Consider the following 115,343-nt stretch of genomic DNA (forward strand, 5'->3'; position numbering starts at 1 on the left):
ACGCTGCGCTGGAAGTAACCCGTTACTTTATATCGCCCGTCAGGATTTTCAACTCTGACTGCGCCAGCCGGTAATTCAACTGGGCAGACAGCAAATCAGCCTGCGCTTTGGCCAGTTGCGATTGCGTGACCAGAATGTCGGACGGAAGATTAAGCCCGGCGGCCTTGCGGTCGTTCTGCACGTTCAGTTCTTCGGTTCGATACTGCACCGCGCGTTGCGCCACGTTGATCAAAGCCGTTGCCTGATTGATCTTGCGATACGCTTTTTCGATGCTGTTGTTCACCTGCTCCTGCGTGTTGGCGATATTTTCCTGGGCCTGCTGCCGCAAAAAATGGCGCTGGTTCAACACTTGCTTGTTGGCAAACAAATCCTGAATATTCCACTTAAGGTTGATGCCCGCAAACGGGTTATGTGTCGGATAAAGCAAATTACCAACCTGATAGGAGTAACCCGCCACCAGCCCGACATCGGGGCGGTAACTTTGCTGCGCGGCTTTGATGGCCAGTTCGGATTTGGCGCGGCCTAACGAGGCCAGTTTCAAATCGACGTTGTTTTTGCTGGCAATAGCCTTGGTTTCTTCCAGATTGGCGGTTGGCGTTGCCGACAGATCGACGCCTTCCAGCGTAACCTGATCCGCCGTTAACCCCGTCAGGTGCTTCAAATCCGCCAGGTAATCGTCCATTTGAATGGTCAGTTTCAGCAGGTTTTGTTCTTCGTCGGCGATGCTGGCCTGCAATCCCGCCTTGCTGGCGTCGATGGTTTTCCCGGACTGTAAGGCGCTTTCTACATCGTAGAGCTTGAGTTTAGCTAGTTCCAATTTAGCGGTGGCTTCTTCTTGCTGCTTTTGGGTAATCAGCATGCCGTAATACAACCGTTCGACCCCCTGCCGGATTTGCAGCGCGACCTTGGCCTGTTCCTGCTCCGAAATCTGCACGTCCGTCTGGTCGATGGCAATACCGGTTTTTATTTTTCCCAATTGGGTGATCGGTTGATAGGCCGTCGCGCCCGCGTTGAACGTATGGTGCTCGCCCAGATTAAACGTTTTTGCCTCGTTTGGTAGCGGCACCATTGTGGTCTGGTTTACCGGCAGCGCGCCAAAAGACCCTTCTGGAATGACCAGCCGACCCAGATTGGCGTTATACTGATAGGTTGAATTGACCGTCACGGACGGGTATTTTCTCGTTTCATCTTCCCGAACTTTCGCCCGTTTTTCCTCTACCTGCAATTTTTTGATGTGCAGAGATCGGTTGTTTTCCAAAGCCATATCAACGGCTTTCTGCAAGCTCAGCGGTTCGGGTTGCTGCGCCTGAGCCAGCGTCGCCACCATCACCAGCAGGGCGGTGGCAGTATGTTTGATTACTCGATTAGTCGATTTCATGGTGTGCAGCTTGACGCTCAACAATTGGACTTTCTTGTTTATCACGGGGCTTGATCCAGGCGATGTATAAAACCGGCACGGTCAGGAGCGCCATGATCATGGACCAAACCACCCCGACGGCAATCACACTGGCCAGCGGACTCCACATCGGCGAACCGGACAAAATCATGGGTAGAACGCCAATCGCGGCAGCCATCGCCGTCAGGAAAATGGGCCGCAAGCGTCGCTTACCCGATTCAATAGCCGCCGTCCGAATGTCCATTCCGTGCCGCAGCAACTCATTGGTATGATCGACCAGGATGATGGCATTGCGGACCACAATGCCCGACAAACTGATCAGGCCGACGAAAGCCGTGAACCCGAAATTGTTGCCGGTAATGAACAGCCCAAACAGGGCGCCGAATAGACTCAGCGGGATGGTGAGCATCACAATGGCGGCTTCTTTCAGGTTGCGGAACTGGAACAGAAGGATGAAAAAGATGAGTACCAGACTGATGACCAGGACTGTAATCATCTGGCTGAAGGTTTCCTGCTTGTTGGCAAACTCCCCGCCGTATTCGATGCGGTAACCCGCCGGGAGTTGGATTTTGGCAACGTCGGGTTGAATCTGTTTCAATAGTTCGGCGGCCAGGACTCCGTGGCGGGTTTCGCTCTGGACGGTCAGCGTCCGAACACCGTTGCGGTGCATGATTTTGCCCGTCTGCCATTCCGGTTGAATATTGGCAATCTGACGAAGCGGTACGCGGGCCTGCGTTACCGGCGATTCGAGATAGGTGTTCTGTAAATCGTTGGTGGTCTGCCGGTTCTGCTCGTTCAGGCGCAATACGATGTCCACGCCGTTAGTGCCTTCGTAAAGCGTTGAAACGGGTGCTCCGCTAAAGCCGGTGTATACCATTTGCGCAATGCTGGACGTGGTGAATCCCAGGCGGTTGGCCTCGTCTTTCAGTTGGATGCTGATGCCGTAGTAATCCTCCCGGAAGTCATTCCGAACCAGGGCGCTGCCGTGCGCTTTTGCTACGATCTCCTGTACCTGCTGCCCAATCTGTTTCAGGCGGTTAATGTCTTCGCCCACAATCCGCACCTCGACCGGCGCTTTCAGGGGTTGGCCCTGTTGCATCAGTTTTACCTGCGGCATTCCTTCGGGAATCAACTGACCAACTTTCTGCGCCAGTTCATCCGACAAGGCTTCGGTGGTCTGCTCCGAAGTCGTATTGATCAGAATCTGGGCGTAATTACTGACGGGCACTTCCGGCGAAAAGTTGTAGTAAAAACGCGGTGCGCTGGTGCCGACAAACGTGGCAAACGACGTAACCCGCTGATCCTTTCTGACTAGATTTTCCACTTTCTGGATGGCTTTTTCGGTTTTCTCCAGTTTCGTGCCCGTTGGCATCCAGAGTTCCACCACAAACTGATTACGCTCGGCAGCCGGGAAGAATTTCTGACGCACCCCACCGAAGTAAAGCAACCCTGCCAAAACAATGGTAATCAGGCTAACGCTCACCACCGGGACCGGGTGTTTGACCGACCATTCCAGCGCGGCATTGTAGCCGTTCTGCATTCGGTCGAGCAGCGAAAATTTCTTCTCGCGGTTGGTTTCGGCGCTCGGATCATGTAGCCCTTTTTTGATGAAGGTGTAACACAGCAACGGGGTCAGCACCATCGCCACGATGAACGAGGAAGCCAGCGCAATCGCTACCGTCCACGGCAGGGCGTTGATAAACTCCCCAACGGCTCCCGTCAGAAGCACCATCGGCATGAAGGAAGCAATGATCGTCACCGTAGCGGCCAGCACCGGAATGACCAGATCGCTCGCGCTGCGCCAGGCGGCAGTCCAGCGATCCAGCCCTTCGTCCAGCAGTTCGACGTAGTTGTCGGCAATCACAATGGCATCGTCCACCACCATGCCCAGCACCACGATCAGGGCGGCCAGCGAAACCTGGTGCAACTCAATGCCAAACGCGTGCATCAGCGCAAACGTCACGGCCACCGTCATCGGAATCGCCATCGCAGCCACGGCGGCAATGCGGAATGGCAGCAGCAAAATGACCACTACCACAACCGAGAAAATAGCCAGGAAAAACTCCCCGATAAAGTGCGACACATTGGCATCAACCATTTGCGGCTGGTTCACAATGGTGGTCAGTTTCACGTTGGCTGGTAACCGCTTCGATACTTCCGCGATCTTCCGGTTTACTTCCTGACCAAACTGAACAATGTTGTTGCCCTCGTGCATTTGCACCGTCAGGATCATGGCTTTGTGTCCGTTGACGCTGATTTTGCTCGTTGGCTCGGCATATTCCCGGCGAACGGTAGCCACATCGCCCAGTCGCACAATTGCCCCGGACCGGGAAGCGCCGACGATCTGGTTGACAATTTCTTTTTCGGTATTGTAGTAGCCGCTGGTGTAAAGCGGAGTCCGGCTGTTTTCCGTTTTCAGGTCGCCCGTCGCACCGATGGTGTTCTGCGATTGCAGCAATCTCACCACCTGTTGCAGGTTGACACCGTACTGCGATAATTTCTCCGAATTGGACGAAACGGTGATCTGCTCTTTCTGCTCACCAATGCGTTTAATTTTCGATACTGCCCTGATCGTCCGCAGGTTATCTTCCAGTTTTTGGGTGTAATCTCTTAGTTGGGAATAACTGGCCTGATCGCTTTCGATCCCGATGACCAGCGCTTCGGTATCGCCAAAGTCGGAATTGACAATCGGTCCGCGCACGCCCTGCGGCAAATCCAGCGTTTTGACCACCAGCAACTGGTGGCGCAGTTTGCTCCAGAACACGTCGGGATTTTTGACGTTTTCGCCCAGTTCGACGTTCACGACAACCATCCCGTCCTGCGTGGTCGAATAAGTTTTGTCTTTACGAACTTCCTCAAACTGAAACAGGTATTGCTCCAGCTTTTTGGTTACCTGATCTTCAACCTGGGCCGAGTTGGCGCCGGGGTAAAAGGCCAGCACCAGCCCCTGACGAACCGTGATTTTCGGGTCTTCCCGGCGTGGCATGGTCAGTAACGAGTTGATGCCCACCGCGAAGAGCAACAGCAACACCGACAGGGTGACCTGTTTGTATTTTAAAGATGCCTGAACAAAATTCATCGCTGTGGTTATTTAGAGAGTGAAATCAAAGTGCCGTCGCTGAGCTTTTGCTGGCCACCGGTGACGACCAGTTCCTTGTCGTTTAATCCCGACGTAATTTCAATCTGATTGTTAATGAGTTGGCCAACGCTGACTTTGCGTTTGAACGCTTTTTGCTGAGCTGAATCGACCACGAAAACGTAGCTTTGGTTATCCAGATCGTGCAACACCGCTTCGGCGGGAAGGGCCAGCAGGTCGGCTTTCAGGTTGGAAGCCAGCTTCACCTCGGCAATCATGCCGGGGCGGATCAGTTGTTTGGGATTTTTCAACTGGATTTTGACCGTAAAGGCCCGCGAACTGGCGTCAGCCGCCGAACCCACTTCGGTCACTTTGCCGATAAACGTCTCATTCAAAGACGACACCAGCACCGAAGCCGATTGCCCGAGTTTAATGTTATGCAGTTCGTTTTCGGGAATAAAAGCGTTGACACTCACCGTATTGATGTCTGAAACGACAAAGAGCGGTGTGCCGACGCCCGTAATCTCGCCGACTTCGGCCATCTTTTTCAGCAGAACTCCACTGATCGGCGCGTATAATTTTGTGTCGGACAGATATTTGCCCTGTAGTTTCTGCTGCGCTTTCGCCTGCTGCAAGCCAAAGTTGACCTTGGCAAAATCGCTTTCGCTGAGGCTGTTCCGGTCGCGCAGGAGCTTCAACCGGTTGAACTCGTCGGTAACTTGGTTGACCTGCACGTCGGCGATTTCTTTGGCGATGCCGTAGTTGGTTGGGTCGAGGCTCGACAGCAGTTGGCCTTTGCGAACAAACTGGCCTTCGTCGGCAGCAATGAAATTGATCTTGCCCCCAACCATGAATCCCAGCCGAACCGTTTTACTGCCTTCAATATTTCCGCTGATCGAAATGTCGCGGTTGGTAGCCAACCTATGGACGGGTTCTGTAACGACGGGTAAAGCCGTCTCTACCGCTTCGGTTTCTGTATTTTTCGGCTGGCAACCGACTAACAATAGGCCTAGTGCCAGTATGGAATATAAATTTCTCCGTATCATTGCTGTTGCTGTTTAGTAGAATGACGATGCAAAATTGGCCGGTTAGTACGGCCTTTCTTTTCATCTATCTTAAAAAATGCGGGTGAATGGCGTCTTTTTCGACACCCAGAAAATGCAGTTGTTTCTGAAACGAAAGCACGAACTCGTCGCTTCCATCCAGGGAGATGTAGGGTTGGTCGCGGGTGTTTTTGTTCAGAATGGCAGCGGAAAGACCTCACCGCTGCCCGCTTCATCGGCGCTGAAAATGAAAGGGGAAGTTGGGATTAGATGATTGTTCTGCATGGCCGCTAAAATCTACCATGCAAACGACCGGAAGCCGGAAAGGCTTTCTTTTCGTCTATCGTAAAAAGTGCAGAGGCTGTTACTAAATTTCAGGAATAATAATCTGATACGCAGTCGGTTGGTGCTTTACTCTTTGAGAACGTATTAGGATTGAACTTGCACGGAATCATCCTCGAGCATATCCTGCACATAAATCATTTTGACCAGCACCATCAGCATCGCCATGATTGGCGTAGCCAGCGTCAAACCCAGCAACCCACCAAAAGCGCCAATGACTAACTGTGAACCAAAAACCAGCGCGGGCGGCATGTTGATCATCCTTTTCTGCACAATTGGGGTAGCGACACTGCTCTCGATGGTCTGTACGGCCAGATATAGAATTAGCACGTAAAGTACCTGGTCGAAGCCGTCGAGTGAGGCAAACAGCAGGGCGGGAACCAGCGCGATGATCGGTCCGAGGTTGGGAATAAACGAAATCAAGCCCGCAAACAGTGCCAGAACACCCGCCAGTTGAACGCCCAGTATCCAAAGACCGATAAACGTCAGAACGCCCACTACGAACATAGAGAACAACTGGCCCAGCAACCAACTAACCAGAATTTGATTTAGATTATCCAGTATTTCTCCGGTGCGCTTCCGTCCCGGCTTCGGTACGAGCGTGATGATTCCCGAGCGGTACATGGTTGGATTGACCACAATAAAAGCCGCCATGAACAAGACGACGTACAGATTACTCAGTGTCCCAAAGGTGCCGGATACAAGCCCGGAAGCGTGCGATAATAGTTTTGAGCTATTCTGCCGGATTTCCTCCGTCGATGGAATGCTATTCAGCAGTTGTCTTCCAAAACTGGAGTGAGTCAGTTGCCGCCGGGCGCTTTCGATGGCATCCGGCGTCTGCTCCTGAAATTGAACAATTTGCGTACTGATTCGGTCTGCCAGTAGCCAGACCATGCCCGTGAGCACGGCCAATACCCCCAAAATCACCAGGACTAAACTGATGCTTTCTTTCATGCCGAATTTGTCATGCAGTTTTTTCGCACCAGCCCGTAACGGCAAGGCAATCAATAAAGCCGCAATGATCAAGAGAATGATTTCAAAGCTGACAATGAATATGGCAACAAGAGCTAAAAATAAGATTGTAATTCCGACAAAAATGGAAATGCGCTCTGCAAAACTCTCGTTGTTTATGGGGGTAGATTGGTCTTTCATAAAATCTGCAAAAAGCGAACCGCTCGATCATCGAACCGATCCTCTTTAAGAGTAACGGCATTGCCTCTAGATTGTTAACGGACCGTGGTTAACTCCATTTGTGTCTGAAACTAGGCTTGCCCAGAGGGTGGGGAAGACTTTTCAAAAGCCGTTGTCGTGGGGCTCGCAGACCCTGTATCCGGGCTGGGAGCAGACTCTGTTAAAATCACCGCTGCGCCCGAATTACGCTGAGTGTCTGCTGCGTGATGCCCAGGTAGGAGGCAATGTGACCAAGGGGGGCGCGCATCAGGATATCAGGGTAGGTTTCCAGCATGATCCGGTAACGTTCCTGGGCGGTTTGAAACTGCAACGCGTAAAACCGGTCGGAAAAAGCTTTTAACACGTCGATCAGCAGCAGGCGCATGAGCTTTTCCAGCGCGTCCGACTGTTCAATGTATTTTTCCAGATCGGCGTAGGCAATGGATCGTATGACGCTGTGTTCCAGCAGTTCGAAGCCGTACGGCGAGCTGTTGTTGTAGAAGATGCTCTCAATGGGCATCGCAAAGGCGTTTTCCGCGAAAAAGAAGTGGGTCACGTCTTTGCCCTCATCTTTCAGGTAATACGTACGGGCCAGCCCTTTTTCGATGAAAAACACCTTCTGAGAACGGTTATTTGGGTGCAGCAGTTTGTGGTGCTTGGGGTATTGTTCCCGTTTGAAAGCCTGATCCAGCACGGTCTCCATGTCCGGCGAAAGTGAAACCCGCTGCTTTAAAAATGTGTTGAGCTCCATCAGAAGTTAATGGGAAAGTAACCCACGGGAACCGGGTCTCGGCTAGTGCAAAACGTACCAGTATGCAAATAAAGGAAAAACCGTCAGGCAGCCAACGCGAGCGGGTGGCCAGGCACGTGAAGTAACCTAATTTTTCAGCTTGGATCGGCTAGCGGAGGATTGCAAATATGTTCGGTATTTCGTATCTTTATAATCCTTTTCGGGGCTTTAACTCCCTGATGTTCACGAATCCCGGCGGATAGCACGCCAGAGGAACAAAACGCTATGAGACGCACAAAATTTAACCCGAATCAATTTCAGATCGACTTTCTGGCTGCGTTTCGGCGTATGCTCGTTAGTTTGGGGGATTCTCAGAATACACTCGTCCACGAGACGATTTTTGTCAAGCTAAGCGATCAGTGGGAAAACAACCGGCAGTTACCGGCCGACCTGCTTTTTCAGAAAAGCCCGGTTGAAGCCGTGGTGTACCGGTTGTCCAAAACCGACGACCGCTTGCAGTTTCCGGAAGAGATCATTGCGGGTGATTTGCGGGGTATTCCGGGCTTGTCGGGCTTTGCCGCGAAATTCCGGGAGCAGGGCTGGATTATTTTGCCCCACGAGCTGTCGGGTGCTTACAAACAGCTTTATCTGCACATTCTGACAGCTTCCATCGGGCTGGATCACCTGTACAACAACCGTACGGAATTGCTGGCCGAAGCCGAGAAGGTAGCTTTGGCGGCCTTGCTTCCCGAAACTGAAATCCGCAGTTTCTTCGGGGTTCGGTTGTCGCGCTTTCCAGAAAGTTTCCGGATGGATGTATCCAATTACTTCAATTTGCCTTTCGAATCGGTGTTGAAGCGCGCTCACCAGCTGGAAATCATTTCCGACTCGGTACTGGAAGACGCCAAAAATGATTCCATTCGCACCAACCGACGGACGCAAATCAAAAAAGTAGCTTAAACCCTGCGTTGATAGTTGGATTAAGGTTGAACGTGAATTGGATTTTTTGAAGAATATACAGCTCCCCTAAAAAGTTTTCGTGCCATTTGTTGCAAATCGCAGAATGGCACTCTTTTTTTGCATTTTAAACTACTAAGTCAATAGATTTTAAGTACTATTATTCCTGATAGTCTATCTAGAGAAGGAGTTAATAGGAGTTTGTGACGAAAAAGCCAATGAACAAATTAACACGGCGTCCTACTTGTACCATTTTTACACTTCTGCCTGGGCCGTGCGTGGCCGGTGTCCATTCCGCTATAATACCCGGGACAATGGCCTGTTGACTCCTCTGACGCTTCAATTTGCCTTTGCCAACCTCATCGAATCAACCGCCGGAGTGTCCCTGGATTTCCGGTTAGCCCCATCTACCCAACACAGGATCAATACCAAACACAATCCATAATGAAGCAAATTTTCAAGATAACTTTTTGGATAGGAGCGGTTCTTATGCCCGCAATCCTATTTGCTCAAAATCCACCCGTCATTAATTCAACCGTTTCCGGGAGAGTCGTTGACGCTCGTACGAGTGAAAACCTGATCGGCGCAACCGTTACCATCAAAGGCACTACCAACGGCGCGGCTACCGATGCGAATGGACAATTTAACCTGCTCACCGGGCAAAGGCTTCCTTTTACGGTCGTGGTATCCTTTATTGGGTATAAAACCCAGGAGCTTGTTCTGAACGATAATGACATTGAAATCAAACTCGAAGAAGGGGCTAATCAGCTGGAAGATGTTGTGATCTCTTCCCGTCGTCGGCAGGAAGCCGCCCAGGAGGTACCGATTCCCATTTCGGTGGTCGGTGGGCAGCGGGCCGAAGACGCCGGGGCTTTCAACGTAAACCGTCTCAAAGAGCTGGTGCCCACGGTTCAGTTGTACGCTTCCAATGCCCGCAACACAACGTTGAACATTCGGGGCCTGGGGTCAACCTACGGCTTAACCAACGATGGCGTAGATCCGGGAGTGGGTTTTTATGTCGACGGCGTTTATTATGCGCGTCCGGCGGCCACCGCCCTTGATTTTATTGACATCGAGCGCGTCGAGGTCCTGCGGGGACCTCAGGGAACCCTTTTCGGGAAGAACACCACGGCCGGAGCTTTCAACATTACGACGCGGGCGGCCAGCTTCACAACCGGGGCCAACATGGAATTAAGTTACGGCAACTACGGCTTTATTCAGGCGAAGGGATCGCTGACGGGACCGCTGAGTAAAAAACTGGCCGCCCGTGTTTCCTTTACGGGTACCCAGCGTAATGGCTTGTTCTACAACGCACATACCCAGTTGCCTATCAACGACGTTAACAACATCGGCATCAGAGGTCAATTGTTATACACCCCCAGCGATAACGTCCAGATCACGGTCATCGGAGATGTCTCTGACCAGAAGCCCACGGGGTACGGCTGGCCGGTAGCGGGCGTGGTTCCGACAAAGCGAGCCGCTTACCGCCAGTTCAATGCCATCATCGCCGATTTAAATTACAAACTTCCCTACACCAGTGCATTCGAGCGAATCGTCGACCTGGATACGCCATCGAAGGCAGATAACCAGCTGGGGGGCGTTTCGGTCAACGCCGACATCAAAATCGGAAATGGAACCTTGACGGCTACTTCGGCCTGGCGTTACTGGATCTGGACTCCCTTGAACGACCGCGATTACATCGGTTTGCCCGTCTTTACCATCTCATCCGGTAATTCCGTGCACGATCAGTGGTCGCAGGAAATCCGCTACTCCGGCAAGGTTTCCTCGAAGCTGAGTGGAGTGGTTGGGGTGTTCGGTCTCTGGCAAGATCTGAAATCCGATCCGGTGCAGACGGAAGAAGCCGGTTCTGCACAATGGCGGTTTGCCCAGAGCTCGACCAGCGCGCTCTGGAAAACACCCGGGTTGTTTGACAATTTCGGTATCCGGACCACCAACGAAATCAAGAGCACCAGTCTGGCCGTGTTTGCCCAGGCGGACTGGGAGGTGACCGACCGGATTCACATCCTGCCCGGTGTGCGCTACAACTACGACAAAAAGGTGGTGGATTACAGCCGCGTAACGTATGGCGGTTTGCAAACGACGGATCCGGCCCTGATCGCCCTGAAAAACGGCGTCTATACCAACCAGGCTTTCAACACGGATTATGCGCAGGGAAATTTCTCAGGACAGCTTTCTGTGCAGTACAAACACAGCACTAACTTCAACGCCTATGCAACGTATTCCGTTGGTTACAAACCCATTGGTGTAAACGTGGGTGGCTTGCCAACGGCCAACGGACGGGTTCTGATTGACCTGGCCAACGTGAAACCTGAATACGTCGACCACAAAGAGTTCGGGATAAAAACCAGACCGTCGGGCAACTCGGTGTTGAACCTCACCCTCTATCGCTCGGATATCAGAGATTACCAGACCCAGGTACAAACGCCGGAGCCGGGGGTAAACCGGGGGTATTTGGCCAATGCCGAAAAGGTGCGGGTGCAGGGGTTAGAAGTAGACGGTAATGTCCGTCTGAATAACCTGACCCTGAATGCTGCTGTAGCCTATACCGATGGTAAATATGTGCGGTTTACCAACGCACCTGTGCCCCTGGAAGAAGTAGGAGGGGAGCAGGCTTTCAAGGATGTTTCGGGGGGACGGCTGCCCGGTATCTCCAAATGGTCGGGTTCCGTAGGTAGTGAAGTAACCACCCGGGGCACCTTCATGGGCCTGAAAGGAAATTATTTCCTGGGTGTTGATGAATTTTTCCGGTCGGAGTTCTCGTCAAGCCCGTCGCCTTCGCAGTACCTGAACATCAATGGCTATGCGCTGACCAACGCCCGGCTGGGTTTCCGGGCTTCCAACGGCCTGACTTTCTTTCTGTGGGGAAGAAATGTCTTCAACAAAGATTACTATGAGCAACTACTGGCTGCTCCCGGCAGTTACGGCCAGTACGCCGGTATCGTGGGCGACCCACGCACCTACGGCGTAACCATACGGTACACGTATTAAGGAAAATTAAGAGGGAAGAGTTATGAGTGAAGAGTTAAATGCGTCCGCTAACTCTTCACTCATAACTCTTCATTTTTAACTCCCTACTGGCTCCACTCGGTTGGCGTGCGATCCCAGCGGTGGCCTTCCAATTGTTGAAGTAATTCGGGCGACAACCCTTTGGCATCGCTGGCGGCCATGTTGGCTTCTACGTTCCGGATTTTACGCATACCAGGAATCGTTGTGGCAACATCCGGGTTGCTCAGGATGAAGCGCAGGGCCATTTCCGGCATCGTCATGTCCGACGGAATCAGCGGTTTCAGCGCTTCGGCGTGATCAACGCTGGCGTTGAGGTTTTCCGGTACGAAGTACGTTGAGCGCCAGTCGTCGGCCGGGAAAGTGGTTTCTTTGGTCAGGGTCCCGGTCAGCGTGCCTTCGTCGAACGGAACGCGGGCAATGACGCCGATGTTCAGTTCGCGGCAAAGCGGAAACAGGTTGTCTTCCGGAGCCTGATCAAAAATGTTGTAGATTACCTGCACCCCATCGATCAGATTCGTCCGCAGGGTGTTCAGGCAATTGTCGGGTTCCCAACGGTTTACCGACAGTCCCCAGGCCTGTACTTTTCCCTCTTTGGTCAGCTTCGTAATGGCTTCCTTCCACTCGTCGCGGTCGGCCCAGCCATCTTCCCAGACGTGAAACTGCTGAAGGTCAATCGTCTCCACCCCCAGGTTTTTCAGGCTTTTTTCGGTGTATTCAACAATGTAATCGGCCGGAAAGACATCATCCAGGGAAAATTCCGGTCTGGAGGGCCATTTCCGGTTTTTGGGCGGAATTTTGGTGGCGACGTAAAGCCGTTTGTCGCTGTAGCGTTTCAGCAAATCGCCCAGGATTCGCTCGCTCAGCCCTTCGCCGTAGCCCCAGGCCGTATCAAAAAAATTGCAGCCCAGTTCCACGGAGCGGTTCAGGGCCTGATCGACCTCTTCCCGCTCGGAACCCGTCCAACCAGCTAGGCCCCACATGCCGTAACCTATGTCACTTACCTGCCAGCCAGTTCGGCCAAACGTACGGTATTGCATTGTTAGTGAAGAATTAAGAGTGATGAGTTAAGAATTTAAAACGCCTTTCGCTAAAATAGCGGACGGCTTTTACGAGTGGTTATGTTTGTCGCGCAAGATTTAACGCTTAATTCTTAACTCCTAACTCTTCACTAAAATAATGTTGGTACGTATTGTTCGGATGGCTTTTCAGGAAGGAAAAACAAGTGAGTTTCTGGCCCTGTTTGATGCGTCGAAGCAGCGCATTCGGGCGTTCCCCGGTTGTCGGCACCTCGAACTGCTCCGGGATCTCGACCAGCCGACTGTTTATGTCACCTACAGCCATTGGGAGTCGCCGGAAGCGCTGGAGCAATACCGTCGTTCGGACCTTTTCATAACGACCTGGGCGGCCACCAAGGCGCTGTTTGCCGACCGGCCCGCGGCCTTTTCATTGGAAACCGTAGAAACGGTTAGCCTGTGATGTAAAGCGAAATAGGCACTTTTAGGTTTTTAGTGGTATTTTGTAGGGAAAATCTTATTTTTAAGAACTTCTATTCCTAAGCCCTATGAACGCCCTTGTTGCCAGCAGTATGCTCCGACTGACGGCTGTCTGGTTGTTGGCCGGTCTTTTGTTGACGAGGGGATGGGCACAGGGGCCTACGGCAACCCTGACTGGCCGGGTCATTGACGGGCAAACCAAACAACCGCTCCCGTTTGCCAGCGTCTACCTCAACAATTCCACCCGGGGAACCACAACGGATGAAAAAGGGAATTACCGGCTTACCAACGTTCCGCTCGGCACCGTTGAGTTGGTTGCTTCGTTTCTGGGCTACCAACCCGTTCAGCAGTCCATCCGGTTGGAAAACAGCCGGGAGCGTGTGGTTAATCTAACGCTGAAAAGTGCGGGGGTGACCCTCACCGATGTCACGGTCAAAGCCCGGCGGGACAAGACCTGGGAGCGGAATTTCCGGACCTTTGAACGGGAGTTGCTTGGCCGGACCCCTTTCCGAAGCCAATGCGAAATCCTGAATCCGAACGCCCTGCGATTTACGGACGAACGCCATCGGCTGCGGGCCACGGCGACCGAGCCGGTGCTCATCGAAAACCGGGCGCTGGGCTACCGCATTCAATACGACATGCAGTATTTTGAGGTGATGGACAATGGAGCGATGTATTTCGCCGGTGCTACCCGTTTCGAAGAACTGAGGCCCACGGACAACCGACAGGCCGAACGTTGGCGGAGTAATCGCCAGCGGGCTTATAGCGGTTCAACCCGCCACCTCATTGCCAGCCTGGTTGCCGGAACTTACGAGAAAGAAGGTTTTATGGTGTACCGGGTCAATCCCGAATACCCAAAAGATCCCGGCAATACGAGTCTGTTCCAGGACCTCAACCGCCATTTGCTGCCCGTTCAGATCGATTCCCTGATTCGGCCGGGACGCTTGGCGTTTGAACGGAAACTCGTGACGGCAACTCCTCTGAAGGTTTTGTACAGTCGGACTTTCTCGGTGGAATCGCCCTACCGCGATGCGCCGTATGCCTTTACCGAATTCCGGTTTCCGCAGGGCATGAGCGAAGTGACCGTCGATGGCCGGGTGACGCTGCCGCTTGGTATGCTGGCGATGGGCTATCTGGGCAATGACCGGTTTTCGGTTCTGTTACCCGCCGACTGGCAACCCAGCGCTGGTAACGTCAAAACAGATTCCGTGGAAATACCCCCCACCGAGGGCCACATTTTGGCTACGGATTACCGGCTTGACTCCCTGGTGCGGCACTGGAAGCAGGCGCATCCTTACCAGGCTCCCACGGTATTTGCCCACATCGACAAACCGTTCTACCTGACCGGCGACCGGCTCTGGCTGAGCGCGTATGTACTGGAAGCCAGCACGTACCAAACGCTGTTTGGCGAAGGCGCTTTGCACGTCGATCTGCTGACACCAGGCGGCAAGGTGGTGCAACACCAGTGGCTGCGCATCCGTGAAGGTCGGGCGGTGGGCGATTTTCGGCTTTCGGATACATTGAAAACCGGTATGTATCAGCTCCGCGCTTACACCGACGAAGATTACGCATCAATCCGCCCGGCTTTTGAACGCTCTGTTGCCGTGTATAACCTCCTGACCAGCGCGACTACCCGCCAACAGCCGGAGGCAACCGCCCAACTGGACGTTCAGTTTTTACCAGAAGGAGGGCGCTGGGTGGCCGAATTACCAAACCGATTGGCTTTTAAAGCCGCTGGTCCGGACGGGCGCGGACAAACCGTGTCGGGTCGAATTGTGGACGGGCAGGGGCAGCCGGTGGCTACCCTGACGAGTAATCCGTTGGGAATGGGCAGCGTGCTGATCAGGCCAAAAGCCGGGCAGACGTATCAGGCCGAAATTCAGTACAACGGATTAACCCAACGAGTTGCGCTACCCGCCGTGGAGCCGGAGGGCTTCGTGCTGACGGCGGATGCGGTGAGCGATACAACCGGATTGATGATCCGGATTCTGGCCAACCTGCCCCAGTCCGATCCGGTTGTGTATCTGACATTCCAGAGTCAGGGGCAATTGGTGCAACGAGCCAAAATGAAGTTACAGGATGGCAAAGCCTGGCTAAACTTACCGCTCTCGGTGCTGCCCGCCGGTCTTTGCCAGGTCACTTTGTACGATGCTTACGGTAAGCCCCGGGCGGAGCGACTGGTTTTTGTGCGGGAACAAACCGCGCCCATCCGGGTCAACGTAACTGCCGACAAATCGATTTATACGCCCCGTGAACGGGTTGTGTTGAACCTGAAGCTGGCCGATCAGCCGGAAACTCCGGTGGTAGCCCTGCTTTCAGCTGCCGTAACCGATGCCGACCAGGTTCCGGATGACTCCAGTACTGCGGATTTTCGGACTCATCTGTTGCTGACGGGCGATCTGCGCGGACGCGTCGAACGGCCCGGTTTTTTCTTCAAAGACACCACGCTGGCAACCCGTCGGGCACTTGATGATCTGCTTTTGACCCAGGGCTGGCGCCGGATCGGGCTGCGGCAACCGGAAACGCCGGCGGATACACTAGGGGGCGTGGTGTTCAGCGGGCGCGTGGTGGACGAGAAAGGCAAGCCCATTCCGTATGCCGAGCTTCTGGTAGCCGCTCCGTCGTCCAGACAGGCCATTCCATCTTCCGTCGGAACCAACCGTTACGGACGGTTTCGGATGGCGGGTTTGGGTGTGACCGATACTCTGCAACTGCTGGTTCAGGTGATGAACAACCAGTTCAAAGCCATCAAAGGAACCGTTGAAACCGATACAGCAGGCAGCGTTTGGTCGGCAGTGAAGCCGGTTTTTGAGCAGGATTCACCGGATTGGCGGCAGTTTCAGCAACAACTCGAAACGGCCCGGCTGCGGCAGGAGTCTGATCAAAAGCTCTATCGCGACCGGCAAACCAGGCAACTCAAAGAAGTCACCATCAGGGCGCAGCGGCCGCGTCCTGAACACATTGAGCGCATGAGTTTGCACGGTACGCCCGACGCCCTGATTCTGTTTGACGAACGGTCGCAGTCTTACGCCAATGTGTACGAAATGATTCGGGGCCGGGTGCCGGGCGTTCAGGTGACGCAAAACTCCCAGGGCAACTACAGCGTAAACATCCGGAATGCCGTATCGTTTGGTGCGGGTAATTCGGCGCAGAGCCAGCCTCCGCTGTATATTCTGGACGGGTCGTATCTGACCGAAAGTCAGGACGGGAATGTCCTGCTGGGTTTGAGCCCCAACGATGTGGAACGAATTGAACTATTAAAAAGCGCTTCCACGACGGCCATATACGGTGCTCGCGGAGGAAACGGCGTTATTGCGTTCTATACCAAACGCGGGTTTACCCAGAAAAAGACCGCACCCGGCATTGGGCTTAATCAACTACCGCTCATTGGTCTTGCGCCCCAGCGGGAATTTTACGTTCCGCGCTACGAGGACTCGTCGGGCACGGCTCTGGCCGAACCGACTGCGCCGATCGACCGCCGGGATGTTCTGTACTGGAAACCGTTGATGCAAACCGATTCGAAGGGGAATACCAATCTGGCGTTCCCGCTTTCGGACGTAGTCCGGACGCTTCGGGTCGTTGTGCAGGGCATTACAACCGAAGGCCGGCCGGTGGTGGGCGTAACGAAGTTGAGGGTGCAATGATCGGGTGTTACGGAGTTTGGTCGCCGACTCCAAACAGAGCGCGCAGTTCCGTTGCATCCTGCGGTTTCATTCGCCCGGCCAGGACCAGACGCAGCTGCCGACGCCGGAGCGCACTCTTGAACAGTTCGTGCTCTTCCTCGGTTTCGGGCGTTACCGGCGGCACCTCAATGGGTCGTCCGTTCTGGTCGACGGCAACAAAGGTGTAAAAGGCCCGATTGGTGCTGACGCGCGTTCCCGCCGGAATATCTTCGGCCCATACTTCGATATTCACCTCCATCGATGAATTAAAACCGCGTGTGACCTTGGCCTGCATTGTTACAATATTGCCAAGCTTTATAGGCTCCGAAAAGGAAACATTGTCTACGGAAGCCGTTACTACGATGCGGTTCGAATGCTTTTGGGCGGCAATGGCGGCACAAATATCCATCCAGTGCAGGAGCCGGCCGCCCATCAGATTGTTCAACGTATTGGTATCGTTTGGCAAGACCATCTCGGTCATGGTGGTCAGCGACTCGCGGGCGAATTTAGGTTGAAGCATGGTTTAAATGATCGGAACAACAGAAACTACGTCGTGCAGTTGCGAAGCTACGGGTTTTCCGGCTTTCTCAACGGTCTTTCTCTTTTTTCCGGGCTTCTTTCCGTTCCTCGCGCTTCTGCTGGCGCTCCTGTTTGCGCTCTTCCCGTCGTTCTTTGCGCTCGGCTTTCTTTTGCGCGCGCTTTTCCTTGAAATCCTGTTTTAAATTTTCAACAGCATCTTTGAACGTGACGGTATTGTCGAATTCGGCGGTGAATGCCTTCACGTAGGCGTTACGCAGCACCCCGATGATGATGGTCCAAACTTCCGTTTCGGTATTGTCGACGGTTCCCCGGATGGGTATGCGGGTGGCAACCTGGTCACGTTTCTGATTTTTGAGAATAGCCTTACCGCCTTCGGCCAGCAATTCCGTAAAAAATCGGCCAACCGTACGTTTATCACCCGGTTCCTTTAACTTGAAAATCTTCATGTCCTTGGTCAGCGGTTTGAAATAGCCGACAAATTTACCGTCGTACATGGCCATCTCGCTGATCACACTCACCGTTCCCCTTTCAAAGTCAACATTGCCGTATTCCCGCGCCAGATCGTTGAGTTTTACCAACTGAAGGTTGTTAAGGCTCAGGTTATAATTGAAATCCGGAAAGGCCTTCAGCAAATTCATCCCTGCCCCCAGTTTCATCGTTCCGCCCCAGCCCGGTACATCGCCCGAAGCCGTAACGGGGGAGGGCAGACGGCTTTGTTTGTCTTCCACGTTACGGATATTCCGAATTTCTACGGCAACTTTCTCCAGCGAAAGATTGGTTTTTGTGGCTTCAAAAAGATTGAGCAAATCGACTTTACCGCCGTAAACCGCAAAGCGGTTGATTTGAATCGGCAATAAATCTTTCACCAACTTCGTCCAGTCCAATTCTTCACCGGTTTGGCTGACTTCTTCGTTATCGCTGAACGAAAAGTTAAGCTCAGGCTGGTAACATTCCACTTCACCCACCAGGGCTCCCTTGAACAAAGATTCCCACTCAACCGAAAGGTCTATTTTAGGCACAAAAAGAAAGGGCTCCTTGATCTTTCCGTTGATTTTGCGGATGCGCAGGTCCTCAATCTGGTACGCACCCCGGATCAGGGCAATGTTTACATCTTCAACATGGCCCGTGTAGGAGCCCATGTCGGCCATCATTTTATTGAGATAGCGTAAAACAAAATACGGCAGCAGCAATCTGGCGACGATCAGCAAGACGATCAGCGCCAGAACAATTTTCGTGGATCGTTTCAAAGCAACAAAGGTTAATGCTGCTTATAAAACCCAAAAGTGGCGGAAGGGTTATACGCAGCCCCAGCCTTCAGTCCGTATTTTTGGCAAATAAAGGCCACGGTTACGGGCTACCGGAGGGCTGGCGAAAATTTTCGACCGTTGAGCGTTGCGTATTTGAAGTCGGCCGGACCGTCGAAAACCGTGTCTTCGAAGCTGGAATTGCGCGGTAGACGGGTATATTTGAAATCCGCCATGCCGTTGAAGCGTGCGTTTTGGAAAGTAGCCCCCTCGTCGAATTTTGTGTATTTGAAATCGGCGTATTCCTCAAACCGCGCTTTACGGAAGGCAATATCTTCCTTAAAGGCCGTGTATTTAAAGTTAGCCAATGCTCCAAAACGAACGTCTGCGAAGTCTGCGGCTGCCCGGAATCTGGCATACTTAAAATTGGCTTCTTTCCGGAAGCTGGAGCCGGTGTACAGTGCCCGTTGTTTAAAATCAGAGTATTTGAACTCCGATTCCTGCTCGAACTTACAGTTTTCAAACGTTACGGCTTCGTTAAAGTGGGTTGCATAAAGGATACCATTGCCTTTTAGCCGTACGGGTTCAAGATTTTTATAAGCCAGAAAGGCCCCCCTGAAGGTGCAGTTCCGAAACGTGATGGGGGTTTCAACGACGCTTTCATAGGCTTCGTTGGTGGCCCAGCGGTTGTCGCTCACCCGTCTTTTGTTGTCCAGTTCGGTTAGGTCAAGGTCGCCGGTGATGGTTGCGTTTTCATACGAAACCGTTTCACGGCGGTTGATTTTGTCCAGAATCTCTTTGGCGGTAACGGTGCGTTGCGCCCAGGAGGGCAGAAGAGCAGTCGCAGCCAGCATCAGGGCAGTCAGTAGAGTTTTCATCGAGGAGTTGATCTGTTTATTTCAAGGATGAAAATCAACCCGAAAAGGTTGCATGACCTACTGCGAACTAATTTTCGGTCAAAAAAAACGCCCTGACGTAGATCAGGGCGTTTACATAATTGAATAAGAAGACTTACGGAATCCAGATTGCTTTTTCGTAAGCGGTGGTGTAATCCAGTTCTTCCAGGGGTACAAACTCGGCAAATTTTCCGGCTTCATCCAGCCGGATGGCGTACCATAAGCCCGTGGCATCGCGGAGCAAAAGGCGGTAGCCGTAGAGCGGGTGGTACGTATGACCGTCGGTGCGGTGATCCCAGCCCGTTTGTAGTTCAATGGCGAAGGCGATTTGTGCCAACGCTTCGTCGATGTATGCCATTAAGCTGCCAAAACCGTCCAGTTCTTCGATCCAGATCACCAATCCGTCGGTTCCCCAATCGAATAACGGATGGGAAGCAGACTGTTCGGCAGGAATGGTTATAACTGTCTTGTCTGTCATGATTGTATATAGCTAAAACGTTGGTTATAAAACCGTTGTTCCTCTGGAAGCGGTTTTTTGCCAACTATTTTAAGATGCCTGCCGTAGCCAGGGCGTGGCATTTACCTGCTGTTGTTCGTTCCATTTGCGCAGCCAGAAACGGTATTTTTTTCGGCCGTACTCCACAAAGTCTGGAATCGACGTTGCGTCGATGGCGAAAAGCCGGTGCGGTTTCTGTTTCTGAACGCCGATGAGAATAAACCGAATCTGCCGGGTTTGATCCCACTCCCGGCTATCGGCGTGGCGCAGGCCATCGATGTAGAAAGCCGCCTGTCGGTCGTAATCGTAATCGTAACAACTCTGCAAAAACTGGCTTTGCGTCCGGGCCGACGTGGTTTTAAAATCCAGAATCAGCGCATGACGGCTTTTCGGGCTGGTATATACCATATCCAGCCGCGCTTTGCAGGCCAGTTCCGTCAGCGGATCGGTAAACAGAACCACTCGTTCCCGCTCCGATTTCCGGAGGTAGCGACGACAGAACGAATCCCGCCGGACCTGCTCCGTCAGGTGCTCCAGCCGCCCTGATTCAACCGGTTTGAGATCGGGCAGAAGCTGCTCGATAATTCCGCCCACGCTTTCGGGTTCCAGCAGATGCGAATGAAAGGCTCGCCCAAACTGCAGAGCCCGTTGCCCAATGAACCGGTTGGTTCCCAGAAACTCTTCTTTCAGGCGGGTTAAATCAGAATTTGAAACGCGCGGAATGGAACGATAGTCAATGAGTTCGGTAATCATAACGGAATTGGATTTCATGAAATGAAACAGGTAATCAGCCCGCGTTTAGGGAGGTGCGTTGCCGCTTCTGCCAAACATCGGGCTGGCGACGGCTTAATAATTCAACAGGTGAATTCCGTTGCTTGTCAACAGATCTTCACTGGGGTTGTTGAATGGGTTGTAGTAATTGAAAGCCGTTTTAATCGTGGCAATATCCGTCAGGGTTTCCTGGCGGAAGATTTTTGCTGACTGACCAAAAGCCTTCATTTTTTTCGTCTGCTCCGGGTCCGCCAGCCGGTAGCTGAAATTGGCGACGTAGTAAACACCTTTCGGCTGAATTTTGGTATTCTCTTTCCGCTCGGCGGTGGCAGTTACTACCACATCGGCCAGTGTCAGGTCGTCGTAAAACAGGGGTTCGATCAGCCGAAAGATGTTGTCGACCGAGTATCCATGGAACAGAATTGCCGAAACGCAACTTTTTTCGTCGACGAAAAATAGTTCGGCCCAATTTTTGGTGCCCATGTTCAAAATATTATCGGTAAAGATACGCCAGGCAATTGGCTGAAAAGTCAGGGTCCGGCCATCGGCGGAACCACCTAGTTTTTCGGTTCCATTGATGTTAAAAATGCCTTCTTTAGCGTCAAAACGGTATTGACGGGGGTGTCCTTCCAGGTATTTAAACTGACCAACGGTCGAATTACTAACGACTTCATCCGTCACCTTGCTAACATTCTGATAAAGTTTCACTTCCAAACCATTTTGATTTGTTGCGCCGGTGTTGTTTTTTTGTGTGTTCATTAGTATTTGTTGTTTACTGTTCGGACAGGGGGACCGCTATGCGATCCCTTTTGCCTTTTTACGGGGTCTATATTTAAGTTTAAATATACATACTTTTGTGTATAATACAAAATCGTATACAAAAAGGTTGCTGAAAACTTATTCTGGTTGATACCGGCTTACAGGAGCTACTTTATTTCTCCTCGTTTTCTATTATATGCTATCGCTGACGAATAGGTTTTGAGTTCATTTTCACGCTCTAAAGAGACGCTGTAGAATTAGTGGAATGAAATATTACATAGTTTTGTGTAAGTTCTTGCTTGTCGTATGCCTATTGGTGACCGCTTACAACAGTTGATTGATGCGCTAAATATCAGTGCACTGGAGTTTGCCCGGCAGCTAGGCGAAAAACGGGGTGAGAAAATATACCATATTCTGCATGGACGTCTGAAGCCGCGTTACGAGACCTTAGAGAAAATACTGCAAACGTACCCCGACCTGAATGCCGACTGGTTGCTGCGGGGAGAAGGACTCATGTTTCGCACGTTGCCGCAAACGCCCCTGTCAGCTCTTACGTTGGACGACCGGCTTCGAAATATGGAGTTTCTTTTGTTTCAGTTAAACGAACGTGTAGCTTTGTTACAGCAAACCAACGACTTACTTCAGCAGGAGCTCGAGCAGGTCGTTAGTCAACATAAAGTCATCAATCTTTCATACGTTAATCACCGGTCGGATTTGCCCACAGAAGGCTGATGAAGACAGATGGCTTCCTTTGAATCTATGTTCTCATTTTTTAAGCGTCGGCCGGAAAAGGCCACAGTTTCGGATTTCGGATTTCTGGGGGTTGATATTCACTCGCATCTCATTCCCGGGATTGATGACGGCGTTCCCGACCTCGAAACTGCTCTGACCTGTTTACGGTCTTTTGAAAGCCTGGGATATAAAAAGGTGATTACGACACCGCACATTATCCGTGATTACTATCCCAACAATAGCGATATCATCCGGCGTGGTTTGGACGAACTCCGTCATGCCATGGCCGAAACCGATCTGACCATTCAGGTTGAAGCGGCTGCCGAGTACCTAATTGACGATTATTTTGTAACGCAGCTTCAGGCTAACAACCTAATGACGTTTGGCCCAAATTATGTGCTGGTCGAATTATCGTTTGCCATTGCGCCAATGAACTTAGACGATATCATCTTTCAGATTCAGACAAGAGGTTACCAGCCCATTCTGGCGCATCCCGAACGATACTCATACTTCAAAGACCAGCCTGAGCGTTTCCATAAGCTGAAGGAACAGGGTTGCATGTTGCAGCTAAACCTTTTGTCACTGGTTGGCCAATATGGAGGCCGGGCGCAGCAGCAGGCTAAGCAGTTGCTGGACGAATCGCTGATCGATTTTGTTGGTTCGGATTTGCACCGAATTCGGGATGGAGAGAAGTTAGGGCAACTGCTGCAATCCAAAGAACTAGCTTTGATACAATCGCATACCTTTATGAATTCCTCGTTGCTTTAACTTCTAGTTACTTTCAATGCGGATTTGAATGACTCCATTATTACTCTTAGGTAATGTTTTTATATTTATTTAAGACACTTCACGATACGGCATAGTTTTTGTTTTATTGTCTGGTAAATAAATAAAAGTCAGTAAGACAAATTTTCCACTCCAATCATTTTTCAAACTGTAATATCATACAATAAAATAGATTTGTTGTATTATACAAATTTTTCCTCTCTGTCCAAGCCGAAATTGTTGCAATTTATTAAGTTAGTGTCTTTTTGGATATTTAACTTTGAAGGGCAGTAATGAAACGGCATCTCTGAACGGTTGTCTGATTTTAGCGCTTTATTTGCACATTAAACAGGCCAGCCATCTATTATCGTACGGACATAAATTGATAGAATTTTTCCGTTCGCTTATAATTGAGTACCTATTCTATTATCTTATATTTATTCAATGTTATGAAAATTGCAGTTGTAGGAACTGGTTACGTGGGACTCGTGACCGGCACCTGCTTTGCCGAAACCGGCAACCAGGTTACCTGTATTGACATCGACCAACGCAAGGTCGAAAAACTCAACAATGGCATCATCCCCATCTACGAACCCGGTCTGGATGTCCTCTTCAACCGCAACACCGCCGAAGGACGCCTGAAGTTTACGACCAACCTGGCCGAAGGCATCGAAGGCGCCGAGGTCATCTTCCTGGCCCTGCCCACTCCGCCGGGTGAAGACGGATCGGCCGACCTGAAATACATCCTCAAAGTGGCCGGCGATCTGGGCCAGATCATGAAAGAATACGCCGTCATCGTCGACAAGAGCACCGTGCCGGTGGGCACCGCCGAGAAAGTCCACGAGTACATCTCGCTGGCGGCTCAGGTGGAGTTTGATGTGGTGTCCAACCCCGAGTTTCTGCGCGAAGGCGTGGCCATCGAAGACTTCATGAAACCCGACCGCGTGGTGATCGGCACGCAGTCGGAGCGGGCCAAGGCCATCATGACCAAGCTCTACGCTCCGCTGGTGCGCCAGGGCAACCCCGTTATCTTCATGGACGAGCGCTCGGCGGAGATGACCAAGTACGCGGCCAACTCGTTTCTGGCCGTCAAGATCAGCTTCATGAACGAGATTGCCAACCTGTGCGAGAAGGTAGGAGCCAACGTCGATGATATCCGCCGGGGCATCGGCACCGACAGCCGGATCGGCAAGCGGTTTTTGTTTGCCGGCATTGGCTACGGGGGCAGCTGCTTTCCCAAGGACGTGCAGGCGCTGGCCAAGACCTCTGAGGAGTACGCCTACGACTTCAAGATCCTCAAGTCGGTCATGGAGGTCAACGCTCAGCAGAAGACCAAGCTGTTGCCGGTGATCAACCAGCACTTCAACGGGGATCTGCAGGGCAAGACGATTGCGGTGTGGGGGCTGGCCTTCAAGCCCTACACGGATGACATCCGGGAGGCCCCGGCCCTGGAGAACATCCAGGCGCTGCTGGCGGCCGGAGCCAAGGTGACGGCCTATGATCCGGAAGCCATGGAGAACGTCAAGCAGGTGCTGGGCAACCAGATCACCTATGCCCACACCTCGTATGCGGCCCTGGACGATGCCGATGCGCTGGTGATCATGACCGAGTGGCCGATGTTCCGCACGCCGGAGTTTGGCAAGATGGCTTTGCTGTTGAAGAACAAGGTGATCTTCGATGGTCGCAACCTCTACGAGCTGGATCAGATGAAGGAGTTGGGTTACACCTACTACAGCATCGGACGGGAAGCCATCGGTACGGATGTGAAGCAACCCGCCTAAGTAAAACAGATTCGAAACCGCATTTCATAAACCTCAATCAGGAGTGAATCAAGACGCAAAAATCTACGTAGCGGGTCACCGGGGCATGGTGGGCTCCGCGCTGGTGCGCAACTTGCAACGCCGAGGCTACCAGAACCTGGTCACCCGCACCTCGGCCGAGCTGGACCTGCGCAACCAGGCAGCCGTCGCCGACTTCTTTGCCGACCAACGGCCCGACTACGTGCTGCTGGCAGCGGCCAAAGTGGGCGGCATCTGGGCCAACAACCGCTACCGGGCCGACTTTTTGTATGACAACCTGCTGATTGAGGCTAACATCATCCACAGCGCCTACCAGTTTGGGGTCCAGAAACTGCTGTTTCTGGGCTCCTCCTGCATCTACCCCAAGCTGGCCCCCCAGCCCCTGAAGGAAGACTACCTGCTGAGCGGCTACCTGGAAGCCACCAACGAGCCCTACGCCATCGCCAAGATTGCCGGCATCAAGCTCTGTGAAGCCTACCGCAGCCAGTACGGCTGCAACTTCATCTCGGCCATGCCCACCAACCTCTACGGCCCCAACGACAACTACGATCTGAACGGTTCGCACGTCTTGCCGGCGCTGATCCGCAAGTTTCACGAGGCTAAACTCCACGGCGAGCCGGTGGTGGAAGTGTGGGGCACGGGCTCCCCGCGCCGGGAGTTTCTGCACGCCGATGACCTGGCCGACGCCTGCGTGTTCCTGATGGAAGGCTACAACGAGGAGCTGTTTGTCAACATCGGCACCGGCCAGGATGTGACGATCCGGGAGCTGGCCGAACTGGTCAAACAGACCGTGGGCTTCGAAGGAGAACTGCGCTGGAATCCGGACAAACCCGATGGCACGCCCCGCAAGTTGATGGATGTGTCGCGGCTGCACCACCTGGGCTGGCAGCACCGCATCGACCTGTCAGCAGGCATTGCCGCTACCTACCAGGATTTCCTGGCTAACCAGGAGGTATACGTTTAGGATCTATACAACATGAATTACGATTATCTATGAAAAAAGCATTAATTACGGGCATTACGGGCCAGGATGGCACCTACCTGGCCGAACTCTTACTGGAGAAGGGCTACGAAGTGCACGGCATCAAACGCCGGAGCTCGCTGTTCAACACCCAGCGCATCGACCATCTCTACGAGGATCCCCACGAGCAAAACGTGCGCTTCAAGCTGCACTTCGGCGATTTGTCGGACTCGACTAACATCATCCGCATCATCCAGGAGGTGCAGCCCGATGAGATCTACAACCTGGGGGCCATGTCGCACGTGCGGGTGAGCTTCGACGAGCCCGAATACACGGCCCAGGTCGACGGGATCGGCACGCTGCGCATCCTGGAAGCGGTGCGGCTGCTGGGGCTGAGCCAGAAGACGCGCATCTACCAGGCCTCCACCTCGGAGCTCTACGGTGGGGTGCAGGGCCACGCCCAGTCGGAGCTGACGCCGTTCTACCCGCGTTCGCCTTATGCGGTGGCCAAGCTCTACGGCTACTGGATCACGGTCAACTACCGGGAGGCATACGGCATGTATGCCTGCAACGGGATTCTGTTCAACCACGAGTCGCCCTTGCGGGGGGAGACGTTTGTGACCCGCAAGATCACCCGGGCGGTGGCTCGGATTGGCTTGGGTCTGCAGGAGAAGGTGTTTCTGGGCAACATCGATTCGCTGCGGGACTGGGGCCATGCCAAGGACTATGTGGAAGCGATGTGGCTGATCTTGCAGCAGGAGCGGGCCGAGGACTTTGTGATTGCCACGGGGGTGACGACCACCATCCGGGACTTTGTCAAGATGGCTTTTGCCGAAATTGGCGTGGAGCTGGCCTTCCAGGGGGAGGGTGTCCACGAGAAGGCGTACGTGGTCAGTGCCCGTGATCCGGACTTTCCGGTGGCGGTGGGTCAGGAAGTGCTCAGCATCGACGAGCGGTATTTCCGTCCGACGGAGGTGGACTTGTTGTTGGGGGACCCGACCAAGGCTATGACGCAGTTGCAGTGGCAGCCCAAGTATGATCTGGCGGGTCTGGTCAAGGACATGATGCAGTCGGATGTGGCCTTGTTCCGGCGGGATCAGCTGCTGGCTGAGCAAGGTCACCTGGTGCCCAATTACTTTGAATAACCAACTTAGCTAGGGATTGAACCCAAAAATTTGCTTAAGTTATGTCACTAACCTCGAAAAAAAGGGCGACAGTTATAAGCCTGAATCTTTCTCTAGGTAACTATCAGCAATTTCAGGAAGAAATTATCACAGCGGCAAAGGCAAGACAGGCGGGTTCCGTCTGTTTTGCCAATGTGCATATGACCATCGAGGCAAAGTTCAATTCGGGCATTGCAGAAGCTGTGAATGGAGCCGACTGGGTTCTATGTGATGGAGTACCTCTTCTATGGAGTTTACAATGGCTTTATGGTGTAAAACAGAACCGGGCCACAGGATTGGATATGTTGCCGGATTTGTTGCAAACTGCCGAAAAGACAGGGGTATCTGTTTTCTTTTATGGGTCAACCCCTGAAATTCTGCAGCAAACAACTGACGTATGCCGTGTGAAACATCCAAAGTTAAGCATTGCTGGAACCTTGTCTCCTCCTTTCAGACCGCTTACTCCGGAAGAAGATGAGCAGGTGATTAAACAAATCACCAAATCGGGAGCTGGATTGGTATTTGTATCACTTGGATGCCCCAAGCAAGAAATGTGGATGGCAAAAATGCGGGGTCGGATTCCTGCGGTATTGTTAGGGATTGGCGGAGCTTTACCGGTACTGGCTGGTGATGTAAAACGATCTCCGGAATGGATGCAACGTGCGGGTTTGGAATGGCTGTTTCGGTTCGTCATGGAACCCCGGCGTCTATTCAAACGGTATGCAGTTACCAATAGTTTGTACACGTGGTATCTTGTAAGACAGTTGGTAAGAAGTAATCAAGATCAGAAATATGGTGTCCCTATACAGTTTTAGCTGAAATTGCAGAGGTGACTATGCGGATTTGCTTGTTTGCTTTTTGTGCTGTACTGCTTATTCAGCGCAACCTGTATGCTCAACAGAAGTGGGCACACAAGGCCCGTTTTACCACTGAATTTGGTGCTATAGCCACTTCGACCCAACGAATGCCTTTCTGGTTTAGGGTTAATCAATTTGGAGTCGTACCTTTCAATGCACCAGTTGGAATTATTAGATTGGCAAGTGCAGGGACCATTCATAAGGATACTGTGTGCGAAAGTTGGCTCATTAAATACGGTATCGAATTAGCCGGTAATGTGGGAGCAGTAAACAGAGCTATATTTCCAGAAGCTTTTATAAAAGTTGATAAAGCACATTGGGAATTAGTTGTTGGTCGTAGAAGAAGGATATTTGGTCTGGCTGATAGTACACTTTCAAGTGGATCTTACTCATGGTCGAGTAATGCCTTGCCCATTTCTAAAATCGAATTTGGTACACAAGATTTCGTTCCCATACACTTTACGAAAGGTCTAATTGCCATCAATGCATTCTTTGCACATGGTTGGTTTACCAATACTGATTCAATAAAAAGATCTTTCTTACATCAGAAAGCTTTATACGGGCGAATAGGAAAGCCAAATTGGAAAGTTAAATTTTATGGAGGTATTTTGCACAATGTACAATGGGGAGGAAGGTCTCGATATTTGGGTGCAGGAAGTTCCGTTAATGGCCAGTTGCCATCGTCATTCAGAGACTTCCTTCATGTAATTATATCCAAGCAGCCTAGCCAGACCAGCCAAGTATCCTTCCATGATAGAGTTAATCAGTTCGGGAACCATGTTGGCTCTTTGGATATAGGAGCTGAAATAAAGAGTAAGCCATTGACTGTTTTACTTTATCATCAACATCCTTTTGAAGATAAGTCAGGGATTGCTTTGATGAATTTACCGGATGGTTTATATGGCATCCAGTTTAAACGTAGATCCATTACTTCTAAATATGCCTTCAAAATAAATAAGTTATTAATTGAATATTTGACCACTATGAATCAAAGCGGTCATACAATGGAGACAAAGTATGCACAATACCAGGGTATAGATGATTATTTTAATAATTTTCAATACAAAGATGGATGGACACACTCAGGATCTATCTTAGGGACTCCATTCATTAGCCGCCAGCAGGAAGTGGAATCTATTTGGCAAAATAGGCCAGGTAAGTACAGATTAACTGTTGTTAACAATCGAGTAAAAGTTTTTTACTTAGGTATGGAAGGGGAGTTAGGATCAAATTTAAGCTTCCAAACTCGTTTGTCATTGAGTCAAAATTATGGGACTTACCGAAACCCATTTGGCAGGTCTGTCAATCAGTTTTCAGGGGTAGCTTCATTATTGTGGAATACAAATTGGCTAAGAGGAACAGAGCTAATAAGCTCCGTCTCACTTGATAACGGGAATTTGTATAAAAATTCTTTAGGAGTGTGGATAAGTTTTAAAAAGCACTTGGACCTTTAACAATTTCCATTGTAGCCCCGAAGAGGTTTTATTAGCTTTCGAATATTCAAACTCAACAATTTATGAAACGTTTTATTGTTACAGGTGGAGCTGGGTTTATTGGCTCTCATCTTTGTGAAGCTTTGCTTGCCGAGGCTGGTAATGAAGTAATATGTATCGATAACTTTGATCCATACTATGATAGGAGAATTAAGGAAGGAAATTTGTCGGTTGTCAGAAAAAAAACAAATTTTTCTTTGATAGAGGGTAATATAAATGACCAAGACTTTTTAGATGACCTTTTTAAAAATAATAGGATAGATGTCGTATTTCATCTAGCAGCTAAAGCTGGAGTGAGACCATCAATACAGTGCCCTAATGAATACTATGAAGCAAACATCAATGGCACTCAAAATGTTATCAATGCAATGGTGAAGCATAATGTTAATCGGCTAATATTTGCATCTTCTTCATCAGTATATGGAAGCAATAGTAAAGTTCCTTTTAGCGAATCTGATCCGGTGGAATTGCCTATTTCTCCTTACGCAGCAAGTAAAAGAGCTGGTGAATTAGTATGCTATGTCGCTCACCACCTCTATAACTTAAATGTAGCTTGTATTAGATTCTTCACTGTTTATGGTCCTAGACAACGTCCAGAAATGGCTATTCATAAATTTACGAATATGATAGATAACGGATTGCCAATTCCAGCCTTCGGTGATGGAAGCACAGAACGAGATTATACATATATAGATGATATAATACAGGGGTTGGTTAATGTTTCAAAGAAAGAATTTAAGTACGAGATTTTAAATTTAGGTGAGTCTGAAACTACTAAGCTTAAAGATTTGATTTATTATATTGAAAAGAGCCTTAGAAAAGAGGCTAAAATAAATTGGATGCCTTCTCAGATGGGTGATGTAGACAAAACCTATGCAGATATCTCTAGAGCGGCTGAGTTGTTCGACTATCGTCCTAATACAAAGGTCAAGGATGGGATTAGCAAATTTGTTGAGTGGTATTTAGAGAATAAGAAGAAAAATGTTGCGGAGGCTGTTTTCTAAAATATATACGTAGGTGTAAGGCTTGATGTAAGTATCAAGCCTTACACCTACGTATATATTTTAGAAATTTGAGTAAAGTATGGATGGGTTTCGGACTATAATTTACATGAGACTTTGATGATATAATAGTCGGATAAGAAGTGCAAAATTTTTATGGTAAAATTTTTCGAATTTTTGTTGTTTGTATTAACCATTTTGTTTGATAACTATGATGAAGTAAAGACATTTTACGTCTCAACTAATGGATTAGATTCAAATTCGGGTACTAAAAATAGTCCATTCGCAACTATCAGAAGAGCTCAGAGTGCAGTCAAAAGTTTGAATGGATTTCACAATGTAAAAGTGTATCTGTTAGAAGGTCATTATTTTATTGATTCTACTATAGTTTTTAGACATGATGATGGCGGTAAGGAAGGTAAGATAATAGAGTACATCGCGTTTAATGGCGGAAAAGTTGTAGTCAGTGGAGGCAAACTATTGCCGAAGATTTGGAATAAGCCATTTCCAACTTCTAATCTATGGAAGCTTGATTTATCATATATGGGGCAAACTACTGAATCTATTCGTCAGCTGTTTGCTAACAACAAAAGGTTAAAAAGGGCGGCATCCAAGGATTTATATACGAAGGGCCCTTTAACAAAATTTACTAAGCGTTTTTCACGGTTTGATTTTTCTTCTATTGATAGTATGAGACGTACTGACATAGAAGCATTCTGTGGGTTTGCCTATAAAGGTTCAGATTTAGATAGCTTTTATTTTGATGATGATACTGAAATAATAGTTTACCACAGTTGGGAATGCTCTTGGCATAAAGTCTTGAGATTAGATAACATTAATAAATGTATCTATTTTACATCTCCTTCTAGATATCCAGTAGGCTTTTTTAGTGACAACAACAGATACCGTATTGAGAATAATAGTAAAGTGTTTGATGAGCCAGGTGAATGGTATTACAATAGTAAGAAGAAAGAACTGTGGTATCTTGCTCATGAAGGTGAAAATCCAAATGAGGAAGACTTTTATGTCCCTATATTAAATCAAATAATTAGTATTGCTGGAAATTCGTATAGTAAAAAGTATGTTGAAAACTTAACTTTCAAAGGGATAGAGTTTAAACATTCAAGTTATTCGCTAGGTATAAATGATTTAAATGAGAAAGTAAAGTATAAGTTAGTAAAAGAGAATCCTTGGTTGAAATTTAGTGATGGATATGCTTCTGCACAAACAGCACCTGACTGTGGTCAAGCCATTTCCATATCGTATGCTGAAAATTGTAAATTTGAGGACTGTAAGTTTTCGAATTTAGGTTCTTACGCTGTAAATATTGGTAAAGGTTCTAATGATATTATACTGAGTAAATGTGTAATTCAGGATGTTGGCGGAGGCGGAGTATTAATAGGCTTTAATGAAAAGGATCCTGTTATGAAAAATGTACCTTGGTCTAATTCCCCTTATAAAAATATTATTAAAAATTGTAAAATTTACAATGGTGGTAAAGTACATCCTTCAAGCGTGGCGATCGCTATCATGCAAGCTAATTCAAATTTAGTCACGCACAATACGATATATAATTTTCCATACTCTGGTATTAGTATTGGCTGGACTTGGACTAAATCTGCTAATTTTACAAAAGATAACAAAGTGACCTATAATCAGATTTATAATGTAATGGAAGATTTAGCAGATGGAGGAGGTATATATACGCTAGGTAAACAACCGGGTTGTATAATAAAGGGGAATCATATTCATAATATAGTACGATCCGAGAGTGCCATAGGCGCACTCAATTGTGGAATTTTTTTTGATCAATCATCTTCGATGATGACGGTTGATGATAACAAAATAGATTTGATCAATGGACCGAAGTATCGTTTTAATAAAACAGATAGTTTGAAAATTAATTGGAAGGCAAAGGAATAAGATACTAAAAATTGAGTAGGATGTATTACAACAAGTGTGTCAAGTGCCTTATAAACTCAGTTTCAATCGGTCTCCAAATATAATTGAGAGTTGAGCAAGTGTTTGACGTCCTGACGTCCCCCCGGAAAAGCGTTCCAATATAAAGTAGAGAATCTGGCGATTTTGATAACTTAAACAATCGGAAATCGCTATGAAAAAGACGGCTGGTACTGTCGTCAAAAGCAAGTTTTGAAGTAGGATTTTTCATATCTTTGGTCTACAAGTAGGACAACTCGGCTTGCGTCAGTTGATCCTGTGTAGTCCCGCTGGTCGGGACTATTTTTTTGTCTCCGCCAGCTCGGTTCAATAAATATAAAGGGTCGTAATCGCCCCCGTGACGCCACAAGGCATAGGCCATCAGCAGCAAGCGCTTCTGAACAGCCACGTAAGCTTTCATCTTGATGCCTGTTCGCTCATAAACGCATTCGTAGAGAGCTTTGCAGGTCGGTTCGTTGAAGCGAACCGCATTGAAAGCAGGCAGATGCAGGATGCGACGAAGTCGACTGTTACCTTTCTTGGAAATGCGTGTTTTACCCGAATGGTTGCCCGATTGGTTCTCTCCTACATCGTAACCCGCATAACTGACCAAGTGCCGCTGGTTGGTGAAACCTTCGAAGCCGTTGGTTTCAGCCACTAGCACGGACACCGATAACAGGGCAAGGCCTTTGATCCGAACAAGCTGCTCAATGCGGGGCTTGAGCACCGAATCTTCAGCAATAAGTTGAGCAATAGCGGCTTCCAGGGCAGTTAACTGCTGGTCATAGACCTTGACCAGGTTGATAAGCTGCTTGGCGATAAAGCCATTATCGAAGGCGCTATATTCCAGGGAATGCTGCTGATTAGTGGACTGAGTCCGCAGTTCCTGTAAGCGCTGGTGTTGGCGAGTCAGTAAGCGAAGGGCATAAAGGTTTTTGGAGAGGGGTTTCCAGATAGGAAGCTGCTGCTCCAGGCCCATCCGAGAAAGCCCTTGAGCGTCGATTTTGTCATTCTTCGACTTATAGCCCAGGCTCTTAAGATAGTATTTAGCCTTATTGGGCAGTAAAATACTTACTGATTGATCATGCTGGTGGAGATACCAGGCGACGGCTTCGTGGTAAACGCCGGTCGATTCCATCAGGTAGGTCAAGGGCAAGTTGAACTTGCAATGGCGACTCACCCAAGTTAATAGGCTAGCAAAGCCGATGGGCTTGTTGGCCACTTTGGTGGTAGCCTTGACGCTTACACGTCCGGTCTGATCAATAATCGACAAGCAGACTTGGAGCTTATCTTTGCTGATGTCCAAACCTACACAATAGCGCAGAAAAGAACTCATAAACAAAGGGGATAAAAAGTGAATAATGATCAACTGACGACTTTCCTGGCTCTGGCACATCGATGGCAGATAACGGTTTGTAACCGCGTCTATGGGTACTGTCGGAGCTTTTGGAAAGTGCCCAGGGAGCCAGCGCAAGCAGCCTGTTCAAGATCACTCAAGGGTGTCTCAGCGGCCGACGCGAGATACTAGCAACCCGAGTCAGTTCTTATTCGAAAATTGCACTTTTTCGAACACAATCAACCTAAGATAAAGATATGAGCGGCCGACTGTCCAAGTTCACCGAAGCCCAAATTGTCTTTGCGCTTCGCCAAGCTGAGACTGGCACAGCCGTCGCCGAAGTGTGCCGTAAGATGGGCATCAGTGAAGCCACTTTTTATACTGGAAGAAAAAAATATGGTGGTTTAGAAGTGCCTGAACTGCGCCGACTTCGTCAGCTTGAAGAGGAGAATCAGCAGCTAAAGCAGTTGGTTGCAGACCTGAGCCTAGACAAGCAAATGCTTCAGGATGTGCTCAAAAAAAAGCTCCAAGGCCACGGGGCCGCCCGGCGGTCCAGCAAAGAAAACTGGCCACAAGTTTAATAGAGAACTATCGGGTCTCGGTTCGTCGTGCATGCTCTGTTATTCAGTTCCGTCGATCCTCTTTACACTATAAGTCTCGTCGTCGAGATGACTCCGTGATTCGAAAACGAATCAAAGAAATTGCCCAGGTACAAGTTCGGTACGGTTATCAGCGGATTTATGTGCTGCTGCGCCGAGAAGGTTGGCGGGATAACCACAAAAGGGTATATAGAGTATACTGTGAGGAAGGATTGCATCTCAGAAGCAAGCGTCCTCGTCGTAACCGAGCGGCTGCACACCGTTTGGAACGCCCTCAACTCTCCAGTATCCATCAATGCTGGAGCATGAATTTCGTCGCCGATCAGCTCTTTGACGGCCGCAAAATTCGGTCTTTAACTGTAGTGGATAACTATAGTCGTCAGTGCTTGGCGATTCATGTTGGTCAGTCTTTAAGATCCGAGGATGTGGTAGCTGTGATGAGTCAGTTGCAATCGTTATATTTAACTGTTCCTGAACGCATTCAACGGGGCCGCCCGGCGGTCGACAATGGCAGCGAATTTATTTTCAAAGCCTTAGACAAATGGGCGTATGACAACAAAGTGACGTTAGACTTTTCGCGTCCTGGCAAACCGACTGACAACCCCTTTATTAAATCTTTCAATGGTAGTTTCAGGGATGAATGTTTGAACGCGCACTGGTTCTTATCATTGGAAGATGCCCGCCAAAAAATTGAATACTGGCGGCAAGAATATAATAGTTTTCGACCTCACAGCTCGCTCGGTGGATTAACCCCGGATGAGGTTGGAAAGGAGAAGGAAAACAAACAAATGAACGTCCGATCCTCAATCTTTGAGCGGTACGCTTTTCGGGAGGACCTCAGAGTGGTACGCTTTAGGGGAGAACCCCAAAGTGGATCTTTACGAAACTAATTAAGGATGTGTACTAGGTTGGAACTACGAAGTTCGAAACTCTACCGAGGAACAAATGCAGAAATAACTATATTTTCAATATAACCTTTAGTTGCATTTTCATTGCTAATAATATTGCCTGGATTTCCTATAACAATACTATTGGAGGGAACATCAAAATTTACATAAGAATTTCCTGCAATTAGTACGTTATCACCTATTGTAATATTACCAATAATAAGTGCGTTTGGGCCTATGTATACACAATTGCCGATTGTTGGAGCACCTTTTAACTTTCCTCTTTTTGCATTACCAATGGTGACTCCTTGTAGTATATTACAGTTATTACCAATTTTTGCTTTTGAATTTACTACAATGCCACCGAAATGTGGTAACATCAAACCCCCTCCTACTTTTACCGAGAGAGGAAGCTGAATTCCATATCTAAAAAAATATCTTCTATAAAAAATTTTTAATATTATCCTATATATAGACCTCTTTGTGGTCAATTGGCTTAATCGGAAGAAAAATGTAAATCTAAAGCCCGGTGATTTCCAAAAAGTAGAAATTAAAGTTTTTAGATCTTCCTTACCAGTATACCGATATAAATCATTCCTAATACTTTTATGCATAACTTGTATTATTACTATTTTAACGAATTGAAAAAGGCTAAAAAGTTATTGTCAAATTGTTCTATCGTGTATTTAGCTTGGTATTCGGCCCTAGCATTACTTGACATACTTTCATACAAATTGAAATCTGAAGAAATCTGAAGTAAAGATTTAACCATCCCATCTATGTCATGAATATCATGTAGAAATCCAGTATGACCGTTAATAACTTGATCTTTTACCCCCCTCCAGTTCGTTGAGATGACTGGAAGACCATAAGAAAATGCCTCAATGATAACAGTCGGAAAATTTTCCGATTCATAAAATGTCGGAAATAAAAGTAAATCTGAATCTTTAAATGCGGATACTTTTTCAGGACCCGACTTCACTCCCTCATAATTAATTATTCCTGCCTCAACCGCTGAGTTAATATAGCTTCTTTCTTTTTCAGAGTGGATATCACCAATTACAGTTCCAATAATATTTGAGTTTACTTCACGCGATCTCCTTAGTACATTAATATAAGTAATTATCCCCTTACTCTCTTTGCATAAGCCAACAAACAAAACATTGAATTTTTCCTTCTTCTTTTTTGATTGAAAGACACCACCTTTTACTCCATTAGGTATGATTATGATATTTTCAGATTTCAAGAAGGTGGGATCTTTCGTTCCTTCTAAACTCATACATAAAGAGTAATTAGCATTAAAATAAGTGAATCTATAAATCCTCTTATTAAGAGAACTTAGATCAGGATATAGATCACTTAAACCACCTGCATGAAATCTAAAAATTATTTTTTTGTTCAATAAACGAATTGGAAACAATAAAATAAAGTCCCTATACATGGGAACTTTGAAAGGACCTGCAGGAGGGTAATATATATAATCTGGCCTATAAATTATAAGACACTTCAAGATCTTGAACAAGATTTTGAGTAAACGAAAAACTTTCTTTAAAGAAAATTTACTATAGTCGCTAGACTTTTCTGTGAAGTCTAGACGTATGAATTCATGATCAAGGTTGTTCTTGGAGAGTACATTTAGTATTTTTTTGATTTGTAAGTTCTGTCCAGTAATTGGGGGAGGGTATTGTCCGATAATTAAAAGTCTCATATAGCGTTAATTGTATTCTCAAGATTTAAAGTGTTCCCTGGCTGAATTTTATAAATTTGATTATTATAGTTCATCAACCAGCATAAAATGAGCAAGTTTATTGAATTATGTTGGAGCAAGCTTATTTCTGTCAAGCATAGTATAAATGTAGATATAAAAGTTAGTATACCAAAAGCTCTTATATTCTTGTCATCAGTTTTTAATATATTCATAAATATATATATCAATAACACTAAACTTAAAACCAATAGGGTCAAGCCACCTGAAAGTAATATATCTAAAAAAGCATTGTGAGCTTTGCCTGTTACCCAATCCATATCAGAAAAGACGTTCATCTTTGCAGAGCTCTTCCAAAATCCCCAATATCCCCAGCCAAAAAAAGGTTTCTGGTAAATGGCGTCAGATAGATTCTCCCAAAGCTTTACTCGGCCAGTTAAATCTTCTGATTTACCAAGCATTTTGAAGAAAATATCATAGTAATTATTGTATAGCAATATGGAAAAAGTAAAAAGCATAATAAGAAGTATTGTCAATTTCTTAGTACCTATCTTTTTTATGAATAAACTGAGCGAAAATATAACTGTACTCGTTATTAATGATGCAGAAGAGCCAGATAAATAAATTAGAGAAAGTGTTATCACAACAAAGATACAATTTTTTACGCTTTTTAAATTACATAAAAAGACAGGAAGTATAGTCGTCAGGATGGTTCCTAAGACATTTTTATGTAAAAACACTCCTCTAGCCAACCCATGATGGAAGCCTGTCATTCTGCCTAGACTAGGTACAAAAAAATAGAATAAGTATGAAGCTAATAGTACGAATATTACATAATACTTTAATATTTTTATTAAATCTACATTCTTATTTTTAGAAATATTGTAACAAAAATATACAAAAAAGACAAATTGTATTGCACTAGTAAGCGTTTCAAGCTTTGCTTCTGACCAAATAAATGAGAAGCAGTAAAATATAGAGATTAAGAAGAAAAGCCTATTGCCTAGTGAAAGATTACTAATCGATAATGAGGGTTTTTTATTTATTGTGATGAATATTAGTAAAATTATGTACTTTAATATTTTAAAGAAGAAGGAGTTTTCTACTTCATCTTGTTCGTAATTGAATAAAACTGGGGCAAAGAAGGCATTGGTTATCAGCAGCAGATAGCTAATAATAAGAATATCATTTAGTATTGTCCGAAACGGATTAGGTCCTCTATATTGCAAGACTTCTGTATAAGGTGTATATTTCATCTCTGGTTATTTTTAAAGGCTTCCGATCTTTCGATATATAGATCTGATTATCTAAATAAGATTCAATTATTTTAATAATTGAAGTAGTATCAATGGGATCTACATAGTGAACGTTATTACTGTCTTTCAATATTAATTCTGAAAAACCAGAATTGATGTCGCTCAATATCATCGGAATACCAGAATTATAAACTTCTAATACACTGTTTCCTAAACCCTCCCAGAATGGAATGTGTATGAATAAATTCATATATTTGATGTATGAATAGTAGGATAAGACGAAGCCATGCAATACTATTTTACTTTTTGCGTCATACTTTTCAATCAGTTTTTCCAAGTCAGATGTATCGCCTTCTCCGAAAAAGTGAAAGGTGATATTTCTTTTTTTCTTTAAATACACTTCGACAATGTTACAGATCGTTTTTATATTCTTTTGGTAAGTTAACCTTGATACAAATCCAATATGGAAAGATGTAGAATCTAGTTTGTACTCTGAATTTAAAATATCCTTAATGATGATTGGATTGTATATTACATGGACTTTCGTTTCGTCGCAATTGGTATGCTTAACAAGATCTAGTTTTACTGATTTTGAAATTGCAATGCATTTGTAACACCAATTGTACAAGTATCTAGATAAAGAGTTAGCTATTTTTATGAAAAATCTTTTTTCTTTTCGCTTTTGTTCGTTTATAGTGTTCGCTTCTCTAATTATGATTTTTGTGCCGGTTATTTTTCCTACTATTAAAGATAAAACATTTATATTAACAAGAGTGGTATATAAGTAGTCAATATCATTTAATATTAACTGTCTAGCTAATGAAAAACCAGAGTATAGCGTTTTGCTTTTATCTAAGTATATAACTTTGACATTCTTGTCAATTAAAGCTTGGTATGGGCCTACGCGTCTTACAAGTATCAAGAATACATTGTCAGTTGTATGTCTAGCTAAGTAGTTTGCGTATTCAACCATTATTTTTTCTGCACCTCCACTTTTTAAGTCCTGCAAGAATATGCCAATATTCATTTTTTAGTAATTAATATTAAGACGATAAGAGTAAAAATATATAACAGTAAGCTGTTGCCAAAATATAACATATTGGTGATAATACATAGGCATAGTAAAAAATATTTATAATTTAAAAGCCATCTATTGTATTTAATTTTAAAAAGAATAAAAGCTGATAAGAAGTAAATCGTGTTACTTAATATAAAGGAATATGTTGCTCCATAAATTTTATATTTATCAATTAGTATAGGTAAGGTAAAATATGAGATCAATAGATATAAAGTGGTTGCAATAACATTTATGGATTTATTTGTAAATATTAGTAAGTATTGATCGATGTAATAATACTTTAATCCTTTCATAAAAGAACCTGCCAAGATTAATAGGAACAAATTATTTATATACGTAAGATAGCTGTTATAAAATATTTTTCCTCCAATAAAAGGCATCAATGTGTTGTACACTATTAGAATTGTCAAAATAATTACTAATTGAAAACTTAAATTTAATTTGCTTTGCTTTTCAAATTGCTCATCATTCTTTTCTTCGTAATGTTTTATCAATCTGGGATAACCGCTCAAGTTGATTGCCATCATGGCAGCTAGAACTGTATTTTCACATATATCACTTACATAAGCGAATCCGCCTAGATTCTCTGCTCCTAATTTTATGTTTATTAAATTTCTATAATAGTTGTAGAGTAAAGCGTTAGAGACTGGTGTAAAAACGAACACATAACCGTAAAGGTAAATTCTCTTTATTTTTTCAAAATCAAATTTTATGTTGAAAGAGAACTTATTAAAATTTATAGTATACAAAGCAAGCAAAGGTGTGATATATGTAAAAACTAGCTGAAAGTTACCAGCGATATTCAAAGATCTTATAGCCCAAATTAATAAAATATATAAAGTTGACTTAGATATATTAAGTATTAGATACTTCAAAGCCTTAAATTCGGCTCTTTGTTTTTCTTGGTACAGTTCAAATTTTATCTGAAGGATGGCTAAAATGGCGCTTATAATATAACTTATATCTATTTTTATAAAGATGAGGCTTATTGATAGTAAAATTATTGATATAAGATTTACTAGTGAGTCAATTTCTTTAAATTGAATATGGAATATTTTATTTTTGTTAAACCTTACGTAGTAAAGTTTAATACAATAAAAGAATGTAATTGTTAATATGTTAGCATTAGCAACGATTAGAGAGAATGAGCCGTATTCAACATCTGAGTAATAATAACTTATTAATGATAAAGCCAGTAAGCTAAGTATTCCTGAAAATACTTTTGATAATAAATATATTATGTTCTCTTTAAGAACATATTTTGTACTTTCATTTTTAAAGGTTGCTGTAACCATTTGCATCTGTCAATCTGAAGTTATTGTTTATGGATTGTATCAAACACAAGTCCAATGTATTCACCAGATAGGTAAATCCGTTCAGAATGACCTATTACGATATCTAATCCTTTTAAAGCGTATATATTTTCCACAAATAGCCTTTGACAGAACATGTTAGCTCACTTATATTTATTATCACCAGGCGTTCTTATTACCCTTAACCATTTTCTCAATAGTCCACCAACATATTTTGATATCTAGAGAAAGAGAGGCATATTTCGTATACCAGACATCATAGCGGACTCGGTGACGCATCTGGTTCAGTTCTGCAGTTTCACCGCGAAATCCTTTTGATTGAGCTAATCCAGTGATGCCTGGTTTTACCGCAAACCGATGTTTGTATTCAGGTATTAACGGTAGGTATTGTACGTCGAGCGGGATTGGGTGAGGACGTGGGCCTACTATACTCATATGGCCCGCTAGTACATTCAGTACCTGAGGAAGTTCGTCCATATTAGTTTTACGGAGTATCCGGCCAATTTTGGTTACCCGGATATCGTTTTGTGTGGCTTGTTTAAAGGAAGCATTTTTCTGATGCCTCATTGTCCGAAACTTCAAGCAGGGGAAAGGCCGCCCATTAATTCCTGATCGTAGCTGAACAAACAATACAGGACCTTTTGACTCTAATCTTATCAAAATCCCAATTAAAGGTAAAAGCCACGAAAGAATAAATATTGCAACTAGAAGAGATACGATGATATCGAAGCATCGTTTTACCGCTGGTTGAGATTTCTTCGCAGTAGTCTCACTGACTACATAGTACGAAGAATTTGGTTGTAATAAGTTAATCATAACGCTTCCAGGTTGAGTGATTGGGGCGGTTTGGCAAAGTTCTTACTGACCGGTTTTTATATCGGTCAGTAAGCTGCCTTAACGTTCGTTGAGTAAATGGCTAAGTAACTTAGCTTCCTGGTAACAGACGTTTCAAAAAGGATTTCTTTTTAACGGTATCTTGTTCATAATACCCACCGGCTCCATAACCATAGCCGTATCCATAGCCATACCCATAACCGTAGCCGTAAGCACCACTCTCCTGGATGGAGTTTAAAACAAGACTTAGCTTTCGGAACCGTTGCTCTTTGTACATAACATCTACCATCTTCAGGTGCTGTTTCGGTGTCACCTCGTGTCGGACGACGTACATCGTTGCATCTGTTTTGTCGGCCAGGATCTGTGCATCTGTAACCAGACCAATCGGAGGAGAGTCCACAATAATGTACTGGAACCGTTCGCGTAACTGTTGGAATAGCTCTTCCACTTTATCGCTAACTAATAGCTCTGCCGGGTTTGGCGGAATGGGACCACTGGTTAAGATGAAATAGTTGTCCATACCCGGAACTGGCTGAATAATCTCATCCAAAGATACCTGACCAACAAGGAAGTTGCTAAGCCCAACCGTGTTTGGCATGTTGAGCATGGAATGCAATTTCGGACGACGCAAATCCATCTCCAGAATTACCGTTGGACGATCAATTAAGGCTAAGCTGGCACCAAGGTTCAGTGAGATGAACGACTTACCTTCACCACTCATACTGGACGTGAACAGAATCGCCAAACTCTCATTGTTGGAACGAAGGAATTGCAAGTTGGTACGCAGGGCACGTACTTGTTCCGCAACAATTGATCGGCTATTGGACGTAACAACCATCGGGAATTTATGCTTTGCATAAGCGATTTCGCCAATAATAGGTGTTTTGGTCAGTTCCTCAATATCTGTGCGTTTGCTAATCCGGTTGTTCAGCATATCACGGCCGGCGAGTACACCAACCGGAATCATAAGACCAAAAACTCCGAATAGTAAAAAGACCAGTGCTTTTTTAGGCTTGATGGGCTTACTAGTGCTTCTTGCTCGGTCAATAGTCCGGCTGTCTGCTATCGTTGATGCGTAGGAGAGCGCTGTCTCTTCCCGTTTTGCAAGCAAGTAAGTATACAGATTGTTTTTGATAGCTTGCTGACGGGTAATATCTAATAAAGCTCGTTCCTTGCGGGGAACTGACCGAATCATTGTTTCAAACTTCTGGTTGTGAGCCAACAATCTCTGCCGGGTTCCCATCAGAATATTTTTCATTGTCTGGATATTTCCATCAATATTGGCCTTAGTAGAACGAATCTGATCATCCAAAGAACGCAGAAGGGGGTTGTTCTCGGAAGTTGTTTTAGCCATATGTTCACGCTGGAGCTCCAATTCCGACACTTTTGTAATCAGCCCCAATAAAGTAGGATCACTTAAGCCCAAGGTAGAGGGGGCCGAACCACTTTCTCCATTTTTCCGATGAATATAGCGTTCTACATCTTCCAGTGCACCCAATTGAATGTTAACCTGACTCAGCTGAGCATCGTTCTGTTGAACACTTTGCAGGAAAATCTGCGACTCGGTACTGATATCCGTAATACCCTGAGCGGATTTGTAAACTTCCACATCTTTTTCCACGGTTGCCAATTCACCAGAGATCAGTTGAAGACGTTCTTCAATAAAGTCAAGCGTATTGGAAGCTACCAGGTTTTTATCTTTCAATGCAGCGTCGTTGTATTCTTCAATAATCTTATCAAGAATGTTACGTCCTTTTTCCGGAACGGCCGTTTCGAGGCTGAGTATCAAAACCGTTGATTGCTTACTGGTAGCTTCTACTTTCAGATCTTCGACGTAGCTCTGAATAACTTCCTGTTTCGGAGCTACGTGTACGATAACCGGTATCGTATCAAGTCCCGCCGTTGCTTTTGGGAAAATCCGGATCCGGCCATAATCCGTGTTTAGACTCTGGTTAACGGGATAGATTTTATCGCCAATCTTAACGGTATTCGGAGTAACAAACGTAATCGTCAGTGGTTCTTCATACAACAACGAGTTCGATTGCTCAATCACCAGACGGAAAGGAGAATCTTTGTAGATCTCACGTTCGCCCAGGGGCGTATCATGAAAGTAGGTAACATCAAGCGCCAGGGCATCGTTTACCTTCTCCATAATGGTATAGGATTTCAGAATCTCGATCTCATTTTCGACAACTTTCGAGTCCGTAAAGAGATCCATCTCTTTCATGATGTTGTCTGCCGAGATTCCTTTCTTCTCATCCTTAATCAAAATACTGCTCTGTACTTTGAAGATAGGTACCTGATAAAGAATGTAAGCGTACCCAAGTGCAAGCGCAACAACAAGCGAGAGGAGAAACCACTTCCAGTTCTTTAAATACCGGAAGAGGATTAGCTGCAGGTCAGGTTCTTTTTCTTCCTGCTGATAAACGTAGGGAGTCGTAATCATAACGTTTTGAGTAATTGGAAGCTTGTTAAATAGCAGTTGATCCGAATTGGATTTAGCTGCTTAATGGCAACTTGGTTAATAACGACGAAGAATAACTGCTATAAAAGACAGTGCACCAATAATCGACGGTAGAATTGTGTAAAAGCGGTCTGCATACGCCAGACGGGCTTTTCCCGGTTCTATATAGATTACATCGTTGGGATGTAGGTAGTAGTAAGGTGATTTAAACAAATCGCGCTGGTTCATATTAACACGGCCAAATTCCCGTTTCCCATTCGTTTCCCGGATGATTAACACATTGTCGCGTCGACCGTAAATGGTAATGTCGCCAGCCAAACTAAGAGCTTCTGTGAGCGTCATTTGTTCGTTTGGAACGCTGAACATCGACGGCCGGGATACCTCACCCAGTACCGATACTTTGAAGTTCAAAAATCGGACCGCTACGGTCGGTTCCTTCAAATAATTTTTAAGTTTTTGCTGAATTACATCCCGTGCCCCAGCCGATGTCAGACCCACTATCTTTATTTTACCAACTAAGGGTAACTGAACATTGCCTTCTGCATCCACCAGGTAACCCACAGCGGTTGTTACGGGTACCTGCCCTTGGAAAGAGTTTAAGTTTGTACGCTGTTCGATACCGGCGTAGGGATTGAAGAAGCTACTGGCCTCCGGGTTTAGACTATTAACGTTTATACCCAATAAGTCATTAACTTGAATAATTGGTACATAGCGGTTTGTAATCTCCTGAACGATTGCCGTGCTGTCAGAGGAGGGACCTTGAAAATAAGTGATCTGTTTTTGGGAGATGCAGGACGAGAAGCCGATAACCATTAAGCCGAATACGAGCCTATTCCAATTCTTCATGTGTTTATGTTAAATAACCTTTATAGATACTGATTTATCCGACAGAAAGACGTGTCCCAGGAGCCTACTGCCCCATCAGAAGCCCTTTCTAGCCTGTTTATTTAAAGTAAGAATGAAAAACGCAAAAAAAATTTCTTAGGTGTTTCATTTTCATAGTAACAAAATACGTACCGTATCCTAAATTTATGGCTGTCGATTTTAGGAATTGCAAAAATATTTTCTCATTTTTCGGTGTCGATTGAGTTATCAGACTTTTCACCGGTTGATTTTGTCCGGCAGATGGCATGACTTCACGATCGGCAGTGTACGAACTAGGAATTTATTTTTGCAATTACTTAGTCCGATATTCTGGTATTAATCTTTATCTCTTGTCTCTTTTGCCATGCGAAAGTATGAATTGACCGACTCCCAGTGGGAAAAATTAAAGGATATGATGCCCTCTAACAATCGCCCGGGTCGTCCGTGGCGTTCCCACCGTCAATCCATTAATGGTATTCTCTGGATCTTAAATTCCGGGGCGCCCTGGCGTGACCTGCCTGAACGTTACGGTTCCTGGAAAACCATTTATGATCGTTTCCGTCGCTGGCAGCGCGATGGCACCTTGGCAAAAATTCTGACCCTTTTACAATTAAATTTCCCTGCCGTAACCGCGACGGACAATTTCGCACCGGTTACATCGGAGCAAACCTTTCATCAATCAATTAGCTAGCATAAAATGCTGTCTAATACCTCAAGAAACGGTTCTCGTTCGTCTCCATTGACGACCATTCATTAGGCTTTTGATAATTTCAACATCTGTTGAAATGAAATATGTAGCAGACAGAGATAGAGAGCTTTACAGCTAAAGTAAGTAACTATTTGGAAATACTGCTGATCTAATTATAACGTATCAAACCACCATATTTCTAGTCATCCAGCTTAAGAGAATTATCAGTCATTCAGATATAATAATCTCAAAACTGCTTGTTCGTAATTATTAATTCAAATTTAGTAAAAATTGTTATTAAGCAAGAGGTCCGTCCGTAAAATAAACGTTAAATAGGATTTTTGTTATTTAACTTCTATAGAGTTGGAATTCGTCAAGTTGCCTTTTTTTGAATTGCCGGACACTCATTGATACATTTCCACTTGAATGGTTACAAAATTTATGCCAGTCAAGTTAGTAATGAGAAGTATTGTTGAGATAGTACAAAAGAAAAGTCGGATTTGAACAGATGTTCTCAATCCGACTTAAAGGGTAACATTAAGTAACTTTGGTAGAGGCAGCAGAACTAAGAAATAATCTGCTTGGATAGGAGGTCGAGGTATAAATCAGTACCCAGTGCTTCTTCAGGAGTTTCGATTGTTCCTATCTGTAGCAAAAAATCACGCAGATCGGAAGAAATTTCATAGGTGAGGTACAGCCGACGGTCAAAGAGAATAGGAGCTTCCTCTAAATCACAAATCGAATAACGCTCGTGATTAAAAGCTACCCTTTTAGTGAGCCGATGACGCTGCAACTTGTGAGAATCAGCGTGTTGTTCTAGTTCGTGTTGGTCAAGGAATTTGTGAATGTAATTCCATCCTTCCCACTGTTCGGGGTACTTGGTTAAGTAATGCCAAAACAGATCATAAATCTGTTGAAGGCTGCGCCGACAATACGATTCGCGGTCGCAACCAGCCTCGGGGATAATGGGATCTAGGAAGGATAACACATTGTTCATGTTTTTTTCCCGATAACCAATCACCGGAATAATGGGCGTTTGAGTCAAATGAGAAAGAAAACCAACTCCTTTACGAGCCCAGACATTCTGGGCTCCAAACCGTACCTGGACTTCTTTATCTTCCTGGCGGTTTACTCCAGTAGTACTGGTAACACCGTCGATAAAGATAACCAGTGACGTTCCGGCTTGCAATGCACGGATAACCTGAAGAGTCGATGAAGGCTGCTCAGCATCCAGCATTTGAAAGGAGTTGGTTAGCTTATGCTTTTTCTGAAGCCCTTTAATGGTTGTCCAGATGTCCTTTCCCTGTTGTTGATAGGTACCACTACTGACCATCAGCGTAACGTCAAGGCCATTTCGGTATAGATACGTAGCCATTAGCCGGTAAGAGCCTAAGTGAAAAGTGCAATAAATATTTGGCCGTGGGCTAGTAATCAGTTCCTGAACTGGTCCTTTCGTTTGAATCAGATCGTTAGCGGTCAGAAATTGCTGATCAAAGGTGGTATAGACCTGTTGAAGCAGCAATTTCTGAAAAAGTTCCTCGTGCTTCTCAATCGGAATCTCTGGCAAGATATTCTGAACACTTGCTGAGAACGTAGTGAATTTAAAGAGATAACCTTTCTGCTTCCGAAGGTCCAAGGATTCGAATTGTTGTCGGCAACGATCCAATTCTCTTTGATATTGATGCACGAAGTTGCTCATAAACAGTATAGATTAAGAAAGTGCCAATTGGTCAGCATTCGGCTGTAGGCCGAGGAATGTGGGAATCCATTCGCAGCAAACCTGTTCTTTTGAGCCTTTTGCGGCTACCCAGGCACTGTCATTGGTTTCATTTTTGGCTATTACATTCAAGTTCGTAGTAGCCGCGTTCAACATTTGTTTAGCTGATTTGATAACAAAGTTCTTTTTCATGACGATAGATGATATTGAGTGATTTAATGAAACAATTCATCAATCGACCATTTTTACCCGGGATTATTCTGCCGATTGATTAAGACAAAATTACCGGGTTAAGGGAGGCTAGAGAATAGCAGGTTTTGGCTAAAAATTTATGCGGCTCTAGTAACTAATTACTATTATTTGTTAGTAACTTAGCAGAGTTCAATTAGAAAGAACAAGATTTAGAGTAAATATGACCGAAGTACCGCTAAATCTGACGTATGTAAGAAGGCCTTTTAAGAGTCTGAGTATTCTGCTACTGGCAGTACTGACTTTTGAGGCATTCAACTGGCTGTTCGCTTTTGAAAAGAAGTTGGACATAGTCCAGAAGTTTGGCGGCTTTTTGGGTTATGTATGGATTATATTTCGGGGTATGCTCTTGCCGGAAGTATCTACCCTCATCATTCTGTTGATGCTACTGAATACTTTTCATGAAGCCTGCCGGATTAAAAATCTTGAGCTGACTCCCAAAAATATTCTGAATTATGAGGTGAAAATTTTACCCGTCATGTTGCTTGCGTTCTTTCTGTTTAATCCGATAACGCAAACCATCCGGTATCTGCTGGTAGAATTTCCGAATTATAGCTTTTCTTTTTACTTAGAAAATTACCTTCAAGGCACATACAACATCAAGGTTTATTTTATGTATCTGATACCGGTTCTGATCATGGGATACGGAGCCGTGAACGGATCTTTGCTGGTTGATCTACTCGAAAAACGCCGGCAACGTAAACGGAGTAGTGAATCCGTTAATCCTTTTCAGTCCTTGATTCCGCAAGCTGGCTCCCATCTGACACACTTGAAGGTGAAAAGCACTCATGGTGAAACCATCATTGCTGTTCAGGATTGTTATTGGTTTGAAACCGAAGATCGCTATTACTACGCTGTTCATCCGTCGGGCCGGTTTGCCATAACTAAAACGATGAACGAACTGGAAGCGGAATTGAACCCGGAAATGTTCTTCCGAACCAAACGTAATTGCATCATCAATCTAAGTTTCGTTACGAGTTACGCTCACTGGGAGAATGGTAAATACATTATCCGAATGCGGACTCCCAACAATGACGAAACCGATATGCCCCGTGCCCGACTTCAGGATTTCAAAAACCGACTTGTTCGGTTCTCTGTCCAAGAGGTTGAGTATCTTCCCCCTAAAAGTGAAATTCTGTAAAAGTGCGCTATAGCCTGAGTTTGTTCTTACAGGTAATCTTTTACAGAAATTCCAAACCGCGCCAAATTACGGCAACTTCCCAAGTTTAGCTTCTGGGCCATATTAGTCTTATGATTCGCCAGGGTCCGATAGCTGATGTATAGCCGGTCCGCAATTTCATGCCCAGGTGTGCCCTCCGCTATCAGGCGAAGTATTTCAATCTCCCGCTCCGTCAACCGATTCAATTGTTGCTTTACTTCATCGGTCATCACATTCATTCCATAATTCTTCAGTAGCAGCAAAAAGCCCGGACTATAGTAGTAACCACCGCTGCTAATGGTTTGAAAGCATTTATAAAGCTCGTCCAAACCATCATTTGCGTACAAAAATCCGTAAAAGCCTTGTTGCATAGCATTAGCTACCAACTTCAAATCAGGTTTGCTCGTGTATAATATAAATTTTGTCCGTTGATTATCCGAGCGAGCCTGCTGAACAATATCAACACTCCGTCGGCCGGAGATTTCAGACTCCAGTATCACACACTGCGGTTGCTTTACCCTGATCTGCTGAAGCGTATCTTCCATTTCTATTGCCTTCCCAACTACGTTATACCCTTGTTCTTTTAGTAATTGACACAATACCTCACAAGTGAACAATTCCGCTTGGGCTACTAAGATGGAAAAGTCTTTTCGTTTAAGAGAAAACGAAGGTGAAGACGACTCCAGTTTTGAATTTGTATTGTTCATGATAAAGATAGCAGCCTTTCTTTTGAAGCCACAAATTAACAGTCCTTAGATATTCATCGAGCAAATTGAAATCATTACTTTTCTGTGTGAAATCAACAAAATACTGCTTTGGTTCTTTTGGGTCTTCTTACTTACGAATGACATAAGATTTGTGGAGGGGGCCGACAGAAAAATTGGGTGCTATATACGGCAATTTTGTTTATTTCACGCGGAAAAGTGGTTATTCTGTACGAAATGACTTTTTATATAGTAATTGACGACGTAGTTTTCACTTGTAATTCACCAGCGAGACTCAAGAGAACTCAACTACTAAATCAATAACAATGCGGAACGTTAAAAATTTAACTGGACAACAAATTGAGCAACTCCGTCAGACGATTCGTGAGAGCCAGAGCAATGTATTGAAAAAACGTTGCCAGTGTGTACTCTATAGCTACTACGGATTAACGGTTACCGAACTAATGGAGATGTTCGCCGTAGATCGTCGCAGTATCTATAACTGGATGAATCGCTGGCAGCAAGATGGTGTTCAGGGGTTGCAGGACAAACCAGGTCGTGGTTTGAAGCCGAAACTGAACCCAGACGATCAGCAGCACGTTGAAAAAGTGATGAAAGCGATGAAGTCGTTTCCAAAAGAACCACGTCAGGCGCTGCAGCAGATCAACCACCAGCTTCCTAAGCCTATCAGCCAGGATACTTTACGTCGTTTTGTAAAGAAAATATCGAGATTAGACAGCATGGCTGCCTGATTATCAACCAGTACTGATGAATACCTAATCGTAAGTCACCTCCATGGCTTTCCGGGTTAGTTATTCATCAGTATTATGAAATAACGGTTCCCAGCAACCGGCCGATTTCAATATCTACTTTTTTGTAGTGCATATACTCCAGCATAAGCCGATCGCTTTCTGCAGGATCGTTCGTTTGGCTGATTGATTGCTTTATTTCTCTCATCCGCTGTTCGGCAACCATTTTCTTCAAGCGCAGGATATTACCAAAGGCGGCATCCGCTAATTTATCAACTTCTGTTGGCACATAGATTTCGTGCTTCTGCCAGTTTTCGCTGAGCTGATGTCGAACCGTAACCAGGCTGATCGCTTGATGCTGGTACTCTTGGTTGCTGTGACGCAGGAAATAATCGGCCGTTCGAATCTCACTGGCTAAAAAACCTTCCCGAATCTCATTCAGCATTTTATTAAACACTGGCGTTACGAATTCCATCGTACCTAGTTCACTCAGGATGTAATGGCAGACCGAAATGTCCGGCTCCAGTTCATGAGCACCATAATTAACCAGAAGCCGAATGCATTCTTCTTCCTGGTAGGAAAGGGAAGAGCGGTTTTTAGAATTTAAGGGGTCTGCATTCTTAGGAGCTACCGGGGCCGACTCGACCGGAAACTCGTTCAATAAATCGGTCAAATCGGGCGGAGGGGAAGCGGAAGGTTGCTGATTGGCCCGGTTTGAAGATCCCGTTTTTTCTTGTTGCTTAATCTGCTGCTTTTGCTGATTGAGCAACATCCGGTTACTTTCCGAAATCAGCGTTTGCTCATCAACCTGGAGCTGGCGCGCGGTTTTTTGAAAAAACACCTGCCGCTTGATCGGATCAGGTATTTTTGAAATACTTTGAATGATCTCTGAAATAATCTCCGCTCGTTTGAACGGATTGTCGCCCGCTTCTCTCAGCAGGATATCGGTTTTAAACGTGATAAAATCGTTGGAGTGCTGGCTGAGGTATTTCCGAAACTCTTCAGCGCCTACCTTTCGCACGTAACTATCTGGATCATCCCCATCAGGGAACGTTGCCACGCTTACATTTAGCCCTTCTTCCAAGACCATGTCTAAACCCCGTAGAGCCGCTTTGATACCCGCAGCGTCACCGTCGTATAGAATGGTTACGTTTTGAGTAAAGCGACTAATCAGGCGTATCTGCTCTATCGTTAGAGATGTTCCCGAAGAAGCAACCACATTTTTGATCCCTGCCTGGTGCAGAGAGATCACGTCCGTATAGCCCTCCGTTAGGTAACAAATATCTTCCTGACGGATGGTGTTTTTCGCCTGAAAAATACCATACAGAACCTGGCTCTTGTGATAGACTTCGGTTTCGGGAGAATTGAGGTATTTAGGCTGATTTTTATCGGCTTTAAGAATACGCGCACCAAAGGCAATAACCCGGCCGGAGATGTTGTGGATGGGGAAGATAACCCGGCCCCGAAACCGGTCGTATACTTTTCCACCTTCTCTCGATACGACCAAGCCGGCTTTTTCAAGCAGCTCCTGGCGATAACCCCGGCGACTGGCTTCCTGAAGCAAAGCATCCCATTGGTCTGAACTATACCCCAACTCAAAAGCTTGGACGGTATTATCCAAAAAGCCGCGTTCCCGGAAATAACTCAATCCGATACTCTGCCCTTCTTCGGAGGTTAACAGATGAGACTGGTAATAATCTTTCGCGAAGTTCAGGACAATAAACAAGCTCTCCCGCTCATTCTGTTTGATGAGCTCATCCGGCGTAAGCTGCTCTTCAGCTACTTCAATGCCGTATTTCTTCGCTAAATGGCGCAGCGCTTCCGGATAGCCGATGTTTTCGATGTCCATCACAAACCGTACAGGATCGCCCGCTTTACCACAGCCGAAGCATTTGTAAATTTGCCGGCTGGGAGATACATTGAACGACGGTGTCTTTTCGTTGTGAAAAGGGCAGCAGGCAATCCAGTTTTGCCCCCGCTTTTTAAGCGAGACATAATCACTGATAACGTCGATAATATCCGCAGAATGACGGATGCGGTCGATGGTTTCTTCCGGAATACGCATAACTCAAAGGTACGCAACTCCGGTCGGTTTTGGCAATGTTTTTGTACCTTCGACGCTTGAGCTTCATTAATCCCATCCACTGTTAATCCTCTTTCAGCATGATGAAATTTATAGGACAGCGATCCACAAAGTTTTTAATTAAAAGCTTGCTTAACCAAGCAAATAAAATAGTGTTACTAAGCCTTATTTTGACTGGATTAAACAGTTGTCGCAGGAGTGACGATGCTGATGTACTAGCGCCCCAGTCGAAAACGGCTGATCAATACAGAGCCAGTGTGGCCGTACAGTGGTCGACACTACAATTATACTTGATTCAGCATACGGCGGGGTTTACGCCACCGGTTGCTTCCCGATCCTTGGGCTACAGTGGTCTGGTAATGTACGAAGCCGTTGTCCCGGGCCGGCCAACGCATCAATCTTTGGCCGGCCAGTTAAACGGGTTGAAGGATTTACCACGGGTCGAGGCAAATGTTGACTATCATTGGGCGGCCGCGGCCAATGCGGCTGAAGCCCAAATCCTGCGCAAACTCTTTGCCAATACCAGCGTAATCAATAAGGCAAAAATTGACTCGCTGGAAAACCGGTTCCTGACTGAGTTCCGGGCTGAAAACACGGCCGATGTGATCCTGGATCGATCGACAGCTTTTGGAAAACAAGTTGCCGATGCAGTTTTCGAATGGTCTAAAACCGATGGCGGTCATGAAGGCTACAATCGAAATTTTCCGGCCGATTACAAACTTCCACTTTTCAATGGCTCCTGGCAAACAACAGAAAACGGGCGGAAAATTCCGATGCAGCCGTACTGGGGCAGAAACCGAACCTTTTTGATTAGCAATGCTGTGCTTCCGATGCCCAAGCCGCTTCTGGTATCGGCCGATGTGAAATCGCAATACTTCGCTCAGTATCTGGAAGTGTACACTAAAAATAAGTCATTGACGCAGACGGAGAAGGAAATATCAATCTGGTGGGCCGACGACCCCAGTGAAACCTTTACGCCCCCGGGGCATTCGTACAGCCTGGCCCGAATAGCGGTTCAAACGGCCAAGGCCGATCTGGGCACGGCGGCAGAAACGTTCGCGCGGACGGGAATGGCCGTGGCCGATGCTTTTACGGTTTGCTGGAAATGTAAATATGTTTTCAACAATGAGCGACCCTACACCTTTGTGCGCCGAACGATCGATCCGACCTGGATACCGTTCTGGCCGGCTCCGCCTTTTCCCGGATACACCTCCGGACACGCGACGCAATCAGCGGCTACGGCCATCGTTTTAACCGGCATCTATGGCGAATCATTCTCATTTACCGATGACTCCCACGTTAGCCGGGTTCGGGATGTGAAACGGAATACGGATTTCAAAGCGCGCAGTTTTACCTCGTTCTGGCAGGCGGCTGAAGAGTCGGCGTATTCGCGGTACCTGGGCGGAATCCACACCCGGCAGGATAACGAAACCGGCCTGAGTACCGGAAAGTTAATCGGGCAAAACATCAACGGGCTAAAATGGGAGAAATAAAAAGAGTGATGAGTAGGGAACTAGCCAACTCATCACTCTGTACTTACTGACGGATGGCCCCGCCTTACTCTTAGTAGGCCCGTACGCCTTTACCTTCCATGTAATTAACGAAGGCTTTGTTGACAACTTTATTACCACCCGGAGTTGGGTAGTCACCCGTAAAATACCAATCGCCGGAGTGATTAGGGCAGGCTTTGCGGAGGTTTTCGACCGTTTGGAAGATTACCGCCACATCCGCTTTCAGGTCTTTTGGTGTCACAATGTCCGCAACCTTGTTCGAGATTTGTTCGTGAGTGAACGGTTCGTACAGCGCTTTAACGTAGTTGACGGCGGAAGCGTTGCCGGATTCGATGGCCGCGACACATTGTGCGTAGATTTCATCCACCCGGTTATCCAGACCGCTTTCTTTCAGCAATTGCAACGTTGCCCGGAATGCCACAAACTCTTTCATTTTGGACATATCGATACCGTAGCAATCGGGGAAGCGAATTTGTGGGGCAGAAGAAACAATAATAATTTTCTTGGGACCCAGCCGGTCGAGCATTTTAAGGATACTCTTTTCCAGCGTAGTACCCCGAACAATCGAGTCATCAATGACAACCACGTTATCGACCCCTTTCCGGATCACCTCAAAAGTGGTGTCATACACATGGGAGACCATCTCGTCCCGCTGAGAATCATCGGTGATAAACGTCCGAAGTTTGACATCTTTCGAAACCAGTTTCTCAACCCGCGGCCGGAACGACAGCACACGGTCGAGATCTTTCTCGAACAGAATGCCTTCCATAATGGCTTTTTTGCGCTGTTTTGCCAAGTGTTCTTCCAGCCCTTCCACCATGCCAAAAAAGGCGGTTTCGGCGGTATTTGGGATGTAAGAGAACACCGTATTTTCCAGGTCATAATCGATTTCCTGCAAAATCTGCGGAATCAACAGCTTACCGAGCATTTTACGCTCGCTGTAAATATCAGGATCGGAAGCGCGCGAGAAATAAATCCGTTCGAAGCTGCATGACCGCTTTTCCGTCGGTTTGACGAACTCGTGTTCGCCGTATTCGCCGTACTTGTCAACAATTAGCGCATGACCGGGTTTCACTTCGTGAATCTGATCGTACTCAACGTTGAAGGCGGTTTTGATGGCCGGTTTTTCGGAGGCTACCACCACCACTTCATCATCGGCGTAATAATACGCCGGCCGAATCCCGGACGGATCGCGGGCAACAAACGCGGCTCCAAAACCCGTCATGCCCACCATCGCATACCCGCCGTCGAAATCGCGGCAGGAGCGGTGCAACACCCGTTTCAGGTCCATGTTGTCTTCAATAATGTCCGATAGGTCGGGGTTTTCGTAGATACCCTTGAACCGGTCAAACACGCGCTGGTTTTCTTCATCCAGAAAGTGGCCGATTTTCTCCATGACGGTGACGGTGTCCACTTCATCCTTGGGGTGTTGGCCCAACGAAACCAGTTTCTTGAACAACTCATCGACATTTGTCATGTTGAAGTTACCGGCTATCACCAAGTTGCGGCTGCGCCAGTTGTTCTGACGGAGCATCGGGTGACAGTTTTCAATTTCGTTGGCACCGTGGGTTCCGTAACGCAGGTGGCCCATCAGAACTTCACCCGTAAAGGCGAGGTTTTCCTGTAACCAGCGGGCGTCGCGGGCTTTATCCTTGTTTTTCTTAAGTGCTTTGCGGAATTTTTTGTTAATCTTCTGGAAGATATCGGCGACCGGTTGGCTGGCTACGGAACGGTAGCGGCTAATGTAGCGGTGGCCGGGGGGGACGTCAATTTTGATGTTGGCAACCCCGGCGCCGTCCTGGCCCCGGTTTACCTGTTTTTCCATCAGCAGATACAGTTTGTTGATGCCGTATAAATGAGTGCCATACTTATCGATATAATATTGGTATGGCTTGCGGAGCCGGATCAGGGCAATTCCGCACTCGTGCTTAATGGCGTCGCTCATGCCTGGTGCTTTAGTTGTTATGAAGGTAACTTCCGAAGATTGATTTTCGTTCAATTGAAGTTAAGGCAAAGTTACGAAAAGGACAAAGTCGAACCTTTACCGTTAACAAGACTTTTTTTGTCTACCATTTCAGACGTACAAAAAACCTGCCTTATTGTTGGTAAGGACGGTTTTCGTCGAATTTATTTTGTCGAAACCTGTCTGTTCATTTCTTCGTAAAGCGCCCTGAAACAATTAGAGGCCGTATTGCCCGTATCATCGGCTTTTGTCCGGTCATAGTACTCGTCTAGAAATGAACCGGCATCGGACCAGACTGTCTGGATCATCCCGTAAAAGTTACCTTTCATGGCGTTGGTGGCCGTGGCCCGGAATTTAACCATATCCTGTGCCTGCAAGACGGCATTTTTCGGCATCCGCCAGGGGCAGGTCATGACTTTCAATCCTTTCATGGCAAAATAAACCGGTGTCTGGTCGGGGCGCTCGTAGTGCCAGTCGCAGATCAATACGTCTTTGGGAATCAGGTCAATGGCGCGGTGGGTGTTGTTCATGCTGGCTTCCCACATACCCAACCCCGTGGTTTTGCCGTCCAGCAGCCGGTCTCCCCAGATCCATAAAGTTCGGTTTTTCTGGGCCAGATGGTCCCGGATCGTTTTGACTTCCCCGGCAAACAGCTCGGCCTTGTCGCGCCCCGAACAACGCGGGCATTTGTCGTGACCAATGTAAAAAACCTCGTCCATTCCGGCGTGGAACGCATCCGCTTCAAAAACATCGCAAATTTCGTCAACCAGATCGAACACAACTTTATGAACTTCCGGATGCAGCGGGCAATAGCTTTTGCAATACAAACCATCCGCGTTTGGCCACTGGTATTTCTCCGGCATTTTGACGTGGGGCGTTTCGTCGAATTGCGGGTAAACCCGGAGCAAGTTGTGCGTTTGGCTGGCCCACGACTGATGACCCAGCAAATTGATCTGCGGAATCAGCCGAACGCGATTAGCCTGGCAGGCCCGGACCAGCTTCCGGACGTCCCGCTTCGAGAGGGCAACGCTGTCGCGCAGTTCGGGGTGGCTCTTAAATTCGTAGTTAAAATCAACCCGCAGAATCAGCGTGTTTACCTGCCGGGGCGCCAGTTCTTTTTCAATGAATGTTACAAACTCATCCACGCGGTCGGGGCGGGGTGAACCAATGCAGAAACCCCGAACAGGAAACAGGCTGTCGGCGGGTGTCTGGGCGCTGAGCAGCGGGCATACGAAAAACAGGCCGATCAGGAGGCAAAGTTTAGGGATGAGGCTTTTCATGGATTCGCAGAATAGAAGGGACTTATAACCGTTCGATCCACCGCAACAACCAGTCGGGTTTAAAAAACAGCAGGACTACCGGCACCGTCAGCACAGCCGCTAAAACCACTTGGGGGCGGCTGATAGCTTTATGGGCTGAAAGGTCGGTGGCCGCCGGGCGGAAGTACAGCAGAAACGGTATCCGAAGGTAGTAAAAAAGGGAGATAACGGCATTCAGCAGACCGAAACCAAACAAGGCCGGCAGCCACGGATTCCCGTTTGACTGGTATGCTTCCAGCAGCGAGGAAAAAACCAGCAGCTTGGCCGTGAAGCCCACCGTTGGTGGCAGGCCGGTCAGGGCAATCATAACCGCCGTGATTGCAACGCCCAGAAATGCGTGGGTGTGCCCCAGACCGCTGAAATCTTGGAGCGTAAGCCGGCCGTCGCGTTGGCGGGCCAGCAGGTCAATCAGCAGAAAAGCCGCCATATTAATAAATACGTACGTGGCGACATAGAACGTAGCGGCTTCAAACCCCGTTTCATTGAATCCCACAATCCCCACGAGCAGAAATCCGGCGTGGGCGATGGACGAGTAGGCCAGCAGACGTTTGGCGTCGGTCTGCCAGAGCGCCGACAGGTTACCCAGCGTAATACTGGCCAGGGAGATAACGGCCAGCGGAACCTGAAAATTGACGGGTAGGGCCGTCAGAACCCGCATGAGAACCAGCAGCGCTGCGGCTTTGGGTCCCACCGAGAAAAAAGCCACAACCGGCGTCGGAGCGGCTTCGTAAGCGTCGGGCGTCCAGATATGAAACGGGACGAGCGACAGCTTGAACAAAATACCGGCCAGCGTCAGAAAACCCGCAATGTAAATAACCAGCGAACTATTGCTGGTCAGGGGCTCGGCCGACTCCGCCAGGGAGAGCGTGCCGGTCAGACCGTACAGCAGCGACATGCCGTACAACATGATGGCCGAACTGACGGCGCCAAAAAGCAAGTATTTCAGTCCTCCTTCCGACGCTTTGCGGTCCGCAGAAAGTGCCGTTAACAAATAGGAACTAATCGAAACCAGCTCAATGCTGAGGTAAACCGTCAGGAGATTGACAGCCATCGTCATCAGATACAGGCCCAGGAGCAGGGCCAGCAGAATCGGGAGCCAGTCGAGCGGGAAGCGGTTTCGCGGGGGCAGCAGCCAGGCGTGCAGAATGGCGAAAAAAGCCGCCAGCGTAACCACCATCTTATAAAATACCGCCTGGTTATCGAGCAGCAGGGACGAACTGAACAGAAAACCCCGGGGCAGACTCCACTGGATGGCCAGCAGGACGCCAGCCACCACCACCGCCGTTAGCGAAAGCGCGTAGACAACAGAACGGTTTCGGGTACCAGTCAATTGACTGAACGAATCACGATCATGGTCCGGACTGGGAGCAAACTGCCGGACTTTTGAACGGGGCATCAGCACCAGATCCGCCAGAATAACGATACAAATTCCGAAAACCAGCGCAAGCTCCGGCCAGAAACCGGCCAGGCTCCGTATACTATCGTTCAGTTGATCAATGAGTTGCAAAGCGAAGAAAAATGGGCAGATTTTGACGGCGGTAAAGGTACAAAAAAAGCGTACTGCTTTTCGGATTGGTTCGTTATCTTGTACGGCCATACGGCCTATAGGCTCTCTATCAACAGTTTAAACAAGGATTTTCTAATGAAAGCAATGCTGATTTCGGGCCTGCTCCTGCTGGGCCTGACAACCGGATCGCAAGCGCAGGGCGTTTTTCTGACGGATGTGAATGGTCAGGTGCTGCGGGCTACCAAGTATGTGGACGTGCAGGGATCGCCGTATCTGAACGAAGCCTGGAAGGAGGGGACGGTAACGGCGGCCAACAACAAATCATATCCCAATCTGAAATTGCGCTACGACGTCTACGGGGGTGAACTGGAATACATGCAGAACAATCAGACCTACCGACTGAGTCCGGGAGCCCTGAAAGAATTTCGGATTATCGACAGCGGAGAGATGGTTTTCCGGAACGGTTTTGCCGCCGTCAATAACAACACGCCTACCACGTTTTACCAGATTCTGGTGGATGGCCCGGCCAAGCTGCTGAAGCAGTACAAAGTAAACATGACCGAAAATAAACCGTTCAATTCCGCCACGGTAACGAAAGAATTCCAGAAGCAGGAACTGTATTTTGTGGTTAAACCGGATGGAACGGTTCAGCGGATTCAGAAGAATAAAAAGTCGGTTCTGGCCGCATTGTCCGATCAGAAAGACCGGTTGGAAACAGCCATTAAGGAAAAAGACCTGAACCTGGGCGATGAAAATGGCCTGATGGCGGTGGTGGAAAGTTATAACGCGAAGTAAAGAGGTGAGACAAGTGATGAAAGAACCGTGCCGAAACGTCTTCCATCTCTTGTCTCACTTCTTTTGTCTCTGCTAAAGAACCCCCTGTTGTCTGGCGCGCTTTTCATAGCCGCGCAGTTGAACCGGTTGCTGCTTTTTGCGCAAATGCATGTTAAGAAACTCGACGAGCAGCGAGAAGGCAATGGCAAAGTAAAGGTAGCCTTTAGGAACCGAACCGATGGCGTTGTTGAAGACGACAATCTCCGCCAGGTGAGCTCCTTCGGCAATCAGCATAAAACCGATCATGATCAGAAACGCCAGCCCAAGCACCTGACTCTATTAGTAGGGATGGTTTGAATAAAGTGCGTGAACGTAGAAATTGCTGTAAAATGGTAAATTTTTTTTGCTTCCACATAATAACATTCTCGTATCCTATTTGTAAGGTAGTTCAAGATTGACGTAGCTTTGTTGTAGGCAGAAGTTTAATTCTAGTCACAATCAGAGAACCCTTGGGCTAATTTTGCTCTTTCGTACTAATTCAATGGCTACGTTGAGGCCCTGTTGGGCCAAGATTCCGTTCAATTTTGGTTGAAAAATCTGCTTGGGTATTTGAGTAATTTCCTCTGATGGGTAATAGGTAGTGGGTTCGGTTCCCACTGACAGATAAGTCGGCCGGTTTTCCCGTTTCGTTAGGTGTGTCCCATGAATTCATCAAACTCATATACAAAATATCCGCAAGGTGAGATTACGTCGACCCGGGAGCAGGGAAGGCTACGGACCTATCTGAAACACGGGTATTGGTATTTGCTGTCGTTGGTTGCGATGCTGATTACCGGATTGGTCTACATCTGGATTACAGAACCCATCTATCAGATTCAGGCGAGTCTGCTGGTGAAAGATGAACCGGCAACATCCCTACAGACTACAACAGAAGGGACGCATGCGGATGATCCAAACACCGTGATTGACAACGAGCTCGAGATACTGAAATCAAATTCACTATTGAAGAAAGTAATCGATACGCTCGGACTGAACGTTCGTTATTTTCGCGACACGCCGTTTGGAAAACGAGAAGTTTATGAAGACAGCCCCCTTCGGCTTATCCTGCAAAATCCGACCGCCAATATATACCGAGCCGATCTGCACATCGGTATTGTCAGCCCCACTTTCATCCAATTAAACGATCGAATATACCCTGCTAACCGGAGTATCAGCACCCCTTTCGGGCAGTTGCAGGTACTGGTCAAAGAGCCGGTTGATTACGCAAATGAACCGCTGACCATCCAGGTAATGCCCGATCTGGAAGCTATTGACTACTATCAGCGTAGGCTGACGATTGAACCCAGTAGCGAAGAATCAACGGTTTTGCTGCTGACTGCGGAGGATGCCGTTCCGGCAAGAGGTGAGGCTCTTCTTAATCAGATGATCGCCAGTTATCATTCGGCCGCCACCGAAGATAAAAGTCGGATGCTGGCTGAAAGCCTGTGCTTCATCCAGACACGCCTTAAAGTGGTTGCCGGTGAAATAACTGTCATGGAGCGGGCTGTTGAGCAGTATAAAACCAGTCATCGAGTTGCCGATGTTAGCGCAAAAGCCCGTTTGTTGTTGAACAGTGTACAGAGCAACGATGCCCAGCTTAGTCAGATCGCCATTCAGCGAAGTACGCTAAGGGATGTGGAACAATACGTTCGGCACAAACAGACGGGTCTGGAGCCAGTGCCGGCTACCCTGGAGTTTAGTGATCCTACACTGATTGCCCTGATTGGTAAAGTTCGGGAACTCGAACTTCAGCGAGATCGGCTGGCCGGCATAAGCGCCGAATCGAATCCTATCGTGCAGTCGCTTGACCGCCAGATTGCCTTCGCAAAATCCAGCATCGCGAAAACCGCTGCTATTCTACGGACTAGCCTGACCAACGAGCAAAACCAACTTCGGTTAGCCAATCGGCAGTACGATGGGCAGATCGGCCTATTGCCGGAGAAAGACCAAAAACTGACGAACAACGTCCGGCAGTGCGCCATCAAAAATAGTTTGCATACGTATCTGCTGCAGAAGCAGGAAGAAGTTGCTTTGTCGTATGCGGCCCTAACCTCGGCCAGCCACGTGATTGATGCGGCTACCCGTAGCCCGGAACCGATAAAACCCGTTAAGGCTCTGGTTTTGTTGGCATTCGGCTTGGTTGGGTTGGTGGTTCCCACGGCCGTGATCAGCGTTGCCAGGCTTTTTAATAAGCGGATTGCTGAGCGGGGCCAGATCGGCGAGGCTACAGCTGCGCCCGTCATGGGTGAGATCGCCTATATCCAGTACAAATGGCCCCTTATCGTCGATGGGCAAAAGCGGTCGGTGGCTGCCGAACAAATTCGGGCGTTGCGGACCAACCTGCAATTACTGCGTAAAAACCCCGCCGACAGCCAGGTACTGCTGCTGACGTCCAGTTTGAGCGGTGAAGGCAAATCGTTTCTGGCGCTTAACTTGGCCGCAAGTATGGCATTGGTAGGTCGCTCAACGGTGTTGGTTGACCTGGATCTGCGTCGGCCCAGGTTACATGCAATGATGCACGCGCTAAACTTTCAGGGTAGCAGTAGCTACCTGGCCGGAGAAGCAAACCTGATTAATGTGATTCAGCAGGTACCGGGTTTCGAACACCTGAACCTGATCAGTGGCGGGCCGGTGCTGTCCAATCCGTCCGAATTGCTCAGCGGTCCGCGGCTGGGCGAACTGATTGCGGAACTTCGCCTGCGGTTCGATCATGTTGTGATCGATTCACCGCCGGTTGGTCTGGTAACCGACGCGCAGTTGATCGGGCCGTTTGCCGACGTTACGTTGTATACCGTTCGGCAGGGTGTCACTCCGCTTCGTTACCTCAAACTGATCGATTCGCTTTATCAGGAAAACCGGTTTCCTAAACTGAACATCGTTTTCAATTCCGTTCAGGATACCTATTGGTCTGGTGATCCGCGCGACAATGGCCAGACGACCGGCTACGAGAAGTCCAGTGCGATGCGGAGTCATCCGGTTTATTGAAGGATCAATGGCGGTGACAACTGTTATGATCCACGTTATTACAGCATTTTCTATGTCCTATCTTACTATAGCTATTACACGATGAACTCTTCAGGAAAGCCGATTCGGGGTGTAATTGTGCCATGCAAGCTTATCCGAAAAGCCCATTCTGAAGAGGTGGCACGGTATCCGGGGGGAGAACAGGCCCTACAACTAGCCCTAATGCGCGGGCAGGAGAGGGGTGCCCGTTCTCCCCATCGGTATTCAACGGCTTTGCACCAGCTGAAAGATGTCGTCCGATCCGGGGTACTGGGTGAGATCAAACGCGTACAAATTACCTGTTACTGGAAGCGTGACGGACAGTATTATACTTCCGGAAGCTGGTTTGGCCACCGCGAACGTACCGACGATGCGCTGCATACGCACATCGCCTATTATATCGACCTGCTGAATGACCTGTTTGGCTGCATCCGGTCGGCCGAAGCCCGGCTGGTAGACGTCCATCAGCCGAATGCCGTGGGAGATAACGGTTTTGTAACGTTCAACGTGTCGGGTGGTGGAACGGGTTGCCTGAACTTTGCGACGGCTGCCTGGGATAGCGGAATCGAAAACAGCCTTTCCCTCATCGCCGAAAATGGCAGTATAAAAGTGAGCGGGGACTACCTGAACCGCCTGGATTACTGCCACATTCGGAATCACGCCAGACCGCACGGAACCTCCGCCGGTTAGTCCAACTCCTGAAGTTCTTTGAATACATGCGAAATGCGCCGACGGGCAACCGATAAAACCAGGCCGTTGGTCAGCGTAATTTCGACCTGGTAAGTCGATAACCGTTCAAAACGCAGGATATGATGCGGATTAACGAGCGCCCCCCGGCTGATACGAATAAAATCAGGAAGGAGTTTTTGCCACCGGACCAGCGTTTTGGCCGTCATCAAGTTAGGCGCGTTGTGTCGGTGCAACAAACTGTAATTACTGTTACCCTCCAGCCAAATAAGGTCGGAGAGCGGTAAAGGTGATTTATACCCTCGAAGTTGTAATGAATCAGTTTTGGGTTGCATTACAACGGGCTCGTCAATTGATGGGTGACGTTCTGTAAAAATTTACGGACCCGACCTGCCTCCGTTGTTAGTTCGCAGCGATCGGCCTGTAAGTAGTCATCCAATACATTTTTGGCGGTTGCCGTTGCAATTCGTTGAGTCCGACCGCTCTGACGGGCCCACAGGCTATAGCCGTAAACCGCATCGGGGCCTTCCTCCAAAACCGCAAATCCGTAGGGAGTCGCTCCCCCGGAAGGCTGGTGCCAGAGGACGAACCAACGGGCCTGTGCCATAATCTGTGGTAAGGAAAGCCGTTTTTGTTCCCAGATCTTGCAACGATTCAGGAACGCTTCATTGGCGATTTCCGATACTTCCAAATCAAGGGACGGCGGAGCGACCTCAGGAAGAGTCTTTGTAATTTCAGTTTGAATACGGTTGTGTTGAGTAAACCAGAAAGACATTTCAAATATGGAGGATAACTCACCTGCCCTACAAAACACGTTGCCTTTCGCGCAATTTGTTGTAAGGTTGTGAATAAGGTTCATTTTAGTTCATCCAATTTCAGTGCCATTTTATGTAGTTTATAGTTCAGTTCATAAAATTTTTTTCAAAAAGCACAATATTCAGACCGCCTTGTAGTTTTTATCTGCCGGAAAATCACTCCAGGGGCTTCGTTGTTTCTGCCGGTTGTTTGGCATAGTAGTTGTCAGACAACCGGTCTGCTGACAAATCCCTGTTTCTTCCCCGTTAAAAGGGGGTAATCCCCGCTTCCTGTTGCGCTTCCTGGTCTGTAATGAAAATAAGAGAACGGTTGTCTCATTTAACAAACAACGTCCGTAGGGAAGCCTGCGCAGCAATAAATGATTCGAGCCTAGTTATAAAGTGTCGCTCTTACCAGTTGGCGTGAGTGGGTATGCGTGAAAGGTTGATCCTCCGTTAGCAGGCGCCAGCTCCTAGCACAGAAAAATCAAACAAACGGCCCAGAAACGTGTTTATGGGAAAAGGGTTCTTTTACGGACCAAAAAAATGAGATAGTGAGCCTGTTGATCAGACGCTTGCAGTTGATTGATTTTATGAAGCCACTGATACTGGTAGTAGACGACGATGAGGATGATTTGTGGCTACTGCAAAAAGCGATGCTACAGATTGGTGGAATTTGTCAGATCAATCCGTTTACTGATGCCGCAAGTCTTTTGCAGCATCTGGATGGACCTGAAATGCTACCCAATCTGATTTTGATTGATTACCGTTTGCCCCGAATGGACGGCTTGGAACTGACCCATGCCCTGCGGGCCAAATCCGCATTGGATCCTGTTCCGCTGGCCTGGATGAGTTCCGAGATTGACCCCAGCTGGGAGGCCTATTGCCAGAAACTGAATGTGGCCTGGTGCTGGGTTAAGCCGAACAACTATACGGCCTGGCAGGATTTTGCCCGTAACCTATGCGGGCTGCTTATCCCAAGCGGTTTTGAAATGAACAACCGCTTGGATCAGAGAGGAAGATAAATCCTGAATACGCTGCCCTGCCCGGGTTGGCTGTTGGCCGTAATCGTCCCCCCGTGGTTTTCGACTACTTTTTGGCAAATTGCCAGCCCAACGCCGGTACCTCCGTAGGTCGATCGTCCGTGCAACCGCTGAAACACCTCGAAAATCCGGTCCGTGTACTTCTCGTCGAAACCAATGCCGTTATCAATCACGCTGATCAGATGGTAGCGGCTGGCAGGCCGGGGCAATTTAACTTTTTCCGGCAGATCCTCCGCCATCAGGGTCGTGTACCTAATCTGAATGAACGGCGCTGTACCCGGCCGACGGAACTTGATCGCATTCGACAATAAGTTTTGAAAAAGCTGACCCAACTGGGAAGCATCCCCTTGAAGGGTCGGCAGCGGATCGTGCTGAATGGTAGCCCCCGACTGCTGAATCTGCAATTCGAGCGTCTCCAGTACGGTGGCGACGACTTCCGCAAGTGAAACCGGATCGTGAACTTTCTGGTGGGTCGAAACGCGCGAAAATGCCAGCAAATCCCGGATTAATTCCGACATCCGCCCGGCCGACACCTGCATCCGGTTGATCAGGTCCTGACCCATTTCGCCCAGATTGGCAGCGTGCTGGGTCTGGAGTAAACTCCCGAATGACTGAATTTTGCGCAACGGCTCCTGCAAATCGTGGGAGGCCACGTAGGCAAACCGCGTCAGGTTCTCGTTAGACCGGCGTAACTCCAGGTTCGATTCATTCAATTCCTGGGTGCGGGCCTGCACCTGACTTTCCAACTCGGCTTCAATTCGTTTTTGCTCGTGAATATCGGTGGCCGTGCCGACCCAGCGCGTAATCGCCCCGGTTTTGTCGCGGATGGGTAAGGCGCGGTTGAGGTGCCAGCGGTATGTACCATCGCTGCCCCGTCGGTACCGGTTTTCAATCACAAAAACCTCCCCCGACGCCAGGGCTTTTTGAAATGCCTCAAGGGTGGGCGGTAAATCATCCGGATGCACCACCGCCTGCCAGCCCCGAGTTTTGGTTTGTTCTTCGTCCAAACCCGTATAATTATACCACTGCTGGTTGTAAAACGTGATTTCGCCCGCGGGTGTGTTGGTCCAGGTCATGGGCGAAATGGCTTCGAGCAGCGTACGAAACCGGGCCTCGCTTGCTTCAACCTCCCGGCGGGCCTGGACCTGCTCGGTAACGTCGATGGCCACATCCAGTATCGCGTAAACTTCGCCGTCGGAATTACGCAGCGGTTTATACGTGAAGTTAAAATAGGACGTACGCAGCTTGCCGTCTACCATGAGTTTGGCTTCGGATTCCTGCGAAGCGTACTCGACGCCGGTTTGGTAAACCTTGTCCAGAATATCCAGGAAGGGCTGGCCTTCCAGCTCCGGAATGGCCTCCCGCAGCGGTTTTCCTTTCACGGTTTCATCTTTCCCCCAGAACCCGAGCATAATCTCGTTTGGCAGTTCAACCACCATATCGGGCCCGGTGAAGAGCGAAATAGCCGCCGGAGCCTGTTCGATCAGGTTACGAAAACGCTGCTCGCTCTCTTCCAGCGCCAGTTTTGCCTTCACCTGCGGAGTAACCTCAATGGCCAGCACCATCACATCCGTGATGTTTCCGTTCTCGTCGCGCATCGGAGCGTACACAAAATTGAAGTAAGCGTCTTCCAACTGACCGTTGCGGTACAGGCGGCTCAGGGTTTCAAAACCATAGTGCGAAACACCCGTGGCAGAAACCTGCTGCAATAACTCCGCAAATCCTTGCCCCTGGATTTCGGGCAGGGCTTTCAGCAGCGGCAGGCCAATGATGGAAGCGTCTTTTCCCCACAAGTCCAGCATGGCCTCGTTCGCGGTCTCAACAACAAATGTTTGGGCGTTTAGAATACCAATAGCAACCGGTGCCTGAATAACCAGATTCCGGAAGCGGTCTTCGGCTTTTTTAAGAACCGTCTCGTTTTCTTTTTGCTGGGTGATGTCGAGCGCGATACCGGAAAAAGAAACCGGTTTTCCGGCCGTGTTATACAGATACTGACCGAGTACCTTCACCCAATGGACCTCCTGGTTTACCCAGACATAACGCGCTTCATAACTTAAAGTGCCGGTGCGCAGCGCCAGCTGATAAGCCTGCTCCCGAATCGGAACATCCTGCGGATGAAGGTGGTGCACCAGCGCATCCCGAGTCAGTCCTAACTGATCTGTACCGGTCAGAATTCGGGCCAGAGCCGGAGAATAAAGAATTTCGTTGGTTTCCAGATCGACCGAAAACGACCCCGACCCCGATCCTTCCAGAGCCAGACGGGCCTGTTGCTCGGAAAGGGCGGTTTTCTCCTGCGCCAGTACGTCGTCCGTTGTGTCGTGGGCAACTCCGGAAAACCGGTAAGGCTGTCCGGTTGCGTTGAAATACGCCTGACCCATGAAGCGGACCCAGCGCAGTTTGCCGTCCTGAACGCCAATGGTTCGAAACGTAATGTCAAAACCACCGCCCGATTCGGGAGTCAGGGCCCGGTGAGCGGCTTTACTGACCCGGTCCTGATCGTCGGGATGAATCGCGTGCAGAATCTGGTCAAACGTTTGTTGGTTGCCGTCCGCCAGACCCAGGTAAGCCCGGCAGCGGTCGTCGGAGTTGACGACGTTCCGGGTGAGGTCCAGGTTCCAAGTGCCCAACTGGGCGGATTCCAGCGCAAAGCGCAGGCGTTCTTCGCTTTCGGTGCGCAGTTGTTGTAGCGCGATGCGTTCAGTAATATCCTGCATAGAGCCGACCATGCGGATTGCCTGGCCGTTACGGTGCATGACATATCCCCGGTCGTAGACCATCGCGTAGGAACCGTCGGCCCGGCGAAACCGGTACTCGGCCGACCAGTTTTCGCCCCCCTGATCAATGATGTGGTGAATACTGCCCAGAACTTGTTCCTTATCCTCTGGATGCACGTAATCGTACCAGGATTCCGGGCCGTAGCCGGCCGGTGGTACGGGGTGCCCAAACATAGTAGTATATCCTTCGTTCCACCAGACGGTATTGGCCTCAAGGTCCCAGTTCCAGACAGCGTCCCGAGTTGCCTTTGTCAGTAATTCAAATAACTCGTTCGTCTTTCCTGAGTCGGTATTCACAAACTTATCCCCCGCTTTACGCTTTAAAAATGTAATTTAAAGGTATCCAAATGCATCCAAAAAGCTAATGCAAAGAACTGTAAAATTGTTTTAACGGACGGTAAGGAAGCCTACGTTCAATTCAGGTGAAATTCGTATAGAAATCCTTTATTAAATTAGTAATCAACAGCTACAAGCCGCTGTGACCCTTACTCATACATCAAATACCACAAACCGTAACTTGTGAGAGGAACTTAAATTCGGCTTAGTTTCTTGTTAATACATGCTAGGAGTCACCAAGAATATGCCCTTTGAAGCCACCTATCAGGCTGCTCGCACGGTAGCTGGGACGATAGAGTCTTATTTTGACCATCATTTTGCTACGGCCACGCTGAACGGCGGCCCCGAAGCCGTTCATCAACCGCATGCACCCGAAATCGAAGCGATGATCGATACGGCTTTCTGGGCCAGCCTGCGGCACGAAGAAGGCTATCCACCAAAAGTAACGCTGGCTTTTCTGCCCCCTGAGCAGGCCGGTCGGCCGCTTATTTTTGGCCACCGCCTGCGGTTCACGCCCGATAGTCTGACCAAGCTGGCCCCGGCCGTTGAGCGACCGGGTATTCACCTTGGCGTCTGGTGTGAAGCCGATGAGCTTTACATTTGGGGAACCACCCGGGAGATTCCGGGGAACTGCTTCGTGCTGGAAGTCATTGAACCGGGCCTGCTGGTGGTTAAACACCGTCGGCTCGACGGTTTTGGTAAATTCGTTAACGTTGCCATTCTGAAGGGCGACCAGATCAAAATTGTGGACGAAAGTACGGCCGGTTCGCTTGACTGTCCCATCGTGGTAACCTCGATGCTGGGCTTTACGCTGCCTTCGTTCTGGAATAATTCGATGAATATTCTAGTCCAGCTGGCGGTATCCATGCGGGCCCACGGGCGGGGTGGATCGCTGTTGGTCGTTCCTTCGGTAAGTAATGCCTGGCGGGACTCTATCATCCAGCCTATTTCCTATCCAGTGGTCCCTGTTTTCTCCCAACTGGCAGAATTATTGCAACACGAAACCAAAGGAGAGGAGCAGATTGTTTGGCGTCGTGACGTGGGACTGGCCATCGAAAGTACGGCTGGGCTGACGGCCGTCGATGGGGCTACCATTATCAATGACCGGTATGAGGTGCTGGCGTTTGGGGCGAAAATTGGCCGCTCTGCCATGAGCGACCGGGTTGAACAGATTATTGTCACGGAGCCAATCGTGGGAAACAAAGCCGTGGTGGTGCATCCGGCTCAGATGGGCGGAACCCGCCATCTGTCGGCGGCCCAGTTTATCTACGACCAGCGCGATGCCGTGGCGCTGGTGGCGTCACAGGATGGGCGATTTACCATATTTGCCTGGTCGCCGAATGATCAGATGGTGCACGCCCACCGCGTAGATTCGCTTTTGTTGTAAAACAATTTTGGGCTAAAATCAGATTATAGGATAACCGGTTAGTAAACCGTCGTACCGCTTACTGCCTACACGTATCTGGTATCTTACATTTCTAGCTATATTGGTAAAACTCTTTTATTCAGTATGATGGCTAATAGCGCCAAGCCCAATCGGTATTACCTCATTCATAACGAGCCTGTTTTACTAACTGAAAAGCTGTTGCGCGATCTTCAGCCGCCCAACCGTCCCCGACCAATAAAATTAACAAAGCCCTGGCTGACTGCCTTTGGTTTCTGGCCCGATCCGTCGGCCAACTCCTGGATGCTGGAAGAAGTCCGGCTGGTGCCCGGCATGAATTGCTGGTTGTGCGTTCAGACGCGCCGGTATCTGCAGTATGTACACGAGCTTCAGGATTTGTTTGAAGACGTATATGACCACATAGACCTGGAATTACGCACCGAACCTTCGCGCTTGCATCTGACATCTGCCCGCCAGACGTTGGTATAAACGAAAACCGTATCCGGCCACCAGCCCAGGCGCGGCCCATGGCCGGATACGGTTTTGAATTTCCCCCACGCGCAGATTGCCGCCGAAAATCCATTCCGACAACAGTATTTTTCTCCGCTGACGTACTTACTGAGTAGATTGGCTTGCGGACTTCGCGCTGCAAACAGCGGCCGGGCATTCGGCAGCCATAAATTTTAAGAATTAGTTTTCAATGGAAAATTCCAGACGCGATTTTATCAAAAAAGCCGCTCTGAGCACCGCCGGACTTACGTTTGGCGGGTTAGCGACGGGCATGTCAGCAAAGAGTTACGCAAAAATCATTGGGGCCAACGAGCGGCTGAATGTGGCCATCGCCGGTCTGGGCCGGCGGTTGGGAGCTTATTACGAACCAATCGGTAAAAAGGACAGCAACGTCGAACTGGTGTATTTGTGCGACGTCATGAAAAAGCAGCGTGAAGCGGGTTTGCAGAAATTTTCGAAGCACATCGACTACAAGCCGAAGCTGGAAAACGACATTCGCAAAGTCATTGCCGACAAAAACGTGGATGTGCTGATTAATGCGACGCCCGACCACTGGCACGCACCCGGCACCTGGCTGGCCGCGCAGGCAGGCAAACACGTTTACGTTGAAAAACCGTGCAGCCAGAACCCGCGCGAAGGTGAAATTCTGATCGAAATCCAGAAAAAATACGGCAAGGTGATTCAGATGGGCAACCAGCAGCGCTCAGCCGCCGAGTCAATCGACATCATTAACCAGATTCATAACGGGGCCATCGGGACACCCTACAAAGCCGTTGCGTTTTATACAGCCCAGCGGGGCGAAGTGCCCGTTCCGAAAGCGGCTCCGGTACCCGACGGCCTGGATTGGGACTTGTTTCAGGGACCCGCTCCCCGCACGCCCTACATGCACGACACCTGGGATTACAACTGGCACTGGTACGGCTGGAACTACGGAACCGCCGAAAGCGGTAACAACGCCACCCACGAACTGGATGTAGCCCGCTGGGCGTTGCAGGTCGAGTACCCGGAATTCGTGACGGTGGAAGCCGCCAAACGGCACTTTCTGGAAGACGGCTGGTCGATGTACGACACCATGGATGCCACGTTCCGATTCCCGGGCAACAAAATCATTAAGTGGGACGGCAAGAGCCGCAGCGGGTATAAAACCTACGGCACCGACCGCGGAACGATCATTTACGGCAGCACCGGCAGCGTCTATGTCGACCGGGACGGTTACAAACTGTTCAACCGGGAAGGGAAAATGATCAAAGACAGCAAAGCCAGCGGTTCGGAAGCCGGAACGGCGCTGGGTGGTGGGGGCGATATGACAACGCGCCACGTAGTCAACTTCTTCAACGCCATCCGGGGCAAGGAAAAACAGAATTCGACCATCGACGAGGGCGCTAAAAGTACGCTGCTCTGCCACCTGGCCAACATCGCCTACCGGACGAATAAATCATTGGAAATTGACACGAAAAACGGCCGTATCCGAGACCGGGAAGCCATGAAATTGTGGGGCCGGGAGTACGAAAAAGGCTGGGAGCCACCGGTATAAAAGGCCATACGCTTCACGGCGAAAGCCAGTGTTTGTAAAGCCGTCAGCCTGATCAGGCTGACGGCTTTAGTTTAGATGGAACTTCATGCCCTCGTGGGAGTCGATAAACCCCAGCGACTCGTAGAATTTTTTGGCTTCGGGCCGCTTCTTGTCAGTGGTCAACTGAACGACGTGAGCGCCTTTGGTCCGGGCCCGTTCAATGGCGTACCGAAAAACAGCGGTGCCGATTCCCTGACCACGGTAAGACGACTTCACCCGGACGGCCTCAATCTGGGCGCGAATGCCACCCTGGTAGGTCAGGTACTGAATAAAACTTAACTGAAACGTTGCCACCAGTTCCCCGCCCGACTCCACAACGGTTAACTCCTGATGCGGATCGGCCGCAATAATCCGGAAAGCGCGGAGGTAAGCATTCGGCAGTGGTATTTCAAATTGCTCCCGCTGGGTTCCCAGTTTGTCATCCGAGAGCAAGTTGACAATCCCGATCAGGTCCGCTTCGGTAGCGAGCCGGTACGTTAACGGCATTCGGTCAGGCTAATTTTTCTTTGAACAGGCCGATGGTGCGCTCCCAGGCCAGTTTGGCTGCGGCTTCGTTGTAACGCGGCCCGGCCGTATCGTTGTGGAAAGCGTGCTGGGCTCCTTCGTAAACGAATAATTGGTACGGAACCTTCGCTTTTTTGAGGGCTTCTTCGTAGGCCGGAATCCCCGCGTTGACCCGCTCATCCAGGCCACCGTAGTGCAGTTGAACCGTGGCTTTGATTTTGGGTACATCGGCCGCATCGGGCTGACGGCCATAAAACGGCACGGCGGCTTTCAAGTCCGGCGCATGAACGGCCAACTGATTAGCCATTGCTCCACCCCAGCAGAAACCGACGCAACCCAGCTTCCCGTTGCTATCTGGACGGCTTTTCAGGTAATCCAGCCCCTTCAGAAAATTCTGCCGGGTTTTCTCCGGATCCAGCTTGCTGAATAGTTCGCGCATCTGGGCTTCATCCGGGGGCGTTCCACCGGCGGCCGACAGGGCATCGGGTGCCATTGCCAGAAAACCGGCTATGGCCAGTCGCCGGGTAACATCCTCAATGTGCGGATTCAGCCCCCGGTTTTCGTGAATCACCAGCACGGAACCGTACTTGCCGTTGGCCTTCGGGCGCGCCAGGTAGCCTTTCATCGTTGTGTCGGCACCGGGGTAGGTAATCCGTTCGGTGACGATCCGGTCGTCCTGGCCGGATACGGTTTGGGCGTGAGCGTAGCTGATTTCCAAAGTCGATAACACCGCCAGCGCAGCACTCATGCCGCCGGTCAGCTTCGCCAGTCGTTGCAGAAAAACATCCCGCTTCAGCGGTTTGTGTGTGTACTCGTCGTACAGATTGATGATTTGCTGATCCATGAGCTGAAAGGGTAGGGGTAACAAACAGGTTATTGCTCCGGACTGCCGCTGCTTTTTTTCCGGCGGGCCGGTCGTTTCTTGGCATTCACCCGGCGTTTTCGCTGCGAATGGGCTCCGCTCTTGCCCGGATTGTATTCCAGCGTTTCGCCCAGATGAGCCGGTAGCGACACTTTGGTGACGGGCGTTCCGATCAACCGTTCAATGGCGGCAAATTTACGCTGCTCGGTTTCGCTGACGAACGTGTAGGCGATCCCGGTGGTTTCGGCCCGGGCCGTACGCCCGATCCGGTGAACGTAATCTTCGCCGTCGTGCGGAACGTCGTAGTTGATGACCAGATCAATGTTATCGATGTCGATACCGCGCGACAGGATATCGGTAGCCACCAGAATGTTCAGCTTCCGGCTGCGGAAAGCCTGCAAAGCTTGCTCCCGTTCCAATTGTTCGAGGTCGGAGTGAATGGCTTCGGCGGCAAATCCGGCCTGTTTCAGTTCCCGGGTCAGTTGCTTGACGTTTTCCTTCCGCGAACAGAAAATCAGCACGGACGGGAAGCTGTGTTCTTTCAGCAAATACTTTACCAGCGCAATTTTCTGTTTCTGGTAAAGCACAAATGCTTCCTGCACGATTTTGGCCGGCGGCTTTGACAGGCTGAGCGTGATTTCCTCGGGCGATTTTAGGATTTTCCGCGCCAGTTCCCGAATCTTGGGCGGCATTGTAGCCGACAGCAACAGGCTCTGCCGATGAGTTGGCAAAAAGGAAATGATTTTGATAATGTCGCCGTAAAAGCCCATGTCGAGCATCCGGTCGGCTTCGTCGAGCACGAGGTATTGCAGATGCTCGATTTTGGCGTAACCCATGTTCAGGTGGCTGATCATCCGCCCCGGCGTACAAATCACAATGTCGGCTCCGCCCGAAAGCGCCTGCCGTTCCGTGCTGTAGGATGCGCCGTCGCCCCCGCCGTATACCGCAATGGAACTGACGGATGTAAAATAAGAGAACCCTTCGAGGTTCTGGGCAATCTGGATCGCCAGTTCGCGGGTGGGCACAATGACGAGCGCCTTGATGTGGTCGTCGGTTCCGCTGGTCGTAATTTTGTGAAGAATGGGCAGCAGGTAGGAGGCCGTTTTTCCCGTCCCGGTCTGCGCGGAGACGATTAAGTCCTTGCCTGCCAAAATAAGCGGAATGACCTGTTCCTGAACCAGTGTGGGTGTATCGTAATTCATGGCGTCGATGCCTTCCATCAACCGGTCATCGAAGCCAAAGTCTGAGAATTTCAAGTTAAAATACCGTAGTTTGAGTGTATACTCTGGTCAATATAACACTATTACGGTGACTAAAGCAAATTGTGCGGTAAATGGGCGGTTTATTGCTTACCTGTGCCGCTTGTTTTCTTTCGTTTCTATTAATTTGCCCAAATCAACGTAGTTATCTCCCGGGCGAGCCGTTTGCCCCAACCGCATGAATCGTTTTAAACTTGTTGCATTCGCTTTTTTCTTCCTGACGGCCGCCTGTCAGCGACCTGCCCAGCGGACCACCAACCGAGCCACCGACTACTTTCCGGCGGCTGGCGATGCCTGGGAACACCACAAACCGGAAGACGTTGGGATGGATGCGGCCCTGCTCCAGCAGGCCGTTTCGTTTGCCCGGCAACGGGAAACCACGCAAATGCCCCGCGACTTTTCAACGCAGGAGGAAATTTTCGGAACCTTGTTGGGACCCGTACCGTCGGATCGCGCCCAAACCAACGGCCTGATTCTCCGGCACGGCTATATCGTGGCCGAATGGGGCGAAACCGACCGGCCCGACCCCACGTACAGTGTCGCCAAGAGTGTGCTCGCTACCCTGGCCGGGCTGACCATCGACCGGGGGCTGATCAAGGATGTTCACGACCCGGTAGCGAACTACATCCAGGACGGCGGCTACGATTCGGAGCAAAACCGGAACATTACCTGGGAGCACCACCTGCGGCAGACGAGCGAGTGGGAGGGGGAACTGTGGGATAAAAAGCACGATTTCGTCGGCAAGGAAGCTTACGGCAGAGGGGAACGAAAACCACGGGCCTTGCAGCCGCCCGGTACCTTTTACGAATACAATGACGTGCGAATCAACCGGATGGCGCTGTCGCTGCTGCGTTTGTGGAAAAAACCGTTGCCCAACGTGCTGAAAGACGAAATAATGGACCCGATTGGCGCGTCGAATACGTGGCAATACGTGGGTTATCCCAACGCGCGGGTGGCTATCGACGGAAAAATGATGTCATCGATCAGTGGCGGAACGCGCTGGGGCGGTGGTCTCTGGATCAGCACCCGCGACGAAGCCCGGTTTGGGTACCTGGCGTTACGGAATGGCCGCTGGCGGGAAAAGCAACTGGTTTCGGCAAACTGGTTTAAAGCCGCCGTCCAACGCGGCCCCGTTGGCCCGGACTACGGTTATCTGTGGTGGCTCAACACCGAAAAGAAAGCCTGGCCCAGCGCCCCGACAAGCAGTTTTGCGGCCATCGGCGCGGGTTCCAACACGATCTGGATTGACCCGGAGCACGACCTGGTAATCGTCTGGCGGTGGCACGACGGCAGCCCGGACGAGTTCATCAAGCGGGTTTTGGCTGCGGTGAAATAAAGGGATTGAAAAAGGCGGATCATTGACCCGCCTTTTTGATTTTACTTTAGAATGGGTTCGAGAGCCGCCCGGTTTTCGTCGAGCCACTGCGCGATGTCGGAAACAATTTCTTTGATGCCCAGCTCCGGTTTCCAGCCCGTCAGTTTGGTTACCTTGGTGTTGTCGGTAATGTAAAGCCGGATGTCGGCGGCCCGGTTTTCGGCTACGCTGTTGATCGGGATGGTCTTTCCGGTTACTTCCTGGCAGATTTTGGTCAACTCCTGCAACGACGCGCTGCTTTCATTGCCTCCGCCCGCGTTCAAGATCTCGCCGTTAACCTGGTCGATGTTGTGCAACTCCCAGTCGATCAAGCGGTAGAGATCGGCGATGTGGAGCATATCGCGGGTTTGTTTGCCGGTGCCGCCGTAGCCGATGTACGCCAGTTGCTGCTCAAAATAGTGCTTGGCAATCCAGAGCACCATCACGCCTTGATCCACCTTGCCCATTTGCCACGGGCCGGTAATCACTCCGCACCGGTTGATGACGGTTTTCAGACCAAAAAATTCGTTGTATTCCTGAATGATCAGCTCCGACGCCAGCTTGGTGGTGCCGTAGAGCGAACGGGCGCCGTCGAGCGGGAAATTTTCGGCAATGCCTTTGGACGAAACGCCCGGTACGGGTTGGGTGTCGGAAAGGACAAACCGGGTGTCGTATTCATCGAAATTCAGCGTTTCGATGGTTTTGATCGGATAAACCCGGCTCGTGGATAAGAAGATAACGTTGGCTTTGGATTTGAGCGCAAAGTTCAGGCAGTTGACCGTACCGAACAGGTTGGTGTTCATCAGGTAGTCGGGCGTTCCGGTCAGGCCCGCCAGCACCGACGGTTCGGCGGAGGCTTCAATCAGGGTATCAACGGGCGGAATGGGGTCGAAATCTTCCTTGTTCCGGATGTCGCCGTGCACAAACTGAATCCCGGCTTTGGTCAGACGGGCCACGTTCAGTTCGGAGCCTTTGCGCTTCAGGTTGTCGAGAACAAAAATTTCGTACTGTGGATAGTTGCTTTTGAGGGATAAAGCCAGTGAGGAGCCAACAAAACCGGCTCCGCCAGTGATCAGTATTTTCATTCAGGTAAAAGTTAATTAGCGGTCAATCCACGGTTCGGCAAAATTAAAACCGTTGACAGCTAACGTATGGATATTAAGTATCGATTCGTTTGAGTTTGACGTTGCCAACCGGGCGAATCACCAGCGGCACTTTTTCGATCTTGACGGCACTGGTATCGAGGCCGAACCAGCGGTCTTCGGGCGTCGTGAAGTTTTTCACGTAGAAGTAAATATCCATCACAAACCGCTCCCGAAATGGAAGATCGTTTTCGTAGGAGAGAAATTTCTCCAGCACCACAAACCGGAAGTCACCGATTACATTCTGGCGGCTGAGCGACTCGTAGCGGCTGGTGATGTCTACCTCCTTATTTTTCACCATGTCTTCAATGACCTTGCGGAAGAAGAGGTTGATGCGCTGCTCAATGCGGAAGCCCAGCCGAAACGTGACTTTATAGACGTCGTCGGAAGCAATGGTGTTTACCTTGTATTCCATCGTGTACGGATCGTCGGTGGTATCAACGTGGATGAACCAGTAGATATCCGCCCGCTTGGGCCGTTTCTGGAAGATCGAATAAATGATTTTGGACTCGATTTCGGCCGCCCGGGCTGCGTTGCTCATGAACACCAGGTGCGTGGCGTATTTCGGGATGCTGATGTCGCGGCTGAGTTCCTTGAACGGCTGGATGTATTGGTCAATTTTGACGTATTCCGTCAACCGTAGCTTGATTCGGCTCGCGTTCAGCCAGACAATCATAATACCGGCCATCAGCCCGGCAATCAGGACTGACACCCAGCCGCCGTGGGTGAATTTAGCCAGGTTGGCCACCAGGAAGCTGGCTTCGACAAACAGGTAAAAGATCAGAAAAAACAGCACAAACCACGCGTTGAACTTGTGGGAGTACATGTAGTAGCTGAACAGAACCGTCGTCATTAGCATGGTCAGCGTAATGGCCAGCCCGTAAGCCGCTTCCATCCGCGACGACTCCTGAAAATAAAGCACCACCCCGATACAACCCGCAAAAAGCAGCCAGTTGATGCTGGGAACGTACAATTGCCCTTTCTTATTGGTGGGGTAACGAAGCCGGACCTTCGGCCAGAAATTAAGCCGGATGGCTTCACTAATCAGCGTGAACGCTCCCGTAATCATGGCCTGGCTCGCAATAACCGTGGCTGCAGTGGCAATGACGATACCGGCAAACAGAAACCATTCGGGCATTAAGCTGTAAAACGGGTTGCGCTCGCCCAGCTTTTCGCCCGCCAGACCCTCAATGAAAGCGCCCTGGCCAAAATAATTCAGGAGCAAACAGGCCTTTACGAACATCCAGCTCACCCGGATGTTACCCCGGCCGGTGTGCCCCATATCGGCGTACAGGGCTTCGGCTCCGGTAGTCGAAAGAAAAACCGCACCCAGCAGCCAGAACGCTCCGGGGTAGTCGTTCAGGAAATGATAGACGTAGTAAGGATTGACGGCCTGTAGAATGGATAAATCATCGACGATATGGATCGCTCCCAGCACACCGAGCATGGTAAACCATAGAAGCATGATGGGGCCGAACGCCGTTCCGACTACGCTGGTACCAAACGTCTGAATCAGAAACAGGAACGCGAGAATGCCAATGACGATGGGAACCGTGGGAATGTCGGGGTAGATAATCCGAAGCCCTTCAATGGCGGAAGAAACCGAAATTGGTGGCGTAATGATGCTATCGGCCAGCAGTGAACTCCCCCCGATAATGGCCGGAATGGTCAGCCAACGGGCGTGCCGCCGGACCAGTGCGTAGAGCGCAAACGTGCCCCCTTCCCCCCGGTTATCGGCCCGCAGAACCAGAATCACATACTTGACTGTAGTTTGTAAGGTAATGGTCCAGAAAATACAGGACAGGGCTCCTCTAACGATATCTTCCTGAATTGGTTGATCGCTGCCGACAACAGCCCGGAGTACGTAAAGTGGCGAAGTACCAATATCGCCGTAGATAATACCCAGCGCAACCAGCAAACCCGCTGCGGTTACCTTGTCCAGGTGTTTTTTATCTTCCATAGAGCGTAGAAGCCGTGCTAACTCAGGTTCAGCCGGTGAAATCCGGCTTAAAGATAACGTTAAAAAAAGGAGAAAGGAGAAGATTGATCCGGAAAAAGGCTTTGTGGCCTTTAGCGGATTCAACTTCTCCTTTCGTTTAACGATTTTCGTCTGGTTAAATCACCAGAATTTCCACAAAACTGTCTATAAAGTTCCGGCCAGCAATACCAGATTCAGCCCGATAATCAGCCCGGCGACGGCCCAGCTCAGAATGATCATCCAGCGGGGATTGACAAAAGCACCCATTTTTAACTTATCGCTCGTAAACATCACCAGCGGTACGACGGCGAAGCTCAATTGCACCGAAAGAATCACCTGGCTGAAAACCAGCAATTCGGAAGTGCCGCGTTCGCCGTACAGAATGGTGACCACCAGGGCCGGAACAATGGCAATCAAACGGGTTACCAGCCGGCGAATCCACGGTTTGAGCCGGATGTTCAGAAACCCTTCCATAACGATCTGCCCGGCCAGCGTACCGGTCAGCGTTGAATTTTGCCCCGAAGCCAGCAGCGCCACGGCAAACAGCACACTAGCCAGCGTGGCACCCAGCAGCGGATCAAGCAGGCGGTGCGCATCGGTGATGTCGGCGACCTGATGGTTGCCTGACGTGTGAAAAGCCGCAGCCGACAAGATCAGAATGGCGGCATTGATGAAAAACGCCATGAACAGCGACAAGGTCGAGTCGATGGTGGCAAACCGGATGGCGTTCCGGCGACCCGACTCGGTGCGGGCGAAATCACGGGTTTGGACAATGCTGGAATGCAGGTAGAGATTATGCGGCATCACGGTAGCGCCCAGAATACCGATGGCGATGTAGAGCATACCGGGATTGGTGACCACTTCTTTCTGCGGAATCAGGCCACCAAAGATGGCGGAAATATCGGGCCGGGCCACAATTATTTCATACCCAAAACACAGCAGGATAACGAAGATCAGGGCGGCTACGATGCTTTCCAGCCAGCGGAATCCTTTGTGTTGCAAATACAATAGTAGTAAAACGTCCAGGGCCGTAATGCAGACCCCAACGGACAGCGGAATACCGAAGAGCAGATTCAGCGCCAGGGCCGAGCCAATCACTTCGGCCAGGTCGCAGGCGGCAATGGCAATTTCGCACAGAACCCAGAGCACGACCGCCACCGGGCGGCTGAAGTGATCGCGGCAGGCCTGCGCCAGATCGCGCCCCGTTGCAATACCCAGCTTGAGCGAAAGGTGCTGCAGGAGCATGGCAAATAAATTGGAAATCAGAATAACCGACAACAGCGTGTAGCCGAAGCGCGAACCACCGGCAATGTCAGTAGCCCAGTTACCGGGGTCCATATATCCAACGGCAATCATCAGGCCGGGACCGGCAAAAGCCAGCAACCGTTTGAAAAAAGAACCGTTCTCCGGGACGGGAATGCTGGCGTGAACTTCGGGTAACGATTTCGATAGATTTTCAGACTTCCATCCCTGTGCCATTATGGGGGTATTTTTATCCGTAATCATAGCGTTAGACTGCTATTTGCTTTCCACCTTCATTAACGCAACAAATGTATCAAATGTTTCTAAATAAAAATTTAGACTAGTCTAAAAATTTTTTGAACGGTAATAAAAACCTAAATTTGTCCGAAGGTTAAGGTTGGTGAATCATCTATCAATCTGGTGGTAAGTGTATTAAGTATTCAGTAGAGAATGGATGGATTGTTGGTCTGTCCTGAGCCTATGCATTCATTCACGGAAGAAAATTATTTAAAAACCATCTATTACCTGGCGGCCCGGCAGGAGGGAGAGGTTACAACCAATTCACTGGCCGAAATGACGGCTACCAAGGCCGCTTCGGTATCGGATATGCTGCGGAAGCTGGCCGACAAACAACTGATTCATTACAAAAAGTATCAGGGTGTCCGGCTGACGGAGGAGGGTGAACGACTGGCGCTGAAAGTCATTCGGCGGCACCGGATCTGGGAGGTATTTCTGGCCGAAAAGCTGGGTTTTGGCTGGGACGAAGTCCACGAAATGGCCGAAGAACTGGAGCACATTCGCTCGGAAGAACTGGTTGAAAAACTGGATGCCTTTCTGGGGTACCCGCAGTTTGACCCCCACGGCGACCCAATTCCCAGCCCGGCGGGCCAAATGCCGAACGTTGAATACTCCAAACTTTCGGACGTTGGCGTCGGAACGGAGGTGCAGGTCATGGGTGTGCTGGAACACTCCCCGGAATTTCTGCAACACCTCGACAAGACCGGCCTGAATCTGGGCTGCCGGGTGCGGGTGCAGGATGTTAACGCTTTTGATAAATCCGTCTCTGTACAGATTAACCAGGAAAAAACGTTATTTGTCAGTAACGAAGTGGCCCGGAATCTGCTTGTCAGTTAAACCCGGAACGACTCCCGCAAGCTTTCATGAAACTCCTTGATTGGTATATTTTAAAACGGTTTTTGCTGACGTATTTCTTTGTTGTGATGGTCATCGTGCTGGTGGTCTGCGTCGTCGACTACACCGAAAAGGTGGACGATTTCTACAAGCACAATGCTCCCGGCGACAAGATCATCTTTGATTATTACCTCAACTTCATACCGTACTGGGCCAACTACATCAGTCCGCTGATGGTGTTTATTGCCACCGTATTCATGACCTCGCGGCTGGCGGCCAAATCCGAAATTATCGCCATCCTGAGCAGCGGTATCAGCTTTGTGCGGCTGATGGTTCCGTACGCGATGGGGGCCCTGATCCTGAGCGTTGCCACGTATTTTCTGGTCGGTTGGGTGGTGCCGAAAGCCAACCAGACCCGTATCGCTTTTGAGCTGAAATACACCAAAGACCCCTACACCTATTCGGGCCGGAATATTCACATTAAGGTAGCGCCCAACGTTTATGCCTACCTGGAAAGCTATAATAACCAAAGCAATACGGGTTATAAATTCACGCTGGAAGAAGTGAAAGGCAACCAACTGCTGCAAAAACTGGCGGGTGAACGCATCGAGTGGAGCCCCAACAAGAAAAAGTGGACGGTTTACAATTACAATCTCCGGAAAATTAACGGTTTGCAGGAAACGTTGACGCACGGCGAGAAAATAGATACCCTGCTGAATCTTTACCCGTCGGATTTCGACAGCGATTTCAGTCTTTTTGAAACCTTCACCTTCCCCGAACTCGACAATTACATTGCCCTGCTCAGCAGTCGGGGTGCCGATGGGGTAGAGACGTATTTGCTGGAAAAGTACTCACGGCAAACGCGTCCCTTTGCCATTCTGATTCTGACCGCCATTGGCGTCATCATGTCGGCCCGGAAAAGCCGTCGGGGGGTCGGCTGGCAGGTCGCGCTGGGTTTTATTCTGGCGTTTGTCTACCTGCTGTTTTTCATGCTGGCCAAAGGCATTGCCGAAGCGGGTAACCTGAATCCGATTGTGGCCGTCTGGCTACCCAATATCGTGTTTACCGGCATCGGGCTGATTTTGTACCATACCATTCCGCGATAGCGTACCGGCGTAAAGCCCGCAAATGTTTTTTCGTCCAACAGTGACCCAGAAGTCGTTAACCGGACTAAAGCCTATGAGGCTGGTCCGTAGCCCCGTATGAACCGTCCGACACTTACCGATTACCTGCATCTGCATTTTCTGGTTCTGATCTGGGGCTTCACGGCCATTCTGGGGCTGTTGATTTCCGTATCGGCCCTGACGCTGGTGGTCTACCGGACGTTGCTGGCGGCCATTGGGTTGGGCGTGCTGCTAGTGGTTCAGAAGAAAATGGTGGCGGTATCACCGTCCGATCGGTGGAAACTCCTGGCAACGGGCGTCGTGATGGCCCTGCATTGGGCTTTGTTCTTCGGGGCGGCCCGGGTTGCCAACGCATCGGTTTGTCTGGCCGGTATGGCAACCGGTTCGCTGTGGACCAGTCTGCTGGAGCCACTGGTGGTCCGGCGTCGGCTGCGGCTGATCGAAGTGGTGCTTGGTATCATTGTGATGGCGGGGTTGTACATGATCTTTCGGTTTGAGATTGATCGGGCGACCGGCTTGCTGATGGCGGTCTTCTCGGCCATGCTGGCGGCCGTTTTCACGATTGTCAACAGCCAGTTTACCCGGCGGTATCCGCCCATGACCATCACCTTTTACGAAATGTCGGGGGCTTTTGGTGGTTCCCTGCTGTTTCTGGGGTTATATTTGGCGTTTGGTTTGGAAAAGCCGTCATCGTTGTGGCCCCAGCCAACCGACTGGCTCTGGATCGCGATCCTGGCGTTTGTCTGTACGGTCTACGCCTATTCGGCTTCGGTTTGGCTGATGCGCAAGTTTTCGGCCTTTGCGGTAAACCTGACCGTCAACCTGGAGCCGGTATACGGAATTGCGCTGGCCTGGCTGTTTTTTGGCGACCGCGAACGGATGACCACTGGCTTCTACGCGGGCACCGTCGTGATTCTGATTGCGGTGCTGGTGTATCCGGTCTGGCAGCGAAAAATGGATAAAAAGAAAATTTATCCGATTCAATAACAAAGGGTTACAAAGCGTCGATGGCGGTTTTAGTAACGAATTTCGGAGCTGATGAATCAACTGATTACGCCCAATAAAATTCTTTTCTTCCTGCTCATTAGCTGCCTGTTGGTGGTGGCAACTCCCTTGGTTCTGCTGGCTTTTTACAATCATCCGTCGGTGGTTGATGATTATTGTTTCGCCTATACCGTCATGCGTTTCGGGGTCTGGCAATCCCAGAAATTCTATTACGATGGCTGGACAGGTCGCTATTTCCACAATTTTATTGTCCACACCAGCCCGATCATCTGGCGGTCGTTTGGTGCCTACGCGGTTTTTCCGATTATGCTGCTCGGTTTGCTCTGGACGGGCTTCTTTACCCTAATTCACCAAGTTGGCCAGCGGGTCATTAGCACCGCCGGACAGGTTGCCATTGCATCCGGGGCCTGCTTCCTGTTTATCACTCAGTTGCGCTCCATTGTCGAATTTTTTTACTGGTATACCGGCATGGCGGGCTATTCGCTGGCCAGCGTGCTGCTGCTTTTTCTGCTCAGCGTGTTCATTGCGCACGATCGGCAGCGCACCGGCTGGAAAAGCCTCTTGCTGGTGCTGGAAGCCATTCTGATTCTGTGCATCATTGGCTCCAGCGAAACGTGGATGGTCGTGATGCTTTCCTTTCTGGGGTTCTGGGTGCTGGTCAGCCTGATTTACCGCCGAACCGTTCCGGTCCCGCTGATCCTGTTGCTGATCTGGGCCGGTTTATGCAGCTACGCCCTCGTACAGGCACCGGGCAACGCTATTCGGATGGGGGGCAACGGTTTAAGCCAGGATTTCCTGTTTTCGGCCATTGAAGCGGTAAAGTTCGGTTCGGTCTACTTCCGCGATCAGTTGCTGAAATCGTCAATTTTGATATTGTCCGTGCTCTTTTTACCGGTGGCCTACCGCCTGACCGACAGTCGCAGCCCGGCGCGTTCCTACTTTTCGATTTACTGGTGGCTGGCGCTGGGCTTCTATCTGGGTTTGCTGTTTGTCCTGACGTTCCTGCACTTCTGGGCGGTGGGCGTTCCGCCGGTTGCGCGGTTGCTCAATGTCGTTAACCTGGTCTGGATTGTCGGCTGGTTTTACATGCTGACGGTTTGGGTCCGGGTTTTCCGGCCGCAGATCAGCAACTGGTCGATTGTTACCGGTTATCAGTGGCCGACGGTTGCGATCGTTGCGATTCTGCTGGGGTGGGTGAGCTACCAAAATGCCAACCTGCGGCTTACCTATGATGACCTTCGTTCGGGCAGAGCCAAAGAGTATGATCAGCAAATGAAGGAACGCTACCAACTGATGGCCAGCAGCCGGAGCGATACCGTAGCCGTGCCGCCGTTGACGGTTTTACCGGCTTCGCTGGTGCTAAACGACCTCAGTTATCAATCGGGCGATCTGTTTAATAGCTGCTGGGCTGGTTATTTTTACCGAAAAGGCGTCAAATTAAGCGCTGCATCGGTCACGTCGGCCGATGCTCAACCTGCACCACGCCAAGTCACGAGCCAGCCATGATTTCAATTTCACCCCCGTTTCGGAAAATTTCTCCTTTGCTGGTCGCCTTTCCGGTGGTTTGTTTTCTGGCGCTGGTGCTGCTGTTTGTCGACAACATTCCCTGGATGGACGATCTGGAGTCGTTTTTCGGGTTTCTCATCAATTATACCCGCGCCGACTCGCTTTCCGAAAAGATGCACTGGCTGCTGGTACCCAACAACGAACACCGCATTCTGTTTGCCAAACTGAGCACCCTGTTTTTCTACAAACTAACCGGCCTGCTCAATTTCCGGTGGCTGATTTTCGTAGCCTTTGGCTGTACCGTAGCGATCTGGCTGGTTTTATACCGAGTTTTTCGCTCCATGCGGTTGCCGTTGCTGGCCTTTTTGCCGGTGTCGCTGATGCTGTTCCAGCTTCAATACCGCCTGACCAGCTTCTGGGCCATCACGGCCCTGCAGCACCTGGCCGTTACCATGCTGATTTTGTGGGCGATGTACCTGCTGGGCAATCCGAACCGGTCGATCTGGCGTTTCGTCGGGGCTATTCTGTTGCAGGTGCTGGCGTCTTTTTCCATGAGCAACGGCCTGTTCGGCTGGGTGGCCGGGCTGGGTGTGTTGCTGGTGCAGTGGCGACTGGAAGGCGTGAATTATGGCTGGCGGCTGGTCGTCTGGGCCGGGCTGGGCGGAGTAGTCATCCTGCTTTATTTCCACGATTTTGCCAATTTGCAGGGCAACGAAAGCAGCTTCTCGTTTTTTCTGCAACACCCGCATCTGGTCATTTTTGGCTTTTTTACCTTCCTGGGCGGGCTGTTTGATTTTTTCCCGATGCTCGGAATCGTTCCCCGGAGCATCCTGCCAACACTGGCCGGTATAGCGTGCGTGGCCCTGCTGTTCTGGTTGTTCAGAACAACGATGTTCCACAGTTTGTGGCAACCGAGCCAGAAACCGGTGGACAAAAACCTGAACCACCGACGGTATTTTTTCGTCGGAGCCTATGGCTTTCTGCTGGTTAATGCCGTGGTAGTGGCGGTCCTGCGGCCCCGGTTTGGCTACGATGTCATGCTGATCAGCAACTACATGCTTTACCCGGCTCTGCTGGTTATCCTGCTCTATCTGGATGGTTTAAGTGAATTTCGGGATCCGCAGCGGCTGAAAAAATGGATGACGAGCGGCATTGTGCTGGGAAGCCTGGTCTGGTCTATCATGTATTTTCATCACCTGCCGATGCTGGCTGCCCAGAAGACCATCCGTCAGACGTCGGTTTTTAACCAGAAACACAATGATCTGGGTTTTGGGGCCATTGCAGGATCGGAGTACGCGGCTGCAATCAAACGGTGGATGGACAAGGCCACAGGCGAGGGCTTTTACGCATACCCGCAGCATACGTTTTACGCCCCCTACGAACAGCAATTGCTGAACCCGGCTCCGCCCGCTGATCCGGCTTTGCACCTGATGGTTCAGGAATCGGAAGCCGAGTTTCGGGTGGTGACCGAAAACTGGTCGTTGCCCGCCGGAATCCGGGATGCCTGCGTGGTTGTGAAATCGGCGCGTCATACCTACCTGTTTCCAGCTGACAACCTGTATGCTCCGAAACATTTCTACCTGCGACGCCGGATGCCCAACCTCAGCGCCCGGGTGCTCAAATCATTCCTGCATCCGGATATCTATCAGGTTGGTATTCTGGTGGATACAAACGAGGCCGTTGACATACGGTATTCGAATCAAACCTTAAACGTTCGGTAAATGAACGCAATAGTGTAATTTTGTGCGTCCTTTTTAACTTGATACGCTTTGTCTGAACCACTCATCTCGATTGTCGCTCCGCTTTACAACGAACGAGAGTCGTTTCCACACCTAGTTGCGCGGTTGAATGCCCTGATGGACAGTTCTCCGCTTTCGATTGAAGTTGTCCTGATTGACGATGGCAGCCGTGATAATACGGCGTTGCTCATGCAGCAGCTGGCGCTGACCGACGAGCGGTACCAGTGCGTTTTTCTGGCCCGGAATTACGGCCACCAGATAGCCCTGACGGCCGGAATGGCCGCTGCCAAAGGAACCGAAGCCCTGTTTATCATTGACGGTGACTTACAGGACCCCCCCGAACTGCTGACCGAATTTTACGCTAAATTCCAGGAGGGCTACGACGTAGTGTACGCGGTTCGGAAGAAACGGAAAGAAGGCTTCTTCAAGCGAACGGCCTATTTTCTGTTCTACCGCTTCATGAAATCCATTTCCTACGTCGACATTCCGCTCGACAGTGGCGATTTCTCGCTGATCAGTCGGCGGGTTGCCAACGTCCTGAATCAGATGCCGGAGGAAAGCCGTTTTATCCGTGGAATGCGCTCCTGGATCGGTTTCAAGCAAATTGGCGTGGAATACGAGCGCGACGCCCGCGTGGCCGGTGAAGCGAAATACACGTTTAAAATGCTCCGGCGGCTGGCCTACAACGGCATTTTTAACTTCAGCGAATTTCCGATCAAATTTGTCACCAACCTGGGGATGTTATCCATTGGCGTCGCTATTTTGTATCTCATTCAGACGCTCATCAAAAAGTATTTCTTCGGGGGCGTACCGCAGGGTTTTACGGCTTTGCTGTTTACCATCATCCTTTTCGGCGGTATTCAATTGATCGGTTTAGGACTAATCGGAGAATACGTGCTTCGAATTTTCTTCCAGAGCAAAGGCCGTCCGTTATACATCGTTCGCGAGATCATCCGAAAAAAAGAACGTCAATTGTAGAGAAGAGTGACGAGTTAAGAGTTGAGCGTTAGCTGACGAATCACTGACGCTCAATTCTTGACTCTTACTTCTTAACCGCCCGGGCGGCCCCGTCCTGCCTCTTAATTCTCGTAGGGATGCTGTTTAATTCGCTTCAGTTCTTATTGTTTTTTGTCGTTGTAACGCTGACGTATTACAGTTTGCCGTGGCGCGGGCGCTGGGTGTTGCTGTTGGTGGCCAGTTGTTACTTCTACATGGTCTTCAAACCGGCGTACATCCTGATCCTGTTTCTGACCATCGTAATCGACTACTTTGCCGGAATCTGGCTGGAGCGGACGCAACCCGGACCCTCGCGAAAATGGCTGCTGATCATCAGTTTACTTTCCAATATCGGCATCCTGGCGTTTTTTAAATATTTTGGATTTTTCAACGAAAGTATCGTCGGGCTGCTCGAACAATTAAACCTGAACGGTATTGCGCAACGGATCAATTCACTGGATGTTCGGCTGCTAAACAAAGTCCTGCTGTTTTTCGGGCAACCTACCGCTACTTCGTTTGAACTGATTGACAGGCTGGATATTCTGCCCATTGGCCTGTCGTTTCACACGTTTCAGGCCATGAGTTACACCATTGAGGTATACCGTGGCAACCAAAAAGCCGAGCGGCATTTTGGCATTTACGCGTTGTACGTGATGTTTTACCCGCAGTTGGTGGCCGGTCCGATCGAACGGCCGCAGAACGTGCTGCACCAGTTTCATACGTACTTTCAGTACGATTTCGAGAACCTGAAAGCCGGATTGATGCAGATGGCATTCGGGTTTTTCAAGAAAGTTGTCATTGCCGACCGGATGGCCGAGATTGTCGGTCATGCCTACAACAATCCAACGCAGCACAACGGGCTGACCCTGCTTGTGGCAACACTGGCCTTCAGTATTCAGATTTACTGCGACTTCTCGGGGTATTCCGACATTGCCATTGGCGCGGCCCGGACGATGGGGTTCACCCTGATGGAAAACTTCAGAACACCGTATTTTTCGCGCTCGATTGTCGAGTTCTGGCGACGCTGGCACATTTCCCTCTCCACCTGGTTTCGCGATTACCTGTACATTCCGCTGGGCGGTAACCGGGTCAGTCCGTCCAGACGGTATCTAAACGTCTTTATTGTTTTTCTGGTCAGCGGTTTGTGGCACGGGGCAAGCTGGAACTACGTCATCTGGGGCGGTTTGCACGGGGCCTATCAGCTTATGGCAAACTGGCGCGACAAAGCTTTCAGTCAGTGGGGAGTCAAGTTTCCCGAGGAAAACAAAGCGTATCAGCTCCTGCAACTTCTGCTGACGTTCGTGCTGGTGATGCTGACGTGGGTGTTTTTCCGGAACCACAAAGCACCGGTCCAAAATGCCTTTCATATCCTGGGCAAGATCATTTTTACGCCGTTCGACGGGCCGCTGCGTGCGCCGTTCAACACCACTGAACTCTGGTTTTGCGTGCTGTTGGTGGCGGTTTTGTTCCTGAAGGAGAAGTTCTACCTGACCATCCCGACGCGCAACACCGTTCTGTTCTTTATTCTGTTTCCGCTGATCTGCCTGCTGTCGTACCTGTTCGGGGTCTTTACCTCAAACCAGTTCATCTATTTCCAGTTCTAAAAACCATCTTCGCGATGGAAAAACAAGGTGGAGCCAGCAAACTGCACGGGGAGACGAGTAGGATTAGTCCCATCACGACTCTCTGGTCAAAAGTATGGACCACGGAAATGAACAAGCTGTCGCAGAGCGTCTCTACCCGATTTTTCCTCACGTTTTTTTTGATCTGGATAGCTGCCGGAACGAAGCTGGCGGCTCAGGAGCCCCGTTTTGAGTCGGAAATAAAAGCCTACGAAGCCAAAGCCGTTGACGACCCGCCGGTTCCGGGCTCTACGTTTTTTGTGGGGAGCTCCACCTGGCGGCTTTGGGGACCAACGCTGGAAGAAGATTTTGGCAAATTCAGCCCGGTGAACCGCGGGTTTGGCGGAGCAACCATTCCGGATGTGCTACGCGTTATGGACCGGATCATTCTGCCGCACCGGCCTGCCCGGATTGTGTTTTCCTGCGGAGGCAACGATCTGGCGGGCGGTGACACGCCCGAAACCGTTGCCAGAAACTTCAGAACGTTTCTGGCCCGCGTCTGGAAGGCCAATCCATTGACGGAAGTTTACTTCGTGTCCAACCGGCATTCTCCCGCCCGCGAAAAATTCCGCAAGCAGAGCGACCAGCTCAATCGGCTTGTAAAGGAGCTGGCCGGGAAGGCGGAGGGCCTGTATTACATCGATGTGGTTCCGCTGACGGACGGGAAAGACCGCGATCAGTTGTTCATGGCCGACCGATTGCATCTGAGTCGGGAAGGGCAGCAGCGCTGGATTCCGGTCATTACGGCCGCGCTGGAGGAGCAGGACCGGGTGCGTACCAAACCCGATCTGGCTGATTTGTACCGGAAGCGCGTTGCTGCGGGTGTGCTGAATGAGTCGGAAGCCGCTTTGCCAAGCCCGCAAAGGCTAAACATCGTTTTCATTGGCAACAGCATCACGGCGGGCGCGGGTTTGCAGGATCGCCAGACGGAAGCCCCGCCGGTGTTGGCAACGGCGTATTTGAAGCAGCAGGCTGGCATTGATCAGGTCGCTTTTTCGAATCAGGGAGTGAGCGGCTACACGACCGTCGATTTTTTGCCCGAAACGGCGAAGGCGTTTGGCAAGGTGGTGCAGGCTGCCGATGCCTTCAAGAACGATCCGACGGGCCGGTTGATTTTCTCCATCGTACTCGGAACCAACGACAGCGCCATCCAGGGGCCGAACGGTTCGCCGGTTTCCCCCGAGTCGTACCGGGGCAATCTGAAAACCATTGCCGACCGGTTGCTGACGGATTATCCCGGATGCCGGCTGATCATTCACCACCCAATCTGGTACAGCCCTACTACCTACAACCGGTCGAAGTATTTACAGGAGGGGTTAGATCGTTTGCAGAGTTACTTCCCGCAAATTGACGCGCTGGTAGCGGCTTACGGCACCACGCATCCCGGTCAGGTTTACGTGGGCGATACGCAGGGCTTTAATTACTTCAAAACGCATTATCTGACGGATTTTCAACACGAAAACGGGCAGCAGGGCACGTTTTTCCTGCATCCCAACAAGAAAGGCTCGGCAACCCTGGGACTTTTCTGGGCCGAAGCCATCCGAAAAGCCGTGCAGCCCGGAAATTAGGTCCATTACCGCCCGATGGCTACCTTCCGCAGAATCGAATCGATGATCTGTAAGGTCGTTACACCGTCGGCTTCGGCTTCGTAATTGAGAATAATCCGGTGGTTGAACACGTCGGGTGCTACTTCCTTGATGTCTTCCGGCAGCACATAGTCACGCTGGTCGAAGTAGGCGAGGGCTTTGGCGGCCCGGTTGAGGTGAATACTGGCGCGCGGAGAAACCCCGTATTGAATGTACCGCGCTTCGTCGCGCAGGTTGTAATCGAGCGGCCGCCGAGTCGCAAACACCAGTTCAATGATGTAGCGTTCGAGGGTTTCTGAAATCGTGATTTTATTGATTTCGTTCTTAATGCCGAAAATATCTTCCTTGTCCAGCACCGGCTGCACTTCGTAATCGAAATTCAGGTTGGCCATCCGGCGCATAACCTCCAGTTCCTCATCCCGCGACAGATACCCCACAAACACCTTCATCATGAACCGGTCGATCTGGGCCTCCGGCAGCGGATAGGTGCCTTCCTGTTCCACGGGATTCTGCGTGGCCAGCACCAGAAACGGCTTGTCGAGCACAAACGTTTCCTCGCCAATCGTCACCTGCTTTTCCTGCATGGCTTCCAGCAGCGCCGACTGCACCTTGGCGGGAGAACGGTTGACCTCATCGGCCAGAATCAGGTTGGCAAAAATAGGTCCCTGCTTCACTTCAAAATCACCCGATTTCTGGTTGAAGATCATCGTGCCGACCAGATCGGCGGGCAGCAAATCCGGCGTAAACTGAATGCGCTGGAAATCAAGTTGCAGGGCCTTGGCGAGTGTATTGATGGTCAGGGTTTTGGCCAGACCCGGAACGCCTTCGAGGAGAATATGTCCGCCGGTAAACAAACCAATCAGCAGCCGGTTAAGCAGCGCCTGTTGGCCCACCACCACCTTGCTCATCTCCTCAAACACCTGCCGGATTTTGGCATGATACATACTATCGGATGAAGTCATAGGGAAGAATGATGCGTTAAAAATGATGAACGATGAATTGACTGCGTTGCGGTGGCCTGTTCTTCGTTCTCCATTCCTAAGGCATCATTGATATTATTTGATCGCTTTCACAAATCGCTCTTTGCCGTGAATGTCTTTGAAAATCTGGACGTTGTGGTAGCCGCGTTCCTCAAACACCTGCTGGGTTTGTGGCCCAAACCGTTCGTTGATTTCGACATAACATCCCCCGCCCGGATTCAGATGCTGCTGCCCGAAATCGGCAACGGCTTTGTAGAACAGCAGCGGATCCTGATCTTCTACAAATAACGCCAAATGGGGTTCGTACCGTAAAACATTCGCGTCCATCTGTTCGGCTTCCGACAGCGTAACGTACGGCGGGTTGCTGACCACGCACTCAAACCGCCGGTTTTCTTCTCCGACGTTCAGAATGTCGCGCTGTTCAAATTCTACTTCCGCCAGCAGGGTCTGGGCGTTCAGTTGGGCTACTTCGAGTGCTTCCGGCGATAAATCCCAGGCCAGGACCGATGCCTGCGGAAGAAACCGGGCCAGCGTAACGGCAATACAGCCGCTGCCGGTGCCCAGGTCAATGATGTTCAGTTGTCCGGTGGTTTCGGCGTAATCCCGGACGATGAGCCGGATCAGTTCTTCCGTTTCGGGCCGGGGAATCAGCACGGCCGGCGACACCTGAAACTCCAGTCCGCAAAATTCCGTTGTGCCTATGAGGTGCTGAACCGGTTCCTGGTTGTTCAGCCGCCGAATCAATTCATCCCAGTCGGGTTGTGGTGGGGTGGGCGGAATGGGTTTTCCGACGACCACGTCGGTTCGGCGCAGCAGCAGATAGTGTTCCAGTAATAAAAATGCAATGGCGCGGGCCTCTTCCGGGCGGTATCCCTGCAATTGACCCACCAGCGAATCAAATAGCGACTTGGCTGTAAGCATGCGGACGTAAATTTTGCGTAAATCTAAACCTTCATCAGAGAGATTTCACCGATTTGCCGGATTTCTTTACTTTCGGCCCCTGTAAACCGTTTCCTCAAACCGTTGATTGACGATACCCTCTTCATGTCTCGCGCCCTCGAACTGGCAAAGCTGGGCCGGGGTCATGTCAGTCCCAACCCGATGGTGGGCTGCGTAATTGTACACAATGGGCGCCTAATTGGCGAAGGCTGGCACCGGCAATACGGCGGGCCGCACGCCGAGGTCAACGCCGTACGGTCGGTAGCGGATGAATCGCTGCTGCCCGAATCGACGGTGTACGTGACGCTGGAGCCGTGTTCGCACTTTGGGAAAACACCCCCCTGCGCCGATTTGTTGATTGAAAAAAAGGTAAAAAAGGTGGTCGTCTGCAACGATGACCCGAATCCGCTGGTGGCCGGCCAAGGTCTGGCAAAATTGCGGGCCGCCGGAATTGAGGTAGAAACCGGGCTACTGGCGGAGCAGGGCCGTGACTTAAACCGCCGGTTTTTCACATTCATTGAGCAGAAACGCCCCTATCTGATTTTAAAATGGGCGGAAACCGCCGACGGGTTTATGGCCCCCTCCGATTTCCGGCCTCTTCCCATCAGCGGTTCGCTGTCGCGGCAACTCGTGCACAAATGGCGGACGGAAGAAGATGCTTTTCTCGTTGGTACCAACACTGCTCGTTACGACAACCCGCAGTTGAACGTACGGCTTTGGAGTGGGCGAAATCCCGTGCGAATTGTGATAGACAAAACGTTAAAACTGCCGTCTTCCCTGCATCTTTTCGATGGTTTGCAACCGACGCTGGTGTATTCGGTGGTGCACCCCGACGCTGAAACCGTCGGCGCCATCCACTACATTGCGCTGGACGCCGAAGCCGATTTTCTAACCCAACTGATTGCCGATTTATACCAGCGGAAAATTCAGTCGGTGGTGGTAGAAGGCGGGGTTGGCGTACTGGAAAGTTTTTTCAGCTCCGGTGTTTGGGATGAGGTCAACGTTTTCAAAAGTTCAAAAGTGCTGGGCGACGGGTTGGCGGCTCCGAAAGTTCGGGGGCGGTTGGTCAGCACGGAGCGGATTGGCGAAGATTGGTTAATGACCTATCGAAACTAGATCGGACGGTTTTGGAACTGGCCGTTGGCAATCACCTGAGCAACCCTCAGGTCGTCCGTCAAAATCAACAGATTGGCAACAAAACCAGCTTGGATTTTCCCGAGGGTGTCGCCCTGGCCGATGATCTCGGCTGGAACGGTCGACGCCATTCGGAAGGCGTCGGCAGGCTTTACACCTACGTGCCGGATGCAATTTCGGACGGCGTCCAGCAGCGTGATCGACGAGCCCGCCAGCCTACCTTCCTGGTTCGTATAACGCCCGTCGGTGTACTGAATCACCAGATCCTCCAGCGCGTGGGACGGGCGGGGCGGGTTGGCAAACATCGCGTCCGAGATCAAAAAAAGCCGCTCCCCCAACAAGCGCGTGGCGATCCGGATGGCAGCCCAGTCGCAGTGAAAGCCGTCGGCAACGATGCTGGCCCGCACGTTCGGATGGTCAAAAATGGCACCTACGCTGCCCGGATCGCGGCTTTCGAACGACCGCATGGCGTTGTACAGGTGCGTGGCCAGGGGCATACCGGCGTTAAAGGCCGCCGTTGCTTCCGCATAAGTGGCGTTGCTGTGGCCCAGCGAAAGTCGAATAGACGAGCTACAGGTTTGCTCGATCAGGCGACTTAGTTGCTCGGGAGGAAAAATTTCGGGCGCAATGGTCAGCATCCGGATGGCATCCCGGCTTTTTTCGAGCAACTCATCCAGTTCGGCATCGACCGGTGGCCGGACGTACGCCAGGCTGTGTACACCCCGCTTTTCGGGATTGATATACGGACCTTCCACGTGTAGACCAAGCACCCCATTCGGATTCGTTTGTTGCAGCACCCGAACCGCTTCCACGGCTTCCAGCATAACCTCAAACGAAGTGGAATAGAGCGTGGGCAGCACCGAGGTGGTACCGTTTTTCAGATGCGTTTGATAAATATGGGCAACCGTTTCGGCCGTTGGCGATTCGTTCAGGCAAACTTCCGACCCGCCGTAAAGTTGCAGATCGACCAGGCCGGGCACCAGCCACTGCCCCTGCAAATCAATGCCTTGGGAAGTGTTTGTTCCGCTTGCGTACACTTCCTGAATGCATCCGTTCGCTACCCGGACGGATGCGCTGGTCAGCACGTCGGTTCCGGTAAAAACCGTGGCGTTGTGCACCGTGAAGTCCTGCATGGTTGCTTCGTTAAGCTTGCTGATTCCAGATTTCCCAGGCTTTTTCGGCTTGCAGGTACAGCATCGGCAAGCCGTTGTGGGTGGCGGCTCCGTGTTCGCGGCCCTGCTGCAAAAAACGCGTTTCGGCCGGATTGTAAACCAGATCATACAGCAAATGACCGCTGTTGAGCATTCCGTAGGGAATGGCCGGACTGGCTTCCACGTTCGGGTAGGTGCCAACGGGCGACGTGTTGATAATCAGGCGGTATTCGTCCAGAATCTCCGGGCTAATGGACTCGTAAGACAAGGCTTCGGCGGTTTGCTGGCGGGAGATGAGCCGGTAGCGAATCTGGAGATCACCGAGCGCGGCAATTACGGCTTTGGCCGCTCCGCCGTTGCCCAGCACCAGCGCCTGAAGCGAAACGGGTAGAATGTCGAGGGATTTCAACCACAGTTCAAGCGAAAGCCGAAAACCGTAATAATCTGTGTTGTAGCCGATTTTCCGGCCGTCAGGCAAAATCCGGATTGTATTGACGGCCCCGACGCGGCCCGCCGACGCCGGGTCCAGTTCGTCCAGGAACGGGATAACCACCTGCTTGTGCGGAATCGTCACGTTCAGACCAACCAGATCGGGGGTGGAGGCAATCAATTGCGGAAAATCCGTGATTTCGGGCAGCTCGAACAGGTCGTAGCGGCTGTCCGGAATGCCTTCTTTCTCAAATTTTTCGGTGAAATATTTTTGGGAAAACGAGTGGGACAGCGGGTATCCAATGAGTCCGTAGCGGTGCATAAGTAGGCTTGAGTCAATGGCTCAAAGCTACAATCAAAACCGATAAAGCCGCTAAAAAGCGGATTAAATTGCACCGTTGACCACCACCGAAAAAATTGCGTCGTGAATTCGAATGGTGTCGGGTTGCGACCGGCCGGGCGAGTCGCTTTCCGGGTCAATAACGAACGTAGCGTTCAGATGACCGTCCAGCTGACGAGTTTTTGGGTTGTAATTGTCAATCGAAATTTCGTTGATTTCGGAAGTCGACCGGCACAGGTTATATCGTTCCCCAGTGGTGTTTTCTCCGATGCGGGTGTAAAGCCAGGCCGAGAGCGGAGTACCGTTCAGGGCGTCCCAGCGGGTAATCTGTAAGGGATAATTGCCGGTTTTGACGGGAAGCTGGTTGATACTCAGCCACTGCACTTCGCCGTGCGTGCGGAAACTACCGCATTCTTCCACCATCACATTGATGCTGTCGCGGTTGAAAAAAGTGGCAGTTGGCGACGCCGACCACTCCTGTTTGTTTTTGAGGGCCATGAAATTTCCACAGTTGGGAAGCTGGGGAACGCCTATTTTCTTATTGTCACAGTTCAGTAGGAACCCGATGAAAGTCAGTAAAAGGATATATTTCATGGCGGTATGGTGGGTAGCGGTTATCTCGATGTCTTAATGACCGTTTAGACGGAGCAAGGGTTTAAAAGACACACCAAAAAATTAACTATTTACTAAAATGGGATCGGGCACTTTCGCGATTAAACTCGGATATTTGCAGCCAGACTTTCGAGTAGCTTATGTACAACCTGATTCTGTTTGACGATCCAACGATTCGCACGGCCCTGTTGCCTTTTACGTTCACGCGGCCAGTGAGTGAAATCAGGGTCGGCATCTGCACCATCACGGAAAAATGGGCTAAGCGGCTCAATACCGTACCTAGTTATCTGACGGAGCGGTACTTGCAAAGGAAATACCCGCATTCGGGAACGCCCGACGGATTGTTCGTGAACGGTGCCATTTGCCCCACGAAGTCGCTAATTGCGGCCCTGGACGGTTTGCCGCCAGGCGGTGCCTTAACCGCGCCCGACGGCTTGCTGCTGGCGTTGCACACCGAAAAACCGTTGGAGTCGGCTCCTTCGGTTGATGCGGCTCAGACAGTAACGGTTTTCGAAGAACCACTGACGATCATCACAAGTTTACCGGATATTTTTGCCAGCAACAGCGAGCAGATCCGGGCTGATTTTAAATTGCTGACCGCCGGACGAACCTCGCAGCCCATTACCGACCCCCATACGCGCTGCTACGCGCCCGAGAATATTTTTGTGGAAGAAGGGGCCGTCATCCGGGCGGCTGTTTTGAACGCGGAGGGTGGTCCGATTTACATCGGGAAAAATGCGCTGATCCAGGAAGGAACGGTTATGCTCGGGCCTTTTGCACTCTGCGATCACGCAACGATCAACTGGGGCGGCAAAATGCGCAGCAACACCACCATTGGACCTTATACCAAGGTGGGCGGAGAAATCAGTAACACGGTTTTTTTCGGGTATAGCAACAAGGGGCACGACGGATTTCTGGGCAACTCGGTGATTGGAGAATGGTGCAACCTGGGGGCTAACACCAACAACTCGAATCTGAAAAATGATTACACCAACGTGAAGCTTTACAGTTACGCCACCAGCCAGCTCGAAAACATCGATCGGTTGTTTTGCGGGCTGATGATGGGCGATTATACCAAAGCGGGCATTAGCACAATGTTCAACACGGGTACGGTGGTGGGCGTCAACGTCAACGTTTTTGGCGCGGGCTTTCAGCCGAAGTACATTCCATCGTTTTCCTGGGGCGGAGGTGCCGAAGGGTTTTCCGACTACCGGCTTGAAAAAGCGCTTCAGGTGGTTCGTGAAACCATCAGTCGGCGGGGGATGGTGTTCACGGACGCGGACGAAACCATTCTCCGGGAAGTTTATCGCATTGACAACGAGAACAGAAGCAACAAATCGTAAATGGGAGAAACAGGGGATAATCCGTTTCCTGCTTTCTTCGCTGTAGTATGCAATTCAGTGAAATCATCGGACATAACGATACAAAGCGGGCGCTGATTCGGGCGGTTCAGACCAACCACCTGGCCCACGCCCAGCTCTTTGATGGTCCGCCGGGCAGCGCCAACCTGGCGCTGGCGCTGGCGTTTGCCACCTACGTCAACTGCGAAGACCGGAAGGAAGGGGCCGACGGCCTGGGCGACTCCTGCGGCCGGTGTGCGTCCTGTTTGAAAATGCAGAAGCTGGTGCATCCGGATTTGTCGGTGATTTTTCCGGTAGCGGGCAGCAAGGTAACCAGCGAAACCCTGATGCCCGATTTTCGCAAGTTTGTGCTCGAGCATCCATACCGGGTGCTGGACGAATGGCTGGCGGCTGTCAGCATCAAGCAGGGCAATATTCCGGTTGAAGAAGCCCGGGAACTGGTCGGTAGGCTGTCGCTGAAAGCCTACGAAGGAGCCTATAAAATCGTGCTGATCTGGTGCGCCGAAAACCTGCATACCGCCACGGCCAATGCCCTGCTGAAATTGCTGGAAGAGCCGCCCGCCCAAACGCTTTTTCTGCTGGTGACCAACCAGGCGGATAAGCTCCTGATCACGATTTTGTCGCGGACCCAGCGCGTGGCCGTACAGGCATTTACCGACGACGAAGTGGCCACCCACCTGCGCCAGCACCTGAACCTGCCCGAAAAACGCGCGCGGCAGCTGGCCTACCTGGCCGACGGTAACCTCTCGGAAGCCATCCGGTTGTCGGAGGAGGAACCGGAGAAGACCGAGGGCGAATCGGGGTCCGACCGCCACTCCTGGTTTGCCGAGTGGATGCGGTTGTGCTACCGGCAGGATCTGATCACCCTCGTCAAGCAGGCCGATCTGTTTGATGCGATGGGGAAGGAAAAACAGCGGGGGTTGCTCGACTACAGTCTGAACCTCTGCCGCGATTTATTTTTGTGGAAACACGGGGTCAACGAACTCTTGCGACTGCCGGATGAAGAGCGTACGTTTGTGGAAAATTTTGGCAAAGTCCTCACGCCCGAACACCTCGAGAGCATGGTTGGTCAGTTGAACGAAGCGGTATTCCACATCGAACGAAACGTCCGGGCTAAAATGGTTATGATGGACCTGTCACTTTCCTTCAGCAGTCTGATTCGCAACGGAAAATGAAACGCCCGACGAAGACCGTTGCGGGCAAGCGCCCCAAGCAGGTAATTGGTTTTGCCGACCGCCTGGATTTTCCGGACCTGGGCTGGACCGACGTTGAGGCCAAGATTGACACGGGAGCCTACACCTCCGCCCTGCACTGTACGGACGTTAAGCTGGTGCCCCACGGCGACGGTTTTCGGCTGCGGTTTTCGCTGGTCGGCGAGCGGGGACAGAAAAAAAAGCAGTTTGTAACCGATCTGTTCCAGTACAAAACCATTAAGAACTCATTCGGCCAATCCGAGAAACGTTTTGTTATCAAAACCCGCGTTCTGATTATGGGCCGGCTGATCCGGGCTGAATTCTCGCTGGCCAACCGCGGAACCATGCGTTTTCCGGTGTTGCTGGGCCGTAAACTATTGCGCAACAAATTTGTTGTTGACGTATCACTCCAAAACGTTTCGTACCAAATGAAACAACAGAATCCGGCATCCTGACGTTGGTCACACAGGCCGCGCCGGTTCTGCATTCTATCTACTGACTTTCTTGTTTATCCTATATGCGTATCGCTATTTTGTCGACCAATCCCGAATTGTATTCTACAAAACGGTTGGTCAGGGCCGTCGAAGAACGCGGACACGAAGCCGTTGTAATTGATCACCTGCGCTGTCAGATGATGATTGAAGGCGGTAAGCCGGATGTTCTCTACAAAGGTCGTCCGCTCGAAAACATTGATGCCATCGTGCCGCGAATTGGCGCTTCGGCAACCGATTACGGTTGTGCCGTGGTTCGGCAGTTCGAAATGATGAAAGTTTTCACAACGGCCCGGTCGCAGGCCATTACCCGTTCACGCAATAAGCTGCGGAGCTTACAGGTCCTGTCGAAAGCTGGGGTCGGATTACCCAAAACCGTCTTTGCCAAACACCCCAAAGATGTGGACCCGCTGATTGCGTTGGTGGGCGGTCCGCCGGTTGTGATCAAACTGCTCGAAGGAACGCAGGGCATGGGCGTTGTGCTGGCCGAATCGGCCAAAGCAGCCAAGTCGACGATCGAAGCTTTTTACGGATTGAAAGCAAATGTCTTGATCCAGGAGTATATTGCCGAGGCAAAAGGCGCCGACATCCGGGCGTTTGTGGTGGGCAACCGGGTGGTTGCTGCCATGAAGCGGCAGGGGAAGGAGGGCGAATTCCGTTCGAACCTGCACCGGGGCGGCTCCGGCCAGACGGTTTTATTAACCCCCGACGAAGAATGGACCGCCGTACATGCCGCAAAATCCCTGGGTTTACGGGTGGCAGGAGTGGATATGCTGCAATCCAACCGGGGGCCGCTGGTGCTGGAGGTTAACTCGTCACCGGGGCTGGAAGGGGTCGAAAAGGCAACGAAAATTGATATTGCTGCCCAGATTGTTGAATACATTGAAGAAAAAATTCCGACCGACGAAGTAGATACGGTCGGCGTTTAAGAAGTGACGCAGGAAGAACGCTGGTTACAGAATTCGCGTCTGCTCGGCCTTGGTTCCTCCTGCATCCTTCCTTATTTAGAAGAAGTTATGAACATTAAGATTGGTACGCGCGGCAGTCGGCTGGCGCTCTGGCAGGCTTACTACATTCAGGATTTGCTGAAAGCAGCCGAAGTGGAGTCCGAACTGGTTATTATTGAGACAAAGGGGGATAAAATTCTGGATCGTTCGCTGGCTAAAATCGGCAGCAAGGGCGTTTTTACCCAGGAACTGGAAGACCAGCTCCGGGCCGGGTCCATCGACATTGCCGTGCACAGCGCCAAAGACCTGCAGTCGTCGCTGCCGGAAGATCTGGCCATTATTGCTTTTACCGAACGCGAGCGGGTCAACGACGTTTTGATCAGCCACGACAAAAGCCTGTCGCTGACGAGCGGCCGCGAATTTGTGGTCGGGACCTCCTCGACGCGCCGGGTTGCGATGCTCAAGCATTTTTGTCCGCACATCAAAACCGTCGACATGCGGGGCAACCTGCAAACCCGTTTACGCAAGCTGGAAGAAGGTCAGTGCGATGCGCTGTTGCTGGCCTACGCGGGCGTTCACCGAATGGAATACGACGATCTGATTGCCGAATTCCTGCCCACCGAAGAGTTTACCCCCGCCGTTGGGCAGGGTAGTGTGGCCATTGAAGCGGCTTCCAGCCTGGCCCTTGATAAACTGAATACCATTCGTCAATTAACCAACCACGAACCAACCGAAGCCTGTCTGAAGGCTGAACGCGCCTTTTTACGGCGGCTGGAGGGCGGTTGCAGCATCCCGGTATTTGGGCTGGCGACCTGGCAGGGCGAGGAAATAAGCCTGACGGGCGGGGTGGTTGGCCTGGATGGCACCGAACTGCTGCGTGACCGCTTCAACGGCCCGCCAGCGGAAGCCGAGCGACTGGGCCACGCGCTGGCCGAAAGCATTTTAGCGAAGGGCGGAGACGAAATTTTGCGGGCGGTTCGTCAAAACTTGTAACTTGTCGGTCTTAAACCCGCTGTTGCAACTTGTCATGGTTAGAATTGCCCAAACCGAAGCCGACCTACGCCGTTGTCTTCCCGCGCTGGTTACGCTGCGCCCTCACCTGAGTCCCGAAGAAGCACTGGAACAGATTTTGCTGCTACAAAAAGAAGACCGCTACGTGGTGGCCTTTGTCGATCCCGATGAGTACGATTCTTCCGAAACGGCGGCCCCGGCAGCCATCGGATACCGGTATATGAACCTGCTTTTCAGCGGCAGAACGCTTTACATTGACGACCTGTCGACGCTGCCCGACCAGCGGGGTAAAGGATACGCCAGCCAGTTGGTTGACTTTGTTATTGCCGAAGCCAAAAATGCCGGTTGTTCGGCCGTGACCCTCGATTCCGGGCAGAATCCGCAGCGGTATGATGCCCACCGGCTGTACCTGAACAAACGGTTTAACATTGTTAGCCACCATTTTGCGTTGAAATTATAACTGAAATTAACTAGTGAAGAGAAAGAGGAATTTTCCGGTTTCGACTTCTAACCAGTTTATGATGCGGATCGCCGTTTTGCTCATTGCCCTGCTTTTTACCTGGCCCGTTCAGGCCAAAAGACCGTCCAAAAAGAAGGATTATCTGGTGACGATCAACACCGACTTCGGCCCGATGCGGCTGATTCTGTACGACCAGACCCCGAAACACAAGGCAAACTTCATCAAACTAACCAAGGAGAAGTTTTATGACGGTTTGCTGTTTCACCGAATCATCCAGAATTTCATGGTGCAGGGCGGAGATCCGGAATCCCGTAACGCCCAACCGGACCAGATGCTGGGCAGCGGAGACGCGGGTTATACCATCCCGGCCGAGTTCGTTCCGGAATTATACCACAAAAAAGGCGCGCTGGCGGCAGCCCGCAACAACAACCCCGAAAAGGCGTCGAGCGGTTGCCAGTTTTATGTGGTGCAGGGCCGGGTCTGGAATGATGCGGAACTTCAGCAGCAAACCGAACGCATCGCCCAGATGAAAGGCCGTCAGCCGACCGACGCCCAGAAGCAGGTCTACAAAACGCTGGGGGGCAGCCCGCATCTCGACGGAAATTACACGGTTTTTGGGGAAGTGATCGACGGCCTGGCCGTGGTCGACAGCATTGCCAAACAACCCGCCAACCCACTCAACCGTCCGTTGAAAGACCTGAAAATGACGGTTTCGGGCGAATGGGTGAAAAAGAAAAAAATTACAAAACAGTTCGGGTACGTTTATCCCAAAAAAGGATAAATCCTTTACGCAACCTTATGAAAAAACGCATCCTGATTACCGGCTCCAACGGTCTACTGGGGCAAAAACTGGTTTATTTACTGACGCAACAGCCAAATGTTGAGCTGATCGCTACGGCCCGCGGAGCCAACCGCCTGCCCGCATCGGAACGCTACACCTACCGGTCTATGGATATCACCGACCGGCAGCAGGTGCTCGAGGTGGTGGGGGAGGCCAAACCGGATGTAATTATTCACACGGCCGCCATGACCAACGTGGATCAGTGCGAAGCTGAGAAAGAAGCCTGTTGGGCGCAAAACGTGTCGGCGGTGGAGTATCTGGTGGAAGCAGGCCGGATCAATGATGCGTTTCTGGTGCATGTTTCAACGGATTTCATTTTCGACGGTTCGGCCGGTCCGTACGACGAAGAAGCGTCGGCCAACCCCATCAGTTTCTACGGCTGGAGCAAATATGCCGCCGAAAAAGCCGTTATTCATTCAGGTCTCAAATGGGCCATTGCCCGGACGGTTCTGGTGTACGGAATTGCCCACGACATGAGCCGGACAAACATCATTCTCTGGGTGAAAAAATCGTTGGAAGAGGGCAAGACGATTAAAGTGGTGACGGATCAGTGGCGCTCTCCAACGCTGGCCGAAGACCTGGCAATGGGCTGCTGGCTGATTGCCGATAAAGAAGCGGAAGGAATTTATAACATTTCCGGGAGCGATTTCCTGACGCCCTACGAAATGGCCATTAAAACCGCCGATTATTTCCAGCTCGATAAAGCACTCATCACCCAGGCCGATTCTTCAACCTTTACGCAACCCGCCCGGCGGCCCCCGCGTACGGGTTTCGTGCTTGACAAACCTCGTCGGGTGCTGGGCTACGAGCCGAAAAGTTTTGAAGAAGGCATTGCCGTTCTGGCTTCGCAGCTTTCATAAAAGACGTTTACGGTATCCGGTTTGTCGCTCCGGAAAGCCAGGCAGACCGGATACCGTTGGTTAAATGAGTAGGATTACCAAACCCTGAACCCCTATGAAATGGATCTTATTGTTTGCTCTGATCGGTGTTTCGCTGGCTAGCCAGGCGCAGTTACCCGCCACCGGTAAACGCGTCAACGGCCCGGTAACGACAAAACGTGGCATCGTTCTAAAGGAAGGTGACCAGATCCGTTTTGGCGAAGGAGGTCTGGCATCGGGCGGTTATCAGCACATCTATCTGACGTTTGATAAAGTTGGACAAAAAGCGGAAGCCGCTCACCTGGAGGAAGGATACGCTTACAAATACGCTACCGTCAAAGAATTTCGGGAAGTCGGCTCCGGCAGCGACCGGCGGCTGGTGGCCCTGGTTCGTCCGAAAGGGGGAATTACCATTAATTTCCGGGCGGTTGACCTCGAACCTGCCATGCAATCCAAAGAAATCATTTCCATCAACGGCACGGCCATCAGTAAACTGATCTCGAAGAAGCAGATTTAAGCCACAATTCCGTTCATGCCGGGTGTGGTTAACCGAAAAACGGACTTCCTCACCGACTGGTTGGCGGCCGTGGAGCAGGAGGTGATCGCTTTGCCAGCTGCGTTTTGAGGGGGGCGGTCTGGGCCGCCCATTTGTATTCCGGAAATTTGCTTCGCAGTAATCAAATGACCAAGTTTCCCTCTTGTGTGTATTTTCTGAAGAATCGGATGCCTGTTTTGTGCTAAACGGCGGTCTTCTTGCCCAGGTAATAGCGTAAAAAAACAACTGGGGCAGGAAGTCCGCTAAAAAGCTACCAAAGCCCAGGATGAGTACCGGGCGGAGGCTCATTGCCGTCGGACAGAAAACATTGATCAGTTGGTTGAACTAGAGCGCAGTTGCCTGATTTGTGCCTTTTGCTTCGTGTATAGCTGTATATCGAACTGATTCGCCGGGTTCAGCTTCAAAGACCATGACCCACCAAGATAAAGTCAAATCGTTGATTTCGCTTCAGAGCTTTCAGCCGGAGAAAAACCCAATGCGGATTTCGACAGGCTTGTGGATACACAAACATTCCTGAGCAGATTTGATCAGAATTAATTAGCTTGTATTAATTATTGCAAAACCGTTCGGGCACCATGCAAATAGCCGCCGGATTGTATATATTTGTCATGGATTATTCCGTTACTTTATTGAATCTCACTAATCTTTTACTCAGTTAATTATGAACAGAAGAGATGCCCTGATGCGGGTTGCGGCTCTGGTGGGTACGACCCTATCGCTGCCTACACTCGCGGATACGCTCGAAGCATCGGCGGCCAAGCGCACCCTCAGCGGAAAGCCTCTGTTGTTTACGGCCGACCAGGACACGATGGTCGCTGAAATGACCGAAGTAATCATCCCGACGACCAACACGCCCGGTGCGAAGGCGGCTAAAGTCAACGAAATCATTGATATCATTCTAAAAGATTGCTACCCCCAGAAAGAACAGAAGCTGTTTCTGGACGGGTTGGCGCATACCAATGAATTGAGCCAGGCCAGCTACAACAAGAATTTCGTAGCACTCGATGGCAAACAGCGCATCGAAATCATGACCAAGCTCCAGTCCGAAGCCGCCGAGCAACGGAAAGCGATGGCGTCGCTGCCCGCCGAGCAACGGTATACGCCGTTCTTCAATACCCTGAAATCCCTGACCCTGAACGGTTATTTTACTTCCGAGATCGGGGCAACGCAGGCGCTGGAATACGTGGCCGTACCGGGTCGCTTCCAGGGCTGTATTGATCTGAAGCCCGGCCAGAAAGCCTGGGCTATCTAATTGTACATGAACGGGGTGTCGCCCTTTGATCGGTGCCGTGTTCATTGCTCATTTTAAATAATTCTTTCAGACAGACATGAATCTTAACATAGATAGTATAAAAGCGACCACCTACGACGCCATTGTGGTCGGATCAGGTATCAGCGGAGGCTGGGCAGCTAAAGAGCTGACCGAGAAAGGCCTGAAAGTGCTGATGCTCGAGCGTGGCGAAGATATTAAGCACATTGAAGGCTATAAAACGGCCATGACTGACCCCTGGCAGTTTCCGCACCGGGGCCGGGTGACTACCCAGATCGCCGAAGAACAGGCCGTGCAAGCGCGGACGGGTTATACCGTTTCGGAAGCAACGGGGTATCTGTTCGTGAACGACAAGGAAAACCCGTATCTGGAAGACAAACGCTTCGACTGGATGCGGGGCTACCATACCGGCGGTCGTTCGCTGATGTGGGGCCGTCAGAGCTACCGGCTGGGCGACCTTGACTTTGAAGCCAACATCAAAGAAGGCGTTGGTGCCGACTGGCCGATTCGCTACAAGGACATTTCCCCCTGGTACGATTACGTCGAGAAATTCATTGGCGTCAGTGGTTCGCGCGATGGTCTGATGCAGCTGCCCGACGGCCAGTTTCAGCCGCCAATGGACATGTACTGCCTCGAAAAACACGTGAAAGGCGAGGTGGAAAAGAAATTTAAAGAGCGGTTTATTACGATTGGTCGGGTGGCACACATCACCAAACCGACGGCGCAACAAACCGCCCTGGGCCGGGCGCAGTGCCAATACCGGAACCTGTGTAGCCGGGGTTGTCCGTTTGGGGCGTACTTCAGCACCCAGTCGGCCACCTTGCCCGCAGCCATGAAAACCAAGCGGCTGACACTCCGCCCACACTCCATTGTTACGTCCATCATCTACGACGAAGCGAAACAAAAAGCGACGGGGGTTCGTGTGCTCGATCAATTGACGAAAGAAGAACTGACGTTCAACGCCAAGATCATCTTCCTGTGTGCGTCGTCGATGGCGTCGACCTACATTCTGATGAACTCCATCTCAAACCGTTTCCCGAACGGGTTGGGTAACGACAGCGGGGCGCTGGGCCACTATGTCATGGACCACCATTTCCGGGTTGGCGCCAGTGGTATGTACGAAGGATTTACCGATAAATACTATTACGGTCGGCGGGCCAACGGTATTTACGTACCGCGTTACCGCAACCTGCCGGGTCAGGAGAAACGGGATTACCTGCGCGGTTTCGGCTATCAGGGTGGAGCTTCCCGCATGAACTGGGGCCGTGGTACGGCCACGGAAGGCTTCGGTGCTTCGTTTAAGGACGAAATGACCAAACCCGGACCGTGGGTAATGAACCTGGGCGGTTTCGGCGAGTGTCTGCCGTACTTCGAAAACAAAGTGGTGATCGACAAGTCGAAGAAAGACGCCTATGGGCTGCCGGTGCTGCGTTTCGATGCCGAATTCAAGGATAACGAAAAGCGGATGCGGAAGGACATGGGGAACGATGCGGCCGAAATGCTCGAAGCCGCCGGTTTGAAAAATGTAGCGATCAACGACAACGGCTCGTGGCCGGGTCTGGGTATCCACGAAATGGGAACCATCCGGATGGGGAACGATCCGAAACAGTCGGTTCTGAATAAATTCAATCAGGTTCACGCGGTGAAAAACGTCTTCAACACCGACGGAGGCTTCATGGTGTCGGCGTCGTGCGTCAACCCGTCGCTGACCTACATGGCCATGACCGCCCGCGCGGCTAATTATGCCGTGCAGGAGTTGAAGCGCCAGAACCTGTAAGCCAACCGGCTTTTTAAGTTAAGAGTGAGGAGTTAAGAATGAAGAGTTAAACGCGTCCGCCAACTCTTCATTCTTAACTCCTCACTCTTCATTCTTTTTGGTGAATTATTTTTGAAATTCGGTGTTCTATCAGGAAGATAAGTCACTTACTCATGATTGAAAGACCCATTACCGACTGGTTGCCGCTGACGAAACAGGAAGTTGAGAAAAGAGGCTGGGATGAAGTTGATATTGTGCTGGTGTCGGGAGATGCTTACGTAGACCATCCGGCGTTCGGAACGGCCGTGATCGGTCGCATCATGGAAAGTGAAGGCTTTCGGGTGGCCATCGTTGCCCAGCCCAACTGGAAGGATGACCTGCGCGACTTCAAGAAATTTGGAAAACCGAAATACTTCTTTGGGGTGACGGCGGGCTGTATGGATTCGATGGTGAACCACTACACAGCCAACAAACGCCTGCGCTCCAACGACTCCTATACGCCCGGCGGGGAAGCGGGTTTTCGGCCCGACTACGCGACGATTGTTTACACCAAAATTCTGAAACAACTGTATCCGGACGTGCCGGTGCTGCTCGGCGGTATTGAAGCCTCGCTGCGCCGGGTTACGCATTATGACTACTGGCAGGACCGACTGATGCCGTCCATTCTGGTGGATGCGCAGGCCGATATGCTGGTGTACGGAATGGGGGAGCAGCCCCTGCGCGAAATTCTGAGACTGGCACGGCAGGGCGTACCGTTTTCGTCGATGCGCAACATCAACCAGGTGGCGTTTCTGCACGATGCCAGCACCGAACTACGCGATTACAACAACTGGAACACCGTTGCGCTGGCGAGTCACGAGGAGTGTCTGGAGGATAAGATTAAATACGCGGCTAACTTCAAAGTTGTTGAGGTTGAATCAAACAAGTGGCAGGCCAACCGGATCACGCAGGACGTGGGCGACCAGGTGCTGGTGATCAATCCGCCGTTCAAGACGATGGAGGAGGCCGAAATTGATAAGTCGTTTGATTTGCCGTACACGCGGCTGCCGCACCCGAAATATAAAAAGCGGGGACCGATTCCAGCCTATGAAATGATCAAATTCTCGGTCAACATGCACCGGGGTTGTTTCGGCGGTTGTAGCTTCTGCACGATTTCGGCCCACCAGGGCAAATTCATCGCGTCGCGCAGTGAGAAGTCGGTTCTGAAAGAAGTGGACGAAATTACGAAGCATCCCGAGTTCAAGGGCTACATTTCGGATTTGGGCGGACCGTCGGCCAACATGTATAAAATGAAGGGCAAAGACGAAGCGATCTGCGCCCGTTGCCAGAGTCCAAGCTGCATTCATCCGGTGATCTGTTCGAACCTCGACACCTCGCACAAACCGCTGACCGAAATTTACCGCAAAGTTGACGCCAATCCCGCCATCAAAAAGGCATTTGTCGGCTCCGGCGTCCGGTATGATTTGCTGGTCGATGATTTCAATAAGAATAATCAGGACGGTAACCACGACGAATACATGGAGCAACTGGTGACGCGCCACGTATCGGGCCGGTTGAAGGTTGCCCCCGAGCATACGTCAGACGATACACTGCGGGTGATGCGGAAACCGTCTTTCAAGTATTTCAAGCTATTTAAGCAGAAGTACGACAAGATTCAGGAGAAGTTCAACCTGAAGCAACCGCTGATTCCGTATTTCATTTCCTCGCACCCGGGTTGCGAAGAGCAGGACATGGCCAACCTGGCCGCCGAAACCAAAGACCTCGGGTTTCAACTCGAACAGGTGCAGGACTTTACGCCTACGCCGATGACGGTAGCCGAAGTAATTTACTACTCGGGCGTGCATCCATACACACTGAAACCGGTTAAAACGGCGAAGACGCGGGAAGAAAAGCAGGCCCAAAACCGGTATTTCTTTTGGTACAAACCCGAATACAAAGACTGGATTCGCAACCGCCTGAATAAACTCAACCGGCCAGACCTGGTAGAGCGCTTGCTGGGTACTTCCAAAAAGGAAAAAACGGGCAAACCGGCTTTCTCACGCAATTTTTCGGGCAAAAAGAAGGGAAAACGATAAGGCTGTTGCAACCCTTTTGGGAACAGCCGTGTCATAACGTTCAGAGCCGGTTTTGACAACGGTAGCATGAAAGCCAGATTTCGCAGCGTACTTTTTGCGGTAGTGTTATGGAACGTCGTCGCCTGCGACCGGATTGCCGACGAAGCCGCGCCCGGTACGGACCCGATCGATGTTGAAGAAATAGCCTACTACACCCTACCTGATCAGCAGGTTGCCATTGATCTGAAATCGATTTCCGGTCTGAGCGCCGTTACAACGCTGCGCATCACGCAGACGCCCCGACTGGGCCGCGCTACTTTCAACGGCAGCGGACTCCTGGTTTACACCCCACGTTCCACGTTTGTAGTGGGTGAAGATCAGTTTGTGGTCAGTGCGGCCAACGCGTCAACGCTCGCCCGCTCGTTCCGAATCAACATGGCAGCCGACAGCAGCCGGATTCCCTGCAATGCCGGGCCGCTACCGGATTGGTACCGAACGCCGGAGAACAAGACCGTCATCATGGATGTGTTGAAAAACGACCGGTTTTGTGATGCGACGGTTGATCTGGCGAGTCTGGAGGTGGGGCAGCAGCCCGAACACGGTCAACTGACGGTTGAAAATGGAAAGGTTATTTATGCTCCCACGGCGGGATTCAACGGTTTCGATTATTTCTTTTATAAAGTAAAAGCGGTCTTCTCCGATAAAGATCGCACGTTTCTGGCACCGGTCAAAATTGGGGTTGGCGACCCGTACAAGGATTGCCAGATTAGCCTGCGTGACGACGACGTATACTGGAAGCAGTGGTTTATAACCGATTCCCTGCGCATTCCGGTACTGAGCAACGACCAGCTCTGCCGCTCCCGCTTCGACCTGCCGATTACCATTACCAAAGCGCCGAGTAACGGGACGGCAAAGGTGAGAAACAACATGGTAATCTACTATCCAGCCAATGGCTTTGCGGGGGAAGATCAGCTGACTTATAATCGTTGCGACAAGGGGGAATGCCAGGAAGCTACTGCCCGAATCTCGATCAGCGGTGCGGGCGCCAGCTGTACTTTGCAGGCCCGTAACGACAACGGTCAGATTTTGTCAGCCGCACTGCCCCCAGATCCGGCCCGGCGTGTGGTGTTTATCTACGCGCTTGGAAATGACCAGGTTTGCGCTCCGTTGCGGCACATGGTGATTACCGATAACCCGTCTCAGGCCAATTTGCAAGTGTTACCGAACGGGGTGATTACGTACCGGCCAACGGCGGGTTTTAAAGGAAACCTGCACTTTACGTATGAACTGACGGACGTAAACAACCACAAGTCCTCGGCGGCAGTGAATCTTGCCATTAAATAAATTCAGACGGGTGAGTTTGCTCCCTGAACGAAAAAACCGTAATTCGTAAGATTACTTTCGGTTCTTCAGAAACCCGTTGTCAGAAATAGAACTGTTGCAGGCATGTCAGCGTCACGATACGCGGGCTCAAACGGCTTTGTATGATCTTCATAAAAGCCGGATGATGGGACTATGCCGTCGCTACGCCCGCTCGCAGCCGGAAGCCGAAGACATGTTCCACGAAGGGTTTATCCGCATCTTTCAACAGATCCATACCGTTGAACAGCCCGCTCGACTGATGCACTGGATGAAACGGGTCATGGTCAATACCGCCATAAACTGGTACCACAAGCACCACCACGAACAATCGGAAACCGACTACGAGGAAGCCCGGGAAACCAGTAATACCGACCACACTGACCTGCTGGCCCGCATCAGCACCAAAGAACTGCTTCTGCTGGTTCAGGAACTGGCCGATGGCTACCGCATGGTATTCAACCTGTATGTCATCGACGGTTACAGCCACCTCGAAATCGCCCGGATGATGGGAATTTCGGAAGGAACCTCAAAGTCGCAACTGGCACGGGCCAAAGACGTTTTAAAGCAGAAACTGAAAAAAATGGGCGTTGTCAGCTATGGCCACTACTGACGAGGAATGGGAACGGCTTTTCCGGCAACGGCTCGAAAACCACGAATCGGAGCCGGAAGAGGACGCGCTGGCGCAAATCCTGAGCCATGTAAAACCGTTGCCAGCCGGAAAACCAGCGGGGCTTTGGAGAAACCGGCTTGGTTCGGGTCTGATGGCGCTGGCACTACTGGGGCTGCTAACCCTGGGGCTCTGGCATCACTTGCTGCCAACAGTGGCCGACCGCTCGAAACGGTTAACCGTCGTTCCGGCCCAATCCACAAAAAATACGAAATCATCGGAAGACTACTCTACTCATCGGATTACGGCTAAAACGCCCCCGGAAACGGGAAAGCGCTCCCGAAGTGAGCGGGCGGAAGCGGTTGGCGGACCGTCTGACAAGCGGGTGATGATAAACCGGCGGCTGTTTACTCGGAGCTTGTTGGCGCCGAAAATTATTCCGGATATTCCCGCCGGGGATAACATGGTTTCGGCTCTGTCTTCAACCGCACACCCAATTTCAGAACCGGAGTGGACCCAGGAGCCGCCAGACTTCGGACCCGTTGCCGCCCGAACCGCCTGCTCTCCGTGGCCTATGGCGGCCTTGCCAAACGTTCGAATGTCCTTAACGGCCCACGCACCAACTGTTGAACCCGACGCGCAGAGAATCAAGCCGTCCTTTTTCGCCAGCGTAATGCCGCTTTATACATTCCGGCAACTGACCCCTTCGCGGCAGGATGAGATTGTTATGGAAAAAATCCGTCCGGCTACTACGCTATCTTCCCGGACGGGTTGGCGGGTGCAGGCCGGAACCGAATGGGCAATGAGCCGCACATTTGGGATGCGGGTTGGTATCGTCTATCAGCAGTTGCAGCAGCAGTTAACCTACACGGCCCGCGCGTTGCGTTCGGATTCATCCAGAGTGGAGTGGGTTGACCCGCAAACAATCAAATTGACGCCTTTATACAGATCGCAGGAACGTCAGGTGAAAACCGTCTGGCGGTATGCCGCCATCAGCGCGGAAGGCCGGTTGCAACTCAGTCCGGGGCAGATGGGCCTGCGGCAATACCTGGTGGCTGGTGGTAGTCTGGGGTATTTGATCAGCGGTCGCGCCGGGCAAAATTTTCAGCCCATGTTGCAGGCTTCCTACGGAGTCGAGCGCCGGTTGACCGAACACCTTCACCTACAGGTCGAGCCCGGTATTGTCTACAGTTTACGTTCAATCCGTGATAATTCGCGGGGTTTCAGCGTCCGCCCTTATAGTTATGGCTTGCTTATCGGACTGCGTTGGCAACCGAGTATATAATTTTTTTTACTCGATTTATTTAAAAAATATAAATTTTCTTAAACAACTTCGGGAAGCGGTGAGTTATTGTTGTAATTGGTTCGATTATTACAACCATCAAAAAACAAACTCAACGATGAAAAAGATAGTGATGATGGGGGCTCTGTTAGTGGCGGTTGCCCTCAACGCAAAAGCACAGACTACTACCTCAGGTACTACGTCTAACATGGGAACCGGTACGACGGTGAACCCGCAAACACAGACTACAACCATCCCGCAGTCGACTCAGTCACCGACGGGAAACACCAATAGCACCACGTACCCGCAAGGGCAAACACCCCTGGGAACAGTAAACCCAACCGGATCGACGGCCAATCCGCAGTCGCAGTATCCGCAAAGCACGAGCCCACAAACGACTCAGTCGCCGACGACGGGAACGACCAACATGCCGCAGACGCAGGATCAGCAAGGACAGATGAACCGTGAACGTCGCGCAACGGACGCAACTTCGAACCAGGTTGATTCAGGTCAGGGAACCACGAATAGCAATTCAACCCTGAATAACTCAACAAATTCGAGCGTGAATCCGAACAATTCGAACATGAATCAGAACGACCGGAAAAACCGCCGGAACAGGAATCGGAGTAACTCGAACTCGACCATGCAGCGTGATACGCTAAAAAATAACTAAGTAGAGAATCAGTTAGGTAATCCAGGAAAAGCAGATATCAGATAGGTATCTGCTTTTTTTTCTCGCTATACTCATGAAAAAGCTACTCATTGCCAGCCTGATCGGTGTTTCGGCCTACAGCGTTGCCGGAGTAATTTCCGATCGTCAGTTAGATGCAAAGCCATCAGCAGCTACCGTTGCGCAGGATACCACCCGAAAACAGAAGCCGGGTAAAGAAACCATGCAGGACCGGATGCGTCAGGGCCAGATCGACGACCGACGGCCTACGGGTAATCCGGATCCGAGCCAGATGCGCACCGATTCACTGCGCAGAGGGGGCGCTATGAAGGTAGATACCGTCCGGCGGTGATTTTATCCATGTACGGTTTATCATCCAGAAAGTAAAAGGAGGCAAGCTGCGTCTTTGTAGAATACCGGTTCTTTACGGACGGTATCAGACGCAATGCAGAATCAGCTTTTCAAGTCATTTTTTCTCACGGGACTGCTCTTCTATACGGCGGTAGCGCCCGGACAAACGCCCGACGGTTTCAACTACGAAGAAGATAAGGTTCCTGCTTACACGCTGCCCGATCCACTGACGACCTTGGCGGGAAAGCGCGTGACAACGGCCCGGCAGTGGGAAAACGAACGGCGGCCGGAGTTGCTGCGGCAGTTTGCCAGTGAAGTGTACGGCAAAACCCCCACCCGACGACTGGCAACCCGCTACGTGGTGAAGTCAGTGGATTCGTCGGCCCTGGGTGGAACTGCTATCCGTAAGCAAATCTCCATCGTCTGGACGGAGTTTCCGAATTTGCCTTCGCTGGATCTTCTGCTATACATACCCAGAAATACCTCTGGACGACCGCCGGTTTTTGTGGGGCTCAACTACATGGGCAACCACAGCGTCAGTTCTGAACCCGGCATTACCCTGGCCAATAGCTGGCTGCCCAATCGGAAGGATGACAAAGTGGTCAACAACCGCGCAACGGAAGCCGCCCGGGGTATTCAGCAATCGCGCTGGCCACTCGACCTGATCATATCCAAGGGCTACAGCGTGGTGACGGCCCATTACGGCGATCTGGAACCCGACCATGCGGAAGGCTGGAAAAACGGGATTCGTTCCGTGCTGGATCCGCCAACGGATGCACGGACTGATCGCTGGCAGGCCATCGGTGTCTGGGCGTGGGGAATGAGCCGAATGCTGGATTACCTGGAAACGGACCCGTCCGTCGACGCCCGACGCGCCATTGCCATCGGACATTCCCGGCAGGGAAAAGCCGCGTTGTGGGCCGGGGCGCAGGATCAACGGTTTGCCGCTGTTATTTCCAACGATTCGGGGGAGGGGGGAGCCGCTCCGTCACGTCGAATCTTTGGAGAAACCATCGAGCGTCTCAATACTACATTCCCGTACTGGTTTTGCCCCAAATACCGCTCTTACAACAACCGCCCCAATGCGTTGCCCATCGACCAGCACGAGTTGCTGGCCCTGATTGCTCCGCGCCCGCTTTACGTCGCCAGCGCGCAGGAAGACCGCTGGGCTGATCCCAAAGGGGAGTTTCTCAGCGCGCGGCAAACCGATCCGGTGTACCAATTATACGGCAAGAAAGGAATCGGCACCGATAGCTGGCCGGCTATTCATCAGCCCGTCGGCGAAACCGTCGGATACCACATCCGCGCGGGGGAGCACGACGTCAAACGCTACGACTGGGAGCAGTTTATCGAGTGGGCCGACAAGCACGTTAAACGATCCAACGGGAAGTAGCCGTGAGACAAAAGAACGCCGTTTGGGTCGCGCCACTCTCTTGTCTCACGGCCTTGGTCTCTTATACGGTTGCTTCAACCAGCGTCGGGTAGTCGGCAAAGCCTTTTTCACCACCAGCGTAAAGCGTTGCGGGATCAAATTGGGCTAACTCCGCGCCCGTGCTCAGGCGTTCGACCAGGTCGGGGTTGGCAACAAAGGGAGCGCCAAAGGCAATCAGATCGGCCAGACCACTTTGCAGGTCTTCTTCCGCCCGTTCTGCGGTATACTTGTTGTTCAGAATCAACGTCTGGCTGAATTTTTCCCGAACTGTTTTAATGACCGGGCGGGTCGTTTCGGCGCCATTGGGAGCCGCCGTATCCACCAAATGGATGTAAGCAATGCCGAGGTCGTTCAGCTTCTCGGCCAGATACGCGTACGTCTCGGGAATTTCCGGGTAAATCGCCATGTCGTTGAAGACGTTATAGGGCGAAAACCGAACGCCGATGCGCTCTTTTCCAATCGCCTGGACCGCCTGCTCCGCAATTTCCAGCAAAAACCGAGACCGGTTTTCGATGCTGCCGCCGTATTCGTCCGTCCGGTGGTTGGTGTGGGGACTGAGGAATTGCTCGAGCAGATAGCCGTTGGCGCTGTGCAGCTCAATTCCGTCGAAACCGGCTTCTACGGCATTTTTGGCGGCTTGCACAAATTCCTGAATCGCCTGTTTCACGTCGGCCGTGTTCATCTCACGGGGAGCCGCATTCTCTTTCAAACCCTCCTGGTCGGTCCACATGGGGCCTTGGGCGGTTATGGCTGAGGGAGCAACTACTTCCGCACCGGCGGGCAAATTCAGCGGGTGGCCAATACGACCGGTATGCATCACCTGCACAAAAACATGGCCGCCTTTCTCATGAATGGCCTGCGTTACGGTTTTCCAGCCTGCTATTTGTTCGGCACTGAAAATCCCCGGAATCCGGGCGTATCCCAGACCGTTCGGCGAGGGAGCAACGCCCTCGGTGATGATCAGGCCCGCCGT

Annotated in this window: 97 protein-coding genes and 2 pseudogenes (2 of these 99 cut by a window edge); 55 read left to right on the forward strand and 44 right to left on the reverse strand. The window is 50.2% G+C overall.

Going from position 1 to position 115,343, the window contains the following annotated elements:
- Positions 1-18: the 3' end of a gliding motility lipoprotein GldD gene (gene gldD, locus OQ371_RS11875; protein ID WP_265993985.1), read on the forward strand. The gene continues 564 nt to the left of window position 1, outside the view; 18 of the gene's 582 nt are visible here — the last part of the coding sequence; its start codon lies off the left edge, out of view; it ends in the stop codon at positions 16-18.
- A gap of 4 nt (positions 19-22) precedes the next feature.
- On the opposite strand, the gene OQ371_RS11880 is transcribed toward gldD, so the two are convergent.
- From OQ371_RS11880 to OQ371_RS11890, 3 genes are read right to left on the reverse strand one after another with little or no spacing between them, the layout of a single operon-like run.
- Complete coding sequence (locus OQ371_RS11880; RefSeq protein ID WP_265993986.1) at positions 23-1,378, reverse strand: TolC family protein; 1,356 nt, start codon at positions 1,376-1,378, stop codon at positions 23-25.
- On the reverse strand, positions 1,365-4,475 hold the full coding sequence (locus OQ371_RS11885; protein WP_265993987.1) for an efflux RND transporter permease subunit: 3,111 nt from the start codon (positions 4,473-4,475) through the stop codon (positions 1,365-1,367). Before OQ371_RS11885 ends, OQ371_RS11880 begins: the two co-directional genes overlap by 14 nt.
- Positions 4,476-4,483: 8 nt before the next feature.
- Positions 4,484-5,518: an efflux RND transporter periplasmic adaptor subunit gene (locus OQ371_RS11890; protein ID WP_265993988.1), complete on the reverse strand. Its 1,035-nt coding sequence runs from the start codon at positions 5,516-5,518 to the stop codon at positions 4,484-4,486.
- A gap of 76 nt (positions 5,519-5,594) precedes the next feature.
- Here OQ371_RS11890 and OQ371_RS11895 point away from each other — a divergent pair, with 76 nt between their 5' ends.
- A complete protein-coding gene (locus OQ371_RS11895) occupies positions 5,595-5,789 on the forward strand; it encodes a hypothetical protein (protein WP_265993989.1) in 195 nt (64 codons plus the stop codon).
- A 155-nt stretch (positions 5,790-5,944) separates the two neighbouring features.
- On the opposite strand, the gene OQ371_RS11900 is transcribed toward OQ371_RS11895, so the two are convergent.
- A complete protein-coding gene (locus OQ371_RS11900; protein WP_265993990.1) occupies positions 5,945-7,009 on the reverse strand; it encodes an AI-2E family transporter in 1,065 nt (354 codons plus the stop codon).
- A gap of 205 nt (positions 7,010-7,214) precedes the next feature.
- Positions 7,215-7,778 carry a Crp/Fnr family transcriptional regulator gene (locus OQ371_RS11905; protein WP_265993991.1) on the reverse strand — a complete coding sequence of 188 codons (564 nt, stop codon included), beginning with the start codon at positions 7,776-7,778 and terminating at the stop codon, positions 7,215-7,217.
- Between the two features lie 264 nt (positions 7,779-8,042).
- On the opposite strand from OQ371_RS11905, the gene OQ371_RS11910 reads away from it, so the two are divergent.
- Together OQ371_RS11910 and OQ371_RS11915 are read left to right on the forward strand one after the other, a co-directional pair.
- Positions 8,043-8,717: a hypothetical protein gene (locus OQ371_RS11910; RefSeq protein ID WP_265993992.1), complete on the forward strand. Its 675-nt coding sequence runs from the start codon at positions 8,043-8,045 to the stop codon at positions 8,715-8,717.
- 486 nt (positions 8,718-9,203) lie between these two features.
- Positions 9,204-11,723, forward strand: a complete 2,520-nt coding sequence (locus OQ371_RS11915; RefSeq protein ID WP_374761444.1) for a TonB-dependent receptor — start codon at positions 9,204-9,206, stop codon at positions 11,721-11,723.
- An 83-nt stretch (positions 11,724-11,806) separates the two neighbouring features.
- Here the strand turns inward: OQ371_RS11915 and OQ371_RS11920 are convergent, their stop codons facing one another.
- Positions 11,807-12,778: an aldo/keto reductase gene (locus tag OQ371_RS11920; protein WP_265993994.1), complete on the reverse strand. Its 972-nt coding sequence runs from the start codon at positions 12,776-12,778 to the stop codon at positions 11,807-11,809.
- A gap of 139 nt (positions 12,779-12,917) precedes the next feature.
- Between OQ371_RS11920 and OQ371_RS11925 the strand changes: the two genes are divergently transcribed.
- A complete protein-coding gene (locus tag OQ371_RS11925; RefSeq protein ID WP_265993995.1) occupies positions 12,918-13,217 on the forward strand; it encodes a putative quinol monooxygenase in 300 nt (99 codons plus the stop codon).
- Positions 13,218-13,302: 85 nt separating this feature from the next.
- Complete coding sequence (locus OQ371_RS11930) at positions 13,303-16,878, forward strand: carboxypeptidase-like regulatory domain-containing protein (RefSeq protein ID WP_265993996.1); 3,576 nt, start codon at positions 13,303-13,305, stop codon at positions 16,876-16,878.
- Between the two features lie 7 nt (positions 16,879-16,885).
- Here the strand turns inward: OQ371_RS11930 and OQ371_RS11935 are convergent, their stop codons facing one another.
- The 6 genes from OQ371_RS11935 to OQ371_RS11960 form a co-directional block, all read right to left on the reverse strand.
- Positions 16,886-17,416 (reverse strand): acyl-CoA thioesterase, encoded by a 531-nt coding sequence (locus tag OQ371_RS11935; RefSeq protein ID WP_265993997.1) that lies wholly within the window; start codon positions 17,414-17,416, stop codon positions 16,886-16,888.
- Positions 17,417-17,483: 67 nt separating this feature from the next.
- Positions 17,484-18,683, reverse strand: coding sequence for a DUF748 domain-containing protein (locus OQ371_RS11940; RefSeq protein WP_265993998.1), 1,200 nt, complete (start codon positions 18,681-18,683; stop codon positions 17,484-17,486).
- Between the two features lie 107 nt (positions 18,684-18,790).
- Entirely contained in the window at positions 18,791-19,558 is a 768-nt protein-coding gene (locus OQ371_RS11945) for a pentapeptide repeat-containing protein (RefSeq protein ID WP_265993999.1), read from the reverse strand.
- Positions 19,559-19,691: 133 nt separating this feature from the next.
- Positions 19,692-20,054, reverse strand: coding sequence for a hypothetical protein (locus tag OQ371_RS11950; protein ID WP_265994000.1), 363 nt, complete (start codon positions 20,052-20,054; stop codon positions 19,692-19,694).
- A gap of 69 nt (positions 20,055-20,123) precedes the next feature.
- Positions 20,124-20,843: a PD-(D/E)XK nuclease-like domain-containing protein gene (locus OQ371_RS11955; RefSeq protein ID WP_265994001.1), complete on the reverse strand. Its 720-nt coding sequence runs from the start codon at positions 20,841-20,843 to the stop codon at positions 20,124-20,126.
- A gap of 75 nt (positions 20,844-20,918) precedes the next feature.
- Entirely contained in the window at positions 20,919-21,602 is a 684-nt protein-coding gene (locus OQ371_RS11960) for a hypothetical protein (protein WP_265994002.1), read from the reverse strand.
- Between the two features lie 306 nt (positions 21,603-21,908).
- Between OQ371_RS11960 and OQ371_RS11965 the strand changes: the two genes are divergently transcribed.
- The 9 genes from OQ371_RS11965 to OQ371_RS12005 all read left to right on the forward strand — a co-directional run bounded on the left by OQ371_RS11965 (position 21,909) and on the right by OQ371_RS12005 (position 32,296).
- A complete protein-coding gene (locus OQ371_RS11965; protein WP_265994003.1) occupies positions 21,909-22,334 on the forward strand; it encodes a helix-turn-helix domain-containing protein in 426 nt (141 codons plus the stop codon).
- 9 nt (positions 22,335-22,343) lie between these two features.
- Positions 22,344-23,102 (forward strand): tyrosine-protein phosphatase, encoded by a 759-nt coding sequence (locus OQ371_RS11970; protein WP_265994004.1) that lies wholly within the window; start codon positions 22,344-22,346, stop codon positions 23,100-23,102.
- 446 nt (positions 23,103-23,548) lie between these two features.
- Positions 23,549-24,880 carry a UDP-glucose dehydrogenase family protein gene (locus OQ371_RS11975; RefSeq protein WP_265991496.1) on the forward strand — a complete coding sequence of 444 codons (1,332 nt, stop codon included), beginning with the start codon at positions 23,549-23,551 and terminating at the stop codon, positions 24,878-24,880.
- A 43-nt stretch (positions 24,881-24,923) separates the two neighbouring features.
- Positions 24,924-25,862 carry a GDP-L-fucose synthase gene (fcl, locus tag OQ371_RS11980; RefSeq protein WP_265991495.1) on the forward strand — a complete coding sequence of 313 codons (939 nt, stop codon included), beginning with the start codon at positions 24,924-24,926 and terminating at the stop codon, positions 25,860-25,862.
- A gap of 29 nt (positions 25,863-25,891) precedes the next feature.
- Positions 25,892-27,004 carry a GDP-mannose 4,6-dehydratase gene (gene gmd, locus OQ371_RS11985; protein ID WP_265994005.1) on the forward strand — a complete coding sequence of 371 codons (1,113 nt, stop codon included), beginning with the start codon at positions 25,892-25,894 and terminating at the stop codon, positions 27,002-27,004.
- Between the two features lie 41 nt (positions 27,005-27,045).
- A complete protein-coding gene (locus OQ371_RS11990) occupies positions 27,046-27,837 on the forward strand; it encodes a WecB/TagA/CpsF family glycosyltransferase (protein ID WP_265994006.1) in 792 nt (263 codons plus the stop codon).
- Positions 27,838-27,986: 149 nt separating this feature from the next.
- Positions 27,987-29,333, forward strand: a complete 1,347-nt coding sequence (locus OQ371_RS11995; RefSeq protein WP_265994007.1) for a capsule assembly Wzi family protein — start codon at positions 27,987-27,989, stop codon at positions 29,331-29,333.
- A gap of 62 nt (positions 29,334-29,395) precedes the next feature.
- On the forward strand, positions 29,396-30,376 hold the full coding sequence (locus tag OQ371_RS12000; RefSeq protein WP_265994008.1) for an NAD-dependent epimerase/dehydratase family protein: 981 nt from the start codon (positions 29,396-29,398) through the stop codon (positions 30,374-30,376).
- A gap of 153 nt (positions 30,377-30,529) precedes the next feature.
- Positions 30,530-32,296, forward strand: coding sequence for a right-handed parallel beta-helix repeat-containing protein (locus tag OQ371_RS12005; RefSeq protein ID WP_265994009.1), 1,767 nt, complete (start codon positions 30,530-30,532; stop codon positions 32,294-32,296).
- Between the two features lie 256 nt (positions 32,297-32,552).
- Here the strand turns inward: OQ371_RS12005 and OQ371_RS12010 are convergent, their stop codons facing one another.
- Complete coding sequence (locus tag OQ371_RS12010) at positions 32,553-33,647, reverse strand: IS110 family transposase (RefSeq protein WP_265994010.1); 1,095 nt, start codon at positions 33,645-33,647, stop codon at positions 32,553-32,555.
- 257 nt (positions 33,648-33,904) lie between these two features.
- On the opposite strand from OQ371_RS12010, the pseudogene OQ371_RS12015 reads away from it, so the two are divergent.
- Positions 33,905-35,016, forward strand: a pseudogene (locus tag OQ371_RS12015) (IS3 family transposase); the annotation flags it as partial.
- Positions 35,017-35,177: 161 nt separating this feature from the next.
- Here the strand turns inward: OQ371_RS12015 and OQ371_RS12020 are convergent.
- The 8 genes from OQ371_RS12020 to OQ371_RS12055 all read right to left on the reverse strand — a co-directional run bounded on the left by OQ371_RS12020 (position 35,178) and on the right by OQ371_RS12055 (position 44,629).
- Positions 35,178-35,747: a serine O-acetyltransferase gene (locus tag OQ371_RS12020; protein WP_265994011.1), complete on the reverse strand. Its 570-nt coding sequence runs from the start codon at positions 35,745-35,747 to the stop codon at positions 35,178-35,180.
- Between the two features lie 14 nt (positions 35,748-35,761).
- Positions 35,762-36,412: a glycosyltransferase family 4 protein gene (locus OQ371_RS12025; RefSeq protein ID WP_265994012.1), complete on the reverse strand. Its 651-nt coding sequence runs from the start codon at positions 36,410-36,412 to the stop codon at positions 35,762-35,764.
- Between the two features lie 425 nt (positions 36,413-36,837).
- Positions 36,838-38,094, reverse strand: a complete 1,257-nt coding sequence (locus tag OQ371_RS12030) for an O-antigen ligase family protein (RefSeq protein WP_265994013.1) — start codon at positions 38,092-38,094, stop codon at positions 36,838-36,840.
- A complete protein-coding gene (locus OQ371_RS12035; protein ID WP_265994014.1) occupies positions 38,057-39,121 on the reverse strand; it encodes a glycosyltransferase in 1,065 nt (354 codons plus the stop codon). Before OQ371_RS12035 ends, OQ371_RS12030 begins: the two co-directional genes overlap by 38 nt.
- Positions 39,118-40,473, reverse strand: a complete 1,356-nt coding sequence (locus OQ371_RS12040) for a polysaccharide biosynthesis protein (protein ID WP_265994015.1) — start codon at positions 40,471-40,473, stop codon at positions 39,118-39,120. Before OQ371_RS12040 ends, OQ371_RS12035 begins: the two co-directional genes overlap by 4 nt.
- Positions 40,474-40,644: 171 nt before the next feature.
- Entirely contained in the window at positions 40,645-41,301 is a 657-nt protein-coding gene (locus OQ371_RS12045) for a sugar transferase (protein ID WP_265994016.1), read from the reverse strand.
- 109 nt (positions 41,302-41,410) lie between these two features.
- The gene (locus tag OQ371_RS12050) at positions 41,411-43,765 is read right to left on the reverse strand and encodes a GumC family protein (protein ID WP_265994017.1); all 2,355 of its coding nucleotides are present in this window, start codon (positions 43,763-43,765) and stop codon (positions 41,411-41,413) included.
- Positions 43,766-43,840: 75 nt separating this feature from the next.
- Positions 43,841-44,629 (reverse strand): polysaccharide biosynthesis/export family protein, encoded by a 789-nt coding sequence (locus tag OQ371_RS12055; protein ID WP_265994018.1) that lies wholly within the window; start codon positions 44,627-44,629, stop codon positions 43,841-43,843.
- A gap of 382 nt (positions 44,630-45,011) precedes the next feature.
- Here OQ371_RS12055 and OQ371_RS12060 point away from each other — a divergent pair, with 382 nt between their 5' ends.
- The gene (locus OQ371_RS12060; protein WP_265994019.1) at positions 45,012-45,338 is read left to right on the forward strand and encodes a transposase; all 327 of its coding nucleotides are present in this window, start codon (positions 45,012-45,014) and stop codon (positions 45,336-45,338) included.
- Positions 45,339-45,900: 562 nt separating this feature from the next.
- Here OQ371_RS12060 and OQ371_RS12065 read toward each other — a convergent pair.
- Positions 45,901-47,034, reverse strand: a complete 1,134-nt coding sequence (locus OQ371_RS12065; protein ID WP_265994020.1) for a lysophospholipid acyltransferase family protein — start codon at positions 47,032-47,034, stop codon at positions 45,901-45,903.
- 12 nt (positions 47,035-47,046) lie between these two features.
- Complete coding sequence (locus OQ371_RS12070; protein ID WP_265994021.1) at positions 47,047-47,244, reverse strand: hypothetical protein; 198 nt, start codon at positions 47,242-47,244, stop codon at positions 47,047-47,049.
- 220 nt (positions 47,245-47,464) lie between these two features.
- On the opposite strand from OQ371_RS12070, the gene OQ371_RS12075 reads away from it, so the two are divergent.
- On the forward strand, positions 47,465-48,442 hold the full coding sequence (locus OQ371_RS12075; protein WP_265994022.1) for a LytTR family DNA-binding domain-containing protein: 978 nt from the start codon (positions 47,465-47,467) through the stop codon (positions 48,440-48,442).
- 26 nt (positions 48,443-48,468) lie between these two features.
- Here the strand turns inward: OQ371_RS12075 and OQ371_RS12080 are convergent, their stop codons facing one another.
- Positions 48,469-49,167, reverse strand: coding sequence for a response regulator transcription factor (locus OQ371_RS12080; protein ID WP_265994023.1), 699 nt, complete (start codon positions 49,165-49,167; stop codon positions 48,469-48,471).
- Positions 49,168-49,490: 323 nt separating this feature from the next.
- On the opposite strand from OQ371_RS12080, the gene OQ371_RS12085 reads away from it, so the two are divergent.
- On the forward strand, positions 49,491-49,916 hold the full coding sequence (locus tag OQ371_RS12085) for a helix-turn-helix domain-containing protein (protein WP_265994024.1): 426 nt from the start codon (positions 49,491-49,493) through the stop codon (positions 49,914-49,916).
- 73 nt (positions 49,917-49,989) lie between these two features.
- Here OQ371_RS12085 and dnaG read toward each other — a convergent pair whose 3' ends face one another.
- Positions 49,990-51,978: a DNA primase gene (gene dnaG / locus OQ371_RS12090; RefSeq protein ID WP_265994025.1), complete on the reverse strand. Its 1,989-nt coding sequence runs from the start codon at positions 51,976-51,978 to the stop codon at positions 49,990-49,992.
- 440 nt (positions 51,979-52,418) lie between these two features.
- Between dnaG and OQ371_RS12095 the strand changes: the two genes are divergently transcribed.
- Entirely contained in the window at positions 52,419-53,489 is a 1,071-nt protein-coding gene (locus OQ371_RS12095; RefSeq protein WP_310586633.1) for a vanadium-dependent haloperoxidase, read from the forward strand.
- A gap of 70 nt (positions 53,490-53,559) precedes the next feature.
- Here OQ371_RS12095 and OQ371_RS12100 read toward each other — a convergent pair whose 3' ends face one another.
- From OQ371_RS12100 to OQ371_RS12110, 3 genes are all read right to left on the reverse strand, one after another.
- Positions 53,560-55,452, reverse strand: a complete 1,893-nt coding sequence (locus tag OQ371_RS12100; RefSeq protein ID WP_265994026.1) for an amidophosphoribosyltransferase — start codon at positions 55,450-55,452, stop codon at positions 53,560-53,562.
- 182 nt (positions 55,453-55,634) lie between these two features.
- Positions 55,635-56,750: a family 20 glycosylhydrolase gene (locus tag OQ371_RS12105; RefSeq protein WP_265994027.1), complete on the reverse strand. Its 1,116-nt coding sequence runs from the start codon at positions 56,748-56,750 to the stop codon at positions 55,635-55,637.
- A 22-nt stretch (positions 56,751-56,772) separates the two neighbouring features.
- Complete coding sequence (locus tag OQ371_RS12110; protein WP_265994028.1) at positions 56,773-58,296, reverse strand: NADH-quinone oxidoreductase subunit N; 1,524 nt, start codon at positions 58,294-58,296, stop codon at positions 56,773-56,775.
- A gap of 135 nt (positions 58,297-58,431) precedes the next feature.
- Between OQ371_RS12110 and OQ371_RS12115 the strand changes: the two genes are divergently transcribed.
- Complete coding sequence (locus tag OQ371_RS12115; protein ID WP_265994029.1) at positions 58,432-59,091, forward strand: hypothetical protein; 660 nt, start codon at positions 58,432-58,434, stop codon at positions 59,089-59,091.
- Between the two features lie 72 nt (positions 59,092-59,163).
- Here OQ371_RS12115 and OQ371_RS12120 read toward each other — a convergent pair.
- Positions 59,164-59,403 (reverse strand): annotated as a pseudogene (locus OQ371_RS12120) (TerC family protein); the annotation flags it as partial.
- Positions 59,404-59,772: 369 nt separating this feature from the next.
- Here OQ371_RS12120 and OQ371_RS12125 point away from each other — a divergent pair.
- Positions 59,773-62,094 carry a GumC family protein gene (locus OQ371_RS12125; RefSeq protein ID WP_265994030.1) on the forward strand — a complete coding sequence of 774 codons (2,322 nt, stop codon included), beginning with the start codon at positions 59,773-59,775 and terminating at the stop codon, positions 62,092-62,094.
- 81 nt (positions 62,095-62,175) lie between these two features.
- A complete protein-coding gene (locus OQ371_RS12130; protein ID WP_265994031.1) occupies positions 62,176-62,802 on the forward strand; it encodes a Gfo/Idh/MocA family protein in 627 nt (208 codons plus the stop codon).
- On the opposite strand, the gene OQ371_RS12135 is transcribed toward OQ371_RS12130, so the two are convergent.
- The gene (locus OQ371_RS12135) at positions 62,799-63,134 is read right to left on the reverse strand and encodes a LytTR family DNA-binding domain-containing protein (RefSeq protein WP_265994032.1); all 336 of its coding nucleotides are present in this window, start codon (positions 63,132-63,134) and stop codon (positions 62,799-62,801) included. The genes OQ371_RS12130 and OQ371_RS12135 overlap by 4 nt on opposite strands.
- Complete coding sequence (locus OQ371_RS12140; protein ID WP_265994033.1) at positions 63,134-63,658, reverse strand: hypothetical protein; 525 nt, start codon at positions 63,656-63,658, stop codon at positions 63,134-63,136. The genes OQ371_RS12135 and OQ371_RS12140 overlap by 1 nt, the downstream gene beginning before the upstream one ends.
- Before the next feature lie 489 nt (positions 63,659-64,147).
- Between OQ371_RS12140 and OQ371_RS12145 the strand changes: the two genes are divergently transcribed.
- Positions 64,148-64,618, forward strand: a complete 471-nt coding sequence (locus OQ371_RS12145; RefSeq protein ID WP_265994034.1) for a response regulator — start codon at positions 64,148-64,150, stop codon at positions 64,616-64,618.
- Here the strand turns inward: OQ371_RS12145 and OQ371_RS12150 are convergent.
- Entirely contained in the window at positions 64,603-67,707 is a 3,105-nt protein-coding gene (locus tag OQ371_RS12150; protein ID WP_265994035.1) for a PAS domain-containing sensor histidine kinase, read from the reverse strand. The two genes, OQ371_RS12145 and OQ371_RS12150, sit on opposite strands and share 16 nt — an antisense overlap.
- 262 nt (positions 67,708-67,969) lie before the next feature.
- On the opposite strand from OQ371_RS12150, the gene OQ371_RS12155 reads away from it, so the two are divergent.
- From OQ371_RS12155 to OQ371_RS12165, 3 genes are all read left to right on the forward strand, one after another.
- A complete protein-coding gene (locus tag OQ371_RS12155) occupies positions 67,970-69,133 on the forward strand; it encodes a putative sensor domain DACNV-containing protein (protein ID WP_265994036.1) in 1,164 nt (387 codons plus the stop codon).
- A 123-nt stretch (positions 69,134-69,256) separates the two neighbouring features.
- Complete coding sequence (locus OQ371_RS12160) at positions 69,257-69,619, forward strand: hypothetical protein (RefSeq protein ID WP_265994037.1); 363 nt, start codon at positions 69,257-69,259, stop codon at positions 69,617-69,619.
- A gap of 211 nt (positions 69,620-69,830) precedes the next feature.
- Entirely contained in the window at positions 69,831-71,174 is a 1,344-nt protein-coding gene (locus OQ371_RS12165) for a Gfo/Idh/MocA family protein (RefSeq protein WP_265994038.1), read from the forward strand.
- A gap of 66 nt (positions 71,175-71,240) precedes the next feature.
- Here OQ371_RS12165 and OQ371_RS12170 read toward each other — a convergent pair whose 3' ends face one another.
- The 3 genes from OQ371_RS12170 to OQ371_RS12180 are packed head-to-tail and all read right to left on the reverse strand — an operon-like array spanning position 71,241 to position 73,835.
- Complete coding sequence (locus OQ371_RS12170) at positions 71,241-71,699, reverse strand: GNAT family N-acetyltransferase (protein WP_265994039.1); 459 nt, start codon at positions 71,697-71,699, stop codon at positions 71,241-71,243.
- Between the two features lie 4 nt (positions 71,700-71,703).
- On the reverse strand, positions 71,704-72,561 hold the full coding sequence (locus OQ371_RS12175; protein ID WP_265994040.1) for a dienelactone hydrolase family protein: 858 nt from the start codon (positions 72,559-72,561) through the stop codon (positions 71,704-71,706).
- A gap of 29 nt (positions 72,562-72,590) precedes the next feature.
- Entirely contained in the window at positions 72,591-73,835 is a 1,245-nt protein-coding gene (locus OQ371_RS12180; protein ID WP_265994041.1) for a DEAD/DEAH box helicase, read from the reverse strand.
- A gap of 181 nt (positions 73,836-74,016) precedes the next feature.
- Between OQ371_RS12180 and OQ371_RS12185 the strand changes: the two genes are divergently transcribed.
- Positions 74,017-75,174 (forward strand): serine hydrolase domain-containing protein, encoded by a 1,158-nt coding sequence (locus tag OQ371_RS12185; RefSeq protein ID WP_265994042.1) that lies wholly within the window; start codon positions 74,017-74,019, stop codon positions 75,172-75,174.
- Between the two features lie 41 nt (positions 75,175-75,215).
- On the opposite strand, the gene OQ371_RS12190 is transcribed toward OQ371_RS12185, so the two are convergent.
- The 3 genes from OQ371_RS12190 to OQ371_RS12200 form a co-directional block, all read right to left on the reverse strand.
- Positions 75,216-76,277 (reverse strand): NAD-dependent epimerase/dehydratase family protein, encoded by a 1,062-nt coding sequence (locus OQ371_RS12190; protein ID WP_265994043.1) that lies wholly within the window; start codon positions 76,275-76,277, stop codon positions 75,216-75,218.
- 73 nt (positions 76,278-76,350) lie between these two features.
- Positions 76,351-78,294, reverse strand: coding sequence for a KUP/HAK/KT family potassium transporter (locus OQ371_RS12195; protein ID WP_265994044.1), 1,944 nt, complete (start codon positions 78,292-78,294; stop codon positions 76,351-76,353).
- Positions 78,295-78,477: 183 nt separating this feature from the next.
- Positions 78,478-79,791, reverse strand: a complete 1,314-nt coding sequence (locus OQ371_RS12200) for an Nramp family divalent metal transporter (RefSeq protein WP_374761448.1) — start codon at positions 79,789-79,791, stop codon at positions 78,478-78,480.
- A gap of 243 nt (positions 79,792-80,034) precedes the next feature.
- On the opposite strand from OQ371_RS12200, the gene OQ371_RS12205 reads away from it, so the two are divergent.
- The 8 genes from OQ371_RS12205 to OQ371_RS12240 all read left to right on the forward strand — a co-directional run bounded on the left by OQ371_RS12205 (position 80,035) and on the right by OQ371_RS12240 (position 90,245).
- Complete coding sequence (locus OQ371_RS12205) at positions 80,035-80,688, forward strand: metal-dependent transcriptional regulator (protein ID WP_265994046.1); 654 nt, start codon at positions 80,035-80,037, stop codon at positions 80,686-80,688.
- 26 nt (positions 80,689-80,714) lie between these two features.
- The gene (locus OQ371_RS12210) at positions 80,715-81,791 is read left to right on the forward strand and encodes an LptF/LptG family permease (RefSeq protein WP_265994047.1); all 1,077 of its coding nucleotides are present in this window, start codon (positions 80,715-80,717) and stop codon (positions 81,789-81,791) included.
- A 96-nt stretch (positions 81,792-81,887) separates the two neighbouring features.
- Positions 81,888-82,796 (forward strand): DMT family transporter, encoded by a 909-nt coding sequence (locus tag OQ371_RS12215; RefSeq protein ID WP_265994048.1) that lies wholly within the window; start codon positions 81,888-81,890, stop codon positions 82,794-82,796.
- 51 nt (positions 82,797-82,847) lie between these two features.
- A complete protein-coding gene (locus OQ371_RS12220) occupies positions 82,848-84,320 on the forward strand; it encodes a hypothetical protein (protein WP_265994049.1) in 1,473 nt (490 codons plus the stop codon).
- On the forward strand, positions 84,317-86,041 hold the full coding sequence (locus tag OQ371_RS12225) for a hypothetical protein (protein ID WP_265994050.1): 1,725 nt from the start codon (positions 84,317-84,319) through the stop codon (positions 86,039-86,041). The genes OQ371_RS12220 and OQ371_RS12225 overlap by 4 nt, the downstream gene beginning before the upstream one ends.
- 48 nt (positions 86,042-86,089) lie before the next feature.
- A complete protein-coding gene (locus tag OQ371_RS12230; protein ID WP_265994051.1) occupies positions 86,090-87,037 on the forward strand; it encodes a glycosyltransferase family 2 protein in 948 nt (315 codons plus the stop codon).
- A gap of 116 nt (positions 87,038-87,153) precedes the next feature.
- Positions 87,154-88,659: an MBOAT family O-acyltransferase gene (locus tag OQ371_RS12235; protein ID WP_265994052.1), complete on the forward strand. Its 1,506-nt coding sequence runs from the start codon at positions 87,154-87,156 to the stop codon at positions 88,657-88,659.
- Positions 88,660-88,673: 14 nt separating this feature from the next.
- Entirely contained in the window at positions 88,674-90,245 is a 1,572-nt protein-coding gene (locus tag OQ371_RS12240; protein ID WP_265994053.1) for a GDSL-type esterase/lipase family protein, read from the forward strand.
- A 5-nt stretch (positions 90,246-90,250) separates the two neighbouring features.
- Here the strand turns inward: OQ371_RS12240 and OQ371_RS12245 are convergent, their stop codons facing one another.
- Together OQ371_RS12245 and prmC are read right to left on the reverse strand one after the other, a co-directional pair.
- Complete coding sequence (locus OQ371_RS12245) at positions 90,251-91,207, reverse strand: AAA family ATPase (RefSeq protein ID WP_374761449.1); 957 nt, start codon at positions 91,205-91,207, stop codon at positions 90,251-90,253.
- Positions 91,208-91,318: 111 nt separating this feature from the next.
- Complete coding sequence (prmC, locus tag OQ371_RS12250; protein ID WP_265994055.1) at positions 91,319-92,164, reverse strand: peptide chain release factor N(5)-glutamine methyltransferase; 846 nt, start codon at positions 92,162-92,164, stop codon at positions 91,319-91,321.
- Positions 92,165-92,287: 123 nt separating this feature from the next.
- Here prmC and ribD point away from each other — a divergent pair, with 123 nt between their 5' ends.
- Complete coding sequence (gene ribD / locus OQ371_RS12255; protein WP_265994056.1) at positions 92,288-93,298, forward strand: bifunctional diaminohydroxyphosphoribosylaminopyrimidine deaminase/5-amino-6-(5-phosphoribosylamino)uracil reductase RibD; 1,011 nt, start codon at positions 92,288-92,290, stop codon at positions 93,296-93,298.
- Here the strand turns inward: ribD and nagA are convergent.
- The 3 genes from nagA to OQ371_RS12270 all read right to left on the reverse strand — a co-directional run bounded on the left by nagA (position 93,295) and on the right by OQ371_RS12270 (position 95,734).
- Entirely contained in the window at positions 93,295-94,449 is a 1,155-nt protein-coding gene (gene nagA / locus OQ371_RS12260) for an N-acetylglucosamine-6-phosphate deacetylase (RefSeq protein ID WP_265994057.1), read from the reverse strand. The genes ribD and nagA overlap by 4 nt on opposite strands.
- A gap of 10 nt (positions 94,450-94,459) precedes the next feature.
- Entirely contained in the window at positions 94,460-95,218 is a 759-nt protein-coding gene (locus OQ371_RS12265; protein WP_265994058.1) for a shikimate dehydrogenase family protein, read from the reverse strand.
- A gap of 63 nt (positions 95,219-95,281) precedes the next feature.
- Complete coding sequence (locus tag OQ371_RS12270; RefSeq protein ID WP_265994059.1) at positions 95,282-95,734, reverse strand: hypothetical protein; 453 nt, start codon at positions 95,732-95,734, stop codon at positions 95,282-95,284.
- 254 nt (positions 95,735-95,988) lie between these two features.
- On the opposite strand from OQ371_RS12270, the gene OQ371_RS12275 reads away from it, so the two are divergent.
- The 18 genes from OQ371_RS12275 to OQ371_RS12360 all read left to right on the forward strand — a co-directional run bounded on the left by OQ371_RS12275 (position 95,989) and on the right by OQ371_RS12360 (position 114,331).
- Entirely contained in the window at positions 95,989-97,191 is a 1,203-nt protein-coding gene (locus OQ371_RS12275) for a putative sugar nucleotidyl transferase (RefSeq protein WP_265994060.1), read from the forward strand.
- 47 nt (positions 97,192-97,238) lie between these two features.
- A complete protein-coding gene (locus OQ371_RS12280) occupies positions 97,239-98,384 on the forward strand; it encodes a DNA polymerase III subunit (RefSeq protein ID WP_265994061.1) in 1,146 nt (381 codons plus the stop codon).
- Positions 98,381-98,857: an ATP-dependent zinc protease family protein gene (locus OQ371_RS12285; protein ID WP_265994062.1), complete on the forward strand. Its 477-nt coding sequence runs from the start codon at positions 98,381-98,383 to the stop codon at positions 98,855-98,857. Before OQ371_RS12280 ends, OQ371_RS12285 begins: the two co-directional genes overlap by 4 nt.
- A 62-nt stretch (positions 98,858-98,919) precedes the next feature.
- On the forward strand, positions 98,920-99,822 hold the full coding sequence (rimK, locus tag OQ371_RS12290; RefSeq protein ID WP_265994063.1) for a 30S ribosomal protein S6--L-glutamate ligase: 903 nt from the start codon (positions 98,920-98,922) through the stop codon (positions 99,820-99,822).
- Between the two features lie 87 nt (positions 99,823-99,909).
- Positions 99,910-100,833 (forward strand): hydroxymethylbilane synthase, encoded by a 924-nt coding sequence (gene hemC, locus OQ371_RS12295; RefSeq protein WP_265994064.1) that lies wholly within the window; start codon positions 99,910-99,912, stop codon positions 100,831-100,833.
- Positions 100,834-100,867: 34 nt separating this feature from the next.
- On the forward strand, positions 100,868-101,311 hold the full coding sequence (locus tag OQ371_RS12300) for a GNAT family N-acetyltransferase (protein WP_265994065.1): 444 nt from the start codon (positions 100,868-100,870) through the stop codon (positions 101,309-101,311).
- A gap of 61 nt (positions 101,312-101,372) precedes the next feature.
- Positions 101,373-102,092 carry a peptidylprolyl isomerase gene (locus OQ371_RS12305; RefSeq protein WP_265994302.1) on the forward strand — a complete coding sequence of 240 codons (720 nt, stop codon included), beginning with the start codon at positions 101,373-101,375 and terminating at the stop codon, positions 102,090-102,092.
- 17 nt (positions 102,093-102,109) lie between these two features.
- Positions 102,110-103,012 carry an SDR family oxidoreductase gene (locus OQ371_RS12310; protein WP_265994066.1) on the forward strand — a complete coding sequence of 301 codons (903 nt, stop codon included), beginning with the start codon at positions 102,110-102,112 and terminating at the stop codon, positions 103,010-103,012.
- A 94-nt stretch (positions 103,013-103,106) separates the two neighbouring features.
- Positions 103,107-103,547, forward strand: a complete 441-nt coding sequence (locus OQ371_RS12315) for a hypothetical protein (protein ID WP_265994067.1) — start codon at positions 103,107-103,109, stop codon at positions 103,545-103,547.
- A gap of 700 nt (positions 103,548-104,247) precedes the next feature.
- Positions 104,248-104,838, forward strand: a complete 591-nt coding sequence (locus OQ371_RS12320) for a gluconate 2-dehydrogenase subunit 3 family protein (protein ID WP_265994068.1) — start codon at positions 104,248-104,250, stop codon at positions 104,836-104,838.
- Between the two features lie 76 nt (positions 104,839-104,914).
- The gene (locus OQ371_RS12325) at positions 104,915-106,633 is read left to right on the forward strand and encodes an FAD-dependent oxidoreductase (protein ID WP_265994069.1); all 1,719 of its coding nucleotides are present in this window, start codon (positions 104,915-104,917) and stop codon (positions 106,631-106,633) included.
- A gap of 152 nt (positions 106,634-106,785) precedes the next feature.
- Positions 106,786-108,687: a YgiQ family radical SAM protein gene (locus OQ371_RS12330; protein WP_265994070.1), complete on the forward strand. Its 1,902-nt coding sequence runs from the start codon at positions 106,786-106,788 to the stop codon at positions 108,685-108,687.
- A gap of 66 nt (positions 108,688-108,753) precedes the next feature.
- The gene (locus OQ371_RS12335; protein WP_265994071.1) at positions 108,754-110,010 is read left to right on the forward strand and encodes an Ig-like domain-containing protein; all 1,257 of its coding nucleotides are present in this window, start codon (positions 108,754-108,756) and stop codon (positions 110,008-110,010) included.
- Between the two features lie 76 nt (positions 110,011-110,086).
- Positions 110,087-110,638: an RNA polymerase sigma factor gene (locus tag OQ371_RS12340; protein WP_265994072.1), complete on the forward strand. Its 552-nt coding sequence runs from the start codon at positions 110,087-110,089 to the stop codon at positions 110,636-110,638.
- Complete coding sequence (locus tag OQ371_RS12345; RefSeq protein WP_265994073.1) at positions 110,625-111,920, forward strand: hypothetical protein; 1,296 nt, start codon at positions 110,625-110,627, stop codon at positions 111,918-111,920. Before OQ371_RS12340 ends, OQ371_RS12345 begins: the two co-directional genes overlap by 14 nt.
- Before the next feature lie 115 nt (positions 111,921-112,035).
- The gene (locus OQ371_RS12350; RefSeq protein ID WP_265994074.1) at positions 112,036-112,590 is read left to right on the forward strand and encodes a hypothetical protein; all 555 of its coding nucleotides are present in this window, start codon (positions 112,036-112,038) and stop codon (positions 112,588-112,590) included.
- A gap of 73 nt (positions 112,591-112,663) precedes the next feature.
- Positions 112,664-112,939, forward strand: coding sequence for a hypothetical protein (locus OQ371_RS12355; RefSeq protein WP_265994075.1), 276 nt, complete (start codon positions 112,664-112,666; stop codon positions 112,937-112,939).
- A 93-nt stretch (positions 112,940-113,032) separates the two neighbouring features.
- A complete protein-coding gene (locus OQ371_RS12360) occupies positions 113,033-114,331 on the forward strand; it encodes a glucuronyl esterase domain-containing protein (protein WP_265994076.1) in 1,299 nt (432 codons plus the stop codon).
- Between the two features lie 61 nt (positions 114,332-114,392).
- Here the strand turns inward: OQ371_RS12360 and OQ371_RS12365 are convergent, their stop codons facing one another.
- Positions 114,393-115,343, reverse strand: the 3' portion of a protein-coding gene (locus tag OQ371_RS12365; RefSeq protein ID WP_265994077.1) for an alkene reductase. 141 nt of this gene lie beyond the right edge of the window; only the last 951 of its 1,092 coding nucleotides appear in the window; its start codon lies beyond the right edge, outside the window; it ends in the stop codon at positions 114,393-114,395.

Source organism: Larkinella insperata (genome assembly GCF_026248825.1).
GTDB lineage: Bacteria > Bacteroidota > Bacteroidia > Cytophagales > Spirosomataceae > Larkinella > Larkinella insperata.

What these genes read in the sequence shown, in the direction of transcription:
- OQ371_RS11880 (WP_265993986.1), bottom strand. Translation starts at nt 1,378, where the DNA reads ATGAAATCGACTAATCGAGTAATCAAACATACTGCCACCGCCCTGCTG.
- OQ371_RS11885 (WP_265993987.1), bottom strand. Translation starts at nt 4,475, where the DNA reads ATGAATTTTGTTCAGGCATCTTTAAAATACAAACAGGTCACCCTGTCG.
- OQ371_RS11890 (WP_265993988.1), bottom strand. Translation starts at nt 5,518, where the DNA reads ATGATACGGAGAAATTTATATTCCATACTGGCACTAGGCCTATTGTTA.
- OQ371_RS11895 (WP_265993989.1), top strand. Translation starts at nt 5,595, where the DNA reads ATGCGGGTGAATGGCGTCTTTTTCGACACCCAGAAAATGCAGTTGTTT.
- OQ371_RS11900 (WP_265993990.1), bottom strand. Translation starts at nt 7,009, where the DNA reads ATGAAAGACCAATCTACCCCCATAAACAACGAGAGTTTTGCAGAGCGC.
- OQ371_RS11905 (WP_265993991.1), bottom strand. Translation starts at nt 7,778, where the DNA reads ATGGAGCTCAACACATTTTTAAAGCAGCGGGTTTCACTTTCGCCGGAC.
- OQ371_RS11910 (WP_265993992.1), top strand. Translation starts at nt 8,043, where the DNA reads ATGAGACGCACAAAATTTAACCCGAATCAATTTCAGATCGACTTTCTG.
- OQ371_RS11915 (WP_374761444.1), top strand. Translation starts at nt 9,204, where the DNA reads ATGCCCGCAATCCTATTTGCTCAAAATCCACCCGTCATTAATTCAACC.
- OQ371_RS11920 (WP_265993994.1), bottom strand. Translation starts at nt 12,778, where the DNA reads ATGCAATACCGTACGTTTGGCCGAACTGGCTGGCAGGTAAGTGACATA.
- OQ371_RS11925 (WP_265993995.1), top strand. Translation starts at nt 12,918, where the DNA reads ATGTTGGTACGTATTGTTCGGATGGCTTTTCAGGAAGGAAAAACAAGT.
- OQ371_RS11930 (WP_265993996.1), top strand. Translation starts at nt 13,303, where the DNA reads ATGAACGCCCTTGTTGCCAGCAGTATGCTCCGACTGACGGCTGTCTGG.
- OQ371_RS11935 (WP_265993997.1), bottom strand. Translation starts at nt 17,416, where the DNA reads ATGCTTCAACCTAAATTCGCCCGCGAGTCGCTGACCACCATGACCGAG.
- OQ371_RS11945 (WP_265993999.1), bottom strand. Translation starts at nt 19,558, where the DNA reads ATGAAAACTCTACTGACTGCCCTGATGCTGGCTGCGACTGCTCTTCTG.
- OQ371_RS11950 (WP_265994000.1), bottom strand. Translation starts at nt 20,054, where the DNA reads ATGACAGACAAGACAGTTATAACCATTCCTGCCGAACAGTCTGCTTCC.
- OQ371_RS11955 (WP_265994001.1), bottom strand. Translation starts at nt 20,843, where the DNA reads ATGAAATCCAATTCCGTTATGATTACCGAACTCATTGACTATCGTTCC.
- OQ371_RS11960 (WP_265994002.1), bottom strand. Translation starts at nt 21,602, where the DNA reads ATGAACACACAAAAAAACAACACCGGCGCAACAAATCAAAATGGTTTG.
- OQ371_RS11965 (WP_265994003.1), top strand. Translation starts at nt 21,909, where the DNA reads ATGCCTATTGGTGACCGCTTACAACAGTTGATTGATGCGCTAAATATC.
- OQ371_RS11970 (WP_265994004.1), top strand. Translation starts at nt 22,344, where the DNA reads ATGGCTTCCTTTGAATCTATGTTCTCATTTTTTAAGCGTCGGCCGGAA.
- OQ371_RS11975 (WP_265991496.1), top strand. Translation starts at nt 23,549, where the DNA reads ATGAAAATTGCAGTTGTAGGAACTGGTTACGTGGGACTCGTGACCGGC.
- gmd (WP_265994005.1), top strand. Translation starts at nt 25,892, where the DNA reads ATGAAAAAAGCATTAATTACGGGCATTACGGGCCAGGATGGCACCTAC.
- OQ371_RS11990 (WP_265994006.1), top strand. Translation starts at nt 27,046, where the DNA reads ATGTCACTAACCTCGAAAAAAAGGGCGACAGTTATAAGCCTGAATCTT.
- OQ371_RS11995 (WP_265994007.1), top strand. Translation starts at nt 27,987, where the DNA reads ATGCCTTTCTGGTTTAGGGTTAATCAATTTGGAGTCGTACCTTTCAAT.
- OQ371_RS12000 (WP_265994008.1), top strand. Translation starts at nt 29,396, where the DNA reads ATGAAACGTTTTATTGTTACAGGTGGAGCTGGGTTTATTGGCTCTCAT.
- OQ371_RS12005 (WP_265994009.1), top strand. Translation starts at nt 30,530, where the DNA reads ATGGTAAAATTTTTCGAATTTTTGTTGTTTGTATTAACCATTTTGTTT.
- OQ371_RS12010 (WP_265994010.1), bottom strand. Translation starts at nt 33,647, where the DNA reads ATGAGTTCTTTTCTGCGCTATTGTGTAGGTTTGGACATCAGCAAAGAT.
- OQ371_RS12020 (WP_265994011.1), bottom strand. Translation starts at nt 35,747, where the DNA reads ATGCATAAAAGTATTAGGAATGATTTATATCGGTATACTGGTAAGGAA.
- OQ371_RS12025 (WP_265994012.1), bottom strand. Translation starts at nt 36,412, where the DNA reads ATGAGTTTAGAAGGAACGAAAGATCCCACCTTCTTGAAATCTGAAAAT.
- OQ371_RS12030 (WP_265994013.1), bottom strand. Translation starts at nt 38,094, where the DNA reads ATGAAATATACACCTTATACAGAAGTCTTGCAATATAGAGGACCTAAT.
- OQ371_RS12035 (WP_265994014.1), bottom strand. Translation starts at nt 39,121, where the DNA reads ATGAATATTGGCATATTCTTGCAGGACTTAAAAAGTGGAGGTGCAGAA.
- OQ371_RS12040 (WP_265994015.1), bottom strand. Translation starts at nt 40,473, where the DNA reads ATGCAAATGGTTACAGCAACCTTTAAAAATGAAAGTACAAAATATGTT.
- OQ371_RS12045 (WP_265994016.1), bottom strand. Translation starts at nt 41,301, where the DNA reads ATGATTAACTTATTACAACCAAATTCTTCGTACTATGTAGTCAGTGAG.
- OQ371_RS12050 (WP_265994017.1), bottom strand. Translation starts at nt 43,765, where the DNA reads ATGATTACGACTCCCTACGTTTATCAGCAGGAAGAAAAAGAACCTGAC.
- OQ371_RS12055 (WP_265994018.1), bottom strand. Translation starts at nt 44,629, where the DNA reads ATGAAGAATTGGAATAGGCTCGTATTCGGCTTAATGGTTATCGGCTTC.
- OQ371_RS12060 (WP_265994019.1), top strand. Translation starts at nt 45,012, where the DNA reads ATGCGAAAGTATGAATTGACCGACTCCCAGTGGGAAAAATTAAAGGAT.
- OQ371_RS12065 (WP_265994020.1), bottom strand. Translation starts at nt 47,034, where the DNA reads ATGAGCAACTTCGTGCATCAATATCAAAGAGAATTGGATCGTTGCCGA.
- OQ371_RS12070 (WP_265994021.1), bottom strand. Translation starts at nt 47,244, where the DNA reads ATGAAAAAGAACTTTGTTATCAAATCAGCTAAACAAATGTTGAACGCG.
- OQ371_RS12075 (WP_265994022.1), top strand. Translation starts at nt 47,465, where the DNA reads ATGACCGAAGTACCGCTAAATCTGACGTATGTAAGAAGGCCTTTTAAG.
- OQ371_RS12080 (WP_265994023.1), bottom strand. Translation starts at nt 49,167, where the DNA reads ATGAACAATACAAATTCAAAACTGGAGTCGTCTTCACCTTCGTTTTCT.
- OQ371_RS12085 (WP_265994024.1), top strand. Translation starts at nt 49,491, where the DNA reads ATGCGGAACGTTAAAAATTTAACTGGACAACAAATTGAGCAACTCCGT.
- dnaG (WP_265994025.1), bottom strand. Translation starts at nt 51,978, where the DNA reads ATGCGTATTCCGGAAGAAACCATCGACCGCATCCGTCATTCTGCGGAT.
- OQ371_RS12100 (WP_265994026.1), bottom strand. Translation starts at nt 55,452, where the DNA reads ATGAGCGACGCCATTAAGCACGAGTGCGGAATTGCCCTGATCCGGCTC.
- OQ371_RS12105 (WP_265994027.1), bottom strand. Translation starts at nt 56,750, where the DNA reads ATGAAAAGCCTCATCCCTAAACTTTGCCTCCTGATCGGCCTGTTTTTC.
- OQ371_RS12115 (WP_265994029.1), top strand. Translation starts at nt 58,432, where the DNA reads ATGAAAGCAATGCTGATTTCGGGCCTGCTCCTGCTGGGCCTGACAACC.
- OQ371_RS12125 (WP_265994030.1), top strand. Translation starts at nt 59,773, where the DNA reads ATGAATTCATCAAACTCATATACAAAATATCCGCAAGGTGAGATTACG.
- OQ371_RS12130 (WP_265994031.1), top strand. Translation starts at nt 62,176, where the DNA reads ATGAACTCTTCAGGAAAGCCGATTCGGGGTGTAATTGTGCCATGCAAG.
- OQ371_RS12135 (WP_265994032.1), bottom strand. Translation starts at nt 63,134, where the DNA reads ATGCAACCCAAAACTGATTCATTACAACTTCGAGGGTATAAATCACCT.
- OQ371_RS12140 (WP_265994033.1), bottom strand. Translation starts at nt 63,658, where the DNA reads ATGAACCTTATTCACAACCTTACAACAAATTGCGCGAAAGGCAACGTG.
- OQ371_RS12155 (WP_265994036.1), top strand. Translation starts at nt 67,970, where the DNA reads ATGCTAGGAGTCACCAAGAATATGCCCTTTGAAGCCACCTATCAGGCT.
- OQ371_RS12160 (WP_265994037.1), top strand. Translation starts at nt 69,257, where the DNA reads ATGATGGCTAATAGCGCCAAGCCCAATCGGTATTACCTCATTCATAAC.
- OQ371_RS12165 (WP_265994038.1), top strand. Translation starts at nt 69,831, where the DNA reads ATGGAAAATTCCAGACGCGATTTTATCAAAAAAGCCGCTCTGAGCACC.
- OQ371_RS12170 (WP_265994039.1), bottom strand. Translation starts at nt 71,699, where the DNA reads ATGCCGTTAACGTACCGGCTCGCTACCGAAGCGGACCTGATCGGGATT.
- OQ371_RS12175 (WP_265994040.1), bottom strand. Translation starts at nt 72,561, where the DNA reads ATGGATCAGCAAATCATCAATCTGTACGACGAGTACACACACAAACCG.
- OQ371_RS12185 (WP_265994042.1), top strand. Translation starts at nt 74,017, where the DNA reads ATGAATCGTTTTAAACTTGTTGCATTCGCTTTTTTCTTCCTGACGGCC.
- OQ371_RS12190 (WP_265994043.1), bottom strand. Translation starts at nt 76,277, where the DNA reads ATGAAAATACTGATCACTGGCGGAGCCGGTTTTGTTGGCTCCTCACTG.
- OQ371_RS12195 (WP_265994044.1), bottom strand. Translation starts at nt 78,294, where the DNA reads ATGGAAGATAAAAAACACCTGGACAAGGTAACCGCAGCGGGTTTGCTG.
- OQ371_RS12200 (WP_374761448.1), bottom strand. Translation starts at nt 79,791, where the DNA reads ATGGCACAGGGATGGAAGTCTGAAAATCTATCGAAATCGTTACCCGAA.
- OQ371_RS12205 (WP_265994046.1), top strand. Translation starts at nt 80,035, where the DNA reads ATGCATTCATTCACGGAAGAAAATTATTTAAAAACCATCTATTACCTG.
- OQ371_RS12210 (WP_265994047.1), top strand. Translation starts at nt 80,715, where the DNA reads ATGAAACTCCTTGATTGGTATATTTTAAAACGGTTTTTGCTGACGTAT.
- OQ371_RS12215 (WP_265994048.1), top strand. Translation starts at nt 81,888, where the DNA reads ATGAACCGTCCGACACTTACCGATTACCTGCATCTGCATTTTCTGGTT.
- OQ371_RS12220 (WP_265994049.1), top strand. Translation starts at nt 82,848, where the DNA reads ATGAATCAACTGATTACGCCCAATAAAATTCTTTTCTTCCTGCTCATT.
- OQ371_RS12225 (WP_265994050.1), top strand. Translation starts at nt 84,317, where the DNA reads ATGATTTCAATTTCACCCCCGTTTCGGAAAATTTCTCCTTTGCTGGTC.
- OQ371_RS12235 (WP_265994052.1), top strand. Translation starts at nt 87,154, where the DNA reads ATGCTGTTTAATTCGCTTCAGTTCTTATTGTTTTTTGTCGTTGTAACG.
- OQ371_RS12240 (WP_265994053.1), top strand. Translation starts at nt 88,674, where the DNA reads ATGGAAAAACAAGGTGGAGCCAGCAAACTGCACGGGGAGACGAGTAGG.
- OQ371_RS12245 (WP_374761449.1), bottom strand. Translation starts at nt 91,207, where the DNA reads ATGTATCATGCCAAAATCCGGCAGGTGTTTGAGGAGATGAGCAAGGTG.
- prmC (WP_265994055.1), bottom strand. Translation starts at nt 92,164, where the DNA reads ATGCTTACAGCCAAGTCGCTATTTGATTCGCTGGTGGGTCAATTGCAG.
- ribD (WP_265994056.1), top strand. Translation starts at nt 92,288, where the DNA reads ATGTCTCGCGCCCTCGAACTGGCAAAGCTGGGCCGGGGTCATGTCAGT.
- nagA (WP_265994057.1), bottom strand. Translation starts at nt 94,449, where the DNA reads ATGCAGGACTTCACGGTGCACAACGCCACGGTTTTTACCGGAACCGAC.
- OQ371_RS12265 (WP_265994058.1), bottom strand. Translation starts at nt 95,218, where the DNA reads ATGCACCGCTACGGACTCATTGGATACCCGCTGTCCCACTCGTTTTCC.
- OQ371_RS12270 (WP_265994059.1), bottom strand. Translation starts at nt 95,734, where the DNA reads ATGGCCCTCAAAAACAAACAGGAGTGGTCGGCGTCGCCAACTGCCACT.
- OQ371_RS12275 (WP_265994060.1), top strand. Translation starts at nt 95,989, where the DNA reads ATGTACAACCTGATTCTGTTTGACGATCCAACGATTCGCACGGCCCTG.
- OQ371_RS12280 (WP_265994061.1), top strand. Translation starts at nt 97,239, where the DNA reads ATGCAATTCAGTGAAATCATCGGACATAACGATACAAAGCGGGCGCTG.
- OQ371_RS12285 (WP_265994062.1), top strand. Translation starts at nt 98,381, where the DNA reads ATGAAACGCCCGACGAAGACCGTTGCGGGCAAGCGCCCCAAGCAGGTA.
- rimK (WP_265994063.1), top strand. Translation starts at nt 98,920, where the DNA reads ATGCGTATCGCTATTTTGTCGACCAATCCCGAATTGTATTCTACAAAA.
- hemC (WP_265994064.1), top strand. Translation starts at nt 99,910, where the DNA reads ATGAACATTAAGATTGGTACGCGCGGCAGTCGGCTGGCGCTCTGGCAG.
- OQ371_RS12300 (WP_265994065.1), top strand. Translation starts at nt 100,868, where the DNA reads ATGGTTAGAATTGCCCAAACCGAAGCCGACCTACGCCGTTGTCTTCCC.
- OQ371_RS12305 (WP_265994302.1), top strand. Translation starts at nt 101,373, where the DNA reads ATGCGGATCGCCGTTTTGCTCATTGCCCTGCTTTTTACCTGGCCCGTT.
- OQ371_RS12310 (WP_265994066.1), top strand. Translation starts at nt 102,110, where the DNA reads ATGAAAAAACGCATCCTGATTACCGGCTCCAACGGTCTACTGGGGCAA.
- OQ371_RS12315 (WP_265994067.1), top strand. Translation starts at nt 103,107, where the DNA reads ATGAAATGGATCTTATTGTTTGCTCTGATCGGTGTTTCGCTGGCTAGC.
- OQ371_RS12320 (WP_265994068.1), top strand. Translation starts at nt 104,248, where the DNA reads ATGAACAGAAGAGATGCCCTGATGCGGGTTGCGGCTCTGGTGGGTACG.
- OQ371_RS12325 (WP_265994069.1), top strand. Translation starts at nt 104,915, where the DNA reads ATGAATCTTAACATAGATAGTATAAAAGCGACCACCTACGACGCCATT.
- OQ371_RS12330 (WP_265994070.1), top strand. Translation starts at nt 106,786, where the DNA reads ATGATTGAAAGACCCATTACCGACTGGTTGCCGCTGACGAAACAGGAA.
- OQ371_RS12335 (WP_265994071.1), top strand. Translation starts at nt 108,754, where the DNA reads ATGAAAGCCAGATTTCGCAGCGTACTTTTTGCGGTAGTGTTATGGAAC.
- OQ371_RS12345 (WP_265994073.1), top strand. Translation starts at nt 110,625, where the DNA reads ATGGCCACTACTGACGAGGAATGGGAACGGCTTTTCCGGCAACGGCTC.
- OQ371_RS12350 (WP_265994074.1), top strand. Translation starts at nt 112,036, where the DNA reads ATGAAAAAGATAGTGATGATGGGGGCTCTGTTAGTGGCGGTTGCCCTC.
- OQ371_RS12355 (WP_265994075.1), top strand. Translation starts at nt 112,664, where the DNA reads ATGAAAAAGCTACTCATTGCCAGCCTGATCGGTGTTTCGGCCTACAGC.
- OQ371_RS12360 (WP_265994076.1), top strand. Translation starts at nt 113,033, where the DNA reads ATGCAGAATCAGCTTTTCAAGTCATTTTTTCTCACGGGACTGCTCTTC.